Origin of the sequence: Bartonella sp. AD13SXNS (assembly GCF_042196465.1) — a bacterium.
In the GTDB taxonomy this organism is placed as follows: domain Bacteria; phylum Pseudomonadota; class Alphaproteobacteria; order Rhizobiales; family Rhizobiaceae; genus Bartonella.
Window position 1 is genome coordinate 1 of sequence record NZ_JBHIQI010000004.1, and the last position, 115,343, is coordinate 115,343.

Sequence of the window (115,343 nt, forward strand, 5' to 3'; positions counted from 1 at the left end):
TAAAATCAAAACTCAACTATCCCCTTACTACAAATATAACTTATTGATTTAATTATTATTGGTTACCCTTCTTTAAAGTACGTGCTAAAATCTCTTTTTTCCACTTCACTGCTTTACCTATCCTATACGGTTTTGGATATAGTCCTTGAAGCACCCAATTGCGAATTATTGTTGTGGATACGCTAAAAAGCTGTGCACATTCATGGTTGCGATATGTCTATCAGCTATTATTAAAAATCATCTCATTTAGCTTTAGTGAAGGACTTTTTCCTTATTTTTTTATATTACATAAATGGGTGGAGATGCTGGGAGGAGAAAGTCTCCCCATAACTTCAAGCGAATTTTGTCAAAATCCTTTGCATCTCTTCTGCTATTGCTCCTAAAAAGATTTCAACAGCTTGATTGATTTGTTTAAGATGTTGCGAAAAGGTAGCCAATACAACACCAGACAAAGATGCCACCATTGTCCCCGAACGCTCCACAAAACACTTCATATGAAAGAAGACGAAGGCGTTATTCATATGAAAAGAAAATACATGAAACATAACTCATCGTTCAAGTTTATTACAAGACAATATTCTTTACAAAACTATCAAATAGCATTGGTCTATATGTTGAATATGCTCTAATGATATATTGTTTCAGTTGGAAACAGACTACTAAGAGAGGGAGAAAATATTCATTATGTTTTATGTAATAGTTTATTTCACATCATTCATAAAGGTATGTTTTTAAGTAAATTAAGCAATTAGAGAAAAAAATAAAGCATGATTAAATTAATTATAGCTTTTTTGATTAAATATGTATAATACATTATGTGTTAAGTATGTTGATTCTAAGATAATTGGTAGATGTATAATGCTTGATTATAATATCTCTTTTTGTTTTTATAAAAATTTCTACTACGTAAGTTATAGATTATATAATTATTTAAAAACCAATATCTATTATTTTTTCAATTATTACATTTCTTACTTTTATTGAAAAGAACTTGTCTTCACTAGAGATATTGGAAAATATTGATTTTTCAAGTAAAATTCCTTTAAATCATTCTAGATCAACTATTAGAGTTTGTGAATGGAGTTTCGTTGATTATAAATTTGGTTTATTAAAAGTTCTTGTCTTTTAAACAGAGAGGAGATCAATTACTGAAAAATAATAGTGATTAGCGCAATTTTTGCTCCAACAAAAAAACGATATGAGTTTTTACGGGGCCTATTATAGTAATTTTAGTGTTATGAGACCCTTTCAATGTTTCGTTTTTTTAATGAGTAAATATAAGTTTTTAATTCATATCCTGCTTTTTGTAGGTTTTTTTATAGGATAGAATAATGCGAAAAATATCAAAAGAAGGGCTTACACTGATTAAGCAATTGGAAGGCTTACGTTTACAAGCCTATGAAGATTCCGGTGGTGTATGGACAATTGGTTATGGACATACAAGTGCAGCTGGTGCACCAGCTGTCCATAAAGACATGCAAATTACGGAAAAAGAGGCTGAAAAAATCCTTTATCAAGACTTGAAAGAATGTGAAGCCGTTGTTGAAAAAGCCGTTATCGTTCTTTTAAACGATGAACAATTTGCAGCATTAGTATCATTTTGCTATAATGTAGGAATAACAGCCTTTTGTAATTCTACACTTTTAAAAAAGCTCAATAAAGGTGAATATGAAGCAGTACCGGCAGAATTGCAAAAATGGACAAGAGTAGGAGGAAAACGTATCCAAGGTCTTGTTAATCGTCGCGCAGCCGAAGCAGGATTATGGGCAAAAGGGGCTCACGTTGCTCCCAATTATCATGTAGTAGAATCAGAAGGTGTAACAGGTATTTGTAAAATAGAAGCTCTTGCACCAATCATAGGTTCTTTTTCAGGGCTTGGAGGACTTTTTGCGGGAAATGGTCCTGTTCAATGGGTTTTAGCAGGTATTATGGTTTTAGCAGCTTGTACAGCTATGGTCTATATTGCTAAACGCTTTCAGGAACACCGTCTATGATCTTATGGATAAAAAAATATCTGACAATGACGTCAGCGATCATAGCAGCTTTTCTTATAGCTTTAGTGAAAGCCTTTTTCCTTGGAAAAAAAGTTGAGAAACAAAAGCAAACAAATGAAACTTTCAAGATAGCAAAAACACGGCTTGAGGTAGAAAATGAAATTAACAAGAAAAGTGATGCTGATGTGCGCACTAAGCTTTCTAACTGGTTGCGCGACGAATGAACGAACTTCTTGTATTGGATGGCTGCCCATTTATCTGAATCGACAAGATATCAATGTCATTAGTCCGAATTTGGCGAGAGATATTCTAAAACATAACGAACAAGGTGAACGTTTATGTGGTTGGAAACATAAACAGAAAATAAAATGAGATCATTGCCTTCTTTAAAAATATCACTGTCATATCTTGCAAGCTCACGCGCTTCTTTTAAAGAAAGTTTGTAATAGGATAATATATTGATTTATATGTATAATTTAGCGTTATTCATATTGAATTAGAACCTTAAGTATAGTAAAATTCTCTTATTTCAAATCTGTTCATGATAAATCAATCAAAACTATTCACTTTCATGTCACAAACAAGATGAATGTGTGAGTAAAAAACACTGAAAGAAAAGAGTAAAAATACCTCTTTATGAATCTGTTTAAATAGAAGGGCTGTCGCAATGTTGATCAATAGAATAACAATGCTGACTTGTTCATAACAAAGAGTAAATAGTCCATACAATTGCAATTTGAAGTGATTATTTTATAATTATTCTAAAGGGGGAGAGTATGGCTGATGCAACCTATAAATCGGATGTTCATGATGTAATTTATGCTCCTGATCAGTATCTTAAAATACTTGAATTCATTAGAAAAGCAAAATCCGGTCATACAACGGCAATTCCCTTCTATATTGATTGTATAATATCTTATACAAATATTTCTTCAAATAAACCCAATGCGTATTTATGATCTCCATCGCAATTGATATATTCAAAGTAAAGGACATAACGGTTGAAATATTGTATATTATATTATCAGAAATGGGATATTTTGATCCTAAACTTTTTGATACTTATTTATAATTTAGTTCAGATTTTATTGGCCATGTAACCCAAAAAGTCCCTAGAATTGAGCAAAATACGGATTCTCTTAGCCATGATTTATATGACTTTTTCTGGACAGCTTAATTCTCAATCTTACCGTGCGTTCGTGCTTCTTGGCGATGGAAAAATGATAGAGGAATCTGTTTGGGAGACTGTACTTTTTTCAGCATATTATACACTCAGCCATCTCATTGCGATTGTTGATAGAAATCGGCTTCAAATTACGGATAAAACAGATGCCTTAATGAAAAAAGAACTCTTCACAGATCAATTTACAAGTTTTAGATGGCATATTGTAAAAATTAATGGACACGATATAACATAGATTAAAAAGGGCGTTAGGATTACTTTCATTTTATAAAGATAAACCAACAAGCTATATTTATGAATACATTAAAGAGATATGGTATTTCCTCAATGGAAAATGATATAAACTGACATCATAAAGTTTCAATAAATGAGAAATATAATATTTCTGTCAATGAAATTGAAAAAAATTCAATTTATGAGAGAATGCGTTTGTATACTCCTCATCATGACAGCACAAACTTCTATGAAATTTTTCAACCTTGAAGATCTTAATAAGATTCTTAATAAAATAGCGCAATTTGATAAGGATATTACTGTTTTTACGGCGGATTCAAGAATATCTGGACAAATTGATCAATTTGCAAAATGATCTCTAGAATATATTGTAAAAGCTGGAATTGCCAAACCAAATTTAATCGGCGTTGCAGCGGCTCTTGCCTCCTGTGAAAAAAAACATTTGTTGTTTCGCTGGCTTGTTTTTTGACAACACGTGCACTTAAACAAATAAAAACAGATGTTGTTTCTTGTGAAAACCCTGTTTAACTGATTGGCATTAGCGCTGGTATTCATTATAGGCCACTGAGAGCTACACATCATGCTATTTCTGATTTTTCTTCTCTTTGTACTATTATGAACATACACATCATTACTTCTGCCAATAATAAAAAAACAAAAGCTGCAATTTTTTCTACTCTCAGTCTTCCTATAACCCGTTTATATACATTGAGAAAAGCGCGCTGTTAAAAATATTCATAATGATGCTTTAAAAATCGCTATTCATAAAGCTTTTGTTATAAAAAAGAGAAAAGATATTCTCTTCCTTGCTACTGAAGAGACTCACTAGATTTGTCTTGATGCCGCTGAAGAACTCTAAAATTATAAAATTGTATCAACGGTTATAAGTGTAGCAATAACTCGACTTTTAGATAATATATCTGCGTTAGAGTTATGTAAATGCTATAAATCTGTAGTTATTTGTGAAGAAAATTATATCAATAGAAGGCTTGCAGTTGTAATGACTATACCGTTTATGGAACAAAACATTAAATGCCAATTTGTATCATTTAAGATACCAAATAAGCCTATCTGCAATGAAAACTGACTAAAGGTTTTAACACATTATGGAATCAATAAAGGAAGTATAACAAAAGTAATATTAGAAATTACATAATATACACAAAATATTAAACTATTCTCTAATATGCTCACCAGTTCAAAAACATCATAAATCATTAAGGATGCAAGAAAATAAGACAGGTAAGCCTATTAAGTCGCGCAGCTTTGCTCATAGTAAATGAGCTTTTCTAAAAACAGTACACTTTCATTGCTTAAAAACGTACTCCATAAAAAACAATATCATATCCATATAATAATATTATTCAATAAACTTAATATAGATAATATATAGATTATAGAAATATTATTTATTAGATCAATTTTTTATTATAATTATAGATTATAATAATACATATTGACATTTTTAATAATTTTATTTATATACCATAATTAATATTATTCCATATTTAATTAAAACTAAATGAAGTTTATAAATTTTCGTTTTATGCTAATATGGAAAAGAAGTAATTAATGTTTTTATATAGGAGGGAAAAATGCTTACAGCATTATTTATATCTATTTTTTCTATATCAACAGTTGTTTTACCTTTAATATCAGCGCTTGTTCCTTTTTATCCATAGAATGAGCTTTTAATAAAGTAAATAAAAAATATATACAAAGTTATTTGTGTTTTTTCTATGTTGATTATTATTAAGCTTTTTTCTTTATTATTGTAGTGATTGAGTATTTTCTGTGATTTTATAGAAGAGATGTTTTAGCTTTTCTATTTAATGCTTATGGTCAACATATCTGTAAAATACACAATTATGTTCATCTATAAAAAGACTTTCTTTCTCTAAAAGCAGTATATTATACTGCTTTTAGAGCTTAAAAATATCTGTATTCACTAAACTCTTGCGTGTAATATCTTTGATTGTCTGAGTACCGGTGAGTGTCATAGCTACCCGCATTTCGTTGGCAAAAAGATCAAGGAGATGCATAACACCTTTCTTACCAGCTGCTGCAAGCGCATAAACAAAAGCACGGCCAATCATAACAGCATCCGCACCTTGTGCTATCATGCGTACAACATCAAGACCAGAACGAACACCAGAATCCGCTAAAATAGTCAAATGATCCTTTACAGCATCTGCAATTTCAGGCAACGCTCGTGCTGTTGATAATACACCATCAAGCTGGCGTCCACCGTGATTGGAAACAACAATACCATCAGCACCAAACCGTACGGCTTCTCGCGCATCTTCTGGATCAAGAATACCTTTCAGAATCATTTTTCCTTTCCAAAAATCGCGAATCCATTGTAGATCATGCCAACCAATTGAGGGATCAAAATTGGCACCAAGCCAACCAACATAATCATCCAATGCAATCTTCTTTTTGAGATAAGTGGAAACATTTCCAAGATCATGAGGGCGCCCCATAACACCAACGTTCCAAGCCCAATGTGGATGCGTAAAAGCTTGTAAAAAACGGCGTAATCCAGCATAAGGACCAGACATCCCTGAATGCGCATCACGATAACGTGCACCAGGAATAGGCATATCAACTGTAAAAACCAACGTGCGTACACCAGCTAACCAAGCCCGCTCTAGTGCATCACGCATGAAGCCACGATCTTTGAGAACATAAAGTTGAAACCAAAATGCATCTCCAACCACTTTCTGAACTTCCTCAATGGAACAAACTGAAACCGAAGATAGCGTAAAAGGGATCCTTTTTACTGCCGCAGCACGCGCTGCTTTTACCTCACCACGACGTGCATACATGCCCGTTAGCCCAACAGGTGCGAGCACAATCGGTAGACCAAGTGTCTGATCAAAAAGCTTGATTGAAAGATCAACTTCACCAACGTGGCATAGAATCCTTTGACGCAGTGCAAGTGCTTGAAGATCTGTACAATTACGTCGCATCGTTTCTTCAGCATAAGCCCCACCATCAATATAGTGAAAAAGAAAGGGGGGAAGACGACGCTTTGCTGCCTTACGATAATCAAATGTTGAAGAAATAATCATTGATGGCACCATTATTCCTGAATCAAAAGGGAAGATACCCTAAAATGCATAAAAAAAACCGTGTACCTTCCTCTTCAATGTTCTCCCAAAACCCTCTATTGAATTGATAAAGGTAACAGAAATTGCACTTTTCTAAAAAAACTAATTGATAAAAACAACGTCTTTATTTCTCTTTTCCCAATTTAAAATCTCATAGTATAGGAGCAGCATTAATACCGTACCCACTTATACATTGTTCATATACAGTTGAAATGTTATACTCTCTTTAAACAAATACCTCTTCGTGAGCAATTGCTTTACAACTTAGTGCGTTGTCATTTAAAGTAGTTTTTCCCTCCAAAGAGTCCTTATCGTTTATAAAAATAGAAAGTCTATACTCATTAAAGATAAACCATACCCCCCCCCAAAAGATGAAAAAAACCTTTAATTAATACTTTAAATAAAGTTGTCGCGTACATCTAAAAATCTTCTCATATCAATATTCAAAACTGAAACCTGTTACTTGTCATGAAAGTTTATAAAAATATACCGTGCCTAATTTACATAAAGTGTAAAAAACTTTTAATGTTCATACTCATCTAATGTTCATACTCATGAAATGCTTTACCTTTAGTTAAAGCATTTTCTAGCGATATTATATCTTGAGGCTATAAATGTCTTTCTAAAATTAGAACACTATTCATTAAAAAAATTATTCCTGAACTGCCGTGAAAAACTTATTTATCTTCTTTTAATGATAATTTTTATACAAAATAAAATATACTGGCCACTTAAGCTTAAAAAAAAATGAAGCAAAGTGCAACATCCAGTCTTGCTTATTTTCTTTGAAAAGCAAGCAATCCTCTGTTATGTCGAATCAGTAAATTATTGATTTATTATCACAATACATATGCATGACATATTGAATAAAAATTGACTACAGCCAAATTCTTTCATTTTAGATTTTTTCATAATAAAATAAGCAAAACTATTCTTTTCCGCATCATAAACGAGAATTTATATGGATAAAAACGCTTGAAAAAAGAAATAAAGCCTCTCTTATCCTCTCAAATACAAAGCCCTAATCTTGAAAACTGAAAATAGAATGCATAACGCCGGTTTTTTTAAGAACAAAAACTTTTCTTTTATTCACAATATATTTCCTGCGTATATGTTATCAAAATTCGTGGTTTCCAACTCATTTAAAATGCTTAGACAACTTTAAACCCTGTGCTTGATAATGTGATCCAACATCATGTCCATAAAGGGTTGAGGGCCGATTAAGCATATGTTCATAGACCAAACGGCCAATCATTTGACCATGCTCTAAGATAAAAGGAACTTCATGGCTCCGCACTTCTAAAACCGCTCTTGCTCCTTTTCCACCCGCTTCCATATGCCCAAATCCTGGATCAAAAAAGCCTGCATAATGCACCCTAAACTCACCAACTAAAGGATCAAAAGGAGTCATTTCTGCGGCATAAAGCGGAGGCACATGAACAGACTCTCGTGAAACTAAAATGTAAAACTCATCAGGATCAAGAACTAGCTCTCTTTGATCTCGATCAAAAAGAGGTTCCCAAAAATCTAAAACGTGAGCAACGGCGCGTTTATCAATATCAATAACGCTTGTATGATGTTTACCACGATAACCTATAAGCCCGTTTTCATCTCCCTTTAAATTAATGGAAAGTCCAATACCATCAGCACTAATATTAGGAAGATCTTCCGATATCAGTGTTTCTTGCCTTTGCAAAGTGTGCAACTCAATTTCATTTAAATAACTTTGCCCTTTTCTAAACCGAAGCTGTGATAAATGTGAGCCAGTACGTACCAAAATTGGAAATGTTCGTGGACTAACTTCCAAATAAAGTGGACCATGATAACCAGCACAAATTTTATCAAATTCCTGAGCATTATCCGTAATGACACGTGTAAAAACATCTAATCGCCCCGTAGAACTTTTGGGATTGGCAACAGCAGATAAAAATTCTGGTAAAGCTAAAGTTTCCAAAAGAGGAACAATATAAACACACCCCGTTTCTAAAACGGCTCCGTCTTGTAAATCAAACTCATGCAACTTTAACCGTTCAAGCTTATCCAAAACTTTTGCATCAGAACCCGGCATAAAAGAAGCACGTATACGATAAGCTTTCTCCCCTAAACGAAGATCAAGGCTTGCTGGTTGTATTTGAGATCTATCAAATGGATACTGAGCCTTGAGAAAGTTATTATCAATCAAAGCTTGTATATCACTATCTGCTAAAATACCGCTTATACGCGCCATATATATTGCCTTCCCTTTTTACTGTATTTCTTTTTGACCTAGATGATCCGTTGGTGCAAGCCATTTTTAAGGTGATAAAAACTATTTTTTTGTTTTTTCAAACTGATTTGTTAACATAAAATAAAATACTTTGAATAATGAAGAACATTTTGTCTCTCTTTAAAAGTAAACAAGAGGTGTTGTAAAAATAATATTTTCATGCTCTCTTATTCTTGAATGTCGCGCAAATGGTGTTATCATAATTTCTTATAGAACCCTTAAGATTCCTGTTAGAATTTATTATGATTATACGCCATCTTAGCGAAAATATTATTAATCAAATCGCCGCTGGTGAAGTTATTGAACGACCAGCAAATGTTGTCAAAGAACTTGTTGAAAACGCTATTGATGCTGGTGCAACGCGCATTGAAATCATTACAGCAAATGGTGGAAAAAATTTTATCAAAGTTAGTGATAATGGTTGTGGGATTCCTGCAGATCAGTTAACTCTAGCAGTTTCTCGCCATTGTACCTCAAAGATTACCGATGATGTACACAATATCTGCTTCCTTGGGTTTAGAGGAGAAGCCCTCCCCTCTATTGGTTCCGTTGCGAAACTTAAACTCACTTCACGAACAAAAAATGCTGAGAGCGCTGCTGAAATTTCCGTTACTGCAGGAAAAATTGTAGGTCCCAAGCCAGCTGCTGCAAATCCTGGAACAATTGTTGAAGTTCGTGATCTTTTCTTTGTCACACCAGCACGATTAAAATTTATGAAAACTGATCGGGCTGAAACAAGTGCTATTAGCGATATGATTAAGCGAATTGCTATCGCATTTCCACATATCCGCTTTTCTCTTTCAGGACTAGACAGAACATCTATAGAACTGTCTGCTACAGAAAATAATACTCAAGGACAATTACAACGTATTACGCAAATTATGGGAAAAGAATTCGCCCCTAATAGCATTGCGCTGAATGCTGAACGCGAAGCAGTGCGCTTAACGGGTTTTGCTTGTTTGCCATCTTTTAACCGAAATAACAGCCTACATCAATTTGCTTATGTTAATGGGCGTCCCGTGCGTGATAAATTTCTATGGAGTGCACTCCGAGGTGCTTATGCTGATGTCATGCCCCGTGATCGTTATCCTGTCGCTATTCTTTTTATTGATCTCCCACCTGCGGAGGTAGATGTTAATGTCCATCCAGCCAAAGCTGATGTACGATTCCGTGACCCAGGATTAATTCGTGGTTTGATCGTTGGAGCTATTCGTGAAGCATTGCAGCAATCTGGTATTCGTCCGACTTCAACCCGTTCTGAAGCAACGCTAGCTGCATTTCAAATACAACAACCATTGGCACAACAACCATCAGGCAATTTTAAGAACACTCACCAGTTCTCTTCTTATAGCCCACAGCCTCATCATTTTACCAGCGCTTCAATGGTTCACAAACCCTTAGATATTACTAGTTCTTTTGGTTTAAAAGAAGATGCTACTCCTATTATGGAGGGCTTAAATATACCAAGTGGAGATGCATACATTCCAAGCACGATACCTTCATCAGAAGAGTTATCTTATCCACTAGGAGCGGCCAGAGCACAAATTCATAAAAACTATATTATCGCCCAAACACAAGATAGTTTGATCATTGTCGATCAGCATGCAGCTCATGAACGATTAGTTTATGAAGCACTCAAAAATGCACTTTATTCCAAACCACTTCCTTCACAGTTATTACTTATTCCTGAAATTGTAGAACTCTCTGAAGAGGATGCAACATGCCTTTTAACGCATAAAGATGCTTTGCAAAAATTTGGATTAGGCATAGAACCATTTGGACCAGGAGCAATTGTTGTGCGTGAAACCCCTTCCATGTTAGGAGAGATAAACATCCAAGCTCTTATTAAAGATCTTGCAGATGAAGCCGCTGAGTATGATACAACAAACAATTTAAAAGCAATGCTTGATTATGTTGCAGCAACGATGGCTTGTCACGGCTCAATACGGTCAGGGCGTCTTTTACACCCCGAAGAAATGAACACACTATTACGACAAATGGAAGCAACACCTAATACAAGTACATGTAATCATGGACGCCCTACTTATATTGAACTCAAATTGGCAGATATAGAACGGCTTTTTGGTAGAAAATAAACTCTTAACCATTTTGACAAGAAAAATATCTTTAAATTTACTCTCGACTTTATAATATATTTTATGGCACTTTTTTGAATCTCTTGTATCAAGTAAAAAGGAATTATAATGTTTTCCAATGGTGAACGCGAAGCAAAAATTCATTATTCTAATAACGGATATGACATTATAGAATATGGTACCTATACCATTTGTGCTGTTAGCGGGCAAAAAATCCTTATAGATGATTTAAAATATTGGAATCATCACCGCCAAGAAGCATATGCTAGTTGTGAAATCTCCTATCAGCGCGAACTTGAGTGCAACCCATATCTTAAGCAATTGTTAAAAACAACAGAAAAATAAATCCTCGAAAGCTATAAATTTAGCCTTTGCTTTTTAAATAAGAAAATTCAAGGGAACGTTTTCTAAAGCGGGTCATAACCTCCTCAAGGACCATACGACAAAAATCTTTTTGAACAAAATCAACATTCACATCAAAGACAATAAGATTTTTCAAATCTTTTTTCGTATGAATTGTCTGTATACGAATATAATCTTTAGCTGTTGTTGCTAGCCATAAATTGTGCATTTTAGCCTTTTGTATAAGGCTATGTAAATTTTCATCTGTGAAAAAATAGTGGTCTGGATACATGTAAGTTTGCACTACATGACCAGACAGTTCTTTAATAGATTTAAAAAATTTATCTGGATTGCCAATACCGGCAAATGCCAAAAATGATTTTCCTGCAACTTCATCAGAGGCACTGGCTTTAAGATGAGCACGATATAAAGGCTTTCCAGTACGAGAAACAAGAAAAACAACATTATCAAGCACATCTGAGTGACCAATCAATAAAACACTATCCATAAAAGAAAACTGCGTTTTTAATGGCACGCGCAAAGGTCCAGCTGGAAAGACAGCTCCATTACCGAAACCGCGCATCGCATCAACAACGAGTAACGAATAATCCATATAAAGACGGCGACTTTGAAATCCGTCATCCATTAAAATAAGATTACATCCCTCTTGCTTAAGCCGTTGTGCCGCTGCATAACGATTAGGTGATACAGCTACAAAAGCATGCCGTGCAAGTAAAAGTGCTTCATCTCCGACCTTATGTGGAGTATCATATTTCTCATTTACAAGATGTACCCCTTTAACTGATCCACCATAACCACGTGATACAACACCAGGAACAAAACCAAGTTCTTTAGCCACTTTGGCAAAAGCAATAACAACTGGTGTTTTACCCGCACCACCACATGTAAAATTTCCAATACACAAAACTGGAAGATCAATCACGGGAGGCTGTCTTGCCATAAAACGACGTGAAAAATAACCATAACCCCATGAAATTGGAGTTAATAAAAAACGCAAAAAGCTTTTATTTTTCCACCAAAAATGAGGCGCATTAATATGCATATCCACCCTGACGCTGACGTAAACCCGTTTGTATTACAAGGGGTTGTAAAAATGGATCTAAAATCTTTAATGTGCGCTCAAGTGCACCTGCCATACCTGTTGCCACTTCATGAGCCTTATCAACCATTTCTTGTCGCAATGTTTCATTTGTTAAAAGCCTATACACCTGAATAGCAAGCTGTTTTGTATCTTGAACCATATATGCTGCATCACGCGTTAAAAATTGTTCAAACATCTCTTGAAAATTTGAAACATGAGGCCCCGTCAAAATAGCAGAGCCAAATAAAGCCAACTCCAATGGATTGTGTCCACCATTTCCACATAACGACTTACCAACGAAAGAAACTTTCGATAAGCGAAGAAAAAGTCCCATTTCTCCAATTGTATCTCCCCATAAAATATCGGTATTCATGTTTGGAACAGCATCTCTACTCCTACGAATAAAATGCAAACCCTTATCGTCGCATTTTCTGATAAGATCTTCTGAACGTTCAGGATGACGCGGTACAATAATTGTTAATAAATCTGGCAAATAATTTTTAACAATCTTATGGACCTCAAAAGCAATCTCCTCTTCTCCTTCATGCGTTGAAACAGCTGCCCAAACTGGACGATTGCCGATAGCACTACGATAACGTGTAAGCAATGCTTGATTTTCAACCAGTAAAACATCAGCCTTGAGATTACCAGAAAACGTAACAGATTTTACGCCCAGTGTATGGTAATAAGCTACATCTCTTTCGGTCTGACCAATCGCCAAATCAACATCCTTAAAAATATGTTTGGCAAGAATACGCCGTTTTTGCCAAGATTTAAAAGAACGTTCAGACATATGGGCATTAACCAAAATCTGCGGAATACGCATTTTGGCAAGTTCTTTAATACGGAGAGGCCAAATTTCTGATTCACAAATCAAGACGAGATCAGGCTTCCAATGACGAATAAAACGCTGCACTGCAAAATCTAAATCCAAAGGAGCATATTGATGAATCAACCGATGACCAAAATGTTTTTTTACAAGAGTGGAAGATGTCACCGTCCCAGTTGTTAGTAATACATTGATTTTTAATGATAAAATATAATTAATAAGTGGAAAAAGCGCAAGTGTTTCTCCAACACTTGCTGCATGCAACCAAACTAACGAACCTTGGGGACGGGCATGAGAACTTTTGCCTAAACGCTCTTTTTTGCGACACCACTCTTCTTTTCCACGGATAGAACGAAAAAATAAATAAAAAGGAATAACAGGACATAAGCAAAAACCAATTATTCGATAGGTTAAAAGAGCCGCATGTGCCTTTAATTCTACCATTTAAAATCACCTCATCTAGCTATTTTGAGATATCTATATGCTTATTTTGTTAAAAAATTCATCAACACTATTGGGTGCATCAATTATTTTAAATACCATCCGTATCTTGGATAAAAAACGCTTCCCCCATGAGAAAATTCAATACATAAAGGACAAAAAAACGCAATTTTATCGCCATATTTTTTTAAAACTTTCCTATAAAGATAACATATGCACATCATTTGAATCTCTTTTAATGAAATTTTGTCACTTATATCGATTTTATCACTTCATTCTGCACCCTATAAACAATCTTACTCAAAAATAACAAAACTACAATTCAGTTGATTGTAATTTTGAAAATATAAATGATAAGCCTATGACATAGATTGTATCAATTTTTTCAACTCACTGAATAAATATTTCTTATGATTTTAGAGAGACTTTGAATTTTGCACGTTGGTATTTTAGAGAAAAAACTTATTTTTAAATATGTTAGATGTTGTCAATTTTTCAAAAAAAACAACAGACATTACAACCTGTATAAATACAACAAATAAAATATGTTTAAGCGGTAGCTCAATCTTTATGATTTTATCCCAATGCAGCAGCATGTTTAAAACAAAATTGAGGCGGTTCAATGCAGTACGAGCTACTCCAAGCTTTTGTATGCCAGATAGGGGCAAGTGTATTGTGTATCTCTGTTTGGGTAATCTCTGAAACGTGAAAATAGCCTAATTTAGGGAGAATATGAAAACGTAAAGGTGCAAACCAGTTTCCATCTTTACCATCATTTTTTAATTCAGCTTTAGGATTTTCAAAAGTATCTAGAGTAATGTCTTTTCAATAATGGAGATTACGCATTGCTTCATGCTTTTGTTTTTCACGTTCTTTAATAGAGTCACGTCCGTTATAAAGAACAAAACGCCCCAAACAAATAATACACTTGAGTTGCATATTCCCAGGCTTTTTTAAAGAAACATACCCCAACGCCCGCTCCCAAGCCCGTTTCACAACGACTCCCATGAAAGGCATAGCGTAAAATCTATTGAGCCTTTACGCTTGTTGCAATAGCACACCGGCATCATCACACTATTTTTCAACTCCTAATGTCGTGACAACCCTTAGCTCCTAAGACGGTTCATTATAGGCATTTTTGCTCCTTTCTTAAACAATTTTTATTCATATGTTGGCCCCACTTGTGATGTGCAAACACGTGATTTTGATTGATTCAACATAAACAAGTTTGGAATGAGAAAAATCTACGATATTCGGGACTCTCACCCAACTTGCAAAACGATAAATTATATATATAAATCAAATTACTATACCGATAAATTATATATATAAAACTAATCTTTAAACAAAAATTTTGCAAAATATAGAGCTATCATTTTAAATTGTGAAATATAATCTTGTTTAATAGAGAATTTCTTAAAAGTATTAAAACAATTTGAATAAGAGTTTTCAAAACTTTAAATCCTCTCTTTTGAAAAGAAAGCGCAATATATTATTCCTTTTAAGATTGTATATTATCAACATAAAATGATTAACTTATAGATTATAGCTTTAAACAAATACTCAAAAAAACTTATAAGGTAAATTAACTGCAGAAATCTATTTAGTTTCTCTAAATTTCTAATTTTGGTAAGCTTCTAATGACTTTCATGGTTTCTAAGCTTATAGTAATAATTCGTTGAAACAATTCTCATGGATAAGTAAAGTTGCCAACGTTCTCAACAGAGCAGTGATTGGCATCATTAGTAATGTTATGCTTTTTATCAGCCGTAACTAACGCATTAATGTCTTATACCTCATTCAAGCGCAGAGTGACTATTCACACCTATAATTATGAACTTTGAGAAAAACCTGTCATGATAATATTGCTGTTGTAAATAGGTTGATAGAAACTGTCTTGCATTTTTATTAAGCGTAAAGATGGTGGTGCAATAATGGATTTTATACCTTGCACAGACACTATTATGAAATGGGCTTGGGTGTTTTGGGAGATGTTTTCTTAAGAAAACATATGAATTTTAAACAACAAGCATATTCTTTTTTACGGCATTCTATTTTACCCAAAGAACGTACCTATGAAAAGGACGACTAAACAAAAGCATGAAGCAATCTACAGGTTATAATGACCCAATATTCAAGCTTTATTCTGCATCGCCTAACTCAGCATCAAGAAACTGATGCAAATCTACAATGTAATAACGTTGTAATGCATTATCTACACTGCTTTGTGCTTTTGCCTGCCATGCTTCTTGAGCGGATTGATAATCTGAGAAAATACCAACCACATCTAAATCATCAGGATTCTTAAATTGATTACTGTTAAGATTTTTTAATTCCCCACCAAATACAAGATGTAAATATTGTTTTTTTTCGTTGGTTTCAGTCATATGTGCCTCCATATCATTTAGATTATTTTAGCGCGCTTTTACATGATTAAACTAACTTTGTTTGACGAACAACATCTATCATATCTTGACAGCAATTATTTTTACCAGCAATTAAAAGTCCATACTGGTAAGGTTCAATTCCATAAGATAGTAAAGGAGCATCAAGCGATAAAAAACACCCTCCACACTCCTGCAAAATAAGATCAGCAGCGGCAATATCCCATTCATGACAATTCGGACGAACTAATACGATATCAATTTCATCTTGAGCAACAAGAACAATACGATAAGCAAGAGAAGGAAGATAATGGTAAAGACTGACTTGATTGAGAAAATCATCTGGTAATTTTTGTGCGAGCGATTTATCAAGTGAAATTTTATATTTTCGATGAACCTGAAAGGCTAAACGAGGAAGTTTTATCCCATTTAATGTTGCCCCTCCACCCGTTACAGCTGTATAAACATCTCCTTGAGCCGGACATTGTAAAACGCCCACAATAGGACGCCCATTCTCAATAATAGCAACCGAAATACACCAATAAGGATTGCCAGAAAGAAAACCACGTGTTCCATCAATAGGATCAACGACAAAGGAGCGCTTATAATCTTGTTGTTCTCGATTATCTTTTGTTTCTTCTGAAATCCATCCATAATTTGGACGTGCTCCAAGAAGCTTCTCTTTCAAGAAATGATCGACAGCAAAATCTGCCTCACTGACCGGGGAATTACCTTCTTTAATCCAGACATCCAACGTGCATCCAAAATACCGCATTGCTAAATCTCCTGCCTCTCGACAAACGTCACGCAAAAGATTTAAATCAGAAGAATGATGCGTGTTATTTTCCTGCAAGTGTCATCCCTTCAATTAACAATGTTGGAGCTGCTGTACCATAACGCCGATCAATATCATTGGCAGGTGTTAAATGTGCTAACATATGAAGCAGATCAGAGCCTAGCGTTACTTCACTCACCGGATAAGCAATTTCACCATTTTCAATCCAAAAACCGGAAGCCCCACGACTATACTGACCAGTAATAAAATCAATGCCATGACCGAATAATTCGGTCACATAAAATCCATTTCGCAAATCTTTTATCATATCGCAAGGCGATACTAAACCCGGTTCAATAGCAAAATTTGTACTGGTCGGCTGCACTAATGATGCCGAACGCACACCGTGTCCATTTGTTTTAAGTCCCAATTCACGTGCTGTAGATGATGAAAGAAGCCAATTTTTTAAAATACCATTTTCAATAATATTGAGTGTTTGCCCCTCTACCCCTTCTCCATCAAAAGGATGAGAAGCATTTCCACGCAATCGCAAAGGTTGATCGGTTATATTAACATTAGGCTTCATCACTTCCTTGCCTAGGAAATTCTGTAAAAGACTCGTTTTTCGAGCCACAGAGGCTCCATTGACCATAGATGCGATATGCCCTGCAATTCCACGAGCCGTACGCGGATTAAAAATAACATCAACTCCTCCTGTTGCTGCACGAACGGCTCCCAAACGTCGAACTGCACCAAGCCCTGCATTCTTTCCCACAGTGTCTGCGGCCTCTAAATCAGAAAAATGTAAGGCTGTTGTATAGTCATAATCCCGCTCCATCTGGATTCCTTCACCCGCAAGAGCACTACAAGAACGTGAGAAGCAACTAGAGTGATAAGCTCCACAAAAACCATCGCTGGTCACAAGAATAAACCCACTACGGCCATAAGCTGTTGCAGCGCCACCAGAATTGCTTACTCCTTTAACATCAAGAGCTGCTGCTTCCGTTTTTAAAGCATCTTCTGTTAAAAAATGACTGCTTGGTACAAAATCATCAAAAAGATCAAGATCTTTAGGGTTCTTAACCAAACACTCTTTATCAGCCAAACCTTCAAATAAACTATCGGGAGAAGCTTTGGCCATTGCAATAGCACGTTCTGCAAGTTCTTGCGGATAAGACGCTAGATTAGCAGAAACACTTGCTACTTTTTTTCCAACAAAAACCCTTAGAGTAAAATCATTGCTCTCTGCAGATTCTGTCGATTCGACTTTCCCAAAACGAACAGATACACTGGTGGAATGTGCATGAACAATAACAGCATCAGCAGCATCGGCCCCAGAACGCCTTGCTGCTTCAACCAATGAAACAGCTTTCTCAATCTGGTTCTTGTCAGTCATTATAGACTCCCTAAATTGTGTATTATGTACATTGATAAGTACTCTGACAAATTTATTAAATCAGAATACAACTCTTGTGTGTTCATTCATAAAATTATGCACATTTCATACATTCTTTTAATGCATTAAATCACTTCCCTTTTCGCTTCTTTATGAAAAGATGCAATATGTCGTAAAACCTCTTTAGTTGCAAGATTGCTCATTGGACCTTATCATTTTAAACGCCAAATCTGAACTGACCATCAAATCAACAGAACAAATGGCAATAACACTTGAAATTAAGTCAAGATCCTCAAAAATTCGAAAAGCATAAAATGACTTAAGTTACAAGCCTTATGTCCTCTGGATAATCAAACAACTTCCTTCATTCCTATAGCATTCTTTAATTTCCAAGCAAGAATCAAGAAAATATAAACGGAATAAAAAATATTTCCTTTCATTATGGTTTCAACAAAATAAGTATTCATAAACTTCTTTACCCTCATGGACATAACATCACAAAGAGAACTCCTTGTTTATATTTGTCAAAAATAAGCTATAATCATAATATTCTCTCTCGTTTCTAATGCGTCTAATCGAGAGCATCTCATTTTTTTATGCGTCATCCTTAATCGGTTATTTTGTTATTAAACAAGCATAATTTGACCAACTTCTTTTTCCTGAAACAAAAATCCTAAGATATTGAACAGGTTTTGATTTAAGATCAATACTTTTCCCTCTCACCCTTTCATTAAAAAATGAAGAAGCATAACGTTGTTATAAAATAATAATCGATAAAACTTGTATATGATACTCATCATTGTATCTATCCCTCAATCCAGTTTGTAATAAGCATATTCACCTAAATTAATTTTGGAAAATTTATCGCTCATAATTGTCTTAAAAGATTCAGTATATTGATTTATAATGATAATTTAGCGTTATTCATATTGAATTAGAACCCCGAATAACGTAAGATTCTCTCATTTCAAATCTGTTTATCTTGAATCAATCAAAACAATTCGTTTGCACATTACAAGCGGGATAAGTGTGTGGATCAAATTTGTATAAGAAAGGACTAAAAATGCCTCTTATGAACCGTCTTAAGTGCCAAGGGCTGTCGCAACATTTGGGGCTAGCAAATATAATGATGGTGCCGGCTTGTTACTTCATAAGCGTAAAGATAAGGGTGCTCAACGGATTTACCGTTATACCATACACGGGCGCCGGCGTGAAATGGGCTTGGATACCTTGAGAGATGTTTCTTTAAAACAAGCCCGTGAAACTGCAACCCAATGGCGCTCTGTTTTACGTGAAAGGCGTGACCCCATTAAAGAACGCGATAAACAAAAGCGTGAAGCAATGCACAATCTCTGTTATTTAAAAGATATTACTTTAGATACTTTTGAAAGCCGTAAAGCTGAATTAAAAATGATGGTGAGACTTGTAATTGGTTTTTACATTTACGGATTCATATTCTCCCTAAATTAGGTTGTCTGCCCGTTTCAGATTTATTTATAATGATAATTTATTATTTTGTACTTTGTATAAAAGAGCCCAAAATCATAAAATTCTCTCCATTTCAAACCTATTCATTTTGAATCAATCACAACTATTTGCTAGTCTATCACGAATAGGTGGTGTATGAATGAAAGCTATTTAAGAAGGAGTCAAATACCTCTCATGAATGCTCTTAAAATGCAAAAGCTATCGCAACATTAGAAACCGGCAAATATCATGACGATATGGACCTACATCATAAGAGAAGCAATGAGCTTCTGAAACTTTCTCATTTTCAATGAAGAGAGCATCTTATAAGCTTTTATATATAAAATAAAATTCAATGAATTTCATAAGATTTTTAGCGCAAAATTAATCCCGTAAGATGCTTTGACACGATTTCAACAGCTAACTAAAAAATGCTCCGTGGCTCATTGGTTTATCGTATATTCATAACTGGTTTCATTCTAATAATAAGTTATAATTTCTGCACCTTTTTTAAGGTATTAACTTCTTTATCAATGCACACCCTTACGAGATGATTTTGTTTTCAGTAAGAGCACGTCTACTCATTTCAATCATTGCATCACGAAGATGTAACTTAATTTTTGATCCAATAATCATTCCAAATACAGGAGCAAGTAAGCCAGACATAGTTACAGTATGACGAATTTTGTTATTTGAAGAACCAGATTTTGTTGAACAAATATATTCATGATCAAAGCTCATGCGTGTAAAAGGAAGTCTAGCATAATCAGAAAAGCAAACGTTTTTTATAACTTTATCAAGCGTAAAAGTTACTTTCGGTCCTTTTTTAGGCTTCATGCGTCCTACAGTGCCTTCTTTGAAAGCACCAGAAAACTCTACCCACTCAAGTTCATGATCCCAAGAAGGCCATTTTTCTACATCCTCCCATATAGCCCAAATTTGCTCAGCACTTGCTTTTGTGCTAATTTCTTCGCTATATACCCATTTAAACATTTAAAGCCCTCTTTGTTTACCAATAATTTCCGTTAAATATCCCTAAAAGATAATGTCAAAGGTATCCTTAAAGCCTTACTAAAAGTAAAAAACTGAGTCCATCCCCAATTTATTTGCACCTGTAGGCATTAAACTAACAAGTGATACTCTTAGATTATAATGTATAAATATTTAGTACAATAAGAAGTTTTTGATCTAAGATAGCTTTTCATCATATGTTCAAACATCTAGATTGTATGACTTCTCCCTGCTTGTCTTTAGCATCAATAAAAATAAGTGGTTTTTCTTCATATAATTAAGCTACAACTTCTAACCCTAATAGTTTTCATAAAACCTCAGTAGAATAAATTAATACCAATTTACCATTTTAAGATTATGCTCTCATTAAAGAAAATCACACAAATTTTTAAAAAAAATCTTTTTTAGATGCTTGATCAAAAATAAAATAAATTATTAGCCATTAGAAATCCCCATTGCTTTGCTAATTCGAGCTGCATCACAAACTGTAATTTCAAAAAAAACTTGTCGCGCTAACAATCCCCAATGAGGATTAGTGAGAAATTCAAGTTCTTGAATCTCCTTTAAAACAACAGGTTGTGCTTGTTTATTAAAAATAACATCTTTCCGAAAAGGTGTAAATTGAGGCGCTTGTTCCACTTGATAAATATGGTTATCTTTAAATATACACTGAAACTCTATTGTTTGAAGAATTTGTCCTGTACCCATTTCACACCGTGGGTAGTAAATGAAAACTTCATCTTCCTTAGATGTTTTTCGAAGTGATCCAGCTTTACCATGACAAACTTGAAGAAAGCCAAATTCGGCTGAAAGCCGCGCGTAAGCTCTAGAAATCACCGCTATCCAATGTTTCATTTCATATGCACTCTTTCACAAAATACACGATACTTTCTATAATACGTGAAATATCTTTTTCAAGTTATCGAACAATGAAGGCAAGAATGGTTCAACGTTGAAGATACCAAGATAAACTTGTGAGAATTAAAACTGTAAACTGCTTATTCATCGTTGATCATAACGGAGTTCCCTAAAATTAAACCAATAAAAGCCATAGCACTTGGAGTGAAGTTTTCCCCTATGAAAAACAGCTCTTGAATCAAAAGTAAACTTTGAAACTGCTAAAAAATCTTGCAAAAAATAAGCTTCCTTCCAGTATATACCAAAAGTGATACATTCCGTTGCTCCCAACCCTCTCGTTCATTCTATGCTTGCTATACCTTTAACGCACATAACATAGAAAATCTGATGTAAAAAATAAAAATATATAAGGAAAGGATTTTATCTGATATAGTTGCAAAACCCTTGTTGAAAAGATAGAGTTTTTATGATTTCTTACTCTATAGCTTAGCGGGCCATAAAATAATCATTCTAAAAAGCTCTATAAAATAAATTATTCCCTATTGGATGAAAAACGAGAGCTTTCTCAATATCAAACCTGTGATTGCAGTTTATAGAAACGTATTGCTGTCTCGCCATAGAAACGCTCATCGTCTAGATAAAAAATATCAGGTAAATGAATAATCGTATCTTTCTTTTCTTCGAGCACGAAGAGTGTATCGGCTTTTGCCCAACCTCCTCGCAAAGCTTCTACAAAAGCACGTTCACCTAAACAACGGCTATAGGGAGGATCAGCGCAGATAACATCAAAGGGAAGCATTGTTCCAATATTGCCAAGTTTGGTTGCATCACGACGCAAAATCCGTCCAACCCCTTGCAATTCAAAAGCTTCGATATTTTTTTGAAGTACCCCACGCCCCTCAACTGAATTTTCAACAAAAACAGCAGCCTTTGCTCCACGTGAAAGTGCTTCAATGCCTAAAGCCCCCGTACCAGCAAAAAGATCAAGAATGCGTTTATTGGTCCAAAATTGTTCTTCACGGCTAGAAAGAATATTAAAAAGGCTTTCACGTGTACGATCACTCGTTGGGCGAATCGACTGATTAACAGGCGAAAATAAAACACGACCAGCAAATTTACCGCCTATAATCCGCACGCGGACCTCCAAATCGCTTCGAAGTTTTTGCACCATCACTCTGTGATTTAGATTTTTTCATAGCACCACCAAATGATTTTACTTTTTTCTTTCTCTCAAAAGAACGCTCATCATGACAACCTTTTATCATTTTCTCTTTATCCTTTAAAAAGCGATCTTTCTTACCAAAGGGATGCGTCTCGTCATAAGATATTTTGCCACGTTTTTGAACAAAACTTTCCCTCTTCTCTTTGTGTGACGAACTTTCTTTTAGTTTTTCCTTGCCTCGATGAAAGGACTTTCTACCATCCAAATCGCTCTTATAACCATGCGATTTCTCCTCACTATAGGAAGGCTTTCTACGTGCACTTTGCGGACGTGCACCAGGAGCCATCCAAACATTAGCACGGCGAGAACGCGGTAGAAAACGCTCTACTTTTCCTTCTTCACTTTTCTCCTTTTTTACATTTTCATGAGATTTTGTACTTAATCGTGCACGACTATGTTCAACAGAACCATCTCTTGAGCGACGTCGTATCACCCTTTCACTTGAGAAAACCCAACCATCATTTGCAACAGAAAGATCTTTCTGGCTTTGCTTTTCTGCAACAACTACAGAATTTGAAAATGGCTTAAGAATAGGAGCATCAAAATCTGCATTGGCTTGCATAATCAAACGCTCCCCCAACTGATCTCGTAACATCCGCCCTTTTAACTCTTGCACAGCTCCTTCTTCTAAATCAGAGAGATGAAATGGACCATAAGATACACGTATTAATCGATTAACTGATAATCCCAATGCACCTAAAACATTCTTTATTTCACGATTTTTTCCTTCTCGCAAAGCAACAGAAAGCCACATATTCGACCCTTGTTCGCGTTCAATTGATGCTTCAATTGAACCATAAAAAATACCATTAATCGCAATACCATTTTTAAGGTTATCCAGCGCACTCTGTTTTACTCTTCCATGAGCACGGACGCGATATTTGCGGACCCACCCCGTTACAGGAAGTTCTAATACACGCGCTAAGCCACCATCATTGGTTAAAAGCAAAAGCCCTTCCGTGTTAATGTCAAGCCTTCCAACAGAAAGAACACGCGGCATTCCTTTTGGTAAATTACTAAATACTGTAGGTCTGCCTTCAGGATCACGGTTCGTGGTGACAAGACCTGCTGGCTTATGGTAAAGCCATAAACGCGTTCGTTCTATAGGAGGTAAAGGTTTGCCATCAACTTTAATAACATCAGAGCGGCTAACATTAAAAGCTGGCGTTTTCACGACTTTACCATTCACAGAAATACGACCTGAAACAATCATCATTTCTGCATCTCGACGCGAAGCAACACCAGCACGCGCTAACCTTTTAGCAATTCGTTCACTCTCATTATTTTCATTCATTTGCGTTTCAAACCAATCTTTGCAAGTATGTTCAGAAAATTATTCACATGCACCATACCGCTTATCCTGAAAAATGAAGTAGCATAATCATTTATCATTTTCTATCCTTTAACGACAATAATGTATCTGTTGACTTGCAAGTTTGTTTTAAACTCTTAAAAAAAATAGAGGTATTCTTTTCATTATAAAAGCGTAATAAATTATTCATTCCATAGCATTCCTTATCGAGATAACCTTTAGATTTTCTATACCTTCAGTAGAAAGAATATTATGACTTTGACACCCATGGAAATAGCCCTTTTAGAAGCGCAAGAAGCTGCAAAAAAAGATGAAGTTCCCGTAGGTGCTATCATTACACGTGGAAAAGCTATCATTGCACGCGCTGGTAACTTTATAAAATCTGCATATGACCCTACAGGACACGCAGAAATACGCGCAATCCGTATGGCTTGCAAAACATTGCAAAGCGAAAGGCTTCCTGATTGCGATCTTTATGTAACACTTGAACCTTGTGCTATGTGTGCTGCTGCCATTTCATTTGCACGCATACGACGTCTCTATTACGCAACAAATGATCCCAAAGGGGGAGCTATAGAAAATGGCCCACGTTTTTATCAGCAACCAACCTGTCATCACAAACCTGAGATTTATTCTGGTTTTAAGGAAAAAGAAGCGGTTCAATTACTTAAAGACTTTTTTGTACAAAAGCGATACTAAAAACAATTCTTCATCCATAGCTTTCACTCTTTAGAAACTATCCTATTTCTTAAAAAAGATTATTCATCCTTCTGATATAGCGAAAGCTATTTCAAAATATTTTTTCTCTCACACTCTTTTAATACTGCATATTTAATACTGCATATTGTTTCTATTATACAACATATTGATTTATAAAAATAATTCATTTCTTTTTATATAAAATATTTTTATATAAACTATAAAGTTCAAAATATCGTGGAATACTCTCATTTCAAATGACGTTGAATCAATAAAATCCTTTATTGGCACATCATAAGTGAGGTTACTGTCTAGATAAAAAACGATTTAGAAAAGACTAAAAATGTCTCTTATGAAAGCTCTCAAATGCAAAAATTGTCACAACATTGGAGTCTGAAAAACAAAATGATGGTATAAGCTCTCTCCTTCATAAGAATAAAGATGCTAATTTTCAATGGCTTTCATGTTATACTATCCACACAAACAACGTTGTGAAATGGACTTAAAAGATATTTCTTGTTAAAAAAGCAACGCCGAACCACTCTCTCGATGCTATAGCCATATTGCTATTTCATGGAAATAACAACCAGCTTGCAGCAGCATTATAACGCTGCATGAACGAGAACTTGGTGTCATAAGTAATGAGAAGAATACTTCGCATACTTTTATTTTGTCTTTTTCTTATCGACCAATAGGTGCAATTTTTGCCGGTTGGCGATAACTTAAAGGTGGTTCAGTGAGATAGCGACGGTATTTTGAACTTCCAACTTGTGCTCTCTGACGACGTAAATATTCTTGTCGTTGCTTCGCACTCAACTGTGAAGGATTTTTTGAACCAGCGCCATTAACTGACGATCCTTTGTGAGGAAAAGGAGTACTTTCTCGATGCTGCTTCGATGCTTCTATTTCATTGACAGATTTATCTTGTTGTGGCACCGGTAAAAACCTGCGTGAACTAGGACTTGGTATCACAAGTTTTGGATGGGGCTTCATAACAATCTGGCTGCTGTTATTTGTTGGTGTAAATGAAGCAATATTAGCAACATCTTCAAAAAACTGTATTGAAACTGGCTTATTGGTACCATAGGTAGGGGCATTACATCCCGTTAAAGAAAAGCATATACCTAAAATTCCTATTGGAAACATTTTTACTTCACGTTTTCTCACTGCTTATTCCATTCCCTAAGTATATGGCTGATTAACATTCCCGCTATTTATAAGAGAACGGTCCATACACAAATTTCCCCCCTACAGATAAAACAACGGAGCTTGTTTCGTACCATAAAAAACTATATTCATCAATACAAGAAATCTACTTACATTTCTTTCTTGAGTTAAAATTTTAAATCTTACCAAGAAGCTGTAGTTCCTGCAAAGCAGCAGCATCACGAGCAGATACATCCGGATAAGCTGGATCACTCCCAACATCTTGTGTATAACGCCATGATCGAGCACATTTTTTTCCCAACGCTTTCTTTGGATATACACCAACACCTTCAACATCATCCAAAGTAAACGCATCGGAAGGCATTGTATCCTGCGTAATTGTTAGAGCACTGGTGATACAGATCTCCGCCATATCCACATTTTCTAATGCCTCTCGTAAAACCGGATTAGAAATAAAAACAACAGGCGCAGCTTCCAAAGAAGATCCAATACGCTTATCAGCGCGTTCGAGCTCTAAAGCACCTGTCACAACTTTACGGACCTGCCGAATTTTTTTCCAACGCTCAGCCAAAGATTGGTTTTGCCATTCTTCTGGTACAGAGCGAAATTGTTCCAAATGCACTGATTGGCTTTCTGGGAAACGCTCTAACCAAGCTTCTTCCATAGTAAAAGGCAACATTGGAGCAAGCCATGTTACCATACACTCAAAAATCTCACGAACAACCTGCAAAGAGGCCTTACGTTTTTTTGATGAAGGCGCATCACAATAAAGAGAATCCTTGCGGATATCAAAATAAAATGCCGATAACTCAATGATTGAAAAATCCAATAATGCACGCATAATCTTTTTAAAATCAAATTCATCGTAAGCGCGATGAATCAACTGATCAAGTTCAAAAAGCCTATGCAATATAAATTTTTCAAGATCCGGCAGTGCACCATAAGATATTTCTTCTCCATCATCATGTGCTAAAGTTCCAAGCATCCAACGAATTGCATTGCGTAGTTTACGATATGAATCCACATTTGTCTGAAGAATTTTCTTGCCTAAACGCTGATCTTCCCAATAATCTGTTGTCATCACCCAAAGACGAAAAATATCAGCTCCAGATGTTTTAATGATCTCTTGCGGAACAACCGTATTGCCTAAAGATTTAGACATTTTCTTACCATTCTCATCCAAAGTAAAACCGTGTGTGATCACTGCCTTATAGGGAGAGCAAGCACGCGTACCACAGCTTTCCAAAAGAGAAGATTGAAACCATCCACGATGTTGATCAGAGCCTTCAAAATAAACATCTGCAGGCCATTTTAAATCAGCCCGATCTTCTAATACAAAGCTATGGCTTGCTCCAGAATCAAACCAAACATCCAAAATATCATGAACCTGCATCCAAGGCTCATGCGCACGGTCACCTAAAAAACGTTCACGTGCTCCTTCAGCAAACCATGCATCTGCCCCTTCTACTTCAAAAGCCCGTAAAATACGTTCGTTCACGCTTTCATCTTTCAAAACAACACCATCCTCATTCGCAAAAATACAAATAGGAACTCCCCAAGAGCGCTGACGAGAAAGAACCCAATCAGGACGATCTACTATCATAGAAGCTAGACGGTTTTGCCCAGAAGATGGTACAAAACGCGTTTTTGAAACAGCTTCCAAAGCCCGACTGCGTAAAGTTGAACCATCCCCAAAATCTTTATCCATTGAAATAAACCATTGCGGCGTATTACGAAAAATAACGGGTTTTTTCGAACGCCAACTATGGGGATAGGAATGTTTTAAACGACCGCGTGCAAATAATCGATCTGCTTTAATTAAAGCGTTAATGACCTCTTTATTGGCGTCACCTATTTTTCCATTATCATCAATAACACGTGCTGCTCCCCCTTCACGATCCGGTCCCAAACCCGGAACATCTTTCGTATAGAAACCCGCATCATCGACAGGAAATGGTATAGATGAATCAATCCCTGCTTGCTCCAATAGAGGCTTATAAGCATTCCAAATTTCAAAGTCCTCACGCCCATGACTTGGTGCTGTATGGACAAAACCTGTACCAGCATTCTCTGTCACATGCGACCCCTCAAGCAATACTATCTTATAATTATACCCTCCCGCCAAACCTTTGAGTGGATGAGAAAGAACAAGAGCTTTCAATTCATCAGTAGAAATAACACGCAAACGCTTCAAAACAAGTTTGGCTTTTTCTGCACAACTCATCGCTAGAGCATCTGCAAAGAGAAGCTTTTCTCCCGCTTGAGGACCAAAATCATTTTCAGCACTTTCAATTTCGTAAATACTATAAGAAATCTGCGAAGAATAACTCACTGCACGGTTAGCAGGAATTGTCCATGGTGTTGTTGTCCAAATGACGACATAAGCACCATATAAATCATCAGAATTTGCTTCAAAAACAGGAAACTTAACCCAAATCACCTCTGATTCATGATCATGATATTCAATCTCAGCCTCTGCCAAAGCCGTACGCTCCACAACAGACCACATCACCGGCTTGGAACCACGATAAATCTGATCTGACATAGCAAATTTTATCAATTCACTAGCAATGCGTGCTTCTGCATGAAAAGCCATTGTAGTGTAAGGTGTGTTAAAATCTCCCACAACACCAAGGCGTTTAAATTCTTCGCTTTGAACGGTTACCCAATGTTGTGCAAATTCACGGCATTCTTGACGAAACTCATTCAGAGGTACCTCGTCCTTATTTTTTCCCTGTGCTCGATATTTTTCTTCAATTTTCCATTCAATTGGAAGCCCATGGCAATCCCAACCAGGAACATAATTTGCATTAAAACCGCGCATTTGGAATGAACGAACAACCACATCCTTTAGAACTTTGTTTAAAGCATGCCCGATATGAATATGACCATTTGCATAAGGTGGACCATCATGAAGAATATAAAATGGGCGATCTTTTGCTTGTTGGCGCAATTGCGCATAAAGCCCTATATTTTCCCAATGCGCCATCAATTCAAGCTCTTTTTGCGGAAGACCTGCACGCATGGGAAAATTTGTCTGTGGGAGATAAAGAGTTTTTGAATAATCTATTGTTTCATTTTTCACAGTCATTGTGAAATATTCCTGTCCACTTTTACGAGTTTACTTTTGCATAACTTCCCTGAACCCTGCAACTCTGGTTTTTATCTATAGGGAAATCCGAGCTTATCATTCGTATTAAGCAGCGATCAAGAAAATATATCATTACACTTTATGGGCTTTAACATGAAATTCACAAGAAAAGAAACCAAAAAATGATTAAAAAAAATAAAGGCTCCACTATTAGTGGAGCCTCTTAGAAATTTACTCTTAAAAAAGATCAAAATTTGTATGCTACACCAACACGGAAATCATTGGTTTTGTAATTAACTTCAAGTTTTTCTTTTGCAAATTTCTTTTTACCAAAATCGGAATAACGATATTCTGCACGTACAATCACATTATCCAACATCGCGAAATCAATGCCACCACCCAGAGTGTAACCAATCATGGTTTTTGTCTCATCAGTTAAGTTTTTAGAAGAAACGACACTTCCATCCTCACCCTTAACAGATATTGATACAGTGTCTTGGAACTGCCCATAAGCAATACCACCAGCAAGATAAGGCATAAAGCGATCAGCAGCAAAACCGATACGTACCCGTGTAGCACCACCCCAATTTTGTTTGAAAGTATGGTTTAAAGCTTCAACTTCATCTTCTTGATCCAGAGCAAGTTCAGAAGCAACCTTTTTGATTTGTTCTATACCGTATACACTGGAATTGCTCTTATCTGCCACTTGGGGACTTTGTTCACCGTGTCCAGCCATATTCTGTCCACCATGAGGATGAGAAGTATGTGGGTGAGAACCATGCGGATTAGCACCAGAGCCGTATCCACCGCCGTGAGGTGTACCATGTGGATGAGCATGTCCACCTCCATTAGAAGCAACGCGCGAATGAGAGTTATTACCACTATAACTCTGAATACTATGACGACCTCCGCTTGTTCCATTAGAAGCCTCTTTCTCAGATCCAGATGATCCTGATCTCGCTAGTATAAGTGATGAACTCGGTACCGTTTTCTCTGCTGCTGATGGCTGTACTGATGTGGGTGCTTTTGCTACTGGCTCATTTGATTCTTTTATTGAATGAGAGGATACTGGTGTTTTTTCAACCGTTTGTGTGGGTTCTGATCTTACAGATGCTTTGGGTTCACTTACCCTCGCTTCTGATGGTTGCTCTCCTGTAGATGACCTTGCCAAAGAAAGCGGTTCTGACGCTTTTGATATCGATCCTGTCTGTACACTGAGAGATGCTGATTTTGCTACTACTTTTGATACATTCTCTCCTAATGATGTTTCTCCTGTATCTGATCTTAATAATGAAGGTGATACTGGTTTCTCTGAGTTTGTCCCCGTGGTGGAAGATGTTTGTTTAGATCTAGCTGTTTGCTTTAACACTGCTGTTGGGCTTGACCTTCCTACTAATTTTACTGAATTAGTGCTGCCAGCTGCTGGTGATTGCACAGTTTTTTCTGATTCTAATAACGTTTGTGTTGTAGAATTTTCTGGCGCTTTTGGATTAGCGTCAGTTTCTGTTAATCCTTTTGATTGTTGTATTTCTCCTTCTGCTTTTGTTTGTACATTTAGCGGTGATAGTACTGATACTGTTGATATTGATGCTTTTGGGGTTACAACTTCTGCTGATCTGCGGGCTCTTCCTACTGCATTCTCTACTGTAGCGTTATTAGATGCACCTATGGTTATGGTTTTTGTGTGTTTTTTTCCAGATAACATTAAATCCGTATCAATACCAAAAACAAAGCTGTCACCGAGATCGATATTAGACCCTGCATAAAAACCACCTGCAAAACCTGAAAGTTTAGGAGAGAACTCTTTATCCAGCGAGAAATTCTTTTCTTGATCAACAAGAGCCATATCAGCTTTGCTCGAAAAACCACCAGCTTGGACACCTAAATAAAGACCTGTCCATGAAAAAGTAGGTGCAACAATGGTAGAAGCAATCGATGATGCTGGCTGATGAGGAATCATAACATCAGCAGCTAGTGCTGTAGACGCTGAAATTAAAGAAAAAATAGACGCTGTTATTAAACGTTTTGTGTTCATAAAATCTCTCCAAATATCCAAAATGAAATGTATATAGAGCATCTTTTTTGAAATATCTGTAGCAAAAATAACACACTCACAAAAAAATAAAGGATTTTTGAAAATAAGCTTTCTTAACTATTTAGTTTGGTATTCAATGAGAATTTGTAAATTAAATCACACTAAAATTATGTGTCTTAAAGTTGGATTCATTTCCATTAAATTTTCGCATAACTGTTAATGATAATATTCTTTATAAATTTCTTTTTACCGAAATCTGAATAACAGCACTCTGCATGCAATAAACTATTATCTGTTATTGCAAAATCAATGCCAGTGCAAACAGTGAAATAAAATATTGCCTTTTTTAAAACCAAGCACCCTAAAAGTTTCATGAAATAAAACATTCATAAAAAAAAACTTTTAGATTTTTTTCAGAAATCTTGTCATTCTAACACATCACTTTGATTTATAAAGATAACTTATTGTTTGTATGTTTAATAAAAAAATCTAATACCGTAGGATTCTCTCGTTTAAAACCTGTTCCATGTTGAATCCATCAAAACCATGTCTCTGTGTATGTCATAAACGGGATGGAGCATGTCAATAAAAAATATTAAAGACAAGATTAAAAATACTTTTTATAAACGCTCTTAACAGCTAAGGTCTGTCTGAAACATTGGTGGCTAGTACAGTGTATGATGGTGCCAGTTTACTCTTTTTATTAAGCGTAAAGGTCGTAGTACTCAATGGAGTTATTATATTGGGGGATTATCGCTTTATACTATTCACGAATCTTGACATGAAACGGATATGATATGCCCTGAGAAATATTTCTTTAAAACAAGCGTGTGAATACGTAACAACGATATAGTCCGTTTGGGGCATTTTGTTTTCATAAGAGGTGTGATCCCATTAAAGAATGCAATAAATAAAAGCGCAAAACAATGCATCATCCTCACTATTAAAAAAACATTGCTCTCAATGCTTTTGAAAATCATAAAACTCAATTAAAAGAAGAAGACAAAGTTGAAAACTGATTTTTATCTTTATAACTTTATATGCCTCTCCAATGAAACTGTATTTCCGTTTCAGAGAGTACTCTAACAGGATATATGTAGTACGATCGCTCTAAACTAGCATATAAAAGGAGGCTAAAGTTAGTCACTGGTTATGATCTTTTCCTGTTTCTGAGATTAATTGAACGCTTTTCACTTAAGCGTGAAATAGCAGCAGTGATATAAGATTTTATTAATCAGTAATTATAAAATCTCTATATATGTAACCAATTTGCTTATGGAGAAGCAAGCCGGCACCCTCACACACTTTGCCAGCTCGTGAGTGTTGCTACAGCCCTTTCATTAAGACGGTTCATAAGAGCCATTTTTAGTCCTTTCTTCTATAGTTTTTATCCACACATTCATCCTACCTGTGATGTGCAAGCAAGTGATTTTTATTGATTCAACATACACAGATTTGAAATGAGAAAATTTTACGGTATTCGAGAATCTAATTCAACATGAATAATGTTAAATTATCTTTATAAATCAATATTTTGTATGACATTTATAATAGACAACTTTTTTCTTTAAAGCTTTATAACACAAAATGAAACAATAAAAACAAGAAGGGATTAAGAGAGATTAAAATAAATGGCTAATAAAATAAAGGCCCCGTTAAACGAGGCCTTCGTATTTTTTTGTGCTTATAATCTCATTTTTAGGAAATTAGAACTTGTAAGCGACACCTACCCGAAAGTCATTGGTTTTGTAGTTGAATTCACGTGTATCGTTTGCGAATTTCTTTTTACCAAAATCGGAGTAACGGTATTCTGCACGTAAAAGAACGTTGTCTGTCATTGCAAAGTCAACTCCACCACCAATAGTAAAACCAACCATTGTCTTCGTGTCATCAGCCCAAGTACCACCAGTCAAATCTACATTTTGCTTAACTGGTGGGTTTTCCACCACATCAGCTTTCTGCTCAACTTTAGCTCTCTCTCCTTTTCCTGCAACTGACTGAATGCCCTGTACCTGTGCATAGGCAATACCACCAGCAACATAAGGCATAATGCGGTCAATAGCAGCAAAACCGATACGAACGCGTGTAGCACCAGACCATTTTTCTTTATAACTGTGTTTTTCCGTTACTTTGTCACCTATTTCAAACTGCTGCTGATCTTTTAGTTCAACCTTAGCTTTTTCAAAGGCATTATTAAAAAATGCCACATCTTCTTTAGTAAGAGTCAATTCACGGGCTGTTTTTGATTCTTCACGGTCTGCCCAAACTGCATCGGTTTCAACACCCAGAATGAGACCATTTCCGAGGTCTACGTTAGATCCTGCATAAATACCACCCATGAAACCAGAAGGACTAGGTGTATTATCTTTTTTGTAAAGTTCTTTGTCTGCTCCTGGAACAGATAATTTTGTTTTACTTGAAAAATTGCCAACTTGACCACCAAGATAAAAACCTGTCCAAGAAAACGAAGGGGCTGTGATAACTGCTGGTGCGGCTTCATAAGGAATCATGACATCAGCTGCATGTGCTACAGAAGATGAAATCAAAGCGACAACAGAAGTTGCTATTAAAGATTTTGTATTCATAATTTTGCTCCTAAATTAACTACAAGATGATCCTACAAGATTATAAACGGAAAAGCTGTAGTAAAAATGTCACAATTGTGCAAATAAAAAACCGAGAAAACAGCGCTTTTGTAAAAGTCAAGATCTTTTGGAAATTTAATTTTTTATTAATACTTTGTATTCATAATTGCGCTTTTGACAAAATTAGAACTTGTAAGCAATACCTACACGAAAGCCATTGTTTTGTAGCTTAGTCTATCCTTTGCAAATTGCTCCTTACGAAAGTCTGAGTAATGGTGTTCTGCACGCAACAGAACGTTGTCTGTCATTACAAAGTCAACACCTAAGATGAAACTAACCAGTGTCTTTGTCTTCATCATGCAAATTATCAGAAGCGATCACTTGACCAGTATTATCAGCCAGTCTCTTTTTTCACTTTAATTGCGGGAATGCCCTACATTTGCGTATAAGCAATACCATCAGCAAAATAAGGTATTATACGATTAGCAACTGCAAAACTAATACGGGACCATGTTACACTAAACCATTTTTCTTCTTCAGTAAAAATTATAAACTATTGTATCATCATCGTGAAGCTTTTCTGCATCAGCCAAAGTAACGCCAGCATTTATAAGATTTTGGCTAAATTTTTATATCTCATACGCCTCAAGATCCTCTAAGTGCATTTTTGTATTTCCACGGTCGTGCCCAGACTGCATCTGTTGCTACACCTAAGATGAGGACATTTCCAAGATCTACGTTGGAACCAAAATAAATACCACCCATGAAACCAGACGGCTTAGGCAATCCATATTTGTATGGAGTTTTTTCTTTTATCTCTAAATAAAATAGATCAACTTGACTTGAAAAGTTGCCAACTTAACCACCGATAAAAAACCTGTTCAAAAAAGTAGGAGCAGCAATACCTGTTGGAGCTGCTTCACCAAGGATGATAGCATTAGAAGCTTGTGTCGCAAAGTTGTAGTTATAGTGATAACAGAAATTATGATTAAAGATTTTATATTCGTAAACTTTGCTCCTAACTTATTTAGGAACAAAGTATTATACAACTACAGAAAAACGCTGTAGTCAACATGATACAACCATAGGAAATGAAAGACAAACCCAAGATAAAATCATTTCATAACTTCACTTCGTACAATAAATTGTAAGTTATAAATATGCATAAGATATTGATTTTACATCGTAGTTATTGTCTCTCGTTTATGAAAATCTTTTTAAGAAAATCCGAAGAATATATTTTACACCGCCAATAAATATGGGGTGTGTGATAATATAGCAATAGAAAAATAACAGAGGCTCCGTCTTCGACAGAGCCTCATAACAATTTATTTTGTCTTCATCATTTCGTTTTTACGAAATTAGAATTTGTAAGCAACACCTACACGGAAATCATTGGTTTTGTAAGCTATTTTATCCCCATCCTTTACAAATGCTTTTTTACCAAAGTCTGAGTAACGGTATTCTGCACGCAACAAAACATTGTCTGTCATTGCGAAATCAACACCACCACCTACAGTGAAACCAACCATCGTTTTTGTTTCATCAAACACTTTAGCAGAAGCGATTTCAGCACCTTCAGCTGTCGCTGCCTTAAGAGAATCGACCAATTGCAGCTGCGTATAAGCAATACCACCAGCGAAATAAGGCATAATGCGATCAACTGCTGCAAAACCGATACGAACGCGTGTTGCACCAGACCATTTTTCTTTTATGGAGATGCCCTTTACACGTTTGTCAGTCGCCACGATACCAGCAATAGTTTTTCCTGTAGCAGGTGTAGCTTTAGCTTCTGTAAGCTCATCTTTGAAAGCTTGAAGTCCTGCTTCCCCAATGACTGCTGAATGCGCTTTTGAATCTTCGCGGTCAGCCCAGACTGCATCGGTTTCAACACCTAGAATGAGGCCATTTCCAAGATCTACGTTGGAACCTACATAAATACCACCCATGAAACCAGAAGGCTTAGGTGTCCAGTCTTTATTTGTAATTTTCTTTTTTGTTTCTGAATTAACTCTATCAACTTTACCTGAAAAGTTGCCAACTTGACCACCGATATAAAAGCCTGTCCAAGAAAATGAAGGGGCTGCTGCGATGACTGCTGGGGCTGTTTCACGAGGGATGACAACATCAGCAGCTTGTGCTGCAGAAGCTGCCGCTATAGCGATAACAGAAGTTGTTACTAAAGATTTTATATTCATAAACTTTGCTCCTAATTTATTTATGAGCAAAGTGCTACAAGATTACAGAAAGAAAAGCTGTAGTAAAAATGATACAGTCACAGAAAATGGAGGACACATCCCAGACAAAATCGCTTCATAGCTTGATTTTGTACAGGAAATTACAAACTTTATATATAAATAAGTTACTGATTTTAAATATAATTCTTGTTTATTGTCTATGATTTTTTTAAGAAAATCTGAAGAATATCTTTTCATATCCACAATAAATTATGTGTTGTGTGATAATATAGCAACAGAAAATAACAGAGGCTCTGTCAAAGACGGAGCCTCTTCGTTATTCAACTTACCATCTGTTAAAATTTGTAAGCAACACCTACACGAAAATCATTCGTTTTGTAAGAAGTCTCATATTTATCATTTGAGAATTTCTTTTTACCAAAATCTGAGTAACGATATTCTGCCCGAACAATAATATTATTGGTCATTGCTAAATCAACACCAGCGCCAAAAGTGTAACCAACAAGGGTCTTTGTTTCATCAGACAGAGTACCAGAAGCGATTACTTTGTCTGAATCTTTATCTGTTATTGAAATCAACGCACTATCTTGAAGCTGTGTATAAGCGATACCACCAGCAACATAAGGCATAATGCGTTCAGCTGCAAAACCAATACGCACGCGCGTTGCACCAGCCCACTTTTCTTTAAAAGTGAAACTGTGGGTTCGTTTAGCGCCAGGTTTCAGCGCATCTTTACCAATATTAATTGCAGCGTCTTTTAATACCTTGTTAATATAATTGATGTGTTCTGGGGCAATGACATATGTTTTTCCTGTCTTCGTGTCATCTTTATTAGACCACATGATATCTGTATCAACACCTAAAATAAGGCCATTGCCGAGATCAATATTGGAACCTGCGTAAAGACCACCCATGAAACCAGATAGTTTAGGCAAATAATCGTCATCTACTGGAATCTTTTGTCCTTTAGCAAGAATATCCATCTTCGTTTTACCCGAAAAACCACCAAGCTGCCCACCAAGATAGAAACCTGTCCAAGAAAAAGTTGGAGCAACAATAACGGGAGCAACAGGGGTTGGACGCGGGGGAACAATAACATCTGCTGCCTGCGCCGCTGAAGCTGAAACAAAAGCGAAAGCAGAAGCTGTTATTAACCATTTCATATTCATATTTTCTCTCCATAGCTGAATATTTATTTGAACACACCATTTCATATAGAGCCCTATCTCTAGATATCTGTAGCAAAAATGATACACTCATAAAAAAAACAAAAAGCCACTCCAAGCACCTTTAATTGCTTGATCTGTAATAAATAAGAATTAAACTATGCCACTGCACAAAGGATCTCTTTTCGTCACATTTGCTCTCCTTTATGAATTTTGCAAAAAATCTGTGCTCCCCCCCTCCGTGTAAAGCATGTACTATGGCTATGAAAGATCATATATTGATAATGAAAAAGTGTCTTTTATATTTCATCGCACTATTGAAGATGCTCTCATTTATATTAAAATAATGAAAACCATTCCCCTGTACATCACAAAAGAGCAAATGTGTGTGGATAAATAAAACTATTAAAGGCTAAAATGCCACCTATGAATACTCTCAATATCAAAAATAGCGAGAACTGTTAAAATATTGAGAACAGCCAAATGCAACCGTTCTATTTAAATTCATACAAACAACGTTTTTAGCTTCATCCTTCGCATAACAAAATGTGAATAGCTCTTTGATTGTTTTTTCATCATTGTAAAGAATGCTTGTACCGCACAAAATAAGATCTCCACTACCCTATGGACTGCAACAAAATTACCATGCAATTTCATCACGCTTGCTCTTTGTTTTTAATTTAGGAATTTATTCCTTTTTGACATACTTACCATTTTTTTCTTCTCTCAATCTATAGTAAAGTCTTTTCAGAGCTTCAGCCTTATTTGTAGGCTATCATTTCATACTTCTTTACAAGACTAAATTGAAAAAAAATGCCTAAAGACAGACAACCGGTATGATAAACATTAAAACTTTATAGAAATCTCCTTAAAGCTGAAAAAATGAGAAATCTTTCTTAAAGTTTTCAAACATACCTTTCTTAAAAAATCATAGATTTAGCAGAAAAAATATCTGATATTTTGAATCATAGACAAATGAATATTTTATAAATTCTGTAGTCGAAGCATACCATCAAAGATCAAAAATTTAATATTTTTGTTTCTTCACGCGATTTTGATGAAGTATCCTCTCAGATCCTCTCTGCAAACAGCTTAGTTTCTTGTCGAGAGAATTTTTCTTAGCTCCTTCCCCATGTGATTCATTTAACTAAAGGCTCCCTCTGAACAAGCCCTACTCTAAAAACACTTAATCAAGGAGTTTTATATGCACTGTATAGTCACGCTTAAAATGACAGTATTTACAGCATAATAGCGTAACCCAAAATCCGGAGGCTATATTTATCCAAATCCATGAATTTTGTAACGAGGATTGCCATTATACAGAGTACTCTTGCACCGAAATCCACTTCCCCATATCTTTCCAAATAGTACTCTTCCCCCCTCCGTACACAATTATAATACCCTTTGCGAACAACTGCTCCTCCACTTTTCAAATGATAAAAAATATCTCCTCTCTTCAATTCCCGATCATACGTTAGATCTCTTGAAGTTGTTTTTTTACTTTTTAATAACTCATTGGACTTCGTGCAAATAGGTTTGGTCGTCCTCTTTTCCCTGATCCTCTTTTAGGATAATGACCTCTTTTTTTACCAGAATGTAACACAGGGACTAACTTAGCTGCTGTTATGCATTGGTTGTTATGCGTGCAAGAAAGTTCCATTTGAACAACTTCAGAGAAGATCTTGCTCAACTGTTCACTAGAAAAAAGATCTATAGGAGGAACAAGAGAAGGTACACCCTCTATTAACTTTTGAGAAGACAAGAAAGAAGCTCCCTGAGCTACAGAGATTGAAGCAAACGTAGCAAAAGCCGTAATAAAATATTTTATATTCATAAATTTAACCTCACAAATATCCATAATGGATTTTACCTAGTGTCTTCATTGCAAATTTCCAGAAAAAATAGCATGTTTATAGATAAAAAGTGAGAATCCTCAAAAAACAAAACTTTGAGGCATTTTAATTTTAAAATAAATGCAAATTGCCCCACTTTACAAACATAGAAATCACTTGTTTGGCAATGCATAAAAGCACAAAATATCGTCTGGGGCGAATAAACTACGCAAATGTCATATCAACATATTGATTTATAAATCCCCCTATTGAATGAGCACTCTCAGTATCATAAGATTATCTTATTTTAAATTCGCTCATGATACATTAAGCAAAATTATTCGCTTACATGTCATAAATGAGGTTGATATATGGATAAGACTCTTGAAAAAAGGGGGGGCTTCCGAATCTGTTTAAATACAAAAGCTATTGCAACATTTTGATTTAGTAAAAAGTGCTCTTGCTGACTTGTTTCTAGCAAACTTTTCTAGGAGTCGTTCCTTGCATTGTTCAGTATAATCGTGGTTATCTTTATACATTAATCATATAACATATTGATTTATAATAATAGTTTAGCGTTATTTATATTGAATGAGAACCCTGAATACCATAAGATTCTCTCATTCCAAATCTTTTTCATGTTGAATCAATCAAAACCATTTGTTTGCACGTTACAAGTTGGGAGAGCTGTGTGGAGTGAAACTGTACAATAAAGGACTAAAAATGCCTTTTATGAATCGTCTCCAGTGCCAAGGGTTGTCGCAAAATTGGATGTTGGCAAAATGTGTGATGGTAGCGGCTTGTTAACTCCATAAGCGTAAGATGGTAGTGTTCAATAGATTTTATATTGATTGGAGGCTTTATCGTTATATCTTTTATGAGCGCCACCGTAAAATAGACTTGAGTGCCGGTTTCTTAAAAAAAAGCACATGAATTAGCAACATAAATATATTCCGTTTAGGGCATTCTGTTTTACACGAAGAACGTAAATCCATTAAAAAACATGAGAAACAAAAGCATGAAGCAATACGTAATCTCTATTATTTAACAGACATTTCTTTAAATACTTTTGAAAGTCGTAAAGCAAAATTAAAAATGATGGTAAAGATGAGATTTGGTTTTTACATTTACACATTCATATTCTCCCCCAATTAGGCTGTATACCGGTTTCAGAGATTTAAGCCTTCTAACCTACCGTATGTTTCCAGCCTCTCCTTAAAACCGCTTTTTTCAAATAAAAGCTGTTACAAACACAAAAAATATAAATTCGTCAATGTTACTTTTATTGCCTAAATTTCCATTGAAATAGAACTTAAAAATTATATTGTAACTCTTGAAAAGACGAGAGAACAAAAAACTGCTTGTATATTATCAGCATTTTATCCTCTCGCATTAACTAATTAACGCCATTTAAAAGCCAATTTCTAAAGTTAGCTATGCGCAAAAATATCAACTTCCGCCCATCCTAAAAGATCAAGCCTAGCTCTCATAGGTAAAAATTGAAAGCATGCCTTGGCAACACTTTCTCGCTCTTCACGTCTTAAGCGTTCTTCAAATATAACTTTTAAACGATGTAAATATAACACATCCGACGCAGCATATTCAATTTGTGCCTGTGATAACGTTTCTGCTGCCCAATCCGAAGATTGTTGCTGTTTAGAAATATTCACATTCAGCAATTCATTACAAACTTCTTTTAAGCCATGACGATCCGTATAAGTACGCGTGAGTCTAGAAGCAATTTTTGTACAAAAAACAGCTTCTGGCATAACACCAAATGTATGCGCTAAAATAGCAAGATCAAAACGCCCAAAATGAAATATTTTGGTAACCGCGTTATCTTCAAGAAGCTTGACCAAATTAGGTGCACTCTTTTGTCCTTTAGCAATTTGTATAATATCAGCAGTACCATCTCCGGAAGAAAGCTGCACAACACATAAACGATCACGATGCGGTTGTAAGCCTAAAGTTTCGGTATCAATCGCAATAGCATCAGTTTTATAATTGTCTAAGCTTGGTAAATCACCTTGATGAACACGAATCTCAGCCATTTACCCTCCTATTTGCTAAAGCTGCAAGAATACGCGCCCAAGACCGCTGCCCCTTATGAAACGATTTTAAATTATACTTTTCATTGGGAGAATGAATACGATCATTATATAATGCAAATCCAACCAGAACAGATTCCATATCAAGAATTGACTGAAAATCTCCCACAACCGGAATTGATCCCCCCATAGCGTCGAGTATAGCAGGATTGCTCCATTCTTGCGACAAAGCTTCTTTTGTGGACTTTATAAAAGGTGAATCATAAGGAATTTGAATTGCAGAAGAACCACCATGCCCCTTAAATTCAACAGTACAATCAGCAGGAATAAGACCGCACACATAATGACGGAAAGCTTGGCGTATCTTCTCTGGATCTTGCTTATGCACTAAACGAAAAGATACTTTCGCATTCGCTTGAGAAGCAATAACCGTTTTTATTCCTTCTCCTTCATAACCACCACTAATCCCGTTAACTTCTGCTGTAGGACGCGCCCATACAAGTTCTAAAATGCTCCGTCCTTTTTCACCAGCAGGAATGGAAAGTCCTATAGGACCAAGAAAATTTTCAGCAGTACAATTCAGGGCATTCCATGATTGCAAAATCTGTGAAGGTGTTTCTTCCACTCCATCATAAAAACCTGGAAGCGTTACACGACCATTGTCATCATGAAGTCCTGCTAAGATTTTTGTTAAAATATGAATAGGGTTGGCAGCTACCCCTCCATAAGCACCAGAATGCAAATCACGATCGGCTGCCGTAATCGTAACCTCTTCTCCTAAAATACCCCGAAGAGTAATACAAACAGATGGTGTATCGGCATCCCACATTGCTGTATCACAAACCAATGCACAATCAGCCTTAAGTTCATCCCTATTTTCTTTTAAAAAAGGAACAAGAGAAGGAGAACCACTTTCTTCTTCTCCCTCAAATAAAACAGTAACCTTAATGGGAAGTTGCCCCGTTTCTTTCTTAAATGCACGACATGCCTCAACAAAGGTCATGAGCTGACCTTTGTCATCAGAAGCGCCACGAGCACAAATAACTTTTTCTCCATCTTTTTCCTTTAATGAAGGATTAAATGGATCATCTTCCCATAAATTTAATGGATCAACAGGTTGAACATCATAATGTCCATAAAATAACACATGCAGACAATCATCTGAAGGTCCTGGATGATGTCCAACAACCATTGGATGACCTGGTGTATCACGCCGTGAAGCCTCAAAACCTATTGTTTTTAAATCTTCTACCAACCAATCAGCTGCTTTACGACATTCATCCTTATAAGCCAAGTCTGTAGAAATCGATTGGAAACGTAAAAGAGAAAAAAGGCGTTCAAGGCTCTTTCCTATATTCTCATCAAGATGTGTTAATACTTTATTCAGCATAAAAAAAACCTCTCAAGCCTCGTATATTCGTATAATTGTAAAAACCTGACTTTAAGCCTCTTGTAGGATTTTGCAAGACACCTTATTCATTTTTGACACTGTGAGCAGTAAAAACTTGAACGCCCAGCCTGTAAAATACGTATAATAGGCGCTCCACATTCCAAACATTCCTTGCCTTCTCGTCCATAAACTGAAAAAGCGTGTTGAAAATAACCAAGTGAACCATCTATATGCATATAATCACGTAAAGAAGAGCCACCAGACAAAATGGCTTCAGAAATCACATTGCGTATATTTTGTGCTAAAGAATCTGCAAATTCACGTGCACGTGTCGTTTTTGATGCCAATGTAAATGCACTACGTTGTGGAGATAAACGACTCCGCCAAAGTGCTTCGCAAACATAAATATTCCCAAGACCCGAAACAATAGACTGATCAAGTAAAACGCCCTTGAGAGACATTTTTTTATTAACAAAAGCCTTTTGTAAATAACGACCAGAAAACGAATTACTCATAGGTTCAAGCCCTAGCTTATTTAAAAGCGGATGTTCATAAAGCTTGTCCGTATCGACTAAAAGCATAAACCCAAAGCGACGCACATCATTATAAATAAGATGATAAAACTCACCATCCCTTGTCTGAATATCCATGATAAAATGGTCATGCTTAACCAATTTATTTCTCGTTGAAAAAGCTTTTCTCAAAATATCATGCTCTATACGCCATGAACCAGACATTCCTAAATGGCTTAAAATCGTTTCATTATGAGAAAGATGAAATAATAAATATTTCGCACGCCGACCAAGTTCTATAATTTTCCTGCCGATAAGGCGCTCAGAAAAAGCCTCAGGAAAAGGAAAACGTAAATCTCTGCGATTAAGTTTAATAGACACTATCTTTGCATTAGTTACAACGGACTCAAGTCCACGACGAACTGTCTCTACTTCGGGAAGTTCAGGCATTACTCTTCTTTAATAATTATACACTTTCCAATCGTATGACTGATAAATTGACTTCTTCCCCCCTCCTTTAAAAACGGAGACTCCCACAACATCTGGTCTGTAAACAATCCAGTTTCTTGTTGAGTGGCTTTCTCTTGGTTTCCTACTCATGAATTTACTCAACTAAAGACTCTACAATCAAGCCCTGCCTTGAATATACACCACGCACTTTAAAAATACTTAACGCGTTAATGAAGTTTACATACCACCCCACCTTAAATGACAGTGTTTTACGGCATTACAGAATTAAGCCCATTCACCCTTACGAAATACAGGAACTCTTTCATCATCCTGAGTAATGCCATCTATATCAATTTCACCAGAACCAATCATCCAGTCAATATGAATGACACTTTTATTACCACCACGTGCTGCAATCTCTTCTGCTGTCAATGATGCCCCATCTAAAAAGCATTTGGAATAACACTGCCCTAAAGCAATATGACATGCAGCATTTTCATCAAATAAAGTATTATAAAAAAGGAGATCGCTCTTAGAAATCGGTGAAGAATGCGGAACAAGAGCAACTTCGCCTAAGCGACTAGCCCCTTCATCACTTTGCAAAACCTGCTGCAAAACTTCCTGACCTGTTGATGCACGAGCCTCAACAATACGCCCCGCTTCAAAACGCATCTCAATATTATCAATCAGTGCTCCTTGATAAGAAAGAGGCTTTGTCGAACGAACAAAACCCTCAACCTTATGAGCATGAGGCGTGGTGAAGACTTCTTCTGTCGGAATATTAGGATTGCAAACAACACCATTTTGAGCTGCAGATGCACCACCATGCCATTCATGATCATCTGCCAAACCAACTGTTAAATCGGTACCTGGTCCCGTAAAATGCAAAGCAGAGAAACGCTGATCATTAAGCCAAGATGACCGTTGCTTCAAAGCTGCATTATGAACACTCCATGCATGCACTGGGTCCTCTTCTGTAACCCGTGAAGCAGCAAAAATTGCATCTGCTAATTTCTTAATCGCCTCATTAAGTGGTAAAGAAGGAAACATCGCCTCAGCCCATCCTGCTGTTGGATACGCAACAATCGACCAATTCATAGCAAAATTAGATATTTTTTTAAGAGCAGGCTGGTAAGCTAACGAAGTCGCCTTATTTAAACGCGCAACCTTGTCAAAATCTTGATTGGACAAGAGCAACGGATTATCACCAACAATCGCTAAACGTGCTGCCCCATTTTCATAAGCCTTCGCCATTCCCTCATAGAGCCAAGAAGGAGCACAATCAAAACTAGCCGTATGAGCATTTTCAAAACGTGTAAGCGATAACATATCATCACTAAAAATTGGTGTAATGACATTCGCGCCAATCTTATAAGCATGATATGCAATACGCCGAACAAAAGGGAGGGCTGAAACTGGAGCAGTCAAGACAAGATCCTGCCCCTCTTGTAAATTCAGCCCCACTTTTACTGTAATTTCTGCAAGACGATTAAGCATTTCAGGCGAAATTGTCTCATGAATATCAAAGTACATTACCAATACCCTTCTTTAAATAAAATGCGTTCTTTACGTCGTCATATTATAAATTGTTTTTCAGATCCTTTGAGTTCACTTTCTCTACCTATATTTATGCGTATCATTATCGCCAAAAGGTTCACTTAATTCATAAACCGCAATGGGTGTATAACCCTTCTTTGGTCATGAAAAACTTACCAGTTTCCGTGCCGTTTTTCTAACATTGCAACAATTGCATTTAACTGATCTGATGAAGGTAACGCCATAATCGGTTTATTTTCTTCTTTCCTAGCTGGATGTTGAGGCGCATAGGCGGGAATGGGAACTTTATCAAGCTTTACCATAGCAAAAGATGTAGGATGGACAGTCTCGGACTGTGCTACCTTTGTCGAAGAAGACACACTCTTTTCTGTTGTTATTCCCCTATTTTCTAAACCTGCATCCATAAAGCTTGGTGCATTACCAGAACGCTCTTGAGCAAAAGCATACGCAACATCATAAGGGCGATTATTCGTAGGAATTTGAAGTGACCCATCGCGTGATCGTTTTTCATAAAAAGCATTTCCTCCCGCAACATGAACATAGTGCATGTTTTTATAAGGAAAAGACAAACCTGCCGTATGAAAAAACTTAGCGTTTTTAACTTTCTTATCTCGCTCACCCCGCAAAACAGCATCAGCAGCCTCTCTTACTCGAGCAACAGATGCTTTCTCCGTCATAGGACGCGTTAAAACACCAGGAGCAAACTGCTTATATTGACCAACAACACCACAAATCGTCTTAGGATAGGCGGTTGAATTAACACGATTCATAACAACCGTCCCAACGGCAATCATTCCTTCACGGCTTGTGCGATTTGATTCAAAATACATCGCACGCATAAGGCATTGGCGCTCTGTCAATGGATACGTAACTGTTTTTTCCTTATTATTATTTATTTTTCCAGTATCTAAATGATTTGAAGCGCACCCCACAACAACTAACGGTGCTACGCAACAGGTCACAAAAACATTCCAATGACTTTTTTTCATCTTATGCAACACATTCCTATAATCTTTAAGCTATTCAAATTTTGAAATGAGCTTTAAATATATCTCGAAATAAAGTATACAGCTAAGTGTTACCACTCAGTAAAATTTTAATACAAGTGGTAATAAAAAGTGTCTAAGCGAAATAAAAAATTTAAAACTCTTAATTTATAGATCAATATTGTCGCTCCTCATGGGGAAACATAGGCCCATAAAACCCCTTACGTTTCAATCCAAAGAAAATAATATGCTTCCCAATACGCTCACCTCATTCTACATACGAAAAAGATTTAGGTATGAAAACTTTTTGCATCAATATTGAAAAAAACAATACAGATATCCCCTTAATATAAATTTTAACAAAATAATCAGAAAGAAAACTCCCCTCCGGTCACAGTATGAATAATGATATCATTCAATAGACAAATATGTCAAATCAAGAGTTAACAACCTGCCATGCTCCTCTGAAAAATTTTTATTGCTCCTTTGTGCTGTTTCATAATATATCATCATATTCCCCTCCTGTAGCTATACTGTAAGAAAATGCCCCATAGATCTACAAACCTATTTTATACATCTAAGAAAAATTTTAATCTATTTTCTTCTCTCCTACCCCAACTTTATAAGTAAGATCATCGCGAGGACGATCAGAAGACATATGATAACCCGTTATGATATAATGCAACATTTCAGCAATATTGGTAACATGATCACCAATTCGTTCAATATTTTTTAAACAAAACAGTAAGTGCGTACAAACCGTAATATTGCGCATATCTTCCATCATATACGTCAAAAGTTCACGAAAAAGAGAAGTATACAAAGCATCAATCTTTTCATCGCGCTCCCGCACAGCGTCAACACGCTCTAATAGGCGACTCGTATAAGCATTTAACACTTCTTTTAATTGATTGAGCGCTAAAGCTGTAATTGTTTCAAGTCCATGATAAAAGGACGCAGATTGACGTATTTCTGAAAGTGCAACAGTCCTCTTAGCAATGTTTTTGGCCATATCCCCAATCCGCTCAAGATCAGAAGAAATACGAATAGCTCCAATAATTTCACGCAAATCGACAGCCATCGGCTGGCGTTTGCATATAATAGCAACCGCTTTTTCATCAATGTCACGTTCTGCTTCATCTAAAAACACATCATCGGCAATCACTGTCGTTGCAAGTTGAAGATCACTACACACAACCGATGCGACAGAACGTTCAATCATCCTTTCTGCATGGCTCCCCATTTCTGTAATCCTTACTCTCAAATATTTTAGTTCTGCATCATAAGAACGGACAGTATGTTTCATAGACATATCTTACACTCCTCAATTCACCTATCCAAAACGCCCCGTAATATAATCTTGCGTCCGTTGCTCTTTTGGTGAGGTAAAGATCATTTCAGTCGCACCAACTTCTACCAAATGCCCTAAATGAAACATAGCCGTATATTGAGAAACACGTGCGGCCTGTTGCATGGAATGTGTTACAATAACAATTGTATAATTTTGCCGTAACGCATCGATAAGCTCTTCAATCCGTGCTGTCGCAATGGGATCAAGAGCTGAACAAGGCTCATCCATCAAAATAACTTCAGGACTAACCGCAATAGCACGTGCAATACACAAACGCTGTTGTTGTCCCCCCGATAAACTTGTTCCAAGATCATGAAGACGGTCTTTTACTTCCTCAAACAAACCTGCCTGCCTCAAACTCTTTTCAACCACATCATGCAATTCAGAGCGTGTTTTAACCAAACCGTGAATGCGTGGACCATACGCAACATTCTCAAATATAGATTTTGGAAAAGGACTAGGCTTTTGAAAAACCATTCCAACACGAGCACGCAATTCTACAACATCAATCCTCTGATCATAAATATTCTCCCCATCTAAGGTAATAAGACCCGTTATTTTAGCACCTTCAATTGTATCATTCATACGGTTAAAACAACGCAAAAAAGTTGACTTCCCGCATCCTGATGGACCAATCAAAGCAGTCACTTGATGTTCAGGAATATCAAGTGTAATACCATGGAGTGCCTCTTTGTCTCCATAAGAAACCTTCACATCCTGACCACGCATTTTAATCTTCATTACAAAACTCACCTTACAAAAATCTTATCGAAATTGTTATTTTATTAAAATTATTGGCGGCGTTCAAATCGTCGACGTAAAAAAACCGCAGAAATATTCATGATCGCAAGAAAAATCATTAATACAATAATAGCCCCTGACGTCTTTTCAACAAAAGCGCGCTCTGCTTCACCTGCCCACATAAAAATTTGAACAGGCAACGCTGTTGCTGGATCCATGGGAGTCGTAGGAATATTAACAACAAAAGCAACCATTCCAATCAAAAGCAAAGGCGCAGTTTCACCCAAAGCCTGAGCTACTCCAATAATTGTACCTGTCAAAATACCAGGCGCAGCTAAAGGAATAACATGATGAAAAATCATTTGTGTTTTTGATGCCCCCAAACCTAAAGCTGCTGCACGAATAGAGAGAGGAACAGCACGCAAAGCAGAACGTGTTGCAATAATAATCGTGGGGAGAGTCATGAGCGCTAAAACAAGACCTCCAACAAAAGAAGCGGAACGTGGTAATCCCAAAAAATTAATAAAAACCGCGAGTCCTAAAAGACCAAAGACAATCGAAGGAACAGCTGCAAGATTATTGATATTAACTTCGATAAAATCTGTAAATTTATTTTTACGTGCATATTCTTCCAAATAAAGAGCCGTTGCTATGCCTATCGGAAGTGAAACCAATAAAACAATGCCTATCATATAAAGAGAACCAATAATCGCAACCCCTAACCCAGCAGTCTCAGGACGACTTGAAGCGCCAAGTGTAAAAAAACCAACATTAAATGTTTTATAAAGCGTACCATCATGCGCTAAACGCTTTATCCATTCTATTTGCCGATTAGAAACTTTACGGTTTTTTTCTGCTACATGCAGATCAATCTGCCCCTTATAAGCAGAATCGATATCCGCAGCTGCCAAAACTTTGATTTTTTGCATTGTGCCAATCAGTCTTGGATTCTTTGTCACCATTTCACGGAGTTGAACACGTACACCACTTGAAAACATACGGCTAACATCCCGCAGAGAGGCTCGATCATTTTGATCGATATCAAGTTTCTTGGCTAACGCATTGCGTACAAGAATTGGATAATTCGCCATTATGAGGACCTGTGGATTTGTTTTATGTTGACCACCTGGATCAATAATCTTTTCATCCAAATAAATCGATAATGTCATTTGACTCTGCAAAAAGGCTGTATAACCTTGACTAATGATAGACCATAAAAGCGCAAATAAAAAAAACAAACCAATAAAAATGGCAATCAAACCATAGGCACGAAAACGACGTTCAGCCCAATACCGACGTTTGAGGCTAATATTGCGACGAGGCAAAAGAATTTTTTCATTCATTCATATTGTTCCCGATATTTACGCACAATATAAAGAGCTAGAATATTCATCAAAAGTGTCATGACAAAGAGTGTCATTCCTAATGCAAAAGCCACCAAAGTTTGTGGAGAGTTAAACTCAAAATCACCAGTCAATTGATTAACAATCTTAACTGTCATCGTCGTCATTGCTTCGAAAGGATTGAGTGTTAAGTTTGCAGCAACACCCGCCGCCAAAACCACAATCATTGTTTCACCAATTGCACGCGATGCTGTCAACAAAATTGCTCCCATAATCCCTGGAAGCGCTGCCGGTATAACGACTTTCTTAATTGTTTCAGATTGTGTTGCTCCTAAACCATAAGAACCTTCACGTAAAATGCGTGGAACAGCTGTTATAACATCATCCGACAAAGAGGAAACAAAAGGAATCAACATAATTCCCATCACAACTCCAGCAGTCAAAACACTTTGCGCCATAATAAAACTAACCCCGTCTGAGAGAGAAGCAGAGAGATCTCGTAAAAATGGTCCTACAACCTTCAAAGCAAAAAAGCCATAAACAATCGTTGGAATGCCAGCAAGAACTTCTAACAATGGCTTCACAATTGCTCGCAATCGCGAAGAAGCATACTCGGCCATATAAAGAGCTGAAAATAATCCTATAGGTACAGCAAAAAGCATGGCAACAAATGCAATATAAAGCGTACCAGCAAGAAGTGGTATTAAACCAAATTGTCCTACTTCACCGCTTGAACCGCTCGCGGAAAAACGCGGATCCCAAACCGTTCCTAAAAAGAAATTTGAAAAAGATACAGACTGAAAAAAGCTTATTGTCTGAAAAAACATAGAAAGTGCAATGGCTATTGTCGTCAAGATAGCAACGATAGAAGCACAAACCAGTCCAATAATAATCAAAGATTCAACCTTATTACGCGCACGCTGATGAGGAGCAATTTGCATTATTCCACAGATAAAACCAAAGAATGCAATAGCAAAAAGGAAACCATAACCAATGAACTGAAGCTTTTCAGAAGAAAATACCCATGACTGTGCCATTTTGTACACATCATCCGATACTTCATCAGGTAAAACAAATCCCTTCGCGAATAATTGTGCCTGCACTGTCTTATAGGAAGCGGTAGAAAGATCCCCTTCAAAGTGATGAAGCATTTTGGCAAGACTTCGAAGAGTCTCCCAAAGTAGATCATGATTTACAGGCTCTGTTATATGCGCACTATATGCCTCAAGCTCTTGAGAGGCATTATATTCTAAATAAATTGTACTCCCAGCATCCCAAAAAATTAAAAAAATAAAAGCTGGAATAACAGTAATCAAAAATGTCCACCAGCCATAATAATACGCACGAGAATGCATTTTATGTCGTCTGTATTCAAGAAAGCGTGCGCGCATATAAGAAATACAAAAGCCACAAAATCCAAGAATTAATAACAGCAAAATAATGAAGGAAATGCGCATTTTATCTTTCAGTTTTTATAAAAAAATAACACCCAAATTTCCTATCCCAGAAATCCAACAAATTTTCCCTGCAAATTATTTCAATGTCATTACTCGACCAGCAGAAAAATCAGAACGCTGTGCTTGACGTTCCTTTTCAGGAGAAACAATCAAACCATATTCAGCCAAAGGACCCTCTGGACCAATCATTTGATCAGAAAGAAAAAAATCAACATACTCTCGCAAACCTGAAATAATACCTAAATGTGCTTTCTTAATATAGAAAAAAAGTGGACGAGAAACTGGATATTGTCCACTAGAAATCGTCTCAACTGTTGGCGCAAAACCGTTAATATCGGCAACCTTTAGCCTATCAGCATTATTTTGATAAAAAGACAAACCAAAAATACCAACCCCTGTTTTATTAGAAGTTAAACGCGCAAATGTTTCAGAATAATCACCATCAATATCAACCGCTTTTCCATCCTTACGTACAGCAATACAAGCAGTGTGTATCTCCTTATCATCCATTCCTAAAGACTTCATCACCTCAACTGCCCCACTCTCTTTACACCCCTCAATAAGTAATTTTTCCTCAAAAACTTCACGTGTCCCATGCTTCTCTCCAGGAATATACGCTGCTATCGTCCAATCAGGAAGAGCACTATTAACTGTACTCCATTTCAAAAAATTATTCGGTTGCAATTTTCCGTCTATAATAATTCGAGCAGCAAGGGCTTTATAAACATCTACTGGCTGTAATTTCCAATCAGGCCCCTTAATATCTGTTGCAAAAACAATGCCATCATACCCAATACGTATTTCCTCAACATCTTTTACACCAGCATCAAAACAAGACTGTAATTCACTCGGTTTCATTGCTCGCGAAGCATTAACAATATCAACAGTGTTCTCCCCAATACCACGGCAGAATTCCTTAATACCAGCTCCTGTTCCTCCCGATTCGATAACAGGAACCTTAAAATGGGGATAAATTTCTCCAAATGTTTCAGCAACAATCTTTTGATAAGGTAAAACTGTAGATGAACCAGTAATCTGTATTTGATCGCGCGCATTGCCTCCATTTGCTGACAGCAGTAGCGCAAAAATCAATCCCACTCCAATTGATAATACTCTGTTCATCTATAAACTCCCTAAAAATTGGAAACAAAGCCTCTTAATTTATATCATACGGTCATTCTAGTTCACATTTGCAACATAACAAATATAAAAAACAACATGGATCATTTTTTTAAAACCATGTTTTTGTCCTCTGTCAAATAAATTCATTTGAACGCTTGAACTCAATAACATCCCAAAACAAATGAGCAACATCTGTACCGCAGAAGCGTTTAATTTCACGAATTCCCGTAGGAGACGTCACATTGATTTCTGTTATATAATCTCCAATCACATCAATCCCCACAAAAAGAAGACCTCGTTCCTTTAAGGCTGGACCAATGCGTTCACAAATCTCATAATCACGTTTTGTTAACTCAACATTTTCCGCGCGACCTCCAACATGCATATTAGAGCGCACATCTGTTTCTGTCGGAATTCGATTAATAGCTCCAACAGGTGTACCATCAAGCAAAATAATCCTTTTATCTCCTTTTCGTACTGCCTCTAAATAGCGCTGAACAATAAAAGGTTCGTGATAAATTTCTGCAAACATTTCCAACAATGATGCTAAATTACGATCATCTTGTTTTAAATAAAAAATACCAGCGCCCCCATTTCCATAAAGTGGTTTAACAATAATATCGCCAAATGTCTCTCTAAAAGCTGTTATTTCTTCAATATCTTTGGTAATTAATGTTTCTGGCATCAGATCAGAAAATTCAGTAACAAAAATTTTTTCTGGACTGTTGCGTACCCATGCGGGATCATTCACAACGAGTGTTTTAGGATGAATACGCTCTAACAAATGGGTTGTTGTGATATAATTGAGATCAAAAGGGGGATCTTGGCGTAAAAGAACCACATCCATATCTGTTAATTCCGTGCGAACAGGCTTTTCTAATTGATAGTGGCTTCCCTCTTTATCATGTATAATCAATGGCTCTAGTCGTGCAATCACACAACCATCGCATAGAGATAAACGATCTGGTGTATAATGGAAGAGAGAATGTCCACGTTCTTGTGCTGCTAAAGCGAGTGCAAATGTCGTATCTCCCTGAATCCGAACTGTTGAAATATGATCCATCTGAATGGCAATTTTCATAAATAAATCCTCCCTATCCTAAAAGCAGACTGGTCTATGCATCATAAACTTAGTAAACAATAAAAGAACTATGACAAGAGAAAATTTATGACACAAGAAACAGATACAAAATTAAGCAACGAAGAAATCGAACGCTATGCACGCCACATCATTTTGCCTGAGATTGGTGGTGCAGGGCAACAAAAGCTAAAAAAAGCACGTGTTCTTGTTGTGGGCGCTGGTGGTCTTGGGGCTCCTGTCTTAACCTATTTGGCTGCCGCAGGTGTTGGAACCCTTGGAATTATCGATAACGACATCGTTTCACTTTCTAATTTACAACGCCAAGTTATTCATAAAACAAATGCAATGAACAAAAGCAAAACAGACAGTGCTGAAACCACTATAAAAGCAATAAATCCCCATGTCGTAGTTGAAAAACACACCCTACGCTTAGATAACAGTAATGTGGATAAACTGCTCAATGCTTACCACATCATTGTTGATGGAAGTGATAATTTTACGACACGCTATCTTCTTGCTGATCACGCTGCCCAATGTAAAAAACCTCTAATAAGTGGTGCTGTAGAACGTTTTAATGGCTCATTAACCGTCCTTATGCCATATAAAGACAATAATCCTCACTATCGCGATTTATTTCCCACGCCTCCTGCTCCCGATACTATTCCAACATGCGCTGAAGCTGGAATCATCGGTGTTTTACCCGGCGTTATTGGAACCCTACAAGCAATGGAAGTTATTAAAATGATCACAAACATCGGAGAGCCATTAGTAGGAAAGATTCTTCTCTATAATGGATTATTAGCGCAATTTAATATTATTACTTATAAACGCTCAAATTATTAAAGAAAATGCCGTAGCTCTTAAGAATTTTGGAGAATCTTGATGATGTTCTCTCTTCTGTTCTCTTATATTCTTTTAGCATATTCTAAAACTGGAAATAGCGATATTTTACTTAGCGCCATTGGAACTCTACATGCAATGAAAACTATTAATCTTATCGCAAATATTGAAAACCTTTTGTAGAAAAAATCCTTCTTTATAATGAATTATCAGCGTAATTTCATGTCATCTTTTATAAACGATTAGATATTCGTGCAAACGTAGCTGCCATCAGTGTTCTTATGTAAAGAATTTTTGAGGGGAATAAAAATACACTCAGCAGGACCATATTCAACTCTCTCTCCATTCACGCATAATAACCTCTTCATGTGACAGCGCTTTAATAACTCTAAATCATACCCCATAAACAGATAACCTCGTGATACTTTAGTTATTAATGATGTAAAAATGTCTGCACGCTTGCATCAAGACAAAACGTTTAGTTTATCAAACATCAGAGCAATCCATTTGCTCTGTTCCTAAAAAATACAGAGGTAATAATGGCGCATAGAAGAGAAAAGATTAACTTCACGCAGAGCTTCAATCATAAAATCATCGCATTCAAAAGTAAAAAATTGTAGTTCATAAATTGACAATTCTTCAGCAATAATTTCACTTACAAGTATATGTGGAGAAAGTGAAGCAAACCAATCTTAAAAAAAATCTGAATACTCCTCCATAAAGAACGTATTTTCTTATAAATAAAATTGCTCATGTCAATATTATAAAAAGTGATCTGCACCTTAAAAAACAACATTCGTATAAGTGTAAACTCCAATGTTGTTTTTCCTGAGATCTCTCTGTATAATTTCAAGTGTTTAACCAACACGAATTATAATATCTGTACCCTAACAGCATCACATAATCCTTTTATTCACTGTAAAAATTCTTTTTAACTAGGAACCAAACACAAATTTTTACTTTGCACCAGATAGGTGCATTCCTATCTGTTTAAAGAAGTTGTCCCTTAGATTTATTGCCAACAATTTCTTTTGTATGCTGTTAGAAATTTTAGAATTCTTGATTTGTTGGACCATTTTCAATAATTTTTTTCCTCATCACAGACACACACTGATTTATAATCTATTGCTTCATATATTAAGTGAGCGCCTCAAATACCGTAATTTTTTTTATTTCATTTCTTTATATTCACTCAATCAAATCACACCCCATAAGGGGGAATAGCATGTGAATAAAAATATGTAAAACAGAAGTAAAAATGCCCTTTATAAACTATCTGAATAAACAAAGACTATTGCAACATTAGGAACTGGAATAATATGATGGAGCCCTATAGATTATCCCATTCACGAGTGCCATCGTGAAATGGGCGTGGGAAGCATCGAGAAAAATCTCTTTAAAAAAAGTGGGTGAATGTGCAAGGTTAAATATGTTCTGTTTTGCAATGAGAGAAGTGTTTCCCTTATTAAAACATCGGTAAGAGCTCTTTTGATAAAACCTTGAAATCAAAATTACAAAAAAATAGACTTCTTTCTAAACTAAACATCTATAATGTACGTTATTTTAGCTCGTTCGCTTTGTTATTATCCATTGGTAAAGGAACGGGATGATCCGATAGACTGCGTAAATAAAGCAAAAGATCGGCACGATCTTGGTCATTTTTAATTCCACGAAAAGACATAATGGTCCCCGGAAATGCTTCACGTGGAGAACGCAAATAACGATCTAACGTTACAAAATCCCATTTTTGATCAGAGTGCGCACGCAATACCCGTGAATATGCAAAACCTGCTGCTGATGCCAAAGGGCGGTCAACAATTTCCCAAAGAACTGGACCTACACGCCCTGCTTCATTGCGTCCAGAAGTATGGCATATGGCACATTGGCGAAAAACTTTACGCCCATTTTCAAAATTACCTTGTTGAAGGCGGCTATTTAGTGATAGAGAAACATCAGTTGCTTTCTGTTTTTCTTTAAATATATCGTTCTTGGTAACTGTATGATAATATTGAACCGATGTAGGCTGATCATAAACTATATTGCTGAGTGTGGAAATTCCCACAACAATGACCAACACACATAAACAAGCAGAAACAAAATAGATAACTCTCCAGCGATTCATAAAAACTCAAATGTTCATGGTTTCATTACCATTTTTAGTATAAGCTTTTTCTTTATAACACACAACATCCTAAATGCACCACAGACGACGTTTGGAATCTTGCAATGGCTCTTGAACCAATTATTCTTATTCCTGCCCGTATGGGCTCAACCCGTCTACCTCAAAAAGCTCTCGCTGAAATCGCTGGAAAGCCGATGATTGTTCATGTCGCAGAACAAGCAAAAAAAGCCGCATTAGGTCGAACCATCGTTGCAACAGATCATCATGATATTGCTGAAGCCGTTACAGCTTATGGACATGAATACATCATGACATCTTGTGATCATAAGTCTGGATCTGATCGTATTTATGAAGCTTTAATGCGCATTGATCCTGCACAACGCTACAACGCCATTTTAAATATACAAGGTGACCTCCCAACGATAACGCCTCATGAAATCATTCATGCACTACGCCCTTTAGAAAATAGCTTTACCGATATTGCAACCTTGGGTGCTCAAATCATTGAAGAAAATGAAACAAGAGATCCCAATGTTGTCAAGATCATTGGGACACCGCTTTCTCAAAATCGCCTTCGTGCTCTTTATTTTACTCGCGCCACAGCACCCTATGGAGATGGTCCTCTTTATCACCATATTGGAATATACGCCTATAGGCGCGAAGCACTTGAGAAATTTGTATCATTCAAACCCTCGCCACTTGAGCAACGTGAAAAACTTGAACAATTACGCGCATTAGAGCATAACATGCGTATTGATGTAGAAATAGTGGATACAATCCCCTTAAGCGTCGATACACAACGTGATCTTGAAAGGGTACGAAAAATTTTAGCATGAAGACACTTAAAAAAACCAATAAAATTTCCTTCCAAGGAGAATACGGCGCCAATTCTCATACAGCGTGCCTCAATATGTTTCCCAATATGGATGCTGTACCCTCTACTACTTTTGAAGATGCGCTCAACTTAGTGGAAAACGGGCAAGCTGATCTTGCTATGATTCCTATTGAAAATACTCTTGCTGGCCGTGTTGCGGATATTCATCACCTCTTACCGCACTCTTCCCTTTATATCATTGGTGAGTATTTTTTGCCTATCCATTTTCAACTCATGGTTCTACCAGGTGTTACACATGATGAAATTAAAACCGTCCACAGTCATACGCATGCCCTAGCACAATGCCGAAAAATCATACGAAACAATGGTTGGGAACCTGTTGTTTCTGCGGATACCGCTGGAGCTGCAAAGTTTATAAAAAAAAGTGCTCAACGTTCACAAGCGGCCTTAGCGCCTCTGATAGCAGCAGAACTCTACGGACTTGATATTCTTGAAAAAAATGTTGAAGATAGTCCTCATAATATTACTCGTTTTGTCATCCTTTCGCGTTCTCAAAAACGTGTGCCCAAACCCCAAAATGGCGAAAAAATCATCACAAGTCTTCTTTTTCGCGTGCGCAATGTCCCTGCAGCCCTTTATAAAACACTAGGAGGATTTGCGACGAATGGTATTAATATGACAAAATTAGAAAGCTATCAAATTGGTGGAAATTTCAATGCAACACAATTCTTTGTTGACATTGAAGGACATCCTGAAGATCCTATGATGAAACTTGCCTTAGAAGAGTTGTCTTTCTTTTCTGCAGAATTGCGCATTATCGGTACTTATCCAGCACAAAATGATCGAGCATCGCATATATAAAAGAAATTAAGCTACCATCATTTTTTGCTTATATCGAAAAGAATCGTAACAATCCCATGACGTAATGTGTCTTGGAGAAACTCGTTTTTTCTCATAAACATCCTTCATGAACACTAAAGAAGAAAAAACAACGCATAACAGAATATATAAATTATTTTCATAATATTTTCTCACAAATTATATCATGAAAAACAGCAATTTAACTCGTACAAAGACCAATATTAAAGAAACTCTAGCAAAAACAGGAAATAAAACGCTTGTACCATCTATTTCACTTTCATATATCAAGAAAATTCTTGCGAAGGATCATTTCCTATGACAATTTATTCCAATAAAAATAATGAACTTCTAATTTAAGTCTAAAAATAATGTAAATTATCCATCAGAGTATATGCATAACAGAGCATTCAAACCTCTGAGAGAAGTCATTCTGGACATGATTTAAAGCTAGAAAATGCAACTTATCCCTACTTTTGATATTAAATTCTAACTTTCATATTTATAAAAACTGATTTATAATTCATCCTGTTTTAAGAAAAAAGAGAGGATAATGAAAAAAATCTTCACGCAAGGATTGTTAGCTGCAAATATTCTCGTCTACTCTAGTGTTGCATTTGCTGGTTTTGGTGAGAACAAATGGTTTTTTGCGCCAGATGAAAGTGTTACAATTATCCCCTCCGATATAGTCCGTCAAGGAGCTGAATATTCTTGCGAGGTGTTTGAACCGAAGAAAGTATCCTTTACTTTATCGTACTCCACTCCTTCCGATTTAAACAAATTGAAAATTGTTGTTGATGATGAAAAGAAAATAACCCATGATAAAGAAAAAAAGATCTTTACCCTAAAAAATATAAAATCTCTTCATATAAGTTTTCCTTCGTCAGGACATTATATTTTTAAAAATATTACGAAGAAAAAAGTTATTGGAACACATTGTGACACAGGAGATTATGATTAACAATATTTCTATAGCATCTAAATTTGAGTAGAGTTATTCTTTTTTCAGGTGTTTTTTTTCAAAATAGGGCATAATGAGCTATTAAAACTTATCGCTGAAGAGGTGTTTTGTACTGATATGGAAAACCTTAAGCTGCTCATAAGGTTAGATATTAAAGAACTTTTGCGACAACTAAATGACTAAACTTAAATTGTTCTGTACTCTCTACCATCAGAGCTAAGTTTTAAATAAGAATATAACTTTTACCTTCGCAACTGCTTCATTTTAAATAATATAAAGCACACCATACAGAAATCGCTTATAGATTAAGAAGAGAAGAAAAAATTTCTTTATAGACGTATTCCTCACTGCATTTTTAATCATATTCATTCAAGCTTTTTGTAAAAAACTCATCTCGCTTTTCTCTTCTCTTTAAAAAATCTAATTATTTAAAGCTATAAAATGTCGTGTATATAAAATACCGTTTTTACAGTTATGAAGTCATAAATCTGTGCCACCCTTATTATTCTATAGCTTTTAATGCTGCATCTCTTGCATAAGTACAGCCCTTAAAAGATATATGAAATCTTTCTCAAATAATGAGAACTCATACATTGATCTATTTTGTGATGAGTATCAATGTTTTTTAATTAAGAAAATAAGCACTCAAGAAAAAAGAGCGGTAACATCTACTCAGTATTTACATTCATATATGTTAAAAGAAAAAATATTACGTACTTGATATGCTCATTCACTATAGAAATGATGAAATTTTCTTATAAGTCAAAATATTGATTTATAAATATAATTCTCTGTTCTGCATATTAAATAAGAGTCCTGAATATCGTAAGATTCTCTCATTGCAAACTTGTTTATCTTGAATCAATCAAAACCATCTCCTTGCACGTCACAAGCGGGACGAGTGTGGAGATAAAAACTGTATAAGAAAGGAGTAAAAATGGCTTTTATGAACCGTCTTAAGTACCAAGGGCTGTTGCAACACCCACGAGTTGGCAAATATTAATGATGGTGCCGGCGTGCTTCTTCACAAACGTAAAGATGGAATTTCTCAATGGATTTATACCTCAGAAGCAGTATGTATACACTTTACAAGTGATGTGATGAAATCGAATTAAAAGTATTGAAAAATATTTCTTGTAAAAGCATGAATGTACAACATTAAATGTATTCTGTTTGAAGTGCTCTGTTTTGTATGAGAAGAGCGATACTATTAAATTAGTATTTATAATTATTCATCAACAATATTCTTCCTCTAAATTTCTTATTTTAACTCACTGCACGATCTATATGCTTTATTTTCCTTTTTTGCCGTTGCAAATTTTAATGATTCAACTTTATAATTTTAGAACAGACGGAGCTATCCTAAAATTCTTACAGGCAAGTTTGAACGAATGATTATAATTATACATTCATATTATCTTAAACGAAAAAAATATTTTCATCCCCAATAAATATGAAAAACTCCTGCTATGAAAACTGATCAATCCTCAATCTCTTTGTTGTTTATATGTCAATAAATTAAACGCAAAGGAAAATTCTTTGTCGTTCTTAGGATATTTTTCGTTTCCGAGCTTGATTTTTCATTCCAAATCGACAATATGAACTTGGGAGGTTGGTGGTGGACGAACTACTCGCCAACTGGGTCAGGTCTGGAAAGAAGCAGCCCCAACGGGTTCTGGTACGGGTCATCGTGCCGACCTCCTATTTTGCTGAAGAAATTATTTTTATGCTGTCTTTTAGCGAGGTATTTTTAATCTTCAGAGTGGCTGTATGCAGTGAGTAGAGGGTTTTGATTGTCTTTAAATAAAGGCTCCCATAAATAATTTGATTAAGAAAAAATCCTTTTATATGAGAGTACAGTATTGACCTATGCTTTTGTATTATCAAAATATACGCATAACAAACTTCGAAGTTGGAAACATTCATGGAAAGTGTACCGGTAGAAACAGCCTATCGTGTTCTTGCTCGTAAATATCGACCACAAAACTTCTCTGATCTCATTGGTCAAGAAGCTATGGTGCGTACTCTCACCAATGCCTTCGAAAAAGGTCGTATTGCACAAGCGTGGATGTTAACAGGAATTCGTGGCGTAGGTAAAACCACAACAGCACGTATTTTGGCACGTGCGCTCAATTATAAAACAAAAGATATTGACCAACCAACAACCATATTAGACTCTCTTGGTGAACATTGCGTACAAATTATCGAAGGACGCCATATTGATGTTATAGAAATGGATGCCGCTTCTCATACGGGCATTGACGATATTCGTGAAATTATTGAACAAATACGCTATCGTCCTGTTTCTGCGCGTTATAAGGTTTATATTATCGATGAAGTCCATATGCTCTCAACACAAGCCTTTAATGGTTTGTTGAAAACTCTTGAAGAACCACCATCCCATGTAAAATTTATTTTTGCCACAACAGAAATTCGCAAAGTTCCTATTACAATCCTTTCACGTTGCCAACGTTTCGATTTGCGACGTATTGAATCAAAAGCTTTGAGTGCGCATTTGCGCCAAATTGCAAAATATGAAAAGGTAGAAGTAGAAGAGCAAGCACTCTCTATGATTGTTCGTGCTGCAGAAGGCTCTGCACGTGATGCATTATCCATTTTTGATCAAGCGATTGCCCATAGCAATGGCAATGTTAATGCTGTTGAAGTGCGTACAATGTTAGGGTTAGCTGATCAAGCACGTATTATCGATCTCTTTGAATTTATCATGAAGGGTAATGTTGTCAATGCATTACATGAATTACGCAGTCAATATGATGCAGGTGCTGATCCTCTTACTATATTGACAGAACTAGCCGATTTTAATCATCTGGTCACACGTTTACGTTTTACACCAGAAATAGTGGAAGATTTCTCACTAACTGAAGAACAACGTTTAAGAAGTTTAGACTTTTCAAAAAAACTTTCCGTTCCTGTTTTATCCCGAAACTGGCAAATGTTACTCAAAGGCTTACAGGAAGTTAATCAAACTGCACGTCCACTTCAAGCCGCTGAAATGCTTTTAATTCGTCTTGCTCACACGGCTGACCTACCAACTCTTGATGAAGCTTTAAAAAAGCTTACGCAAGAAAAAACACCCCTCACACTCGTTACAAACTCTTCTCATCAAGAATCTACGAATGCAAATAATATAACAAAAGAAACAACGGTCGATGCCCATACTTTCTCAAGCGTTACCAATACATTACCCGATCTATCAGATTTAAAAACATCCTTGAAAAGCCAATTAGATAATTCCTTACAACCGGAAAATTTAGTTAAAAATCAAAATCCTGAAAAAACCAACGCCCACGAAGTAACAAAAACTCTTGAAACTTTTCAATCTACTGATCTTTCTGAAAAGATTGAAAATTTATCGCATTGTGTCACACAAATAACAGAAGAGATTGCTGAACCTAAAACTCTAGTGATTAATTCCTTGCACGATATTGTTAAATTAGCTGAACAGCATAATGATGTTCCTTTCAAACTCCTTGTTAAAGAATTTGTTCATCCTGTTTCTTTTGATGCTGGGCATATTACCTTAAGACTTTCTGAAAATACTCCACAATTTCTTGCTCATGATATAGAAAAAAAAATATCTCAATGGACTAAAAAACGCTGGACAATAGCTTTTGTCAATGAAGGAGGTGGCCCAACCTTACAGGAGGAAAGTATAGCGATTCAAAAGACTCTTTTTTCCAAAGCAGAGACAGATCCTGACATCGCAAAAATCCTTAATCATTTCCCAGAAGCAAAAATTGTCGATATTCGACTCAATAAAAAAGAAAATGATCTTGATTTACTTCCTAATACCTTTAAAAATGCTGATATTTTTCAAAATAACAGTAATATCAATGATGAATAAGGATACCTCTTCCTATGCGTGAAATGATGAGCATGATGAAAAAAGCCAAAGAAATGCAAGAAAAAATGCAGCAAATTCAAGAGGAAATGGCGAATTTACAAGTGGTTGGTGTTGCCGGCGGTGGGCTTGTCAGTGTTACATTAAACGGCAAAAATACCATAACCGCCATCCAAATTGACCCTTCATTACTCAAACCGGAGGAATCTGAAATTCTTGAAGACCTTGTTATGGCAGCCCATAATGAAGCCAAAGCAAAAATTGAAATAGCTATGGAAGAAAAAACTAAAAGCATGACAGCAGGGCTACCACTCCCATCAGGTTTCAAGCTTCCATTTTAATGAATCCGATTTTTTCCGTGGAACAAAAAAAATATGTCTAAATACATTGCAGGACCTGAGATTGAACGTCTCATTCAAATTTTAGCACGGATACCAGGTCTTGGTCCACGTTCGGCACGTCGTGCTGCGCTTCATCTTATCAAAAAAAAGGAGACATTGCTGGAGCCTTTAGGAGCAGCAATACAAGCAGCTATAGAAAAAGTCGGCATTTGTTCTGTTTGTGGAAATGTCGATACTGTTGATCCTTGTTCAATTTGTACAGATTCGCGCCGCGATGATACAACAATCATCGTTGTTGAGGATATTGCTGATCTGTGGGCTCTTGAGCGCGCAAAAACTTTAGCCGCACGTTACCATGTGTTGGGTGGACGACTCTCCCCCTTAGATGGAATAGGTCCTGACGAACTCAACATTGCCACCTTAATACAACGTGTTGTACAAAACCCTATTACGGAGATTATTCTTGCTGTCAATGCGACTGTCGAAGGACAAACAACTGCTCACTATATTACCGATCAGCTTTCTAATTTTTCAGTTAAAATTACGCGACTTGCTCATGGTGTTCCTGTAGGAGGCGAGCTTGATTATCTTGATGACGGAACTTTAGCAGCAGCTGTACAAGCACGAACGAATCTTTAAAAATTTCTTTCTCTTACCTGTTATCTCGTTTTATTTACTATCATTTCTTTTTATGGGGAAATATTAAAATGATCAAAAAACATCTCTCACTTTTAAACGACTTTGGTCCTGGTATTTTAGTATGTTTACTCATATCAGCCTTAGCTTATGGTTTAGAAGTTGTAGAAAAACAGCTTTTCGCAGAAGCATGGCTTGAAAGCCTTGTTTTGGCAATTCTTTTAGGATCGATTATCCGTAGTTGTTTTCCTTTGCCAACATATTTTCAAAAAGGTATCACCTTTTGTGCAAAAACACTTCTCGAAATTGCTATCGTTCTTCTAGGAGCAAGCATTAGCATTAACGCAGTCCTTTCAGCTGGCTGGAATTTGCTTGCTAGTATCATATTCGTGATATTCGTAACGATTATCCTGAGCTTTACCATCGGCCGACTTTTCGGGCTTTCCACACATTTAGCAATGCTGGTCGCTTGTGGGAATGCTATTTGTGGCAATTCAGCTATTGTTGCCGTTGCACCTGTCATAAAAGCAAAACATGACGATGTAGCCGCATCAATTGCTTTTACCGCTCTTTTAGGGGTTCTTATTATTTTATTTCTACCCTTTTTACATCCATCTTTGAATTTGTCATTTAGCCAATATGGCGTGCTTGCTGGCATGGTTGTTTATGCTGTACCGCAAGTTTTGGCAGCAACAGCATCTATCTCTTTTGTAAGCGTCCAAATTGCAACAATTGTCAAATTAGTACGGGTTCTCATGTTAGGCCCTGTTATTTTTACTCTATCAATCATTTATCGCCGATCAGCACAAACACGCTTGCGTTTACATACCCTCGTCCCATGGTTTATCATTGGCTTTATTATCATGATGCTTGTTCGCTCAAGTGGTCTTATCCCTGAAAAGGCTATCAATCCCATCAAATTTATTGCCCAGTTGTTTACTGTTATCTCAATGGCTGCACTAGGATTAGGTGTTGATATCCGATCACTAAAAAAAGCAGGATGGCGCGTCATTTTGGCTTCAACCTGCTCCATAATTATTCTCGGTATTTGTAGCCTTATCATGATACAATTGAATGATTTAAATCATATAACATTTTAAAATGTGCATTGATTATTATTTTTTCAACGTAGTATGCAATCAACCCAAAGTCCTCATTATTATTAAAATCAGTTCTTTCATAAACCAGAAAAAGTTCTAAAATACTGCTCATTATTCTATATTCTATACAAAAAATTGAAAGAGCTGATATTTAAGTGAAAACTGTCAAATTTGTTTTTCAGTCCATAATGATTTGCAACGGGGTAGTATCAAAATATGTAACTCATACAAAACAATGCCATTTCTTTCATCTTCTCTCATTACGCTGAGGTTTTTATACAAAGACGGATAGAATATGTTCTTATTTGGAAAAAATGTGGGATCATAACTTTTCCTCTTTTAAATTACTTTTACTTACTATGTAATACAAGTAGCATCAACGTACTATTTGATAGCTTACAAGTTGTGACAACTCTTACATTTAAACGATTCGTGAAAGGAGTTTTTATTCTTTTCTTCAACAGTTTTGATTCATACACTAACTCCGCTTGCTAATATATAAGCTAATAACTTTAATTGTTTCACCATAAGTAGATTTAAAATAAGAGAATCTTACAATACTCAAGGTACTCATTCAAAAAGTGAAAAAATAAGGATTAAATCAACATCTCGTTCTATCCCATAAAAAGATATTGTTGCTTATTGGCACTAGTAACTTTCTTACAAATGAAATATACGATAATGAAAAGATTAAAAATACAGCAGGACTTTTATTTATCGTTTTATTCAACTAAAATATTTTTATGCTTATCCTTGCCATAGATACTGCTTCAATTTATTGTGCTGTTGCGCTTATTCGTCATAAATCTGTTATTGCGCGTATCAATGAGCGCATGAACAAAGGACATGCTGAAAAACTTATTGGGCAGATTACACAAATACTGACACAAGCCAATATGACGCTTGATCAAGTTGAGCGTATTGCTGTCAATATTGGACCTGGATCATTTACTGGTGTACGTGTCGGTGTTGCAACAGCGCGCGCTTTGGCATTAGCACTTGAAATACCAGCTATTGGAGTGAGTGCTCTTGAAGCGTTAGCAGCACAAATCATAAACAGCAAAAGTACAGTATCGGCAATTACTGTTGTCATTGAAGCAGGGAGAGGGATGTTCTACCATCAAAATTTTCATAATGATCTTACACCTTTGGGAGAGCCGGGATTAAAAACAATTGAAAATATCCTCGAAGATTTGCCCCAAAAAGCCCGACTGACTGGTCCAGCTGCTGATGTCGTTGTGCAGCATATTAAAAACCATAAAATAAACGAAAAAATTATCCTAGAAAAAATCCCCTGCGAAGCAGCTGATATTGTAAACTATGCTTATCTTGCCGCCAAAAAACAACCACAAAATTCACCTCGCCCACTCTATCTACGCAGCGCTGATGCAAAACAACAAACCAATTTTGCTTTACCACGAAAAAAATAATGTCCAAATTTTCATTGACAAAAAAGAATTTTGGAATTGCTCCGCTACAAGTTCATGATAGTGCTGCTCTTCATCAAATTCATCAACATTGTTTTACCCCGTCTTGGGGAAAACAAGCTTTTGATAATTTCTTAACAGATCACTCTATCTTTGGGTACAAAGTCTTTCTCATTGATCGCTCTGATCAAATTTTAGGCTTTTGTCTCTGCCGTCTCATCCTTGATGAAGCAGAAATCATCACAATTGCTGTTCATCCTCATTATCGTCAACAAGGAATTGGTACCTTTCTTATCGATCGTACAGTTTGCCATCTTCACGACAAGGGCGCCATAAAATTATTTTTGGAAGTAGAAGCCACAAACCTTTCTGCTTTGAACCTTTATCAACGCTTCAAATTTCAAAAAATTTCTGAACGTCCTGCCTACTACCTATCAAAAAATGGTCGTGGTGATGCAATTATCATGCAAAAAACTTTTAAGCAAATAGATTGAGATTTGTGTAAAAAACATTTACACATGCGCTATGAATAAAGTAAATCCTAAAAATACGCCTCCTGTTGCTCCTAAAAAGGTTTTTATCAAAACTTATGGATGTCAAATGAATGTTTATGATAGCCAACGGATGACTGATAGTCTCAGTTCACAAGGCTATGTGACAACACAAACGCCAAATGATGCCGATCTTATTCTTGTTAATACCTGTCATATTCGTGAAAAAGCAGCAGAAAAACTTTATTCTGATCTCGGTCGTTTGCGCGTTATGCGTCAAGAGCGCGCACCTGATAAACCCTTGACAGTTGGTGTAACAGGTTGTGTTGCACAAGCTGAGGGAAGTGAAATCTTGCGCCGTGCTCCAATAGTGGACCTCGTTATTGGTCCGCAAATGTATCATCACTTGCCAGAATTATTAGAAAAAGCCAAACAAGGAAAAAAAATTATCGAAACAGACTATGCTGTTGAAGATAAATTTGCTCATTTGCCGCCTCATAATAAACATGCAGTAAGAAAACGGGGTGTTAGCGCATTTTTAACAGTACAGGAAGGGTGCGATAAATTTTGTACTTTTTGTGTTGTTCCCTATACACGGGGTGCTGAAATATCACGGTCTGTCGAGCAAATTACCGAGGAAGCCCGCCAACTTATTGAAGCTGGTGTTAAAGAGATTACGCTCCTTGGACAAAATGTCAATGGTTGGCATGGACAAAGTGCTGATGGCAAAACTTGGCGTCTTGGCGATCTTCTTTATCATCTCGCAAAACTTGATGGTTTAAAGCGTTTGCGTTACACAACCAGCCACCCGCGTGATATGGACGATAGCCTTATTGCCGCGCATCGAGATCTTGATATGTTAATGCCTTACCTCCATCTGCCTGTTCAATCAGGTTCAGATCGCATCTTAAAAGCCATGAACCGACAACACAAAAGTTCTCATTATCTTCATCTTATCGAAAAAATTCGGACTGCACGGCCAGATATTGCCTTTTCAGGCGATTTTATTGTAGGGTTTCCAGGAGAAACAGATGAAGATTTTGAAGAAACCATTAAACTTATTCAACAAGTGCAGTACAGTTCAGCTTATTCTTTTAAATATTCCCCCCGACCTGGAACAGTGGGCGCTACAATGAAAAATCATGTTGATGAATCTGTAAAAGATGCCCGACTTCAACATTTACAGCACCTGCTCCTTGAGCAACAAAATGTGTTCTTGCGTTCTAAAATTGGTCAAAAAACGAACGTTCTTATCGAAAAACCTGGGCGTCACTCAGGGCAAATGGTAGGGCGTTCCCCTTGGCTTTTACCTGTTGTCGTCGATACAGAAGCCTCTACGGGCACCGTAATAGAAATTCATATTAAAAATGCAAGTTCGAACAGTTTTGTCGGGGAAGTAACCAATAGATAGCCATGCCTCTAACACCTTGTTCACAATAAATATTTTGGAAAACTCTTTTATTTTAAAAGAAAATGATTACATCTAAAGCGTGCACTTTTGCGAAAGAGAGTTTGTCTTTTATAGAGTTTACTCAAAAAGATGTGTGGTATTTATGTAGAGATGGAGAATAGGCTGAAAGCTTCAACCGAAAAAATAAAGCGCGTTAAAGAAAACGTAAATATTGCCCTTGAAAAGACTGATCCCTTGGAACAAGTAAACGCTTCAGATACAAGCCAAGTTGTTTTGATTTTTGAAAACAATAAATATGCAAAAGTGGTTTTTGGTAAATTTGACGAAAATCTTGCTTATATCGGAAAAAAACTTGAACTCAGTATTCATCCGCGTGGTAATGAAGTCTTAATCCATGGAAGTATTTCTGTTATAAAACGTGCGCAATATGTATTGCAGCAGCTTTATGAACGTGCAAAAACACATCAAGAGCTCACTTTATCAGATATAAAAGGAGCGATTGCTATGGCAAGTATACCAAAAAAGCAGAAAGAAGACACAATAACACACCAATCTGCAACAAAAAGTACACCAGCACAGTTGAGAACTCATAAAAAAATAATTCATGCACGGACTCCAACACAAGATGCTTACATCCACGCTATGGAGCACACGGAACTTGTGTTTGGTGTAGGTCCAGCAGGAACAGGCAAAACGTATCTTGCTGTTGCTCATGCCGCAATGCTTCTAGAACGTGGTATCATTGAGCGAATTATTCTCTCACGTCCTGCTGTTGAAGCTGGAGAACATCTTGGTTTTCTTCCCGGTGATCTCAAAGAAAAAGTTGACCCATATTTAAGACCACTTTATGATGCTCTTTATGATATGATGCCTGCTAAAAAAATAGAACGTATCTTAGCTTCTGGTGTCATAGAAATTGCTCCTCTTGCCTTTATGCGCGGACGAACACTTGCCCATGCTGCTATTATTCTTGATGAAGCACAAAATACTACGCCCATGCAAATGAAGATGTTCCTCACACGTCTTGGAGAAGGAGCGCGTATGATTGTTACCGGTGATGTAAGCCAAATCGATTTGCCTACAGGGCAAAAATCAGGTCTCACTGAAGCAATCCGCATTCTTTCAAATGTAGAAAATATTGCAATTGTGCGTTTTGAGGAAAAAGATGTTGTACGCCACCCACTTGTTACTGCTATCGTTCGCGCTTATGATCGTGATTCTAGAATACACAATAAAAAAAAATCACTCGCGTGCGACACATTAAAAAATGAATTTGATTCATCATGATTATTATTGATATAATGATTAAAAGCGCAGGGTGGAATGATGAGGAAATGCTTTATAATATCACCGAAAAAGCATTAACGACAACAATGCATCATGTTTCATTGGAAAATGTTGTAAGCGAAATTAGCCTGCTTTTTACGGATGATGAACATATGGCACAAATCAATGCACAATGGCGCAATAAAAACAAATCCACCAATGTATTATCCTTTCCTGCTTTTCCCCTTAAAGCTGGAAATCCTCCTGGTCCCATAATGGGTGATATTATTATTGCACGAGAAACTGTTGTTCTCGAAGCGGAGAAAGAAGGAAAAACATTTCAAGACCATTTAATGCATATGATTGTTCATGGCATCTTGCATCTGCTTGGTTATGACCATGAAACTGATAATGAAGCACATCAAATGGAAAAGCTTGAAAGAGAAATTCTTCAAAAGCTTTCCATAAAAGATCCTTATGCTGAATTGTCTATAAATGATAAAATTTAACTTTTAAAATTAATATTACGAGCATACCATTTAAGCCTCTCATTCATCTATTATAAAAAGAAAGTTTAGAAGATTTCAAAACCATGGCCAACAAAATAAATGCACAAAATAATAGTCCTACATCTTCTAATAATGAAAAAAATCCCTCTCAACAAACGAATCATACAGAAAAATATTCTCTGATGAATCATTTATTTTCATTCTTACGTGGTCGTAATTGTGCATCTACGTCACTGCGCGATGACCTTACCGTTGCCCTCACGACTGACAATGAAAAAGACACCGCCCTCTTCTCACCTGAAGAACGTACTATGCTGCATAATATTTTACGCTTACGTGAAGCACGCGTAGATGATGTTATGATACCCCGTTCTGAAATTGAAGCATTAGAAATAAACACTTCACTTGGAGAAGCCCTTAAGTGTTTTGCAAAAATTGGTCATTCTCGCATACCAGTTTATGCTGAAACTTTAGATGATCCGCGTGGTATGATCCATATACGCGATATTCTTAACTATATGATTCGCTTTATTATCACCCCAACAAAAACCGAACAGAAATCCGATTTTCTTCAATTAAACCATACAGACTTGCATACCCCAATCGGTGAATTGGATTTGATCCGAACCGTTCTCTTTGTTCCCAGTTCTATGCTAGCAAGCAAATTATTAACACGGATGCAAACCACACGAACACAAATGGCTTTAGTTATTGATGAACATGGAGGAACAGATGGTCTCGTTTCAATGGAGGATATTGTTGAATTAGTCGTTGGTGATATCGAAGATGAACATGATAATGTTGACAATGCTATCGTACGCGAACCCAATAATAAATGGCTCGTTGATGCAAGAACTGAACTAGAAGATGTGGAGAAAGCTCTTGGACCTGATTTTATCGTAGGGGAATATGGTGATGAAGTTGATACTATTGGTGGTTTGATTGTCTCCATTCTTGATCGCATTCCTGAAAAAGGTGAAATTATCGAAGCTGTACCTGGCTATAGATTTCGTATTTTAGAAGCTGATAAACGTCGGATTAAGCGATTACGCATTTTTCGCATTCCAGAAAATGAGAATCTTGAGAACAATGCCATTCCTAAAGAATAGTCCAACGTTTTTAAACAATTTCATCGTTTTTTTATTCTCTGTTACCGGCTGGAAGCGCCAAGCATTGATCTTTCTATGCGGTGCTTTTACTTCTTTTGCACTTCCACCCTTTTATTTAACACCTCTTTGCTTTTTAACTTTCCCTCTCTTTATTGTTTTACTTGACTCAATACAGTCCTCCCCAAACAATAAAAAACATTTTTTTACCTACGCTTTAAGCTGTGGAACCTTTGGTTTTAGTTATTTTATTTGCGGACTTTGGTGGCTCTGCAATGCTTTGTTGACAGATCCAGATTCTTTTGGTTGGGCAGTCCCACTAGCCATTTTATTTCCTCCTCTCTATCTTTCTCTTTATTGGTTTTTTTCTGGTTTCATTGTCGGCTTATTATGGACAAAAGGAATAGCACGCTTTTTTGTTTTAGCCTTTTCTTTAGGATTAGCCGAGTGGTTGCGTGCGTTCTTATTCACAGGATTTCCATGGAATGCTCTTGGCTATACAGCCATGCCAACCCCAATGTTCATGCAATCTGATGCCATCGTGGGACTGTACGGAATGAATATTCTTGCGGTCTTAACCTACAGTTTGCCAACAGTTTTACTCACAAATGAAAAAAAGAAAGCTGCACTTTCTCTTTGCTTAGCACTTATATTTATTCACTGTAGTTTTGGATTTTATCGCCTCCATACGATAGAGAATACAGCTGAAGATCAAAAAAGAAATTATTGGGTGCGCATTGTTCAACCTTCTATCCAACAAAATATAAAATTGCGCGATAATACACGAGAAGCCATGTTGGAAGCGCATATGAATCTGAGTGCAACACCAGCAACTGGTAAAAATCCAGAACCTGATTTTATCATATGGCCTGAAGCATCTGTTCCTTATCTTCTCTATGATCAATCATCTATCACAATGCACATTGCCTCTCTTTTAAAACCTAAACAATGGGCTATTATCGGAGCAATACGCGCCAGTGATGATTTACCCCATTCCCAAACACAATATTTTAATACAATTGTAGTCATTAACGCTCAAGGTAATATTTTAAACACTTCCGATAAACTTCATTTAGTCCCTTTTGGTGAGTATCTTCCCTATCAGAATTTATTGAAAAAAATTGGATTGCACATCCTCGCTGATAATATTGGTGGATATAGTGCTGCACATGTGCGCGAAACTGTCACAATGCCAAACGGATTTTCTTATCTACCCTTGATTTGTTACGAAGCAATATTTCCTCATGAAATGACTTTTAAAGGTCCTCCGCCTCAAGCAATCATTAATGTTACAAATGATGCATGGTTCGGTGTAACACCGGGACCCTATCAACATCTTCAACAAGCACAGCTTCGTGCCGTTGAACTGGGAATCCCCCTCATACGTGCAGCCAATAATGGAATATCAGCAGTTATTGATTCTTATGGACGAATCGTTGTAGCTCTTCAACAAAATGCTGTGGGCATTATTGATTCAAAAATTCCATCATCCATTACCCCTATAGGAAGCAATGAATACAGAACTTTCTCTACTTTTATCTTATTCATCCTTATGCTATTGTGTCGTATTGGTTTTGGTTTTACAAAACAGCTTAAATGATTCAAGTGCTCCTTGTGCGATATTATGTTGCATATACCGGTAATATTGGGAAAAAATATTACATATTATTTTAATTATATGATAAATCAGCTTCGCATAAATCTGATGTTGGTTTAAAAGAAAAGTGCTGGAAATTAAAGAGTTGCATTATGACCGAAACTAGAAAAAAACCTGACCCTATAGATATCTATGTTGGAACTCGTATTCGTTTACGTCGTAATATTTTAGGACTTACTCAAGAAAAACTAGGTGAAAAATTAGGCATCACTTTTCAGCAAATCCAAAAATATGAAAAAGGAACAAACCGTATCGGTGCCAGTCGTCTTCAAGCGATAGCAGAAATTATGGATGTTCCTGTTTCTTACTTTTTTGATAAAGGACTTACCTCTCAACAAGTAGAAGGTTTTGCTGAAAGTGATCACAATTTTATGGACTTTTGTTCTAGCAGCGAAGGTATCCAACTCATGCGGGCTTTTACAAATATTTCTGATGCTAAAGTGCGTCGAAAAATCATTGACTTGGCAAAAGCACTTTCTGAGGAAGATTTGACAAATAAGCTATAAAATTAAAATTATATTTTTCTCTCTTATTCATATAAATTCGCATTAACGATTTGCTGTGGAATTGGCAAACCGTAGAAATTTTAGTAGGCAATTAATTGAATCGTTGGTTTTCTTTTTTGAAGGAGTTCCTATGCCGCATCAAGATTATCTTTTTACGAGCGAATCTGTATCAGAAGGGCATCCTGATAAAATTTGTGATCGTATTTCTGATGAAATTGTTGATATGATCTATAAAGAAGCTCAAAAGACTGGTACTGATCCGTGGTTAGTCCGCGTTGCTTGTGAAACTCTCGTCAGTGTCAACCGTGTTGTTATTGCCGGTGAAGTGCGTGTTCCCGATACACTCTTAAAAAAAGATAAAAATAAAGAATTTATCTATGATAAAACTGGCTTTCCACTCATTAATCCTACGCGTTTTCGTACAGCAGCACGCCGTGCTATTCGTGCTATTGGCTACGAACAAGCCGGATTTCATTGGAAAACTGTTAAAATTGATGTTCTATTGCGCCCTCAATCAACGGACATTGCAAGAGGCGTTGATAATGCTACAGATCGGCATGGTGAAGAAGGAGCAGGTGATCAAGGCATCATGTTTGGATATGCTTGCCGTGAAACACCAGATCTCATGCCTGCACCAATTTATTATGCGCATAAGATTCTCAAACTTCTTGCCGCAGCCCGTCATAAAGGAGAAGGAGAAACTGGAAAATTAGGACCAGATGCTAAAAGCCAAATAACCATACGTTATAAAAATGGAAAACCTATAGAGGTAACATCCATCGTTCTTTCAACGCAGCACCTCGATGAAAGTTGGGATTCCAACAAAGTACGGACAGTGGTTGAGCCATACATTCGTCAAGCTTTACATGATATTCCCATTTCTGATCAATGCAGTTGGTATATAAACCCAACAGGAAAATTTGTCATTGGTGGTCCTCAAAGTGATGCCGGATTAACAGGACGCAAAATTATCGTGGATACTTACGGAGGTGCAGCACCCCATGGAGGCGGTGCTTTTTCAGGAAAAGATACGACAAAAGTTGATCGTTCTGCAGCCTATGCAGCACGCTATCTGGCTAAAAATATTGTTGCAGCTCATTTAGCAGAGCGGTGCACCATTCAACTCTCCTATGCAATTGGTATTGCACAGCCTTTGTCTATTTATCTTAATCTTCATGGAACAGGGAAAGTTGATGAAAAAGTTATTGAAGCAGCCATTCGCAAAATAATGGACCTTTCACCCACTGGAATTCGAAAACATCTTGACCTTAATAAACCTATCTACACAAAGACAGCTGCTTACGGTCATTTTGGGCGGAAACCAAAGCACGATGGTTCGTTTTCATGGGAAAAAACCGATCTCGTGAAAACACTTCAAGCAATGATTTAAGTCGCATGATTAAACATAATACACGCAAGAGTGAAGCCTTTTTTGGACGCAGACAAGGAAAACAGCTCCGAAATAGTCAGCTCGCGCGTATAAAAATGCTTCTCCCACATTTTAATATTGATTTAAATGTCCCTCCTCCCTCAAACTTTACATCCTTATTTTCAAGCAAAGTAAAAGAAGTTCGACTTGAAATCGGCTTTGGTGGAGGTGAGCATTTACTCCATGAAATGGAACATTTTCCACAAACCGGTTTTATCGGCATCGAGCCTTTTATTAATGGCATGGCGAAAATATTGTTGTCCCTTGAACAACATAAACACCATCAAAATCGTCTTCGCCTCTATAATGATGATGCTACGCGCCTCCTTGATTGGCTTCCTGATAACTCGCTTGATGGAATAGATCTTTTCTATCCTGATCCTTGGCCGAAAAAGAAACACTGGAAACGACGTTTCATCAACATAAAAAATCTTAACCGTTTTGCTCGCGTTCTTAAAAAGGGGAAAAAATTTCGCTTTGCTAGCGATATAGACAGTTATGTAAACTGGACCTTATACTATTGTGCACAACATGATCACTTTGAGTGGAAAGCAGAAAGCCCTCAAGACTGGAAAAACCCTTATCCACTATGGAGAGGAACCCGCTATGAAGCAAAAGCTCTCCGCGAAGGACGAACGCCAACCTATCTTACCTTTATCAAGAAATAAATGATCAAGCGCTTTTCTCATAAACAACTTGAAAAATTTTGAATTTAAGAGTATCAATGGTTAAATTCTTGGTCTTATGATGAAGAGTGGGCCGTTGGACCCGCTCTTTTTTAATATCATAAAACTGATGAAAACAACTTGGATTAACTGTATGAACGAAGCTGAAAAAATAAGCAATCTTGATGAACCACGCCTGTTTGAAGAAGATGGTATCGAAGCACAGGTTGCTGCTCTTGTCATACCATTGTTTAAACCTTTAGGTTTTCGTTTGGTTCGTGTGAAACTTCTTGGACAAAATGGTTTAACACTTCAAATTATGGTTGAACGCGCTGATGGTTCTATGACCGTAGAAGATTGTGAAACGGTTAGTCGGACTGTTTCCCCCCTCCTTGATGTACAAAATGTTATTGAACGCAAATATCATTTAGAAATCTCATCCCCTGGAATTGATCGTCCATTGGTAAGAAAATCTGATTTTTTTCATTGGCAAGGGCATCTTGCAAAAATTGAAACCAAAATAACAATTGATGGGCGCCGAAAATTTCGTGGGACACTTACAAATATCACGCAAAATGGATTTATTTTAAACACTGATAAAGCTGCTTATGGAGAAGCCATGTATACCCCTATTTCATTTTGTGATATCATAAATGCGCATTTAGTGCTTACTGATGAGCTTATTCGCGATGCATTGAAAAAAAATAAAAATTTAAGTCAACAATTCATTCCCGAAGATAATCATAACGACTCAATACAGACGCTCAATTTCGAAAAATAATAATATCACTGGGAAATACCCATCGTGTGGCACAAAGAAGGAGAAAATTGATGGCTACAAGCGCTAACAGGCTTGAAATTCTGCAAATTGCAGATGCTGTTGCACGTGAAAAGTCAATCGACCGTGAAATTGTCATTTCTGCGATGGCTGACGCTATTCAGAAAGCAGCACGTTCTCGTTATGGTCAAGAAACCAATATCCGTGCTGAAATCAATTCCAAAACAGGTGAAATTAAATTACAACGCTTGCTTAAAATCGTTGATGTCGTTGAAGACTATACAACGGAAATTACTTTGTCGGATGCACTCAAACGTCAAGCAGAAGCAAAAATTGGTGATTTTTTTGCTGATCTTTTACCTCCTATGGATTTTGGACGTATAGCGGCACAATCTGCTAAACAGGTTATTGTACAAAAAGTACGTGACGCAGAGCGTGATCAGCAATATGAAGAATTCAAAAATAAAGTTGGTGAAATTATCTCTGGAACAGTAAAGCGTGTGGAATATGGTAATGTTATCGTTGACCTAGGGCGCGGTGAAGCTATTGTGCGCCGTGATGAATTAATTCCCCGTGAATCCTTCCGCTACGGAGACCGTATTCGTGCTTTTGTTAATGATGTACACCGTGAAACGCGTGGACCGCAAATTTTCCTTTCACGCACACATCCCCAATTTATGGTAAAACTTTTCACTATGGAAGTGCCAGAAATCTATGATGGTATTATAGAAATCAAATCTGTTGCCCGCGATCCAGGTTCACGAGCTAAAATCGCCGTTGTTTCACGCGATGGTTCCATTGATCCTGTTGGAGCATGTGTTGGAATGCGAGGAAGCCGTGTACAAGCTGTTGTTGCAGAATTGCAAGGCGAAAAAATTGATATTATTCCTTGGTCACCTGATGCGGCAACATTTGTCGTTAATGCACTGCAACCTGCTGAAGTTTCTAAAATCATCCTTGATGAAGATGCTGAACGTATAGAAGTTATTGTGCCAGATGATCAACTTAGCCTTGCTATTGGACGACGTGGACAAAATGTTCGTTTAGCGTCGCAGCTAACAGGATGGAACATTGATATTTTAACGGAAAAGGAGGAATCTGAAAATCGTCAAAAAGAATTTACTGAACGCAGTAAGTTGTTTATGGAATCCTTAGAAGTTGACGAAATGATCGGACAAGTTATGGCGTCAGAGGGTTTTTCTTCTATTGAAGAAATCGCCTATATTGATCTTGAAGAAATCGCTTCTATTGATGGTTTTGACCATGAAACTGCTAATGAAATCCAAAGTCGTGCCCGCGAATATCTTGATCGGCAAGAAAAAGAGCTCGATGAAAAACGTAAAAAACTTGGAGTTTCTGACGAATTGCGAACACTTCCTGGAATGACAAGTGCTATGTTGGTTGCTGTTGGTGAGGATGGTGTAAAAACAATAGAAGACTTTGCTGGCTATGCCGTTGATGATTTAGCCGGCTGGAGAGAACGTAAAGAAGGTCAAACACAGAATTTTTCTGGTATTCTGACCCCTTTTGACATTACACGTGCTGATGCAGAAGCTATGGTTTTAGCCGCACGTGTACAAGCAGGCTGGATAGACCAAGCTGATCTTGTTACAGAAAATCCTGTAGAAAGTGAAAATTCTGCAGAAAATGAAAAAACAGATGATTTGAATGTGGATGCACTTTAAATGAATGAACGGACTTGCATTGTAACCAGAAAAAATGCTTCAGTACAAACGCTGATCCGTTTTGTTATTGGTCCCAATAACCAAATTGTTCCTGATCTTAAAGCCAATTTACCAGGGCGTGGCGTTTGGATTTCTGCCCATCACGCTGTTATTGAGAAGGCAATCAAACAGAAAGCTTTTCATAAAAATTTTAAAACAGATGTTGAGGTTGCACCAAATCTTGTGCATATTATTGATACGCTTTTACTAAAAGCTGCTCTTTCAAGCCTTTCCATGGCAAGAAAAGCAGGAGCCGTTGTCGCAGGGGCAACAAAGGTTGACTCCGCTATTCGCTCTGGTCAAGTTATTCTTGTACTTCATGCCAAAGAAACAACAGAAGATGGAAAACGAAAAATTGCACAGGCCATCCACACAATACAACAACAAACAAATCGCACTATAAAAACCATATCTTTATTTACAAGTGATGAAATGCGAGTGGCTTTTGGCTCTAGTCCTGTAATGCACGCAGCTTTATTGGATACAAAGGCTGCTGAAGGATTTCTCAAAATGATACATAAATTGATCACCTATCGTGATGACAAACATAGTAAGCTTGGTGAGATGACGGCACAAGCCGTGAAGGAAGTACAATGAGTGAAAATAACAACGACAAAACAACAATCAAGAGGACACTAACTCTCAAGCGGTCTGTCTTGGAAACGAGCACGGTCAAACAAAATTTTAGCCATGGCCGTACCAAGGCTGTCGTTGTCGAAACTAAACGGCGTAAAATTACGCGACCTGATGAAAAAACTGAAACCCTACAGCCCATTACAAAGCCGCATGTGGCTCCCCAGCGCTCTAAACCACGTTTTGAGGAAAAAAAGCCTCAAGAATCTGTAGCCAAAAGCAATCTTTCATCAGCTGAAATGGAAGCAAGACTTCGCGCATTAGAAGAAGCACATATCCAAGAAAGAATAACGCGAGAACAAGCCGAAGAAAAAGCAAGACGCGCTAAAGAACAGGAAGAAATTTTACAGCAAGAAATTAAAGAAAAAGAAATACATCCCCAACAAGAAGAAGAAAAACTGCCGGTACAGACTCCACCTGTTCCTCCTCTCATCGAACAAACAGATATTCCTCTTGCGCCTAAAAACACAACTGTGATTGAAAAACGCAAAATAGATGAAGATAAAGAAGAAGAACGGCATAACCGACGTTCTAATCTTTCTAAATCAGAAATACGCGTGCCAAAAGTTATCAAAGGGGCTGATGAGCGACGTCGTGGAAAACTAACTCTTAATAGCGCACTGGATGAAGAAGGAAGCGCACGTGGGCGCTCAATGGCTGCAATGCGGCGCAGACAGGAAAAGTTTAAGCGTGCACAAAACCAAGAACCAAGAGAAAAAATTTCTCGCGAAGTTGTTCTTCCTGAAACGATTACCATTCAAGAGCTCGCACAACGTATGACTGAGCGTTCTGTTGATGTGGTTAAATTTTTAATGAAACAGGGACAAATGGTGAAACCTGGCGATGTTATTGACGCAGACGTTGCCGAACTCATCGCTGTTGAATTTGGCCATACTGTTAAACGTGTTTTAGAATCTGATGTAGAGGAAGGTATCTTTAATGTAACAGATAATCCTCAAAATATGCTGCAGCGTCCCCCTGTTGTAACTATTATGGGCCATGTCGACCACGGAAAAACTTCTCTTCTGGATGCTATTCGTAAAGCAAATGTTGTTTCTGGCGAAGCAGGTGGTATTACGCAGCATATTGGTGCCTATCAAGTAGAACAAAACGGTCAAAAAATTACCTTTATTGATACACCAGGGCATGCTGCATTTACCGCTATGCGTGCCCGTGGAGCTCGTGTTACCGATATTGCCGTTCTCGTTGTGGCCGCTGATGATAGTGTCATGCCCCAAACTATTGAATCAATCAATCATGCCAAAGCTGCTGGTGTCCCTATCATTGTTGCTATCAACAAAATTGATAAACCAGCTGCGAATGCACAAAAAGTACGTACAGAACTTTTACAACATGAAGTGTTTGTTGAAACTATGGGCGGGGAAACTTTGGACGTTGAAGTTTCTGCTAAAACTGGACAAAACCTAGATAAACTTCTCGAAGCTATCCTTCTTCAAGCTGAAATGCTTGATCTGAAAGCAGATCCTCAGCGAACTGCAGAGGGCGTTGTCATTGAAGCCAAATTGGATCGTGGACGCGGATCTGTTGCAACAGTTCTTGTTCAAAAAGGTACATTACACCCTTCTGATATTATCGTTGCTGGCAATGAATGGGGTCGTGTGCGCGCTTTGATTGACGACCGTGGTCGCCATGTCAAAGAAGCTGTTCCCTCTACACCAATTGAAATTTTAGGCATGCAAAGAACACCACAAGCTGGAGATCGTTTTGCTGTTGTCACACATGAAGCAAAAGCACGCGAAATTTCTGAATACCGTCAACGATTAGCACGTGATAAAGCTGTTGCTCGACAAACGGGTTCGCGTGGTTCTCTTGAACAGATGATGACAAAATTACAAACAACTGGTGTTAAGGAGTTTTCTCTTATTATAAAAGGAGATGTGCAAGGATCAATTGAAGCAATCGCTTCAGCATTAGAGAAGCTAGGAAATGATGAGGTTCGTGCGCGTATTGTACATTCTGGTGCTGGAGGAATTACTGAAAGTGATATTTCTCTTGCCGAAGCTTCTAATTCAGCTGTGATTGGTTTTAATGTTCGAGCCAATAAACAAGCGCGTGATTTTGCTAAAACACAAGGAATTGAAATTCGTTATTATAACATCATTTACGATCTTGTTGACGATATCAAAGCCGCCATGTCTGGATTACTCTCACCAGAACAGCGAGAAACCTTCCTTGGTAATGCTGAAATCCTAGAAGTCTTTAACATTACAAAAATCGGAAAAGTTGCTGGATGTCGTGTTACAGAAGGTAAAATAGAACGAGGAGCGGGTGTTCGCCTTATCCGTGATAATATCGTTATTCACGAAGGAAAGCTAAAAACACTCAAACGCTTCAAGGATGAAGTCAATGAAGTACAAAGTGGTCAAGAATGTGGAATAGCCTTTGAAAACTATGAGGATATGCGCGCAGGAGATATCATTGAGACCTTCCGTATCGAACATATTAATCGCACATTATAAAATAATCCAATAACTTTGCCCTAGTGTAAAATGAGAAAAGTTATTGGATTATATAAACAATGTCTCTTTTTTTCCTTATCTAGATAATCAAAAAAGAGGTCTTGTGGCAAGGATAAAACTTTGATGAAAAATGCAGGGCCATCACAACGGCAACTTAGAGTAGCAGAGCAAGTACGTCACGCGGTAGCGCATATATTACAGCGTGGTATTTTGCTTGATGATATCTTGAAGGATATTGTCATTTCTGTCTCTGAAGTACGCATGTCACCAGATTTAAAAATTGCTACTTGTTTTGTATCACCTCTCAGCACTCTTAAAAATACTTCCTGTACCGATACCGATGTCGTTGATACTCTCAATAAACATAGTCGTTTTCTCCGTGGAGAAATCAGTCATATGTTGCGACAAATGAAATATATGCCTCAACTACGTTTCCGACTTGATAATAGTTTTGATAATTTTTCAAAAATTGATGCCCTACTTCGTTCGCCTGAGGTTGCGCGCGATCTTCACCATAGTGATAAAGATGAGGTTTAAAGTATGGTACAGCACCGCAAAAAAAAGGGACGTCCTGTTTCTGGCTGGGTCATATTTGATAAACCAAAGGGAATGAAATCCACAGAAGCTGTCTCACAAATCAAATGGCTCTTTCATGCACAAAAAGCAGGACATGCCGGTACGCTTGATCCTCTTGCTTCTGGTCTCTTACCCATTGCATTGGGTGAAGCAACAAAAACCGTTCCTTACGTGATGCAAGGCAAAAAAACTTACCGTTTTCATATCGCTTGGGGACAAGAGCGTTCAACAGATGATCTAGAGGGAGAAATAACCAAAACATCTCTCAAACGTCCAACTCAAGAAGAAATACTTGCTCTTCTTCCTCAATATACAGGTATTATTTTGCAAACACCTCCACAATTTTCAGCAATAAAAATTGCCGGAAATCGCGCTTATGATCTAGCGCGTGAAGGGGAAATCGTTGAAATTCCACCCCGTGAAGTGGAAATAGAAACTTTCAAGTTAATAGAAACTCCTACCAAGGAGTATTCTGTCTTTGAAATAACCTGCGGGAAAGGAACTTATGTGCGCTCTTTAGCACGCGATATGGGACGTGATCTGGGATGCTACGGGCATATTGCTGACTTAAGACGTATTACCGTCGCACCTTTTGATGAAGAGGATCTCATCACATGGGATGAACTAAAAGCAGCTAGCCCGCTAAATAAAAATACTACAGAGGAAAATAATAGTTCTTTTGAAAAAAAATTCACAACACTCGATGGGCTCTTAATTGAAACGAGCGCCGCATTGGATTGCCTCTTTCATTATACCCTTAATGAAACCCAAGCACAAAGGGTTATGAAGGGGCATTCTATACCCTTGTGTCATCACAAAATACCTCTTGATGAAGATGAAATTTGTGTCCTCTATAAGGAACAACTTCTTGCTATCGGCACCCTCGACAAAGGTCTATTTAAAGCAAAGCGGATTTTTACAATTTAATCGATTCTTTCTCCCTTTTGCGGAAAAATCATTTTTCTCTCTCAAATAAAGAAAATGTGTTGCTTTTCATTGTCTCCATTTTTCTTATTCACATCAAAAATTAAGTTAACGATACAAGCCAACACCATCATACACTTTGTCCCCCCTAATGTCACAACAGTCCTTGCATTTAAAAAGATTCATAAGCGGCATGTTATATCCCTTTTTCAATCTCTTTTTACTCACACGTTAACCTCCGTTTGTAATGTGTCAGCGAATGATTTGGATGGATTCAACCTAAACACATTTAAAATGAAATAATCCTAAGATATCTAGACTTTTACATTCAATATAAAAAACAGTTATTTATTCTTATAATCAATGTATTGGAATCATATGCATTGCATCTAACCTTAAAAACTCAAGAATCTATATCATGTTAAATCACTCATTTGATCATTACAGTACACACCTCCATAATCTCTTTTTGGCGAAAAGAATTGTTTCGAATAGAAAAACTCAAACCTTAGGATTTAAACGCATTTTAAGGATAATCCCTTCCAACTATCTATCCAATAAAAATTGATCGTTGACCACTTAAAAATGGTATCATTATGCTTACAATTGATCATTCTAATTGTCATGAAAGCATGCAAAGGTTTTGTAAAAACATCTGTAAAGAATAAGAAATTGTCAAGCTAGGGATTATCTTATCGTTGTTTTTTGTATCGAATAAAAAGCTGGTATATCTCTTCATTCCATAGTTGGTATATTTTTTATTTCATGACTTTATTTATCTGATAATACTATATTCCTTCTCTTGCTTATAAAGCAATATTCAACCCTAATACTGTAACATTTTTGAAAGAAAGATTAAAATGGTTGGTATTTTATAAACAGTTTCAACCTTCTATTCCAGATATGAGTAAAGATATATCTGGTTGAGTAATGTTTAAAAGGATAAGACAACCTCATTTTGAAAAAATAGCAAGCAAAAACAAGCTATTTTTCATCTTACTATTGTCCCTTTCATTCGACTCTACTTTTTAATAATAGGGATTACGCTTTGTCTTACGTTCTTATTTTTCTCGTCTTTCAATATGATTATTTCTCACTCAAAATAGGACGCCTAAAATAAAAAATTGTTGTGCTGCTTATTCACATGCTTTTTTAAGAAACATTTCTCAATGCATTCGAACCTATTTCACAACAACGCTCGTAAAATATATAAAATTCATTGCGCATGGCCCCATCTTTACGCTTAATAAAAATATAAGCCGATATTATCATTCTATTTTCTAATTTAAAGTGTCGTAATAAACCTTGGCACTCGAAATAGTTTATTAGAAATCCTCCTTTTTCTATTATTTCTATCATACCCACTCTTACTTATGACGCACAAGAAAATGGTTTTGATTAATGCGATATAAAGTGAGATAAACAGATTTGAAATGAGAAAAGCTTAAATTTTTGAAGACTATTACTCACCATAAAAAATGATAATTAGTCATTATAAATCAATGTATTAATTATTGGAATACCCATTTTTTTGTTGTTGCAATTATGCAAACAAATTGATCAAAATAATATTAACATAATTTAATGTTTTACAAAAAAAACTGTTTTAACCCTAAGGGAGATGATCGGAGGAGGATTTTAAAAGCATCTCATTGGCTTGGGGTATTGTTTGGCGTTCAATCATGCGGTGTACTCTTATACCGTTAGGAGCACAATTTAAATGACGCAAACGCTTATTGACTTCAGCATCCGCTTTTGTACGACGATGATTATGGCGTAAATAATCTACCCATGTTGGCATATGATAAGCCTCTGTCCAATATTCAGGTCTTTCAAGATCTCGTAAAAGGACCCATTGACGCGCACCATCGCGTAACCGAATATGACGTCGTCGCGTCATCACTTTGAGAAATTCTTCGAGATCATTTTCATGAATTTGATAATCGATCATTATCATGATCGGGCCACTTCTTGCTTTGAGATCGAGTAATAGTTCCGGCTCTCTAAAATGATCAAGAGGATTTAAATCTATCTGAGGAATTTCTTGAATTCTAAACTTTACCCCCGCAAAAGCACCTAAAATCAAGAATAGAGAACAAACGCTCAAAGCAATTGTTGGAGAATAACCATCAGCCAAAACTCCCCAGATTGCACTTCCAATAGCCATCCCCCCATAAGATGCCGTTTGATAAAGTGCTAAAGAACGAGCTACAACCCAGCGTGGTGTAGAAAGTTGTACAGATGTATTAAACAGTGATAATGCCAAAACCCAACATAAACCTGCAGGAAATAAAGCAATATGGCTTATAATCAGTGAACGACTTATTCCCAATAAAAAGCAAGAAAAGGCAAAACCAATAAATGAACTTGCAATAATTGTTTCTGAACGAAAATGATGCCGTACAAATTCATTAATAATACCTGCTGTCATGGCTCCTAACCCAAAACAACCCAGCAACGTACCATAAAGAAGAGCATTTCCTCCGAGAACTTTATGCGCAACAATTGGCAAAAGTGCTAAAATCGAAATTGCTCCTATACCAAAAAGGAACGCTCGAACCATAATACTTAAGAGATTAGGTGACATCGCAACATAACGCAAACCATCTGAAACAGCTCCTAATAGTCTTTCTCGTGGCAATGGGTTGTTGTTATAATTCGATTTCCAGAAAAATAACGCACCAATAAGAGGAATATAGCTTATAGCATTAAACAAAAAAGCAGCAGATGCACCCAAAGTTGCAATGATGGCACCACCAATCGCAGGGCCAACACTCCGCATCAAATTAAAGCCAACGCTATTCAAGCTAACAGCAGCAGGAATATTCTCCCTACTCACAATATCTCCTATCGTTGCTTGCCAAGAAGGATTATAAAAAGCCGTGCCACATCCAATCAAAAACGTAAAACATAATAAAAGCCAAGGTGTGAGAAATCCCAAATAGGCTAAAACAGCTAAACTCATGGATATGACCATCATCATAATTTGCGCGCACAACATAATTTGACGCCGATTAAAATTATCGGCTAAGGCCCCTGCCATCAAAGAAAACATAACAAGTGGTAACGTTGTCGCACTTTGAACAAGCCCAACCATGGAATGCGAGGAACTAATCAACGCCATTAACCACCCTGCTCCAACAGCCTGTATCAATCCCCCTAAATTAGAAATAAGAGTCGATGACCATAAATTTCGAAATACCGAATTACGAAAAAGTTTTAACGTTGAAATGCTCTGCATCTTTTTCCTCCAAATCGGTATTTATCATTTTTTTACCATACACACACAATAATTTTTGTATCAAAAGGATGCATAATTCTTTAAAAATTCTCATAAAATCCTCTTTAAATCAATATTTCTAAATAAAAGCCCTTGATTTAGAGAAAGACTTCAAAATGCTGTTAAGGACTAGTATTTTAACCTTCTTTCCTATATAAGAACGAGAATAGGTAAGAGTCTTCGACTCTTCTTGTTTCTTAACAGACCCTTGCTGAACGACATCTCGGCTGTGGGTGACTTTATGTTTCTTCGTTTTTTGAAAGGATAATACGATGTCGATTACAGCTGAACGTAAACAAGCTCTTGTCGCAGAATACGCAAATAAAGTTGGTGATACAGGATCACCAGAAGTACAAATTGCTGTACTTTCTGAACGTATTTCTAATTTAACAAACCACTTTAAATCTCATAAAAAAGATAACCATTCTCGTCGTGGTCTTTTGAAGATGGTGTCTCAACGCCGCCGCCTTCTTGATTATCTTAAAGGAGTTGACCAAAATCGTTATCAAACACTTATTAAGAAGTTAGGTTTGCGTCGCTAAAAGAAAAATGGGGGTGGTATTTAAAAAAACCACCCATTTTTTTCAACGTGTTTCTTTCAGTTAAAATTTTTAAAAACTGATAAGTTATTATGGGATAGGATTGCTTACCATTTCACACTTAATGCGGTTTTCTTCTTTTTTTCACCAAAAAGATAGAAGTAACTTGTTGTCTACCCCAGAGATTGAAAATATGCTACGCACAACCAGAATTTGAGCAATCAAAGATTTAAACACTGGTCATTAAGGATAAAAAATGTTTAAAACGCACAAGATAGAAATTGAATGGGCCGGGCGTCCGCTCACCCTTGAGACAGGGAAAATAGCGCGTCAAGCTGATGGTGCTGTGATTGCCACCTATGGAGAAACGATTGTCTTAGCAACCGTTGTATCAGCCAAAAGCCCAAAGCCAGACCAGGACTTTTTTCCACTCACCGTTAATTATCAAGAAAAATCCTATGCTGTTGGTAGAATACCTGGTGGCTATTTGAAACGTGAAAGTCGGCCAAGTGAAAATGAAACTTTAGTTTCACGTTTGATTGATCGTCCAATTCGTCCCCTCTTCGTTGAGGGTTATAAAAATGATACACAAGTCATTGTTTCCGTTATACAGCATGATCTCGAAAATAATCCCGATATCCTTGCAATGATTGCATCCTCTGCCGCATTGACCCTATCAGGTGTTCCTTTCATGGGGCCTATAGCTGGTGCTCGCGTTGGCTATTGTAACGGACAATATGTTCTCAATCCTCATATCGATGAAATGCCGGAATCCAAACTTGATCTTGTTGTGGCTGGAACAGAAAGTGCTGTATTGATGGTTGAATCAGAAGCACAAGAATTACCGGAAGATATCATGTTGGGCGCCGTAATGTTTGGTCACAAAGGACTTCAACCTGTTCTTGATGCCATCATCAAACTTGCTGAAGTTGCTGCAAAAGATCCTCGTGATTTTGTTCCTGAAGATCTTTCTAGTCTTGAAAAAGCGATGCAGAAAATGGCAGAACAGGATATACGAAAAGCTTACACAATTACTGATAAGCAAGAACGTTACGCCGCAATTGATGCTCTAAAAACAGAAATTATCAGTAAATTTATGCCAGAAACAGAAGACGACTGTCAATTCAGTACAGACCAAATTGCAACCGTCTTTAAACAATTGCAAGCAAAAATTGTTCGTGGAAACATTCTTGATACTCAAAAGCGTATTGATGGACGCAATCTTTCTACCGTGCGCCCTATCCAATCAGAAGTAAGTATTTTACCCCGCACACATGGATCCGCACTCTTTACCCGCGGAGAAACACAAGCTATTGTCGTTGCAACCCTAGGAACGGGTGAAGATGAACAATATGTTGATTCTTTAACGGGTATGTATAAGGAAACATTCCTCCTTCATTACAATTTTCCACCATTTTCAGTGGGTGAAACAGGACGCCTTGGTTCTCCTGGTCGTCGTGAAATTGGACATGGCAAATTGGCATGGAGGGCAATTCACCCCATGTTGCCAAATAAAGAATCTTTTCCTTATACCATTCGTGCTGTCTCAGAAATTACTGAATCCAATGGATCTTCTTCTATGGCAACGGTTTGTGGAACGTCACTTGCTCTCATGGATGCTGGTGTTCCTCTAGCACGCCCTGTTGCTGGTATTGCTATGGGCTTGATTAAAGAAGGAGAACGCTTTGCTGTTCTTTCTGATATTTTAGGAGATGAAGATCATCTTGGAGATATGGATTTTAAAGTCGCAGGAACAGAAAATGGTATTACTGCCTTGCAAATGGATATCAAAATTGATGGTATTACCGAAGAGATTATGAAAATTGCGCTTGAACAAGCTAAAGGTGGCCGAATCCATATCCTTAAAGAGATGGCGAAAGCTTTAACCAGTGCGCGTGCTGAGCTGAGTGAGTTTTCTCCACGAATCGAAGTTATGAATATTTCTGTCGATAAAATCCGTGATGTTATCGGCTCTGGCGGTAAAGTTATTCGGGAAATCGTGGAACAAACTGGAGCAAAAATTAATATTGAAGATGATGGTACCATTAAAATTGCTTCTGCTGATGCTAAAACCATTGAAGCGGCAAAACGCTGGATCCATTCTATTGTCGATGAGCCTGAAGTTGGTGCTATCTACCAAGGAACAGTTGTAAAAACTGCAGAATTTGGTGCATTTATAAACTTCTTTGGTTCTCGTGATGGACTCGTTCATATCTCTCAGCTTGCATCAGAACGCGTCACCAAAACAACCGATATTGTAAAGGAAGGTGATAAAGTTTGGGTTAAATTAATGGGCTTTGATGAACGTGGAAAAGTTCGGTTATCAATGAAGCTCGTTGATCAAACAACCGGAAAGGAAATCACCGGTGATAAAGCGATGAATGAAGAAAAGTTCGTGGATGAAAAAAAACAACCTGAAAATAAGCGCCGCCGTAAGAAAAAAGAAGAGTAAGCCTTTCTTCTTATCGTAATCATGAAATGCCATCCCAACATTGGAATGGCATTTTTCTTTGAAAGAGCCTTATGTGTTATTATTTTTGCCTTTTGAAAATCATGAACTCCCGTATCCAGATCCAAGCCAATGTTGGCTAAGTTTCGGTTTAACAGAAGTTCCAGCTCAAAAATGGGCGCAAAATTTAAAAATTATTACGCCTTGGCGACCAGATTTTTTAAAATTTGTCGATACTCAATTTCACTGCTCTCCTCAAATAGATAAAACTTTCAACTATGATGGTGCATTTTTACATTTGAGCAAATATCGTGGTTTTAATCAAAATTGTTTTCTTGATTTATTAGAATGCGTTAAACCCAATGGATGGATTGTGATCAGTGGGAATAAAACTGCTGGTGCTGCTTCAATGATGAAATGGGTCAAAAATATTGTCCCCATCACCAATAAACTGTCTAAAAATCATGGTCTGGTATTTTGGCTGCAAGTTCCTCCACAAATAGAGAAACAGAATATTGTACAATTGCGCTCACTACCTCTTACTTTTGGTAAATTTCAAACTACTTCTGGTATGTTCTCACACGGACGTATTGATCCAGGGTCTGCTGCGCTTGCTTCTTATATGCTCAAAGTTATTTCTGGAAAAACAGCTGATTTTGGTGCTGGATGGGGCTTTCTTTCTCATGTTGCACTCGAAAGCAATGTAAAACTTACATCTCTTGATCTCTATGAAGCAGACTACAACGCTTTGAGAGCAGCAAAACAGCACCTTAAAGACATAACAGCTCCTTTTCCAATTCATTTTTATTGGCATGACCTCGTGCATGAACCTGTCACAAATCTGTATGATACAATCATTTCAAATCCACCGTTTCATACGCAACAAACGACAGATGTTTCATTAGGAAAACATTTTATTATAAATGCTGCAAAGAGCCTAAAACCAAGGGGCAATCTGCTTCTTGTTGCAAACCGCCACCTCCCTTATGAAACATTGTTAAAAGATATTTTCCACACAGTATTGATACATGAACAAGCCCATGGTTTTAAAATTATCGAAGCACGAAAATAAACAAAACGAGCAATAACTTTCAAAGAATAAAACGTGAAAGATCGATATCAGCAGCAAGTTCACCAATAGATTTTCTCACATAAGCAGCATCAATTTTAAATGATGTTCCAGCTCTGTCAGGCGCGGTGAAAGAAATTTCATCCAAAACGCGCTCCATCACCGTTTGCAAACGACGTGCTCCTATATTTTCAATCCTTGCGTTTAAATCTACAGCAATATCTGCTAAAGCATCAATAGCATCATCTGTAATTTCCAAATGAACCTCTTCCGTTGCCATAAGAGCGATATATTGTTTAATCAAACTAGCTTCTGGTTCTGTTAAAATGCGTCGTAAATCTTCCCTTGTTAAAGGGTTGAGCTCCACACGGATGGGCAAACGTCCTTGAAGTTCCGGTAATAAATCAGATGGCTTGGAAACATGAAATGCACCTGAGGCAATAAAAAGAATATGATCGGTTTTTATTTGCCCATATTTTGTAGCAATTGTTGTTCCTTCAACCAAAGGCAAAAGATCCCGTTGAACGCCCTCACGCGAAACCGCAACACTTGCTCCACCATCCCTGGTTGCAATTTTATCAATCTCGTCGATAAAAACAATACCGTCATTTTCAGCAACACGAAGCGCCTCTTGAATAATTTGCTCCTGATCAAGGAGTTTTTCAGATTCATCATCAATGAGCGGCTTAAAAGCATCTCTTACTGTCGTCTTACGGACTTTTGTACGACTGCCCATTTTTCCCAAAATATCTGATAAATTCATAATACCCATTTGCGCCCCAGGCATACCAGGAATATCAAAAGTTGAAGCACTACTGCTATTATTATCGGCGACTTCAATTTCAATCTCTTTTTCATCCAATTCACCTTCACGCAATTTTTTACGAAAACTATCACGAGTAGTAGGACTTGCTGTTTTACCAACAAGGGCGTCTAAAACACGCTCTTCAGCATTCACGTGAGCCTTTTCTTTTATTTCATCCCGTTTCTTTTCACGTACAAGAGAAATGGCAATTTCAACAAGATCTCGAATAATTTGTTCAACATCACGTCCCACATAACCAACTTCAGTAAATTTAGTCGCTTCTACTTTAACGAAGGGTGCTCCAGAAAGTTTTGCTAATCGACGTGCAATACCTGTTTTACCAACACCTGTTGGCCCTATCATTAAAATATTTTTTGGCATAACTTCTTCACGCATCGGCTCATCAAGCTGTTGTCTACGCCACCGATTGCGCAGTGCAATAGCTACAGAACGTTTGGCATCATTTTGGCCAATAATAAAACGATCAAGTTCAGAAACAGTCTCACGAGGGGAAAATACAACACACATTTAAATAGCTTTCTCTAAAGAAGATAATTCTGCATCCAATGTTTCAATTGTGAAATGATCATTGGTGTAAACACAAATTTTAGCGGCAATAGCCATAGCTTTACGAGCAATGGTTTCTGCATCCAAATCCAAGTCCATGAGTGCCCGCGCTGCCGAAAGCGCAAAATTTCCTCCAGAGCCAATTGCCATAACCCCATCTTCTGGTTCTAAAACATCACCCAACCCTGTTAAAGCCAAAGTTACTTTCTTATCAGCCACGAGCATCATTGCTTCAAGACGACGCAAATAGCGATCTGTTCGCCAATCTTTTGCAAGTTCTACACAGGCACGCATAAGTTGATCAGGATATTGCTCAAGCTTTGTTTCCAATCTTTCTAGTAATGTGAAAGCATCTGCCGTAGCACCTGCAAAACCAGCAATAACCACTCCGCTTTTGCCAAGACGACGGACTTTACGTGCATTGCCCTTCATAATCGTCTGTCCAAGAGAGACCTGACCGTCGCCAGCCATCACGACTTTGTCACCTTTTCGTACCGTAATAATCGTTGTGCCATACATTATGTCTGGCTTATGTTCTGTCATAAGGAGACTCCTTAATATTAACTTATCTTTTTAATATTGTCTTTTCATACAATGTAAAACCCTATTACTATTGTCCTATTTAAGAACATATATAGTAAAACACAATGATTGAGCATAACTCAATTTGTTAAAATTGAAAAAATGATATCATTGTTGTCAATGTAAATTACTGCTAAATAGCTTTATGTAAACAGTTTATACCCTTTAGAGGAAAATTATGAAAAAAATAGCTATAGGAACCTTAGGTGGAACAATTGCAATGACTGCTGATAATTTTGGCCACATGCAACCAACTTTAACCTCAGATGACCTCATAAAAAATGTTCCTAATTTAAATGACGTTGCTGATATTCATGCACAAACATTAATACAAATCCCAAGTGGATCTTTATCTTTTAAAATTCTTTTTGAAATAATCGCGTGGGCAAAACAACAAATAAACGCTGGCGCAGAAGGTATTGTTTTAACGCAAGGTACTGATACTCTGGAAGAAACAGCTTTTTTTCTTTCTCTTTACTGGAAGGAAGCTGAACCACTCATTATAACCGGTGCTATGCGTATGCCTCATGAAGCAGGCGCTGATGGACCAGCTAATATTTTAGCAGCAACTCGCGTTGCGGCAGCCCCACAAAGTCGTAACAGAGGCGTTCTCGTTGTCATCAATGATACAATTCATTCACCTTATTGGCTCTATAAAAGCCATACCGTCAAAGTCGAAACATTTCAATCAGGTCTTGCAGGTGTTTTAGGAACTATTTTAGAGGGAAAACTCATTTATTTCAATGATCAAAAATTTTTCCCGACAACATTTGATCTTCCCCAAAACCACGATCATCAAATTGCACTCCTCTATTCCTCTTTATCTTCTGATGCACAATTAATGAAACTCTGCCTCGAAAGTGGGTATTATGCTGGGCTTGTTATCGCCGGTTTTGGTGCAGGACACTGTAGTTTTCAAGCGGCAGACCTCGTACAACAATATGCACAAAAAATACCAATCATTATTGCTAGTCGTTGTTGTAATGGCTCCACAACTCGTATAACTTATGGCTATAAAGGCTCAGAAATCGATATGATTGCTTCTGGTGCGCTCATGTCTGGTTATTTATCAGCCGTAAAAGCGCGTCTACTTTTATGGGCTTTTTTGGCGCAAGGGTACTCATTGGAACAAATCCGTATAGATTGGAATGACTGGACGATAAGCTAACAAAAAATGACCTATTATCTTGAAGAAGAGAGCATGAAAAACAAAATTTACTTGAATACAAAGCCGTTCACATGTCCGTTCTTAATCGATTGCTGCGGCAAAAAAATTCTCGACCAATAAAAATGATTGATACGACTATACAAAAAATTAATCAGGAAAATAATCTGGTCAAATCCATTTCTGACCGATATTCCCCCTACCGTGTCTTTACTGCACAACAATGGTCAGAGTTTCGTGCGGATACACCTCTTACTTTGACTTTTGATGAAATTAAACGTTTACGCTCTATGGATGATCCTATCGATCTTGAGGAAGTTCAACGCATTTATCTTTCTTTATCGCGTTTGTTATCATGCCATGTTGAAGCCGTACAGGAACTTTTTCACAAACGTCAGAAGTTTCTCCATCAAGAAGAAACGAGGAAAACGCCTTTTATTATTGGAATTGCTGGTTCTGTAGCCGTAGGAAAATCAACCACCGCTCGCATTCTTCAAGAACTATTGAAAAGATGGACATCTAGTCTTAAAGTTGATCTGATCACAACGGATGGTTTTCTCTATCCTAACGCAATCTTACAGCAAAAAAATCGTATGAATCGTAAAGGATTTCCTGATTCCTATGACATTAAAAAATTGTTATGCTTTCTTTCTGCTATAAAAGCAGGTGTCGGAAATGTTCGTGCCCCGCTTTACTCACATATGATCTATGACGTTCTAGAAAACCAAACAATTACCATTGACCATCCTGATATTTTAATTGTTGAAGGTATTAATGTATTACAGGTCAGTGATCTTCCTAAAGATGGGAAAGCCATTCCTTTCGTATCAGATTTTTTTGATTTTTCGATTTATGTCGATGCTGAAACAGAAGTCATTCGTCACTGGTATTTGGAACGTTTTAAGCGTTTGCGTAAAACAGCTTTCCAAAATCCTGAATCCTATTTTCATCGTTATGCCCACCTCAATGAAAAAGAAGCCTCAAAAATTGCTGAGGATCTTTGGCAAACGATTAATTTAAAAAATTTACAAGAAAATATATTGCCAACACGGCCAAGGTCCAATCTCATTCTACGAAAGGGAAAAAATCATTTGGTCGAGTATGTCGCACTTAGACGACTATAAGGACTTCATAACTATGCATCACCACTCCATTCATTTTACCTCAACGCGTATCGATAACAGTTGCCCTATCATCTTGGTAAATCAAAGAAGTCTTGCCAACTTATCACTTGATGCGTCAACAACAGCATGGATAAAAGTGAATGACTTTACTGGAAAAGAAGGACAAATACTCTTTGTTCCTCACGAAACGGGGCATTTAAAAAAAGTTTTATTTGGAATTGGCAATGGTAACGACCCCTTTATCACAGGACTTCTTGCTCAAAAGCTTCCTGCTGGTCAATGGCATTTAGAAGGTGAAAGCTCTGATGAAATAAATGCCTATCTTGGATTGGCATTCGGCAGTTATCAATTTAATCGCTATCGTCAAAATTCTTCTTTCAAATCATTATCCATCCATGTCAATGAGGTCGTTGATCTTAATGAACTCCAACGAATTTATGAAGCTGTCTTCTTTGTCCGTGATCTCATTAATATTCCAGCCAATGATATGAACCCTGATACTCTCGAAAAAGAAGTACGACAACTAGGAAAAATTTATGGTGCTCATGTCCAAAGTATTTGTGGAGATGATCTCTTAACCCATAACTTTCCGATGATTCATGCCGTAGGACGAGCAGGCAGTACTCCACCACGACTGATTGAGTTACTCTGGGGCCAAGAACATCATCCTAAAATAACCTTGGTTGGCAAAGGCGTAACTTTTGATACTGGAGGACTCGATATTAAATCAGCCAATAACATGTTGCTTATGAAAAAAGATATGGGCGGTGGAGCAAACGCTTTGGGATTGGCTAAACTTATCATGGATGCAAAATTGCCCTTCCGTCTCCGTGTTTTGATTCCAGCCGTAGAAAATGCAATTTCTGCCAATGCTTACCGACCAGGTGATATTCTCAAAAGTCGTAAAGGCTTAAGTGTTGAAGTGGGCAATACAGATGCTGAAGGGCGACTTGTCCTTGCTGATGCACTCGCCTATGGTGATGAAGAAAGTCCACAATTCATGCTTTGCATGGCTACTTTAACAGGAGCAGCACGTATAGCATTAGGACCAGATCTTCCCGCATTTTATTGTAATGATTCAATATGGGCACAACAAATTTCTGAATCTGCTCACGCTGTTTTTGATCCTCTTTGGCAAATGCCCCTTTGGAAACCTTACCAAGAGATGTTATCATCACCAATTGCTGACCTTAACAATGTAACTGGAAATAGCTTTGCTGGCTCTATAATCGCTGCTTTATTTCTTAATTCTTTTGTTGAAAAAACTGAACATTTTGCCCATTTCGACCTTTATGGATGGGTTCCAAAAGAAAAACCAGGGTATCCTATTGGTGGATCAGCGCAAACTATTCGTACCCTTTATAATATTTTTAAAAAATGAAGTTTAACACAAAATATCCACAAAGATGGACAATTTTGCAGTTTTAGGAACAATTGCTATCGTATTAAACTCTGTTCTTGGTTTTATTGGAAGATAAAAATCTTACCAAGACAGTTTTCGTGAGTCTTCTTAAAGGTGAGACGCCCAAAAATGGAAAGCAAAAAAATGATCTCTAAAGACCCAAGACTTTATGCATTCAGAGATGATCTAGCAGATCAACGTCTTGAAAAAGAAATTACAGCTCAGCGCTTTGTTCAAGGTGAAAAAAGACGCGTTAATACAGCGATCGCTGGACTTTTTAAAGAAAATAATAAAAAAAGTGAAAGACAAACAGAATGCTTATTCGGAGAAGAACTTCTTATTTTTGAACAAGGGGAAACAATGTCGTGGGGACAATCACTCAAAGATGGTTATGTCGGTTATATTGATACAAAAGCTCTTTGTACATCAACCATAAAACAAACACATGTGGTTTCAGTACCACGCACATTTAAATATTTACACGCTGACTTACGTGGACCGATAGAGTCCCCTTTATCTATGGGAAGCAAAGTCAGTGTTGTTGATGAAATTGAAGTCTGTGATACAACGTATTCTATTCTTGAAAATGGAAACGCTATCATTACGAGCCATCTCAGCCCCATTGGACGTGTATACGAAGATTATGTTACTGTTGCAGAAACCTTTATTCATACACCTTATCTTTGGGGTGGTGTCAGCGGTTTTGGAATTGATTGTTCGGGACTCACCCAACTCTCTATGATGATGACCGATCAAATAGTTTTACGAGACACCGATATGCAGCAAGAAACTATAGGTAAGCTTCTTACAGACACTGATAAACTTCAACGAGGCGATTTGGTTTTTTGGAAAGGTCATGTGGCTATTATGGTTGATCATGAAAATATTATTCACGCTAATGGTTTTTCTATGGACGTTATGATCGAGCCATTGGAAGAAGCAATTACGCGTATCGCTAAAAAAAATCAATATCCCATCGCAAAACGTCGCCCAATTCAAAAAACTTAATACATGCCTCCTATAAAAAATTAATTGAATGTTTTTTATTATACAACAAATTGATTTATAAGGATAATTATCCATTATTCACTCTGTGTCAAGCCTTCTAAATATCGTAAAATTCTTTCATTTCAAATCGGTTTTTATGTTGAATCAATCAAAATCGCTTGCTTGTTCATCACAAGCAAAACTGATGTATAAGTAAAAATATCCCTTCTGAATGCTCTCAAATGCCAAGAGCTATCATAATAACATTGGGACCAACTTACTCCTTCATAAGCGTAAGGGTAGTGGTGCTCAATAGATTTTATATTATAAGGCTTTACCGTTATACCATTCACGAATGCCGGCACGAAAATTGCGAGATGTCTCTTTTAAACAACCCCGTAAATATGCAACACAATAGCGTTCTATATTACGTAAGGGATATGTCCCTCTTAATCAAAAGCAACATTTTTGATCTTTTCTTAAAGTTCATATTCATTTAGAAATCTTTATCAATATTCGCCTATCTTTAAATACTGAGAAAACTCATCGACCGTCTTACTGAAGAACTTTCATTAAAATATCATATAGTCAATTATAAATCGTATTACATAACTTAAATAAGAGTTCCTAATATTATCGTATTTTACTATTTCAAATACCTTTATTACAAGTCAATAGAGAAATAAGCGTATTATTTAAAAAAAATGAAAATAAAGATTACTACGCAGATTTATTATTTCTTTTCTATTCAGTTTTATGTTTTTTTAAATATACAAAAATAATATATCCCTTATTTATATACTTACTTAGGTAGCTTTTTCTTCATCTCTCATACCATAGATATGTATGATATATAGTTCTCTAAGAAGTCTTATTTTCATGTTTTCTTTTATATTTAATCATTCATTAACCGTATGTTTTATTTTTTTTAAAATTATTTTTTAAATTACATACCACTCTTTTTATTCGTACGTTATTGAACATTTTTTTGATTGGGAAATCGTATAACATCAAGAAAAATAAAACTTATGATTACAAAACAATACGTTATTATATAATATATGTATTACATATGATAATTAAGTTTTTGGTCATGTAAAACAATCTCTAACAATAAACACAAAGTGTTCTTTTTTAAAGCATTTTTTGAAATTTTTCCTATTATCGATACCTTATGAAATAAATACTCCTAATATCTCTCAGTGCATCGAAGACAATCTCTCAATGATACAAGTGAAAAATATAAATCCATTATCTGCCACCATTTTTATGCTTATAAAGCGTGCAAAGGCATCATTATATACTTTGCTAATTCTCAATGTTGCGATAACCCTTGGCTATTGGAGAGTGTTCTTTCAGCACGTATTTTATTTCTTTCTTAAATAATTTTATCCACCTGACCCGCCCCGCTTGGAACGTGAAAAAGAATGATTTTGATTAATTTAAAATAAGACAGTTTTGAAATGAGAAAATTTTTTACGACCCTGGACTTCCCTATTCAACATAAAAAATTATAAATTATCATTATAACTCAATATACTGATTTATAATTTAAGCAATATTTCCTTCTTATAACACATCAAAGAAGATGACTTTTTAATACCTGAACCAATGGCTTATCAGCATCAGGCATCGGGTATTTATCAAGATCACCAATAAAAACCCATGATAAGTTTTGCCCTTCTCGCCCTTGCGCAATGCCCTCATAATGGTCACAAAGATACAATGGCATTAAGAGATGAAACGTTTTATAGCTATGACTTGCAAATGTTAAAGGATGCAAATTATTTGGTTGAACATAAATACCAAGCTCTTCCTCTAGTTCACGAATCAATGATGCTTCCGGAGTTTCACCTTGCTCAACCTTGCCACCAGGAAACTCCCATAAACCAGCTAGTGATTTTCCTTCAGGACGCTTAGTTAGCAAAACACGATTATTCTGATCGAACAATGCGCATGCAACAACAAGAAGAATGGAACTTTTTATATACATATTACTCGCCAATAGGGATCATAAAGATAACTGTCTTTATCTATCATATCCCCCCTGCTCCTAAAAGAACTTACATCCTTCATTTTTTCTAAAAAATAATAAGCTATTAAATATAAAATGCATCCGTTAACTTCTATAATTGCTGTTGATCATAACGTACTCTTTTGTTAAATCGCAAGACCAAACTGTCGCTGTACCATTACCCAAACCGATATCAACACGAATTGTGATATGCTTACCTTGCATATAAGTACCTATTGTCTCTTCACAATACTCAGAATCTCGTTCGCCATTGATCGCCACACGATGTTCACCAAACCAAATTGTCAACAGATCACGCTCTACTTCAATACCTGCCTTACCTACCGCCATAACCACCCGCCCCCAATTGGCATCTTCACCGGCAATAGCCGTTTTTACAAGTGGCGAATTTGCAATTGACAAAGCAATCGTTTTTGCAGCATCGTTTGTTGTAGCACCAATTACATTAACCTCAATTAAATGACGAGCACCTTCACCATCACAAACAATTTGTAATGCAAGCTCGTGCAAAAGTGCACTCAAGTGCTTTGAGAATACTTCATAACGCGGATCTGTTTTACATCTAATGCAGGGAAAATGTTCTTTTCCTGTCGCAAACAACATAAGCGTATCTGAAGTTGAGGTATCACTATCAACAGTAATTGAATTAAAAGAACCCTCAACTGCCTCTGATAACATGGATTGGAGTGCATCCGAAGAAATAGTAGCATCACTTACAACAAAAGAGAGCATTGTCGCCATATCGGGCGCAATCATACCAGCACCTTTTGCAATTCCATTAATGGTAACAGTCTCTCCCCCACAGTCAAAAGTGCGCGTCGCAAGTTTTGGAAATGTGTCCGTTGTCATTATGGCTTTTGCAGCTTCCAACCAGTTTTCTTCTTTTGCTGTCTCTGTCATACTTGGTAAAAGATTGACAATACCCGAGGCATCCATTGGCTCACCAATAACACCTGTGGAAGCTATAAAAACTTCATTTTCTCTAACCTTTAAAACATTCGCTGCTGCACAAATAATTGCATTGGTTGTGTGCTTTCCTTTGCTTCCTGTAAAAGCATTTGCATTTCCAGAATTCACAACAACACCCCTCGCAACCCCATGAGGAAGCGATGCGCGACAATGCTCTACAGGAGCAGATGGACATTTAGAACGTGTAAAAACGCCTGCCACACTCGCTGGCTCATCGAATATAATCAAAAGAAGATCTGTACGACCTTTATATTTAATCCCAGCTTCAGCTGTTGCTATCCGTACACCAGATAAGGGAGAAAGCTCCTGGATCTTTTGAGGCGACAAAGGAGAGATTTTCAAAACCACAATATGCTTTCTATAAAACAAATGAAATGATTGCAGATCAATAACCTCTCATAGACAACTGCTAGACTTTTTGAACAAAACCAACCTAGCAAATTATCTATTAAAGAGGCTATCTACTTATTTTCCTAGCTATTCCGTATCTTCTTCATCGGACGTCTCATCGGGAAGCAGCGTCCCATTTTGATGAAGCGATTCCATGATTTTTGTAACATTAGGATCAGGGTATTTCACATCTATCTTACTACGTAAATCAACAATCAGTTCTTGATAGCGCTTTTTTATCAGCTGTGTACGCAACATTTCTTTAACATCATCAAATGCAGGAGGTTGTTTTACACGACGATCTTCTAATTTAATAATATGCCAACCAAAAGGACTTTCAACGGGTTGTTTCGTGTATTCGCCAACTTTCAAACCAAATGCTGCATCTTCAAAAGGCTTAACCATTTGACCATGGCTAAAATAACCAAGATCACCTCCAACAGCAGCGGAACCATCTGTTGAACTTTTCTTTGCAATCTCTTCAAAATTTTCACCTTTATTTAAATGCTTAATGATAGCTTCTGCTTCTTTTCTCGTTTTGACCAAAATATGACGTGCTTTAACCTCATCCTCTTTAGGTAAAGCAGCGACTTCCTGCTTATAAAGAGCTTCCAAATCAGTATCCGATATTTTGTCAACAATCGTCTGTTTAAAATAAAGCTGTTGAAGAACATTATCACGCATAACTGCCATACGTTTATCGTAAGCTTCTGTCTTATCAAGACCCTTGCTTCTTGCTTCTTTTGCAAGTGCTTGCATATCCAAATAAGCTTTTAAGACCATAATACGACGTTGTTCATCAGGAAAACGTGCTAAATTAGGATTTATTTCAAGTGCTAAATCATCCAATTGACCTGCTGTAATATCCTTCCCGTCAATAACTGCCATAACATGAGAAGGAGAAATTGCTTTTTCAGAAGCTTTCTCCAAAGTTTTTAAATCATTCGATGGTGAATTCACACCTTCTTGGGCTTTCACCCCTAAACTTGTACTTGCCAATAAAGTTGATGCTAAAAACAGCGTGATAAAGTTGAATTTCATAAATATACTCCTTAAAAATGAAGGCAGGTTCAAGATTCCAATTTTCTTTACCATAACACTTTATTCTTTAAATATAGAGAAATAAATTAGTAATTTCATTGTAAAAAGTATAAAATCGTTCTTTTATCTCAGTTTCTACAACCCTATTTAATGCAAATGAAAAACATGATCATAGAGAAAAATGACATATTGTATCTTCAATTACTTTGTATTGTATCAGTTAAATAGCATACCTAAAGTTGACATAGCGCGCTTAGCCTCTTATCTCTACGTTACAATTAAAATGGAAAATTGCACACCAGCAAGTATAATGGTACCATCTGCATTTCATTATATCTCTAATGATATCAGAAAACTTAAAGAAAATGTAGAGAATGGGGAAAACGTATGAATTACCCAACAAAAGTGACAATAATTAAAAGAAAGGGCCAGTGATGGTCGGTTTAGGTGTTTTTGCACGTAAATTTTTTGGTTCAGCTCATGAGCGACGCCTCAAAGCACTCCGCCAAAAAGTTGCACAAATTAATGCTTTGGAAGAACAATTCGTAAAATTAAGTGATGAGCAACTTTGCCAAAAAACAGATGCTTTTCGTAAACGTCTTAGTGAAGGTGAAAGTATTGATTTACTCTTACCAGAAGCTTTCGCAACCGTTCGTGAAGCAGCAAAACGTGTTTATGACATGCGTCCTTTTGACGTACAACTTATTGGTGGAATGGTCCTTCACGAATGTGGCATAGCTGAAATGCGTACTGGTGAAGGTAAAACATTAATGGCCACTCTACCAATTTATCTCAATGCATTGGAAGGTAAAGGCGTTCATGTTGTGACAGTAAACGATTATCTCGCCAGTCGTGATGCTGAAACAATGGGGAAAGTTTTTAGTTTTCTAGGACTTACAACGGGTGTGATTCTCCATGATCTTGATAGTGATGCTCGCCGCAAAGCCTATGCATGTGACATCACCTATGCCACAAATAATGAACTAGGTTTTGATTATTTACGTGATAATATGGCCTTTGATCATAGTCAAATGGTCCAACGTGGACATCATTATGCAATTGTCGATGAGGTGGATTCTATTCTCATTGATGAAGCCCGTACGCCCCTTATTATTTCTGGTCCTCTAGAAGATCGTACTGACTTCTATAACCTTATTGATACATTTATTCCTGCCTTAACTCCAGAAGACTATGAAATAGACGAAAAACAAAAAACATCGACCTTTACCGAAGTTGGTACTGAAAAAATTGAAAAAATGCTCGAACAAGCTGGGTATCTTAAAGGTGAAAGTCTTTATGACATAGAAAATGTCGCTATCGTTCATCATGTTAATAATGCTCTAAAAGCTCATAAACTGTTTGCTCGCGATAAAGATTACATTGTTCGCAATGATGAAATCATTATTATTGACGAATTTACGGGGCGAATGATGCCTGGGCGGCGTTATTCTGAGGGACTTCATCAAGCGTTAGAAGCTAAAGAGCATGTTGCTATTCAACCAGAAAATCAGACACTTGCTTCTATCACTTTCCAAAATTACTTCCGTATGTATAGAAAATTATCTGGCATGACTGGAACTGCAACAACAGAAGCCGAAGAATTCAGAAATATTTATGGTCTTGATGTTGTCGAAGTCCCTACAAATTTGCCAATACAACGTATTGATGAAGATGATGAGATTTATCGAACAGCAGAAGAGAAATATCGGGCAATTGTGCGTGATATCCGTCAAGCACACGAAAAAGAACAGCCTATTCTTGTTGGAACAACCTCTATTGAAAAGTCAGAACAATTGGCAGAGCGTTTGCGAAAAGAAGGCATTACCGATTTTAGAGTCTTAAATGCTCGCTATCACGAACAAGAAGCATACATCATTGCGCAAGCAGGCGTTCCTGGAGCTCTCACCATTGCAACCAACATGGCAGGACGCGGTACGGATATACAGCTTGGTGGTAATGTTGAAATGCGCATCCGACAAGAGTTACAGGATATCCCCGAAGGTCCAGAACGGACAGCTAAAATTGAAGAAATAAAAAAAGATGTCAAGCAACTTAAAGAAAAAGCTTTAGCGGCTGGAGGGCTTTATGTTATCGCTACTGAACGTCATGAAAGCCGTCGTATTGATAACCAGCTTCGTGGACGTTCTGGTCGCCAAGGCGATCCTGGTCGCTCAAAATTCTTTCTCTCTCTTCAAGATGATCTTATGCGTATCTTTGGCTCCAACCGTATGGATGGTATGCTGCAAAAACTTGGATTGAAAGAAAATGAAGCTATTATCCATCCATGGATTAATAAAGCCCTTGAAAAAGCACAAAAAAAGGTCGAAGCACGAAACTTTGAAATTCGTAAAAATCTACTAAAATATGATGATGTCATGAATGATCAACGCAAGGTTATTTTTGAACAGCGTATGGAGGTCATGAACGCAGATGATTTATCAGAAATGATCCTTGAAATGCGCAATGAAGTCGTAGAGGATCTCGTAGAGGCTTATATTCCTTCAGGGACATATTCTGAAAAGTGGGACGTAAAAGCTCTCGAAGAAGAACTTCAACAACTCTTTAATCTCGAACTTCCAGTGGAAGAATGGGCAAAAGAAGATGGAATTGCTGAGGAACAAATTTTAGAGCGTATCTCAGATGCCGTTACAAAACTTGAAAATGATCGTACTGAACGATATTCTCCAGAAGTTATGGCTTATTTTCATAAAGCAGTATTGCTCGAAACTATTGACACGTTATGGCGCGAACATCTGGTAAGTTTAGACCATTTGCGTTCTGTTGTTGGGTTTCGTGGTTATGCGCAGCGGGATCCACTCAATGAATATAAGACAGAATCATTTGAACTCTTTCAAAATATGTTGAAAAATTTGCGCAGAATTGTCACTTCTAAACTTATGCGCTTTGAAATTATTCAACAACCCACAGAACCAACCATGCCTAAGCAAACGGATGCTGTTTCATCCGTCTTTAATGATCAAAGTCAAGAAAATGCTCCCACTTTATGGGCACGATCACAAGAAAATAGATTTGTTAATCCACAAGATCGTGACCCTAACGATATAACTACATGGGGGAAAGTTGGACGTAATGAGCGTTGTCCTTGCGGTTCAGAGAAAAAATACAAACACTGTCATGGAGCCTTTGTTTGAAAAGTAAACTATGCAAATGAATAAAAAGCGAAATTATGAGCAAGAATTGCGCACAGCTGGTTTAAGAGTAACACGTCAACGACGTGTTATTCTTGATATTTTGACGGATACAAATGATCATCCCAATGCATTTGAAATTTTTCAGCGTGCAAACAAAATAGATTCGAATATTTCACTCTCAACGGTTTATCGAACCATGAAAATATTAGAAGGAAATGGAACAATTCATCGCCATAGCTTTAGTGGTGGTCCATCTCGTTTTGAGCAAGCAGATGGGCAACATCATGATCATCTCATTGATATAGAAACAGGACAAGTTATCGAGTTTCATTCTGATGTTATTGAAAAGCTGCAAGAGGAAATTGCAAAATCCCTTGGCTATGATATTATTCATCATCGCCTTGAACTTTACGGAAAAAAAAACTCTTAAAAAAATGATTATATATCATTAGATAAAATACCTCAGGCAAATCAAATTTTATAAAAATTTACCTTTAAAATATAATAGTTTTCATTGGCAAAAAAAAAGAATTGCTTTATTACCTCTTTTTGTATGATGCTATACGGTAATTCATTGCCGATATTATCACAAAAAATCATTGCAAAAAAATATTATAAAAATTGTATTATGAAAAATTAGGCCAGTATTATCATGGTTTCTTTGCCACAAGATCGTATGAAACAGCTTGAAAAGCGCTTTGAAATAATTGAAAGCCAAATGACAACAAATCCAAATGCTGAAACATATGTCAAATTAGCTTCTGAATATGCAGAACTACAACCCGTTATTGCCTCTATACGCGCATTAAATGCTCTTTACGAAGAGATTACAGAATTAGAAACGATTATCAACGATAAACAAACAGATATCGAGATGCGTAATCTTGCCCAGGAAGAGCTACCATCGTTATATAAAAAAGGAGAGCAATTTGAAAAAGAACTCCAGATTCTGCTTTTGCCTAAAGATGTTGCTGATGAAAAAAGCGCTATTATTGAAATTCGAGCAGGAACGGGTGGATCAGAAGCAGCACTTTTTTCCGGTGATCTTTTTCGCATGTATGAACGTTATGCCCATGCTCACCATTGGAAAGTAGAAGTTATTTCACTCAGTGAGGGGGAAGTTGGCGGATATAAAGAGATTATTGCTAGCATTTCAGGAAAAGGTGTTTTTTCTAAATTGAAATATGAATCAGGTGTCCATCGTGTGCAACGCATCCCTGAAACAGAGACAGGTGGACGTATCCATACATCTGCTGCTACCGTTGCTGTACTTCCAGAGGCTGAAGATATTGATATTGATATTCGTCCTGAAGATATTCGTATCGACACAATGCGTGCATCTGGAGCAGGAGGACAGCATGTTAATACAACGGATTCAGCTGTTCGTATCACGCATATTCCAACAGGAATTATGGTCGTACAAGCAGAAAAATCACAACATCAAAACCGAGCACGAGCCCTTCAAATTTTACGGGCACGCTTATTCGATATCGAACGACAAAAAGCGGAAAATGAACGTTCAGCTTCCCGTAAGAGCCAAGTTGGTTCTGGTGATCGTTCAGAACGTATTCGTACCTATAATTTTCCACAAGGACGCATCACGGATCACCGTATTAATCTGACCCTGTATAAGCTTGATCGCATTTTGGAAGGAGATCTTGATGAGCTTATTCATGCACTCATCTCAGATCACCAAACAGCACTGCTGATGGAAATGGACAATAATTGAACAAATATTCTTTCAAAAATGTCATCCAACAAACTCAAGAAAAATTGCGCATGAAAGGAATTTCTGAAGCCAATCTCGATGCGAAAATACTCATTGAATGGATAACAGGAATAAATGCTGCTGAAAGAATTTCTCAACCAGATATGCCTCTATCTTCTGAGCACATTACACAAATAGAACAGGCTGTCCAACGGCGGATTGCAGGCGAACCCGTCTACCGTATTATAGGAGAACGAGAATTTTATGGCATATCCTTCGCTTTATCTCAAGAGACGTTAGAACCCCGTCCTGATACAGAAACGTTGATAGATCTTGTTCTCCCTTTCCTCAAAAAATATGTCGAAAATTCGAGAAAAATAACACTCCTTGATATGGGGACAGGAAGTGGCGCCATTGCCATTGCCATTCTTAAACAAATTCCACAATCCTATGCAGTCGCTGTCGATATTTCTGAAGATGCCCTTAAAACAGCGACAAAAAATGCAAAAAATGCTGAAGTAATACATCGCTTCACACCTCTTCTTAGCGATTGGTTTGATTCTGTCACTGGTCGCTTTGATTTTATTGTTTCCAATCCACCTTATATCCCCGCAAAAGATATCAAAAAACTTGCAAAAGAAGTGCGCTTACATGATCCATTGCGCGCTCTTGTCGGTGGAAAAGATGGTCTTGATTTTTATCGAAAGCTCGCCCATGAAGCAGCCAACTACTTAAAAGAAAACGGCACTATCGCTGTTGAAATTGGTTACTCTCAAGAAAAAGAAGTTTGCAATTTGTTTGAAACAAATGGCTTCCAATGTTTAGAAATGCGCAAAGACCTCAGTGGAATACCCCGCGCACTTCTATTTGCATGCAAACATTAAAATTCCCAATCATCATCCGTGGTAGCAACCGCCTTGCCAATGACATAAGAAGAACCAGCCCCTGAAAAAAAGTCATGATTTTCGTCAGAATTTGGTGATAAAGCTGCCAAAATAGCGGGATTAACACGACAAACCTCGGGGGGGAAAAGAGCTTCAAAACCTAAATTCATTAAAGCCTTGTTAGCATTATAATGAAGAAAAATTTTAACATCTTCCGTCAATCCAAGTGCATCATAAAGATCTTCAGTATATTTGCACTCAATGTTATAAAGGTCAAAGAGCAGGTTAAAAGCAAAATCTTTAATTTCTTGTCTTTTGGCTTCATCAAGCTTTGCAAAGCCCAATTGGAATTTATAACCTATATAATAACCGTGAACCGCTTCATCACGAATGATCAGTCGAATGAGATCTGCTGTATTGGTTAACTTAGCGCGACTGGCCCAATACATGGGCAAATAAAACCCAGAATAAAATAAAAAGCTTTCCAGTAAAGTAGAAGCAATTTTTTTCTTGAGTGGATCATTTGCTTCATAACGCTCAAGTACTAATCTAGCCTTTTTCTGCAAATGAATATTTTCTTCCGACCATCTAAATGCATCATCAACTTCTACCGTCGAGCAAAGGGTTGAAAAAATAGAGGAATAAGAACGTGCATGAACCGCTTCCATAAACGCAATATTCGTCAAAACCGCCTCCTCATGCTCTGTTATCGCATCAGCCAACAGTGAAATGGCTCCTACAGTATTTTGAATTGTATCGAGAAGCGTTAATCCTGTAAAAACACGAATTGTTAATTTACGTTCTTCATCCGTTAAGCTTGACCATGAGGGAATATCATTGGAAAGTGGAACTTTCTCAGGTAACCAAAAATTCCCAGTTAAGCGGTTCCATACTTCAAGATCTTTTTCATCATGCAATCTATTCCAATTAACAGCACACACAACAGGATTTTTGGTTGTAATCTTTGTCATATGATGACCTCCTATAAACTGCACGAAACACAGCCATCTACTTCTGTTCCACTTAATGCTACTTGCCGCAGTCGTACATAATAAATACTCTTGATACCTTTTTTCCAAGCATAAATTTGTGCGCGGTTAATATCACGTGTGGTCGCTGTATCGGGAAAAAATAATGTTAATGAAAGACCTTGATCAACATGCTGTGTTGCAACAGCATAGGTATCTATAATTTTTTCAGGCCCAATCTCATAAGCATCTTGGTAAAAATTCAAATTCGTATTATCCATATAAGGAGCGGGATAATAAACGCGCCCAATTTTTCCCTCTTTGCGAATTTCAATTTTTGAAGCAATTGGATGAATAGAAGAAGTGGCATGATTAATATAGGAAATAGATCCCGTGGGTGGAACAGCCTGTAGATTGCGATTATACAACCCATACTTAACAACTAAATCTTTTAGTTCCTGCCAATCCTTTTGACTTGGAACAACAATATTATTCCGTGCAAAAAGCTCTTGCACAAGCGCAGATTCCGGTTTCCATTCTTTTTCAATATATTTTTCGAAAAAACGTCCATCTGCATAAGCTGATTTTTCAAACCCTGCAAACATTTCTTGACGTTCGCGCGCAATTAAATTGGAAGCACGTATGGCGTGATATGTCACAATATAAAAATAGATATTGGTAAAATCAATCGCTTCTGGAGACCCATAATAAATCTGCTCACGCGCTAGAAACCCATGCAAATTCATTTGTCCCAAACCAATCGCATGACTTTCGGCATTGCCTTTCGCAATGGAAGGTACACAAGCAATATTGCTCATATCCGAAACCGCAGTAAGAGCACGAACAGCAGATTCTACGGTCTGTCCAAAATCAGGACTTTCCATTGCTTTGGCAATATTCATGGATCCAAGATTACAGGATATATCACTTCCAATCGTGCGATACGTTAAATCTGTCTCCAGTTCACTCGCCTCACTCACCTGCAAAATTTCTGAACATAAATTGCTCATACTTATGCGCCCAGCTATCGGATTTGATCGATTAGCAGTATCCTCAAATAAAATATAGGGATAACCCGACTCAAATTGAATTTCCGCTAGTGTCTGGAAAAAAACGCGTGCACTTATTTTCTTTTTACGAATCTTTGCATTATCAACAAAGGAGCGATAATGCTCCGTTAAAGAAATATCGCTAAAGGGTTTGCCTGTAACACGCTCAATATCATAAGATGAGAAGAGATACATATCCTCATTATTCCGTGCAAGCTCAAAAGTAATATCAGGAATAACGACACCAAGCGAAAGCGTTTTGATTCTGACTTTTTCATCAGCATTTTCACGCTTTGTATCCAAAAACTTCATAATATCTAAATGATGAGCATGCAAATAAACAGCTCCAGCCCCCTGTCGTGCCCCAAGCTGATTGGCGTAGGAAAAAGAATCCTCCAAGAGTTTCATCACCGGTAAGACACCTGAGGACTGATTTTCTATTTGCTTAATTGGCGCTCCAGCCTCCCGCAAATTGGTCAAACAAAGCGCCACACCTCCACCACGTTTTGAAAGCTGCAAAGCCGAATTAACCGAACGACCTATCGATTCCATATTATCTTCAACACGTAGCAAAAAACACGAAACCAATTCACCACGTTGTTTTTTGCCAGCATTTAGAAATGTCGGCGTTGCTGGTTGAAAACGTCCTGTAATAATTTCATCCACAAAACTTTCAGCAAGAGCTTTATTCCCTTGTGCTAAATATAAAGCCACAAGACAGACACGATCTTCATAGCGTTCAAGATAACGTTTCCCATCAAAAGTCTTTAGCGTATAGCTGGTATAGTACTTAAATGCGCCTAAAAAGGTAGGAAAACGAAATTTAAATGCATAAGCACGTTTAAAAAGCTTTTTAATAAAAGAAAAATCATAAAGCTCAAACAAAGCTTTTTCATAATAACCTTCTTCTATTAAGTAATCTATTTTTTCCTTCAGATTATGAAAAAAAACTGTATTCTGATTAACATGCTGAAGAAAATATTGCCGTGCGGCAAGCCGGTCCATATCAAATTGAATATGACCATTTTCATCATAGAGATTAAGCATTGCATTCAGCGCATGATAATCAGTAATCTGTTCTGATTTCTGCGACTGTTCTATACCAATTGTTTCCAAAATCTTTCCAATCCCTTTTTTACACAAATAACGTCTTCATCAGTTCCACGCAGCTCAAAACGATAAAGGCAAGGGACACAACATTTTTCAGCAATAATCTTACTTGCTAAATTATAATAGCGACCAAAATTACGATTCCCACCACCAATGACACCACGAATTAATTTGCGGTTTTCAGCTTCATTAAGAAAATGGATAACGGCTTTTGGCACTGCCCCTCTTCCTTCACCATCTGCATATGTAGGAACAACCAGTACATAAGGCTCGCTAACCAATACAGAGGGCTTTCCTTTATCAATTTTGAAAAGTTTTTGACCAAGCTGCGAGACAAAATGTTCTGTATTACCCGTTGCACTCGAATAATAAACAATAAGCCCCATTAAGCACAAAGACCACTAATCATATCTGGTCTAAAACCAGACCAATGATTCTCACCACAAACAACGACAGGAACCTGACGATACCCCAGAGATTGAACAAAACTGTATGCTTGTTCATCACAGGAAATATCAACAACACGATAATGAATGCCTTTTGCATCAAAAGCACGGCGTGTAGCATCACATTGGACACAAGATGGTTTGCTATAAATAGTGATCGACATTTTCTTCAACTTTCACAATTCAAAACAATCAACCCTACCTAAGAGAGTCAATCTAATAATTTTATAGGTACTCAAGAATAACAAACAACAGAAATCGTACGCAAAACGTATTATTATTTTCAAATAACACACAGCTTTCTAAACATAACAAAATCCCTCATCAAATAACTTCAAAGACTATGATGAGAATAAGCGATTATTCTACAACTTAAATAACCCCCCAGTTATAAAACAATCTTTTGCTTAGCAAAAAATTCCCTCCTGCTGTCTAAAAAACTAACGTTCTAAATCACCGTTTTCAAGAGTCTTTTTTTACTCTTTTACGGCAAAAATCAATTACAAAAACGAAAGGAAATCCTTCTAAAAGAGATCTTTCAGCAAAAATATCGCTATACCCTTGCTCAACAAACTTTTACGATAACATTGGAAATAACTTAGACACCAAACGAAACACACTAACACCCTCTCTTGTGCTTATTTAGAATCACCAATCATTTTGATACTATATATAGTATATACTCTCTCTCTTTCGTCAAGAAAAATTCGACCATTATTTTGAATTGTCCACGATCTCCCCACTAAAATATTCAGCACTCAAAATTATGTAATAATATAACATTTTATTGACAAACGTTATATTATTACATAGTTATCCAAAATAATAAGCAAAGATGGTATAAGTTATGGATCTGCACTTAAAAAAAACAACATTAGGCTATGGGAATAGAATAGCGATCAAGGGCTTTTCAGCAAAGTTAAAAGCGGGTTCTTTGGTTGCAATAACGGGTGATAACGGTGCTGGAAAATCAACATTGCTAAAAGCCATCGCTGGATTGATTAAACCTCTTAAGGGGAAAATTACAAAACCGAAAAAAAGCCGCATTGCTTATCTTGCTCAGCAATGTGATATAGACCAAACATTTCCAATTGATGTGAAAACGCTTATCAAAACAGGATTATGGTCCTTTTGTGGATTATGGAAAAACCAGCGCCCTTATGATTCTAAGATTCAGAATGCGCTTGAAATGGTTGGACTCACAGCACTTGCCACCCGTTCGCTTGAAACATTATCAGGTGGGCAATTACAACGCGCCCTTTTTGCACGCATCATTGTACAAGATGCCGATATTATCTTGCTTGACGAACCTTTCAATGGTATCGACCGCAATACTCAAAAAGACCTTCTTGCACTGATCACGTACTGGAAACAGCAAGGACGTACAGTTCTCACAGCACTCCATGACCCTCTCGTCGTGCAAGAATTTTTTCCTCAAATGATTCAAATTAATCAACAAAACGCCTTTTATGGAGAAACAACACAGTTTCTCGACAACACCATTCACCACGTTATTCCTCCCCTTTCCTCCAACTCTTTGTGTATTAGTACACAAAAGAATCTCCCTCCTATTAATGATTCTCTTTTTCTTAGGTTATAAGACGTGTATGCATTTTTTCTTGCCCCCTTTGTTGATTTCCGCTTTATGCAAAACGCTCTTATCGGCTCTATTCTCCTCTCTATTAGCGCTTGTCCTGTTGGTGTATTTTTGATGCTCCGTGGAATGAGTTTGACAGGAGATGCTATCTCTCATGCCATTCTTCCTGGTGTTGCAACTGCTTTTCTTATTTGCGGCTTCTCCCTTATATCTATGACACTTGGTGGTATTTTTGCCGGCATTATTGTTGCTTTAGCAACCGTTTTAATTTCACGGAATAGCTTTCAGAAAGAAGATGCATCCATGACCGTCTTTTATCTTATTGCACTTGCAGCAGGTGTCATTATTATCTCACTGAAAAATTCAACCATTGAACTGCTTCATCTCTTATTTGGATCGGTTCTTGCACTTGATACACAGGCTCTTTGGTTGATCACTATCATAATGCTGATCACACTTTGTAGCCTTTTTATTTTTTGGCGTGCGCTTGTCCTAGAAAGCTTTGACCCCCTCTTTTTTAAATCACTCTCTCCATTGAGTAAATATATTCATATTTCATTGCTTGGACTTGTGGTGTTGAATCTGGTTGGAGGCTTTCAATCCCTAGGAACATTACTTTCCGTTGGCATTATGATGATTCCAGCGATTACAGCCCGTTTTTGGTTTTCACGCTTAATCCCTATTTGTGTGCTTTCCATTCTTTTTGGCATCATTTCTAGCGTATGTGGTCTCCTGCTTTCTTTTCATCTTTCACTGCCCTCAGGCCCTGCTATTATCATTGCCGCAGGATTTATTTATCTTGTTTCCTGCCTAATAAGTCCACGCGGTTTTATTGTAACATGGTTTCCCCATCTTTTTTATACTTCCTCACTTTAAGGAAAAAATATGCCTAAGTTTATTCAAAAATTTGTTCTGTTTACTGCTTTATTGTTTGCCTTTTCTCCCTTTTCTGCTTCTGCACACAATAAAATACAAGTTGTTGCAAGCTTTTCTATTCTTGCCGATCTCGTAAAAAATGTAGGAGGAAACCATATCTCTATGACCACTTTTGTCGGTCCCAATGCGAATACCCACACTTATGAACCGACCCCTCATGATGCTCAAGCTCTTAGAAATGCTCAAATTATTTTCATCAATGGACTTCATTTAGAGGGGTTTATTGACCGTCTCATCACAGCAAGCGGTACAAAAGCACTTCTTGTTGAGGTTAGCGCTAATATTCCTCCCCTCGAAACGAAAAATCAAGAACAGAACATCCATCACCACCATCACAGCGTTATTGATCCGCATGCTTGGCAAACAATTCCCAATGTCGAAATCTATGTGAAAAATATCGCTGCTGCTTTTTGTAAAATTGATCCACAATCTTGTACTCACTACAATAAAAATACCGAAACATACATTAAAAAGCTTAAAACAGCACAAGATACCCTAAAAACAAAAATTGCTACCATCCCTCAAGATAAACGTATCATTATCACATCTCATGATGCTTTTGGCTATTTTGCCAAAGAATATGGCTTCACTATCCTTGCTCCCCAAAGCGCTTCAACAGAAGCTGAAGCAACCGCAGCTGATGTTGCTAAACTTATAAAACAAATTAAAGCGAATAAGGCAGCAGCATTGTTCGTTGAAAATATCTCTAATCCCCGTCTCATCAAACAAATTTCAAAAGAAACAGGCTTAAAAATTGGGGGAACACTTTATTCTGATGCATTGTCAAATGAAAATGGCCCTGCAGCAACTTATCTTGATATGATGGAACATAATGTGAATACCATCATTGATGCTATCACAAAACATTAAAAAATCTTCTATGAAAAAAAGAAGAAAAAGTTCATAAAAATCATAGGTATATGATCATGTAACCAATGACACTCAAGCTTCATGATTGGTAATATTAATATAAAACAATGTTGATTTTACAGAAAAAATTTATGTCCAATAGAGGCTAAGATAGATAAAGTCATAAGTGGATTTATTGCCTCATGGTGCCCAAACCGTCAGCATTATCATTCTATTTTCCAACGCTTCTTTTACGATAATTCTTGATACTTCAAACAATTCAATAACTGTCGTAACATTGGGGATCAGCAACATCATAAAACCATTAATAAACTGTCAATTTATAAAATGCTGTGTAAAACAACAATGACAATGCAACTGCTTTGTCTATGCTTATTTTTACAGATGTTTGTACCAATCTCTTGTGTTATTTTCATAAAGATCAGTTTGAGGATGATCTAGAGACAATTTTTGCCTCGAGAATATGGAAGGTTGATAGGATGTTACAATACAATTTCGCCTACCTGTATCATGAAAGGTAATGAAAATTCTAGAATAAGCGCCCCTTCTATCTCGCAATAATTTCTTTTACAACCAATTGGATACCCTCACTCAAAATTACATAGTGATTTACATAAGAAATAGGTTTTGGTGTATATCCCTATAGATTGTATTCTAATTTACGTGATTGGTAGAAACAACAGATACTCCTTATTATAAGAACTCTGAAACCATTCTAGATCATTTGGTCGGCGGTCAAGTAAAACAGCGCCTATCTCGTACAGACTATCTAGAACAGTATCGCATTTTTATGGATAAAATGGACTTTTATGTAACGGATCAAAATCAAGCTATTAGGATGTATGATGCCATCATCTGTGAATAATTTTCTCTCTATTTTTCTTATTTATTCTTTATAAGATACATAAATTATTACATCATGAAATAGACGGTACATATTGTTTTTTGTGAATAAAGCACCTTTCTAAATGAGCAGAAATATGGTTAATAAATGGATATTCCCTCTTGATATTTTTCTATAATGAGAAAAAATTATGTTTGAAAATAATATGCTTCTTACAGATCATGAAAATGCAAGATTTCATTCTATGAATGTTTAGACGTTCTCGGCGTCATGTGTGACAATGGATCATTACCAAAATTTTTTAAATTTTGTTTTTAATCTCATCGACTATACTCTGATTTTGTGAATGTAATCAAGAGAGCTAAATCGCAAAATTATTATGGGACTGCATAAAAGAAAGTCTTCCACATTAATCAATGTTTACTTATTACTTGTGCGTTTTCCAGTGTTTTTGTTAAAAGTATGAAAATCCTGATGAGCGACAGTGAAACTTAATTTTTGACCATAATCTCTTGTAAGGCGTTCTTTTACTTCAATCGTAAAAATGATACCATTCCAACGCGTTAAAACGTGGCAACCTGTTCCGATAGGCTTGATAAGCTCAATTTGTGTGTGAAAGGTAGGTCCTTTATCTGGATGTTCGCCCAATAAGATGATTTCAGGTCTGAAGGCTAAAAGATCAGTTTCTTCACCACAAGAAAATGAATGTCCTAAATGCTGTTCTAGGACATGACGATCAAGAAAATTCATAGGAGGAGAACCAATAAAATCAGCAACAAATGTTGTTGCTGGAGTGTCGTAAATTTCCATTGGTGTTCCAATTTGCTCGATAGCTCCTTTATTTAAAACGACTATTCTATCAGCTAATGTCATGGCTTCTAGTTGATCATGGGTAACATAGAGGCTGGTTGTTTCTAATGAACGCTGTAGTGTTTTTATCTCAATACACATTTGCGCCCGTAATTTTGCATCAAGATTTGAAAGAGGTTCATCAAAGAGAAAAACGCGGGGTTGACGTACAATCACACGCCCCATTGCAACACGCTGGCGTTGTCCTCCTGATAATTGTCGCGGTTTACGATCAAGAAATGGTTCTATCTCTAAAAGTTTTGCAGCATGTGCGATACGTTTTTTTATTTCTTCTTTAGGGGTTTTACGATTTTTAAGACCATATTCTAAGTTTCCACGAACTGTCATATGGGGATAAAGGGCATAATTTTGAAAAACCATAGCAATATCACGATCAGCTGGTTCACGATCATTGATACGTTCATTATCAATATACAATTCACCTGAGGTGACTTGTTCAAGTCCTGCAATAATACGTAATAAGGTTGATTTTCCACACCCTGAAGGACCGACAAGAACAAGAAGCTCTTTATCGGCAATAGTTAAGTTTAAA

Annotated in this window: 91 protein-coding genes, 1 other RNA gene and 3 pseudogenes (1 of these 95 running past the window's edge); 50 read left to right on the forward strand and 45 right to left on the reverse strand. The window is 36.9% G+C overall.

Annotated features, from left to right (window positions below; translation table 11 throughout):
* Positions 1-55 precede the first annotated feature (55 nt).
* Both ACFIMQ_RS04050 and ACFIMQ_RS04055 read right to left on the reverse strand, forming a co-directional pair.
* A pseudogene (locus ACFIMQ_RS04050) lies at positions 56-202 on the reverse strand (helix-turn-helix transcriptional regulator); the annotation flags it as partial.
* A gap of 130 nt (positions 203-332) precedes the next feature.
* On the reverse strand, positions 333-482 hold the full coding sequence (locus tag ACFIMQ_RS04055; RefSeq protein ID WP_375616886.1) for a hypothetical protein: 150 nt from the start codon (positions 480-482) through the stop codon (positions 333-335).
* 849 nt (positions 483-1,331) lie between these two features.
* Between ACFIMQ_RS04055 and ACFIMQ_RS04060 the strand changes: the two genes are divergently transcribed.
* Genes ACFIMQ_RS04060 through ACFIMQ_RS04070 form a run of 3 tightly spaced genes read left to right on the forward strand, consistent with a single transcriptional unit; the run spans position 1,332 to position 2,366 of the window.
* Positions 1,332-1,994 (forward strand): lysozyme, encoded by a 663-nt coding sequence (locus ACFIMQ_RS04060; protein ID WP_375616887.1) that lies wholly within the window; start codon positions 1,332-1,334, stop codon positions 1,992-1,994.
* On the forward strand, positions 1,991-2,218 hold the full coding sequence (locus tag ACFIMQ_RS04065; protein ID WP_375616888.1) for a hypothetical protein: 228 nt from the start codon (positions 1,991-1,993) through the stop codon (positions 2,216-2,218). The genes ACFIMQ_RS04060 and ACFIMQ_RS04065 overlap by 4 nt, the downstream gene beginning before the upstream one ends.
* A complete protein-coding gene (locus ACFIMQ_RS04070; protein WP_375616889.1) occupies positions 2,151-2,366 on the forward strand; it encodes a hypothetical protein in 216 nt (71 codons plus the stop codon). The genes ACFIMQ_RS04065 and ACFIMQ_RS04070 overlap by 68 nt, the downstream gene beginning before the upstream one ends.
* On the opposite strand, the pseudogene ACFIMQ_RS04075 reads toward ACFIMQ_RS04070, so the two are convergent.
* Positions 2,356-2,436: pseudogene (locus ACFIMQ_RS04075) on the reverse strand (DUF4102 domain-containing protein); the annotation flags it as partial. The gene ACFIMQ_RS04070 and the pseudogene ACFIMQ_RS04075 sit on opposite strands and share 11 nt — an antisense overlap.
* Positions 2,437-2,770: 334 nt before the next feature.
* Between ACFIMQ_RS04075 and ACFIMQ_RS04080 the strand changes: the two are divergent.
* The 3 genes from ACFIMQ_RS04080 to ACFIMQ_RS04090 all read left to right on the forward strand — a co-directional run bounded on the left by ACFIMQ_RS04080 (position 2,771) and on the right by ACFIMQ_RS04090 (position 3,766).
* Positions 2,771-2,953: a hypothetical protein gene (locus ACFIMQ_RS04080; RefSeq protein ID WP_375703454.1), complete on the forward strand. Its 183-nt coding sequence runs from the start codon at positions 2,771-2,773 to the stop codon at positions 2,951-2,953.
* Positions 2,954-3,139: 186 nt separating this feature from the next.
* Complete coding sequence (locus tag ACFIMQ_RS04085; protein ID WP_375703455.1) at positions 3,140-3,412, forward strand: hypothetical protein; 273 nt, start codon at positions 3,140-3,142, stop codon at positions 3,410-3,412.
* A gap of 180 nt (positions 3,413-3,592) precedes the next feature.
* Positions 3,593-3,766, forward strand: a complete 174-nt coding sequence (locus tag ACFIMQ_RS04090; RefSeq protein WP_375703456.1) for a hypothetical protein — start codon at positions 3,593-3,595, stop codon at positions 3,764-3,766.
* Positions 3,767-5,333: 1,567 nt separating this feature from the next.
* Here ACFIMQ_RS04090 and lldD read toward each other — a convergent pair.
* Together lldD and ACFIMQ_RS04100 are read right to left on the reverse strand one after the other, a co-directional pair.
* The gene (gene lldD, locus ACFIMQ_RS04095) at positions 5,334-6,485 is read right to left on the reverse strand and encodes an FMN-dependent L-lactate dehydrogenase LldD (protein ID WP_375616893.1); all 1,152 of its coding nucleotides are present in this window, start codon (positions 6,483-6,485) and stop codon (positions 5,334-5,336) included.
* A gap of 1,177 nt (positions 6,486-7,662) precedes the next feature.
* A complete protein-coding gene (locus ACFIMQ_RS04100; protein ID WP_375703457.1) occupies positions 7,663-8,751 on the reverse strand; it encodes a 2'-deoxycytidine 5'-triphosphate deaminase in 1,089 nt (362 codons plus the stop codon).
* Positions 8,752-9,032: 281 nt separating this feature from the next.
* Here ACFIMQ_RS04100 and mutL point away from each other — a divergent pair, with 281 nt between their 5' ends.
* Together mutL and ACFIMQ_RS04110 are read left to right on the forward strand one after the other, a co-directional pair.
* Positions 9,033-10,886 carry a DNA mismatch repair endonuclease MutL gene (gene mutL, locus ACFIMQ_RS04105; protein WP_375703458.1) on the forward strand — a complete coding sequence of 618 codons (1,854 nt, stop codon included), beginning with the start codon at positions 9,033-9,035 and terminating at the stop codon, positions 10,884-10,886.
* Between the two features lie 108 nt (positions 10,887-10,994).
* A complete protein-coding gene (locus tag ACFIMQ_RS04110; RefSeq protein ID WP_375610836.1) occupies positions 10,995-11,231 on the forward strand; it encodes a DUF2093 domain-containing protein in 237 nt (78 codons plus the stop codon).
* 19 nt (positions 11,232-11,250) lie between these two features.
* On the opposite strand, the gene lpxK is transcribed toward ACFIMQ_RS04110, so the two are convergent.
* The 6 genes from lpxK to ACFIMQ_RS04140 form a co-directional block, all read right to left on the reverse strand.
* Entirely contained in the window at positions 11,251-12,291 is a 1,041-nt protein-coding gene (gene lpxK / locus ACFIMQ_RS04115) for a tetraacyldisaccharide 4'-kinase (RefSeq protein ID WP_375616895.1), read from the reverse strand.
* A complete protein-coding gene (gene waaA / locus ACFIMQ_RS04120) occupies positions 12,281-13,603 on the reverse strand; it encodes a lipid IV(A) 3-deoxy-D-manno-octulosonic acid transferase (RefSeq protein WP_375703459.1) in 1,323 nt (440 codons plus the stop codon). Before waaA ends, lpxK begins: the two co-directional genes overlap by 11 nt.
* A gap of 822 nt (positions 13,604-14,425) precedes the next feature.
* Positions 14,426-14,617: a hypothetical protein gene (locus ACFIMQ_RS04125; RefSeq protein ID WP_375703460.1), complete on the reverse strand. Its 192-nt coding sequence runs from the start codon at positions 14,615-14,617 to the stop codon at positions 14,426-14,428.
* Positions 14,618-15,741: 1,124 nt separating this feature from the next.
* On the reverse strand, positions 15,742-15,987 hold the full coding sequence (locus ACFIMQ_RS04130; protein ID WP_375616897.1) for a DUF4170 domain-containing protein: 246 nt from the start codon (positions 15,985-15,987) through the stop codon (positions 15,742-15,744).
* A 46-nt stretch (positions 15,988-16,033) separates the two neighbouring features.
* Positions 16,034-16,837: a 3'(2'),5'-bisphosphate nucleotidase CysQ gene (locus ACFIMQ_RS04135; RefSeq protein ID WP_375616898.1), complete on the reverse strand. Its 804-nt coding sequence runs from the start codon at positions 16,835-16,837 to the stop codon at positions 16,034-16,036.
* Positions 16,824-18,155, reverse strand: a complete 1,332-nt coding sequence (locus ACFIMQ_RS04140; protein ID WP_375703461.1) for a TldD/PmbA family protein — start codon at positions 18,153-18,155, stop codon at positions 16,824-16,826. The genes ACFIMQ_RS04135 and ACFIMQ_RS04140 overlap by 14 nt, the downstream gene beginning before the upstream one ends.
* A 1,063-nt stretch (positions 18,156-19,218) precedes the next feature.
* Between ACFIMQ_RS04140 and ACFIMQ_RS04145 the strand changes: the two are divergent.
* Positions 19,219-19,648, forward strand: a pseudogene (locus ACFIMQ_RS04145) (Arm DNA-binding domain-containing protein); the annotation flags it as partial.
* Between the two features lie 517 nt (positions 19,649-20,165).
* On the opposite strand, the gene ACFIMQ_RS04150 reads toward ACFIMQ_RS04145, so the two are convergent.
* The 4 genes from ACFIMQ_RS04150 to ACFIMQ_RS04165 all read right to left on the reverse strand — a co-directional run bounded on the left by ACFIMQ_RS04150 (position 20,166) and on the right by ACFIMQ_RS04165 (position 24,007).
* Complete coding sequence (locus tag ACFIMQ_RS04150; protein WP_375703462.1) at positions 20,166-20,615, reverse strand: hypothetical protein; 450 nt, start codon at positions 20,613-20,615, stop codon at positions 20,166-20,168.
* Positions 20,616-21,068: 453 nt separating this feature from the next.
* Positions 21,069-21,488: an EVE domain-containing protein gene (locus ACFIMQ_RS04155; RefSeq protein ID WP_375703463.1), complete on the reverse strand. Its 420-nt coding sequence runs from the start codon at positions 21,486-21,488 to the stop codon at positions 21,069-21,071.
* A gap of 574 nt (positions 21,489-22,062) precedes the next feature.
* Positions 22,063-22,626, reverse strand: a complete 564-nt coding sequence (gene rsmD, locus ACFIMQ_RS04160; RefSeq protein WP_375703464.1) for a 16S rRNA (guanine(966)-N(2))-methyltransferase RsmD — start codon at positions 22,624-22,626, stop codon at positions 22,063-22,065.
* Positions 22,607-24,007, reverse strand: coding sequence for a pseudouridine synthase (locus ACFIMQ_RS04165; RefSeq protein ID WP_375703465.1), 1,401 nt, complete (start codon positions 24,005-24,007; stop codon positions 22,607-22,609). The genes rsmD and ACFIMQ_RS04165 overlap by 20 nt, the downstream gene beginning before the upstream one ends.
* A 270-nt stretch (positions 24,008-24,277) precedes the next feature.
* On the opposite strand from ACFIMQ_RS04165, the gene ACFIMQ_RS04170 reads away from it, so the two are divergent.
* Positions 24,278-24,724 carry a nucleoside deaminase gene (locus ACFIMQ_RS04170; protein ID WP_375703466.1) on the forward strand — a complete coding sequence of 149 codons (447 nt, stop codon included), beginning with the start codon at positions 24,278-24,280 and terminating at the stop codon, positions 24,722-24,724.
* Positions 24,725-25,405: 681 nt separating this feature from the next.
* On the opposite strand, the gene ACFIMQ_RS04175 is transcribed toward ACFIMQ_RS04170, so the two are convergent.
* The 18 genes from ACFIMQ_RS04175 to gshB form a co-directional block, all read right to left on the reverse strand.
* Complete coding sequence (locus ACFIMQ_RS04175; RefSeq protein WP_375703467.1) at positions 25,406-25,891, reverse strand: hypothetical protein; 486 nt, start codon at positions 25,889-25,891, stop codon at positions 25,406-25,408.
* Between the two features lie 175 nt (positions 25,892-26,066).
* Positions 26,067-28,982, reverse strand: a complete 2,916-nt coding sequence (gene ileS, locus ACFIMQ_RS04180; protein ID WP_375703468.1) for an isoleucine--tRNA ligase — start codon at positions 28,980-28,982, stop codon at positions 26,067-26,069.
* A gap of 247 nt (positions 28,983-29,229) precedes the next feature.
* Positions 29,230-31,017, reverse strand: coding sequence for an outer membrane beta-barrel protein (locus ACFIMQ_RS04185; RefSeq protein WP_375703469.1), 1,788 nt, complete (start codon positions 31,015-31,017; stop codon positions 29,230-29,232).
* Positions 31,018-32,723: 1,706 nt separating this feature from the next.
* Complete coding sequence (locus ACFIMQ_RS04190; RefSeq protein WP_375616406.1) at positions 32,724-33,602, reverse strand: outer membrane protein; 879 nt, start codon at positions 33,600-33,602, stop codon at positions 32,724-32,726.
* 1,361 nt (positions 33,603-34,963) lie between these two features.
* Positions 34,964-35,800 (reverse strand): porin, encoded by an 837-nt coding sequence (locus ACFIMQ_RS04195; RefSeq protein ID WP_375703470.1) that lies wholly within the window; start codon positions 35,798-35,800, stop codon positions 34,964-34,966.
* A 335-nt stretch (positions 35,801-36,135) separates the two neighbouring features.
* A complete protein-coding gene (locus ACFIMQ_RS04200) occupies positions 36,136-36,969 on the reverse strand; it encodes an outer membrane protein (protein WP_375616408.1) in 834 nt (277 codons plus the stop codon).
* A gap of 1,501 nt (positions 36,970-38,470) precedes the next feature.
* On the reverse strand, positions 38,471-38,800 hold the full coding sequence (locus ACFIMQ_RS04205; protein ID WP_375703471.1) for a hypothetical protein: 330 nt from the start codon (positions 38,798-38,800) through the stop codon (positions 38,471-38,473).
* A gap of 1,428 nt (positions 38,801-40,228) precedes the next feature.
* Positions 40,229-40,849 (reverse strand): ribonuclease D, encoded by a 621-nt coding sequence (locus tag ACFIMQ_RS04210; RefSeq protein WP_375616410.1) that lies wholly within the window; start codon positions 40,847-40,849, stop codon positions 40,229-40,231.
* Positions 40,842-42,236, reverse strand: coding sequence for a M20/M25/M40 family metallo-hydrolase (locus ACFIMQ_RS04215; protein WP_375616411.1), 1,395 nt, complete (start codon positions 42,234-42,236; stop codon positions 40,842-40,844). Before ACFIMQ_RS04215 ends, ACFIMQ_RS04210 begins: the two co-directional genes overlap by 8 nt.
* 86 nt (positions 42,237-42,322) lie before the next feature.
* Complete coding sequence (gene mutM / locus ACFIMQ_RS04220) at positions 42,323-43,198, reverse strand: bifunctional DNA-formamidopyrimidine glycosylase/DNA-(apurinic or apyrimidinic site) lyase (protein WP_375616412.1); 876 nt, start codon at positions 43,196-43,198, stop codon at positions 42,323-42,325.
* Positions 43,199-43,483: 285 nt separating this feature from the next.
* On the reverse strand, positions 43,484-44,731 hold the full coding sequence (locus ACFIMQ_RS04225; protein WP_375616413.1) for an aminopeptidase: 1,248 nt from the start codon (positions 44,729-44,731) through the stop codon (positions 43,484-43,486).
* 176 nt (positions 44,732-44,907) lie between these two features.
* Positions 44,908-45,744: a cell wall hydrolase gene (locus ACFIMQ_RS04230; protein WP_375703472.1), complete on the reverse strand. Its 837-nt coding sequence runs from the start codon at positions 45,742-45,744 to the stop codon at positions 44,908-44,910.
* A 586-nt stretch (positions 45,745-46,330) separates the two neighbouring features.
* Entirely contained in the window at positions 46,331-47,053 is a 723-nt protein-coding gene (gene phoU, locus ACFIMQ_RS04235) for a phosphate signaling complex protein PhoU (RefSeq protein WP_375703473.1), read from the reverse strand.
* A gap of 21 nt (positions 47,054-47,074) precedes the next feature.
* Positions 47,075-47,833: a phosphate ABC transporter ATP-binding protein PstB gene (gene pstB / locus ACFIMQ_RS04240; protein ID WP_139412809.1), complete on the reverse strand. Its 759-nt coding sequence runs from the start codon at positions 47,831-47,833 to the stop codon at positions 47,075-47,077.
* 50 nt (positions 47,834-47,883) lie between these two features.
* Entirely contained in the window at positions 47,884-49,176 is a 1,293-nt protein-coding gene (pstA, locus tag ACFIMQ_RS04245) for a phosphate ABC transporter permease PstA (RefSeq protein WP_375610532.1), read from the reverse strand.
* Positions 49,173-50,633 carry a phosphate ABC transporter permease subunit PstC gene (gene pstC / locus ACFIMQ_RS04250; protein ID WP_375616417.1) on the reverse strand — a complete coding sequence of 487 codons (1,461 nt, stop codon included), beginning with the start codon at positions 50,631-50,633 and terminating at the stop codon, positions 49,173-49,175. The genes pstA and pstC overlap by 4 nt, the downstream gene beginning before the upstream one ends.
* A 75-nt stretch (positions 50,634-50,708) precedes the next feature.
* Positions 50,709-51,755 (reverse strand): substrate-binding domain-containing protein, encoded by a 1,047-nt coding sequence (locus ACFIMQ_RS04255; protein ID WP_375703474.1) that lies wholly within the window; start codon positions 51,753-51,755, stop codon positions 50,709-50,711.
* A 133-nt stretch (positions 51,756-51,888) separates the two neighbouring features.
* Complete coding sequence (gshB, locus tag ACFIMQ_RS04260; protein ID WP_375703475.1) at positions 51,889-52,836, reverse strand: glutathione synthase; 948 nt, start codon at positions 52,834-52,836, stop codon at positions 51,889-51,891.
* Between the two features lie 87 nt (positions 52,837-52,923).
* Here gshB and ACFIMQ_RS04265 point away from each other — a divergent pair, with 87 nt between their 5' ends.
* Positions 52,924-53,679 carry a molybdopterin-synthase adenylyltransferase MoeB gene (locus ACFIMQ_RS04265; protein ID WP_375703476.1) on the forward strand — a complete coding sequence of 252 codons (756 nt, stop codon included), beginning with the start codon at positions 52,924-52,926 and terminating at the stop codon, positions 53,677-53,679.
* Between the two features lie 1,555 nt (positions 53,680-55,234).
* On the opposite strand, the gene ACFIMQ_RS04270 is transcribed toward ACFIMQ_RS04265, so the two are convergent.
* On the reverse strand, positions 55,235-55,798 hold the full coding sequence (locus ACFIMQ_RS04270; RefSeq protein ID WP_375703477.1) for a c-type cytochrome: 564 nt from the start codon (positions 55,796-55,798) through the stop codon (positions 55,235-55,237).
* A 104-nt stretch (positions 55,799-55,902) separates the two neighbouring features.
* Here ACFIMQ_RS04270 and ACFIMQ_RS04275 point away from each other — a divergent pair, with 104 nt between their 5' ends.
* From ACFIMQ_RS04275 to truB, 24 genes are all read left to right on the forward strand, one after another.
* Positions 55,903-56,634, forward strand: coding sequence for a 3-deoxy-manno-octulosonate cytidylyltransferase (locus tag ACFIMQ_RS04275; RefSeq protein WP_375616422.1), 732 nt, complete (start codon positions 55,903-55,905; stop codon positions 56,632-56,634).
* Positions 56,631-57,494, forward strand: coding sequence for a prephenate dehydratase (locus ACFIMQ_RS04280; RefSeq protein WP_375616423.1), 864 nt, complete (start codon positions 56,631-56,633; stop codon positions 57,492-57,494). The genes ACFIMQ_RS04275 and ACFIMQ_RS04280 overlap by 4 nt, the downstream gene beginning before the upstream one ends.
* Before the next feature lie 550 nt (positions 57,495-58,044).
* Positions 58,045-58,452 carry a hypothetical protein gene (locus ACFIMQ_RS04285; protein ID WP_375703478.1) on the forward strand — a complete coding sequence of 136 codons (408 nt, stop codon included), beginning with the start codon at positions 58,045-58,047 and terminating at the stop codon, positions 58,450-58,452.
* A gap of 1,607 nt (positions 58,453-60,059) precedes the next feature.
* Positions 60,060-60,157, forward strand: an RNA gene (gene ffs / locus ACFIMQ_RS04290) — signal recognition particle sRNA small type.
* A 219-nt stretch (positions 60,158-60,376) separates the two neighbouring features.
* Positions 60,377-62,317: a DNA polymerase III subunit gamma/tau gene (locus tag ACFIMQ_RS04295; RefSeq protein WP_375703479.1), complete on the forward strand. Its 1,941-nt coding sequence runs from the start codon at positions 60,377-60,379 to the stop codon at positions 62,315-62,317.
* A 14-nt stretch (positions 62,318-62,331) separates the two neighbouring features.
* A complete protein-coding gene (locus ACFIMQ_RS04300; protein ID WP_375703480.1) occupies positions 62,332-62,655 on the forward strand; it encodes a YbaB/EbfC family nucleoid-associated protein in 324 nt (107 codons plus the stop codon).
* Between the two features lie 33 nt (positions 62,656-62,688).
* Positions 62,689-63,294 (forward strand): recombination mediator RecR, encoded by a 606-nt coding sequence (gene recR, locus ACFIMQ_RS04305; RefSeq protein WP_375616427.1) that lies wholly within the window; start codon positions 62,689-62,691, stop codon positions 63,292-63,294.
* A gap of 68 nt (positions 63,295-63,362) precedes the next feature.
* Positions 63,363-64,391 (forward strand): YeiH family protein, encoded by a 1,029-nt coding sequence (locus ACFIMQ_RS04310; RefSeq protein WP_375703481.1) that lies wholly within the window; start codon positions 63,363-63,365, stop codon positions 64,389-64,391.
* 743 nt (positions 64,392-65,134) lie between these two features.
* A complete protein-coding gene (gene tsaB, locus ACFIMQ_RS04315) occupies positions 65,135-65,821 on the forward strand; it encodes a tRNA (adenosine(37)-N6)-threonylcarbamoyltransferase complex dimerization subunit type 1 TsaB (protein ID WP_375703482.1) in 687 nt (228 codons plus the stop codon).
* Positions 65,821-66,312, forward strand: a complete 492-nt coding sequence (gene rimI / locus ACFIMQ_RS04320) for a ribosomal protein S18-alanine N-acetyltransferase (RefSeq protein WP_375616430.1) — start codon at positions 65,821-65,823, stop codon at positions 66,310-66,312. Before tsaB ends, rimI begins: the two co-directional genes overlap by 1 nt.
* Before the next feature lie 31 nt (positions 66,313-66,343).
* Positions 66,344-67,720, forward strand: coding sequence for a tRNA (N6-isopentenyl adenosine(37)-C2)-methylthiotransferase MiaB (gene miaB, locus ACFIMQ_RS04325; RefSeq protein ID WP_375703483.1), 1,377 nt, complete (start codon positions 66,344-66,346; stop codon positions 67,718-67,720).
* A 129-nt stretch (positions 67,721-67,849) separates the two neighbouring features.
* A complete protein-coding gene (locus ACFIMQ_RS04330; RefSeq protein ID WP_375616432.1) occupies positions 67,850-69,007 on the forward strand; it encodes a PhoH family protein in 1,158 nt (385 codons plus the stop codon).
* Positions 69,004-69,495 (forward strand): rRNA maturation RNase YbeY, encoded by a 492-nt coding sequence (ybeY, locus tag ACFIMQ_RS04335; protein ID WP_375703484.1) that lies wholly within the window; start codon positions 69,004-69,006, stop codon positions 69,493-69,495. Before ACFIMQ_RS04330 ends, ybeY begins: the two co-directional genes overlap by 4 nt.
* An 83-nt stretch (positions 69,496-69,578) precedes the next feature.
* Positions 69,579-70,604, forward strand: a complete 1,026-nt coding sequence (locus ACFIMQ_RS04340; RefSeq protein ID WP_375703485.1) for a hemolysin family protein — start codon at positions 69,579-69,581, stop codon at positions 70,602-70,604.
* Complete coding sequence (gene lnt, locus ACFIMQ_RS04345; RefSeq protein ID WP_375703486.1) at positions 70,567-72,201, forward strand: apolipoprotein N-acyltransferase; 1,635 nt, start codon at positions 70,567-70,569, stop codon at positions 72,199-72,201. The genes ACFIMQ_RS04340 and lnt overlap by 38 nt, the downstream gene beginning before the upstream one ends.
* 149 nt (positions 72,202-72,350) lie before the next feature.
* A complete protein-coding gene (locus ACFIMQ_RS04350) occupies positions 72,351-72,764 on the forward strand; it encodes a helix-turn-helix domain-containing protein (protein WP_375609192.1) in 414 nt (137 codons plus the stop codon).
* A 130-nt stretch (positions 72,765-72,894) separates the two neighbouring features.
* Complete coding sequence (gene metK / locus ACFIMQ_RS04355; protein WP_375616436.1) at positions 72,895-74,154, forward strand: methionine adenosyltransferase; 1,260 nt, start codon at positions 72,895-72,897, stop codon at positions 74,152-74,154.
* 5 nt (positions 74,155-74,159) lie between these two features.
* On the forward strand, positions 74,160-74,861 hold the full coding sequence (locus ACFIMQ_RS04360) for a tRNA (guanine(46)-N(7))-methyltransferase TrmB (protein WP_375616488.1): 702 nt from the start codon (positions 74,160-74,162) through the stop codon (positions 74,859-74,861).
* 151 nt (positions 74,862-75,012) lie between these two features.
* Entirely contained in the window at positions 75,013-75,639 is a 627-nt protein-coding gene (rimP, locus tag ACFIMQ_RS04365; protein ID WP_375616437.1) for a ribosome maturation factor RimP, read from the forward strand.
* A 50-nt stretch (positions 75,640-75,689) separates the two neighbouring features.
* The gene (nusA, locus tag ACFIMQ_RS04370) at positions 75,690-77,321 is read left to right on the forward strand and encodes a transcription termination factor NusA (protein ID WP_375616438.1); all 1,632 of its coding nucleotides are present in this window, start codon (positions 75,690-75,692) and stop codon (positions 77,319-77,321) included.
* Entirely contained in the window at positions 77,322-77,957 is a 636-nt protein-coding gene (locus tag ACFIMQ_RS04375) for an RNA-binding protein (protein ID WP_375703487.1), read from the forward strand. It abuts the gene before it with no gap.
* Positions 77,954-80,473, forward strand: coding sequence for a translation initiation factor IF-2 (infB, locus tag ACFIMQ_RS04380; protein WP_375616440.1), 2,520 nt, complete (start codon positions 77,954-77,956; stop codon positions 80,471-80,473). The genes ACFIMQ_RS04375 and infB overlap by 4 nt, the downstream gene beginning before the upstream one ends.
* A gap of 123 nt (positions 80,474-80,596) precedes the next feature.
* On the forward strand, positions 80,597-81,010 hold the full coding sequence (gene rbfA, locus ACFIMQ_RS04385; RefSeq protein WP_375616441.1) for a 30S ribosome-binding factor RbfA: 414 nt from the start codon (positions 80,597-80,599) through the stop codon (positions 81,008-81,010).
* A 3-nt stretch (positions 81,011-81,013) separates the two neighbouring features.
* Complete coding sequence (gene truB / locus ACFIMQ_RS04390; protein ID WP_375616442.1) at positions 81,014-81,976, forward strand: tRNA pseudouridine(55) synthase TruB; 963 nt, start codon at positions 81,014-81,016, stop codon at positions 81,974-81,976.
* 1,609 nt (positions 81,977-83,585) lie between these two features.
* Here truB and ACFIMQ_RS04395 read toward each other — a convergent pair.
* Entirely contained in the window at positions 83,586-85,214 is a 1,629-nt protein-coding gene (locus ACFIMQ_RS04395; RefSeq protein WP_375703488.1) for an MFS transporter, read from the reverse strand.
* Positions 85,215-85,525: 311 nt separating this feature from the next.
* Between ACFIMQ_RS04395 and rpsO the strand changes: the two genes are divergently transcribed.
* From rpsO to ACFIMQ_RS04410, 3 genes are all read left to right on the forward strand, one after another.
* Positions 85,526-85,795: a 30S ribosomal protein S15 gene (gene rpsO / locus ACFIMQ_RS04400; RefSeq protein ID WP_005774142.1), complete on the forward strand. Its 270-nt coding sequence runs from the start codon at positions 85,526-85,528 to the stop codon at positions 85,793-85,795.
* A 253-nt stretch (positions 85,796-86,048) separates the two neighbouring features.
* A complete protein-coding gene (gene pnp / locus ACFIMQ_RS04405) occupies positions 86,049-88,244 on the forward strand; it encodes a polyribonucleotide nucleotidyltransferase (RefSeq protein WP_375616444.1) in 2,196 nt (731 codons plus the stop codon).
* Positions 88,245-88,317: 73 nt separating this feature from the next.
* A complete protein-coding gene (locus tag ACFIMQ_RS04410) occupies positions 88,318-89,313 on the forward strand; it encodes a class I SAM-dependent methyltransferase (protein WP_375703489.1) in 996 nt (331 codons plus the stop codon).
* A gap of 19 nt (positions 89,314-89,332) precedes the next feature.
* On the opposite strand, the gene hslU is transcribed toward ACFIMQ_RS04410, so the two are convergent.
* Together hslU and hslV are read right to left on the reverse strand one after the other, a co-directional pair.
* Positions 89,333-90,643, reverse strand: a complete 1,311-nt coding sequence (gene hslU / locus ACFIMQ_RS04415) for an ATP-dependent protease ATPase subunit HslU (protein WP_375616446.1) — start codon at positions 90,641-90,643, stop codon at positions 89,333-89,335.
* Positions 90,644-91,225 carry an ATP-dependent protease subunit HslV gene (gene hslV / locus ACFIMQ_RS04420; protein WP_375609183.1) on the reverse strand — a complete coding sequence of 194 codons (582 nt, stop codon included), beginning with the start codon at positions 91,223-91,225 and terminating at the stop codon, positions 90,644-90,646. It abuts the gene before it with no gap.
* A 217-nt stretch (positions 91,226-91,442) separates the two neighbouring features.
* On the opposite strand from hslV, the gene ACFIMQ_RS04425 reads away from it, so the two are divergent.
* The 4 genes from ACFIMQ_RS04425 (at position 91,443) to ACFIMQ_RS04440 (ending at position 95,963) form a co-directional block, all read left to right on the forward strand.
* Positions 91,443-92,432 carry an asparaginase gene (locus ACFIMQ_RS04425; RefSeq protein ID WP_375616447.1) on the forward strand — a complete coding sequence of 330 codons (990 nt, stop codon included), beginning with the start codon at positions 91,443-91,445 and terminating at the stop codon, positions 92,430-92,432.
* 176 nt (positions 92,433-92,608) lie between these two features.
* The gene (gene coaA, locus ACFIMQ_RS04430; protein ID WP_375616489.1) at positions 92,609-93,553 is read left to right on the forward strand and encodes a type I pantothenate kinase; all 945 of its coding nucleotides are present in this window, start codon (positions 92,609-92,611) and stop codon (positions 93,551-93,553) included.
* A gap of 13 nt (positions 93,554-93,566) precedes the next feature.
* Positions 93,567-94,934 (forward strand): M17 family metallopeptidase, encoded by a 1,368-nt coding sequence (locus ACFIMQ_RS04435; RefSeq protein ID WP_375616448.1) that lies wholly within the window; start codon positions 93,567-93,569, stop codon positions 94,932-94,934.
* 165 nt (positions 94,935-95,099) lie between these two features.
* The gene (locus tag ACFIMQ_RS04440; protein WP_375616490.1) at positions 95,100-95,963 is read left to right on the forward strand and encodes an NlpC/P60 family protein; all 864 of its coding nucleotides are present in this window, start codon (positions 95,100-95,102) and stop codon (positions 95,961-95,963) included.
* A 1,558-nt stretch (positions 95,964-97,521) separates the two neighbouring features.
* Here the strand turns inward: ACFIMQ_RS04440 and mutT are convergent.
* The 3 genes from mutT to ACFIMQ_RS04455 all read right to left on the reverse strand — a co-directional run bounded on the left by mutT (position 97,522) and on the right by ACFIMQ_RS04455 (position 100,377).
* Complete coding sequence (gene mutT / locus ACFIMQ_RS04445; RefSeq protein ID WP_375616449.1) at positions 97,522-97,935, reverse strand: 8-oxo-dGTP diphosphatase MutT; 414 nt, start codon at positions 97,933-97,935, stop codon at positions 97,522-97,524.
* A gap of 126 nt (positions 97,936-98,061) precedes the next feature.
* A complete protein-coding gene (gene argJ, locus ACFIMQ_RS04450; RefSeq protein ID WP_375703490.1) occupies positions 98,062-99,294 on the reverse strand; it encodes a bifunctional glutamate N-acetyltransferase/amino-acid acetyltransferase ArgJ in 1,233 nt (410 codons plus the stop codon).
* 129 nt (positions 99,295-99,423) lie between these two features.
* The gene (locus ACFIMQ_RS04455; protein ID WP_375616451.1) at positions 99,424-100,377 is read right to left on the reverse strand and encodes a peptidylprolyl isomerase; all 954 of its coding nucleotides are present in this window, start codon (positions 100,375-100,377) and stop codon (positions 99,424-99,426) included.
* A gap of 434 nt (positions 100,378-100,811) precedes the next feature.
* On the opposite strand from ACFIMQ_RS04455, the gene secA reads away from it, so the two are divergent.
* The 4 genes from secA to prmC all read left to right on the forward strand — a co-directional run bounded on the left by secA (position 100,812) and on the right by prmC (position 106,121).
* Positions 100,812-103,529, forward strand: a complete 2,718-nt coding sequence (secA, locus tag ACFIMQ_RS04460; protein WP_375616491.1) for a preprotein translocase subunit SecA — start codon at positions 100,812-100,814, stop codon at positions 103,527-103,529.
* 10 nt (positions 103,530-103,539) lie between these two features.
* On the forward strand, positions 103,540-103,959 hold the full coding sequence (locus ACFIMQ_RS04465; protein WP_375606771.1) for a Fur family transcriptional regulator: 420 nt from the start codon (positions 103,540-103,542) through the stop codon (positions 103,957-103,959).
* Between the two features lie 222 nt (positions 103,960-104,181).
* Positions 104,182-105,258: a peptide chain release factor 1 gene (prfA, locus tag ACFIMQ_RS04470; RefSeq protein WP_375616452.1), complete on the forward strand. Its 1,077-nt coding sequence runs from the start codon at positions 104,182-104,184 to the stop codon at positions 105,256-105,258.
* Positions 105,255-106,121: a peptide chain release factor N(5)-glutamine methyltransferase gene (gene prmC / locus ACFIMQ_RS04475; protein ID WP_375616453.1), complete on the forward strand. Its 867-nt coding sequence runs from the start codon at positions 105,255-105,257 to the stop codon at positions 106,119-106,121. Before prfA ends, prmC begins: the two co-directional genes overlap by 4 nt.
* On the opposite strand, the gene nrdF is transcribed toward prmC, so the two are convergent.
* The 4 genes from nrdF to nrdH are packed head-to-tail and all read right to left on the reverse strand — an operon-like array spanning position 106,118 to position 109,858.
* Positions 106,118-107,092, reverse strand: coding sequence for a class 1b ribonucleoside-diphosphate reductase subunit beta (gene nrdF / locus ACFIMQ_RS04480; RefSeq protein WP_273722534.1), 975 nt, complete (start codon positions 107,090-107,092; stop codon positions 106,118-106,120). The genes prmC and nrdF overlap by 4 nt on opposite strands.
* An 11-nt stretch (positions 107,093-107,103) precedes the next feature.
* Positions 107,104-109,254 carry a class 1b ribonucleoside-diphosphate reductase subunit alpha gene (gene nrdE, locus ACFIMQ_RS04485; RefSeq protein WP_375616454.1) on the reverse strand — a complete coding sequence of 717 codons (2,151 nt, stop codon included), beginning with the start codon at positions 109,252-109,254 and terminating at the stop codon, positions 107,104-107,106.
* Positions 109,236-109,634: a class Ib ribonucleoside-diphosphate reductase assembly flavoprotein NrdI gene (nrdI, locus tag ACFIMQ_RS04490; RefSeq protein WP_375616455.1), complete on the reverse strand. Its 399-nt coding sequence runs from the start codon at positions 109,632-109,634 to the stop codon at positions 109,236-109,238. Before nrdI ends, nrdE begins: the two co-directional genes overlap by 19 nt.
* A complete protein-coding gene (nrdH, locus tag ACFIMQ_RS04495) occupies positions 109,634-109,858 on the reverse strand; it encodes a glutaredoxin-like protein NrdH (protein ID WP_005774163.1) in 225 nt (74 codons plus the stop codon). Before nrdH ends, nrdI begins: the two co-directional genes overlap by 1 nt.
* A gap of 683 nt (positions 109,859-110,541) precedes the next feature.
* Here nrdH and ACFIMQ_RS04500 point away from each other — a divergent pair.
* The 4 genes from ACFIMQ_RS04500 to ACFIMQ_RS04515 all read left to right on the forward strand — a co-directional run bounded on the left by ACFIMQ_RS04500 (position 110,542) and on the right by ACFIMQ_RS04515 (position 113,962).
* Positions 110,542-111,294 carry an ABC transporter ATP-binding protein gene (locus ACFIMQ_RS04500; RefSeq protein WP_375616456.1) on the forward strand — a complete coding sequence of 251 codons (753 nt, stop codon included), beginning with the start codon at positions 110,542-110,544 and terminating at the stop codon, positions 111,292-111,294.
* Between the two features lie 3 nt (positions 111,295-111,297).
* Positions 111,298-112,167 (forward strand): metal ABC transporter permease, encoded by an 870-nt coding sequence (locus ACFIMQ_RS04505; RefSeq protein ID WP_375616457.1) that lies wholly within the window; start codon positions 111,298-111,300, stop codon positions 112,165-112,167.
* Between the two features lie 9 nt (positions 112,168-112,176).
* Positions 112,177-113,097: a metal ABC transporter solute-binding protein, Zn/Mn family gene (locus ACFIMQ_RS04510; protein WP_375616458.1), complete on the forward strand. Its 921-nt coding sequence runs from the start codon at positions 112,177-112,179 to the stop codon at positions 113,095-113,097.
* A 667-nt stretch (positions 113,098-113,764) separates the two neighbouring features.
* A complete protein-coding gene (locus tag ACFIMQ_RS04515; protein ID WP_375703491.1) occupies positions 113,765-113,962 on the forward strand; it encodes an integrase in 198 nt (65 codons plus the stop codon).
* Between the two features lie 399 nt (positions 113,963-114,361).
* Here the strand turns inward: ACFIMQ_RS04515 and ACFIMQ_RS04520 are convergent, their stop codons facing one another.
* Positions 114,362-115,343: the 3' portion of a sn-glycerol-3-phosphate import ATP-binding protein UgpC gene (locus tag ACFIMQ_RS04520; protein WP_375616459.1), read on the reverse strand. 65 nt of this gene lie beyond the right edge of the window; only the last 982 of its 1,047 coding nucleotides appear in the window; its start codon lies beyond the right edge, outside the window — the gene reads right to left on this strand; the stop codon is at positions 114,362-114,364.

Coding starts and splice junctions, on each gene's coding strand:
- ACFIMQ_RS04330 (WP_375616432.1), top strand. CDS start 67,850: ATGTGTGGTATTTATGTAGAGATGGAGAATAGGCTGAAAGCTTCAACC.
- ACFIMQ_RS04360 (WP_375616488.1), top strand. CDS start 74,160: ATGATTAAACATAATACACGCAAGAGTGAAGCCTTTTTTGGACGCAGA.
- lpxK (WP_375616895.1), bottom strand. CDS start 12,291: ATGCATATTAATGCGCCTCATTTTTGGTGGAAAAATAAAAGCTTTTTG.
- ACFIMQ_RS04090 (WP_375703456.1), top strand. CDS start 3,593: ATGAGAGAATGCGTTTGTATACTCCTCATCATGACAGCACAAACTTCT.
- ACFIMQ_RS04170 (WP_375703466.1), top strand. CDS start 24,278: ATGACTTTGACACCCATGGAAATAGCCCTTTTAGAAGCGCAAGAAGCT.
- ACFIMQ_RS04375 (WP_375703487.1), top strand. CDS start 77,322: ATGAATGAACGGACTTGCATTGTAACCAGAAAAAATGCTTCAGTACAA.
- ACFIMQ_RS04080 (WP_375703454.1), top strand. CDS start 2,771: ATGGCTGATGCAACCTATAAATCGGATGTTCATGATGTAATTTATGCT.
- ACFIMQ_RS04500 (WP_375616456.1), top strand. CDS start 110,542: ATGGATCTGCACTTAAAAAAAACAACATTAGGCTATGGGAATAGAATA.
- ACFIMQ_RS04280 (WP_375616423.1), top strand. CDS start 56,631: ATGAAGACACTTAAAAAAACCAATAAAATTTCCTTCCAAGGAGAATAC.
- recR (WP_375616427.1), top strand. CDS start 62,689: ATGTCTAAATACATTGCAGGACCTGAGATTGAACGTCTCATTCAAATT.
- ACFIMQ_RS04140 (WP_375703461.1), bottom strand. CDS start 18,155: ATGACTGACAAGAACCAGATTGAGAAAGCTGTTTCATTGGTTGAAGCA.
- ACFIMQ_RS04300 (WP_375703480.1), top strand. CDS start 62,332: ATGCGTGAAATGATGAGCATGATGAAAAAAGCCAAAGAAATGCAAGAA.
- ACFIMQ_RS04150 (WP_375703462.1), bottom strand. CDS start 20,615: ATGTTTAAATGGGTATATAGCGAAGAAATTAGCACAAAAGCAAGTGCT.
- pnp (WP_375616444.1), top strand. CDS start 86,049: ATGTTTAAAACGCACAAGATAGAAATTGAATGGGCCGGGCGTCCGCTC.
- ACFIMQ_RS04465 (WP_375606771.1), top strand. CDS start 103,540: ATGCAAATGAATAAAAAGCGAAATTATGAGCAAGAATTGCGCACAGCT.
- rimP (WP_375616437.1), top strand. CDS start 75,013: ATGAACGAAGCTGAAAAAATAAGCAATCTTGATGAACCACGCCTGTTT.
- prfA (WP_375616452.1), top strand. CDS start 104,182: ATGGTTTCTTTGCCACAAGATCGTATGAAACAGCTTGAAAAGCGCTTT.
- ACFIMQ_RS04070 (WP_375616889.1), top strand. CDS start 2,151: ATGAAATTAACAAGAAAAGTGATGCTGATGTGCGCACTAAGCTTTCTA.
- tsaB (WP_375703482.1), top strand. CDS start 65,135: ATGCTTATCCTTGCCATAGATACTGCTTCAATTTATTGTGCTGTTGCG.
- ACFIMQ_RS04225 (WP_375616413.1), bottom strand. CDS start 44,731: ATGTACTTTGATATTCATGAGACAATTTCGCCTGAAATGCTTAATCGT.
- ACFIMQ_RS04130 (WP_375616897.1), bottom strand. CDS start 15,987: ATGACTGAAACCAACGAAAAAAAACAATATTTACATCTTGTATTTGGT.
- waaA (WP_375703459.1), bottom strand. CDS start 13,603: ATGGTAGAATTAAAGGCACATGCGGCTCTTTTAACCTATCGAATAATT.
- ACFIMQ_RS04435 (WP_375616448.1), top strand. CDS start 93,567: ATGCATCACCACTCCATTCATTTTACCTCAACGCGTATCGATAACAGT.
- lnt (WP_375703486.1), top strand. CDS start 70,567: ATGAGAATCTTGAGAACAATGCCATTCCTAAAGAATAGTCCAACGTTT.
- pstC (WP_375616417.1), bottom strand. CDS start 50,633: ATGCGCATTTCCTTCATTATTTTGCTGTTATTAATTCTTGGATTTTGT.
- ACFIMQ_RS04230 (WP_375703472.1), bottom strand. CDS start 45,744: ATGAAAAAAAGTCATTGGAATGTTTTTGTGACCTGTTGCGTAGCACCG.
- ACFIMQ_RS04440 (WP_375616490.1), top strand. CDS start 95,100: ATGATCTCTAAAGACCCAAGACTTTATGCATTCAGAGATGATCTAGCA.
- nrdF (WP_273722534.1), bottom strand. CDS start 107,092: ATGACAAAGATTACAACCAAAAATCCTGTTGTGTGTGCTGTTAATTGG.
- lldD (WP_375616893.1), bottom strand. CDS start 6,485: ATGATTATTTCTTCAACATTTGATTATCGTAAGGCAGCAAAGCGTCGT.
- ACFIMQ_RS04205 (WP_375703471.1), bottom strand. CDS start 38,800: ATGAATATAAAATATTTTATTACGGCTTTTGCTACGTTTGCTTCAATC.
- ACFIMQ_RS04425 (WP_375616447.1), top strand. CDS start 91,443: ATGAAAAAAATAGCTATAGGAACCTTAGGTGGAACAATTGCAATGACT.
- ACFIMQ_RS04085 (WP_375703455.1), top strand. CDS start 3,140: ATGATTTATATGACTTTTTCTGGACAGCTTAATTCTCAATCTTACCGT.
- nusA (WP_375616438.1), top strand. CDS start 75,690: ATGGCTACAAGCGCTAACAGGCTTGAAATTCTGCAAATTGCAGATGCT.
- ACFIMQ_RS04155 (WP_375703463.1), bottom strand. CDS start 21,488: ATGAAACATTGGATAGCGGTGATTTCTAGAGCTTACGCGCGGCTTTCA.
- secA (WP_375616491.1), top strand. CDS start 100,812: ATGGTCGGTTTAGGTGTTTTTGCACGTAAATTTTTTGGTTCAGCTCAT.
- ACFIMQ_RS04100 (WP_375703457.1), bottom strand. CDS start 8,751: ATGGCGCGTATAAGCGGTATTTTAGCAGATAGTGATATACAAGCTTTG.
- ACFIMQ_RS04265 (WP_375703476.1), top strand. CDS start 52,924: ATGACACAAGAAACAGATACAAAATTAAGCAACGAAGAAATCGAACGC.
- nrdH (WP_005774163.1), bottom strand. CDS start 109,858: ATGTCGATCACTATTTATAGCAAACCATCTTGTGTCCAATGTGATGCT.
- ACFIMQ_RS04310 (WP_375703481.1), top strand. CDS start 63,363: ATGATCAAAAAACATCTCTCACTTTTAAACGACTTTGGTCCTGGTATT.
- ileS (WP_375703468.1), bottom strand. CDS start 28,982: ATGACTGTGAAAAATGAAACAATAGATTATTCAAAAACTCTTTATCTC.
- ACFIMQ_RS04125 (WP_375703460.1), bottom strand. CDS start 14,617: ATGCCTTTCATGGGAGTCGTTGTGAAACGGGCTTGGGAGCGGGCGTTG.
- ACFIMQ_RS04285 (WP_375703478.1), top strand. CDS start 58,045: ATGAAAAAAATCTTCACGCAAGGATTGTTAGCTGCAAATATTCTCGTC.
- rimI (WP_375616430.1), top strand. CDS start 65,821: ATGTCCAAATTTTCATTGACAAAAAAGAATTTTGGAATTGCTCCGCTA.
- ACFIMQ_RS04200 (WP_375616408.1), bottom strand. CDS start 36,969: ATGAATATGAAATGGTTAATAACAGCTTCTGCTTTCGCTTTTGTTTCA.
- infB (WP_375616440.1), top strand. CDS start 77,954: ATGAGTGAAAATAACAACGACAAAACAACAATCAAGAGGACACTAACT.
- ybeY (WP_375703484.1), top strand. CDS start 69,004: ATGATTATTATTGATATAATGATTAAAAGCGCAGGGTGGAATGATGAG.
- ACFIMQ_RS04255 (WP_375703474.1), bottom strand. CDS start 51,755: ATGAACAGAGTATTATCAATTGGAGTGGGATTGATTTTTGCGCTACTG.
- gshB (WP_375703475.1), bottom strand. CDS start 52,836: ATGAAAATTGCCATTCAGATGGATCATATTTCAACAGTTCGGATTCAG.
- pstB (WP_139412809.1), bottom strand. CDS start 47,833: ATGAAGATTAAAATGCGTGGTCAGGATGTGAAGGTTTCTTATGGAGAC.
- hslV (WP_375609183.1), bottom strand. CDS start 91,225: ATGACAGAACATAAGCCAGACATAATGTATGGCACAACGATTATTACG.
- rpsO (WP_005774142.1), top strand. CDS start 85,526: ATGTCGATTACAGCTGAACGTAAACAAGCTCTTGTCGCAGAATACGCA.
- hslU (WP_375616446.1), bottom strand. CDS start 90,643: ATGTGTGTTGTATTTTCCCCTCGTGAGACTGTTTCTGAACTTGATCGT.
- nrdI (WP_375616455.1), bottom strand. CDS start 109,634: ATGGGGCTTATTGTTTATTATTCGAGTGCAACGGGTAATACAGAACAT.
- rbfA (WP_375616441.1), top strand. CDS start 80,597: ATGAAAAATGCAGGGCCATCACAACGGCAACTTAGAGTAGCAGAGCAA.
- ACFIMQ_RS04340 (WP_375703485.1), top strand. CDS start 69,579: ATGGCCAACAAAATAAATGCACAAAATAATAGTCCTACATCTTCTAAT.
- ACFIMQ_RS04165 (WP_375703465.1), bottom strand. CDS start 24,007: ATGAATGAAAATAATGAGAGTGAACGAATTGCTAAAAGGTTAGCGCGT.
- ACFIMQ_RS04110 (WP_375610836.1), top strand. CDS start 10,995: ATGTTTTCCAATGGTGAACGCGAAGCAAAAATTCATTATTCTAATAAC.
- ACFIMQ_RS04215 (WP_375616411.1), bottom strand. CDS start 42,236: ATGCTGAATAAAGTATTAACACATCTTGATGAGAATATAGGAAAGAGC.
- ACFIMQ_RS04510 (WP_375616458.1), top strand. CDS start 112,177: ATGCCTAAGTTTATTCAAAAATTTGTTCTGTTTACTGCTTTATTGTTT.
- mutM (WP_375616412.1), bottom strand. CDS start 43,198: ATGCCTGAACTTCCCGAAGTAGAGACAGTTCGTCGTGGACTTGAGTCC.
- metK (WP_375616436.1), top strand. CDS start 72,895: ATGCCGCATCAAGATTATCTTTTTACGAGCGAATCTGTATCAGAAGGG.
- pstA (WP_375610532.1), bottom strand. CDS start 49,176: ATGAATGAAAAAATTCTTTTGCCTCGTCGCAATATTAGCCTCAAACGT.
- ACFIMQ_RS04190 (WP_375616406.1), bottom strand. CDS start 33,602: ATGAATACAAAATCTTTAATAGCAACTTCTGTTGTCGCTTTGATTTCA.
- ACFIMQ_RS04275 (WP_375616422.1), top strand. CDS start 55,903: ATGGCTCTTGAACCAATTATTCTTATTCCTGCCCGTATGGGCTCAACC.
- mutL (WP_375703458.1), top strand. CDS start 9,033: ATGATTATACGCCATCTTAGCGAAAATATTATTAATCAAATCGCCGCT.
- ACFIMQ_RS04270 (WP_375703477.1), bottom strand. CDS start 55,798: ATGAATCGCTGGAGAGTTATCTATTTTGTTTCTGCTTGTTTATGTGTG.
- ACFIMQ_RS04065 (WP_375616888.1), top strand. CDS start 1,991: ATGATCTTATGGATAAAAAAATATCTGACAATGACGTCAGCGATCATA.
- phoU (WP_375703473.1), bottom strand. CDS start 47,053: ATGTCTATGAAACATACTGTCCGTTCTTATGATGCAGAACTAAAATAT.
- mutT (WP_375616449.1), bottom strand. CDS start 97,935: ATGTATATAAAAAGTTCCATTCTTCTTGTTGTTGCATGCGCATTGTTC.
- ACFIMQ_RS04060 (WP_375616887.1), top strand. CDS start 1,332: ATGCGAAAAATATCAAAAGAAGGGCTTACACTGATTAAGCAATTGGAA.
- miaB (WP_375703483.1), top strand. CDS start 66,344: ATGAATAAAGTAAATCCTAAAAATACGCCTCCTGTTGCTCCTAAAAAG.
- ACFIMQ_RS04195 (WP_375703470.1), bottom strand. CDS start 35,800: ATGAATATAAAATCTTTAGTAACAACTTCTGTTATCGCTATAGCGGCA.
- truB (WP_375616442.1), top strand. CDS start 81,014: ATGGTACAGCACCGCAAAAAAAAGGGACGTCCTGTTTCTGGCTGGGTC.
- ACFIMQ_RS04210 (WP_375616410.1), bottom strand. CDS start 40,849: ATGGCTGAGATTCGTGTTCATCAAGGTGATTTACCAAGCTTAGACAAT.
- ACFIMQ_RS04295 (WP_375703479.1), top strand. CDS start 60,377: ATGGAAAGTGTACCGGTAGAAACAGCCTATCGTGTTCTTGCTCGTAAA.
- ACFIMQ_RS04395 (WP_375703488.1), bottom strand. CDS start 85,214: ATGCAGAGCATTTCAACGTTAAAACTTTTTCGTAATTCGGTATTTCGA.
- ACFIMQ_RS04185 (WP_375703469.1), bottom strand. CDS start 31,017: ATGAACACAAAACGTTTAATAACAGCGTCTATTTTTTCTTTAATTTCA.
- ACFIMQ_RS04350 (WP_375609192.1), top strand. CDS start 72,351: ATGACCGAAACTAGAAAAAAACCTGACCCTATAGATATCTATGTTGGA.
- ACFIMQ_RS04455 (WP_375616451.1), bottom strand. CDS start 100,377: ATGAAATTCAACTTTATCACGCTGTTTTTAGCATCAACTTTATTGGCA.